The following is a 95,217-nucleotide window of genomic DNA, read 5'->3' on the forward strand; positions in this document are numbered from 1 at the left end:
AGCCAGCAAAAACTGACCAGTCCGGGGTATAAATCATAATTGGCACTGGCTTTACAAGCACCCTGTTGAGTTCTCAAAGAACAACCACACACCGATCAAAGCACCACACTCAGTGGAACCCATCTCGGGGCTTTACCACTCCGCGCCCCGGCGCTTTCAGCGCCAGGCACTTTTACTACGTTACCCGCTCGTTTCCACCGTGTCAAACCGATATTTCCCGGTTCGCCATGCTTCACCCGAGTAATGCGGATAGTGTTGCTTGCTCGAGTCCACGATGACGCACGTCGTTGCCGACGTTCGTTTCTGTCGTGGGAAGCCGCAGACCGGCCGATCGCCGCTTCGCGGCTCTCCGCCCGGCTCCTGCCGGCTTCAGAACTCTACCCGGTCGGCTCCGCGTTCGCAACCCCGTTTCCGGAGTGTTCCGCACCGCCCGATCCTCAGTCTCGCTCGGCGTTCCCGCCACGAGCCTGGCGCCCGTTCTCGGCCGGTTTGTCCGGCCTCCCCCGTGCAGAGAGAAAGTTACGCGGACGGCCCGGAGAAGGCAAATCAGGGTTCATCACTGGTTGGAACGAAGACCGTCCACCCGGTCCCCGGCGCAGCCGAGGACGCCGGCCGCCTCGACGTGCCAGAGTGTCAGTCATGGATGAGTCCGGGCACGGTGCCAGGGTGGTCGCCGAGGAGGCACTGCTCGGCCTCATCGGGCCGTTCTGGCAGGTGGTGATCGGTGCGGTCGTGCTGGTCGTACTTGTGCTCTCGGTGGGACGACTGGCTCGACGGGGCAGGTCCCGGATGACCACGGCGTTGCTGGTCACCGCGGCGGCCATCGCCGGCTTCGCGGTGATCGGCGTCCTGCTGGAGGGCTGAGGTTCAGAGCCGGCGGTTGGCCAGGCTGGGCAGCTCGGCGCGGATGGTGGCGAGCCGGTCCAGGTCCAGGTCGACGACGGAGACCCCCGGGCCGTCCGGCACTTGGCTGAGGACCGTCCCCCACGGGTCGACCACCATGCTGCGGCCGAAGCAGGTGCGACCCGGCTCGTGGTCGCCGGTCTGGCCGGCCGCCGCCACGAAACACTGGTTCTCGATCGCCCTGGCCCGCAACAGGACCTCCCAGTGATCCCGCCCGGTGTGCATCATGAACGCGGCCGGAACCACCAGCAGTTGGGCGCCGCCATCGGACGCGAGCAGCCGGTACAGCTCCGGGAAACGCAGGTCGTAGCAGATCGACAGGCCGACCCTCAGCCCCTCGACGTCGACCACCACCGGTTGGGCCCCCGGCGCGACACTCGCCGACTCCCGGTAGGAGACCCGGCCGGGGATCTCCACGTCGTACAGGTGGATTTTGCGATAGCTCGCGGCCAGGCTGCCGGCACGGTCGAAGACCAGCGAGGTGTTCCAGGTGTGGTCCGGGTCCGGACCGGCCTCGTGGAACGAGCCGGCCACCAGCCAGATCCCGAGCCGGCGGGCGACACCGGCGAAGAAGCTGCCCACCTCCCCGTCGACCGGCTCCGGTTCGGGCAACCCAGCGGCAGGACCCAGGTAGTCGACGTACTCCGGGAGGACGGCGAGATCCGCGCCGCCGGCGGCGGCGCGCTCCAGTAGGGCCTCCGCGGCCGTCAGATTGGCCTTACGGTCGTCCCGGGCGTTCAGCTGGCAGACGGCGACACGCATGAGCAAAGGGTACGGCTGGAGGGCGCTCACGGACAGCGTCACGATTTGGTCAGCCGCCCGGTTGGTCATGGGCAGGCGACGCCGAACACAATCACGCCGGCCGCGTCAGGATCGAGCGGCCGGCGTGACGCGGGAAAGATCAGGCGGACTTCTCTTCGCGGTCGCGCCGAGCCCGCCGCCCGGTGAACTCACGCGGCACGATCGTCGGGTTGACGTTCTCCAGGACGACCTCGCGGGTGATCAGCACGCGGGCGGCATCAGGGTTGCTCGGCACCTCGTACATCGCGGAGAGCAGAACCTCCTCGATGATCGCCCGCAGACCACGGGCACCGGTGCCGCGCAGCATCGCCTGATCGGCGATCGCTTCCAACGCCGGCTCGTCGAACTCGAGCTCGACACCGTCCAGCTCGAACAGGCGCTGGTACTGCCGGACCAGGGCGTTGCGCGGCTCGGTGAGGATCCGCACCAGGGCGCTGCGGTCCAGGCTGCGCACGTTGGTGATCACCGGCAGCCGGCCGACGAACTCGGGGATCAGCCCGAACTTGAGCATGTCTTCCGGCATGACCTGACTGAAGATGTCGTCGGTCGACCGCTCGGACACCGACCGGAGTCGGGCGCCGAAGCCGGTGCCGCCCTGCCCGGTGCGGGACTCGATGATCTGGTCGAGACCGGCGAACGCGCCACCGCAGATGAACAGCACGTTCGTGGTGTCGATCTGGATGAACTCCTGGTGTGGGTGCTTGCGGCCACCCTGCGGCGGCACGTTGGCCACAGTGCCCTCAAGCATCTTGAGCAGGGCCTGCTGCACGCCCTCACCGGAGACGTCCCGCGTGATCGACGGATTTTCCGACTTGCGGGCGATCTTGTCGACCTCGTCGATGTAGATGATGCCGGTCTCGGCGCGCTTGATGTCGTAGTCGGCGGCCTGGATCAGCTTGAGGAGGATGTTCTCCACGTCCTCGCCCACGTAGCCCGCCTCGGTCAGCGCGGTGGCGTCGGCGATGGCGAACGGGACGTTCAACATCCGGGCGAGGGTCTGCGCCAGGTGGGTCTTGCCGCACCCCGTCGGGCCGAGCAACAGGATGTTGGACTTGGCCAGCTCGACGGCGTCAGTGCCGGAGCCTGGCGCGCCAGCCGCCTCGGCCTGGATCCGCTTGTAGTGGTTGTAGACCGCTACGGCGAGCGCCTTCTTGGCCTGATCCTGGCCCACGACGTAGGTGTCGAGGAACTGGCAGATCTCCATCGGCTTGGGAAGCTCTTCCCACTTCACCTCGCCGGACTCGGCCAGCTCCTCTTCGATGATCTCGTTGCAGAGATCGATGCACTCGTCGCAGATGTAGACCCCTGGGCCCGCGATGAGCTTCTTGACCTGCTTCTGCGACTTGCCGCAGAAGGAGCATTTCAGTAGGTCGCCGCCGTCACCGATCCGTGCCACCTACGTTCTCCCTGCACTCATCGGCCGGAGACCCGGCCCTGACCTGCGGACGTTGCGCGCCGTCCGGCTTAGTTCGCGCCGCCGGCCCAACCGGCGAAGCGGTACGGACCCGACGTTACCCGCTGGCGGGACATTCTCCGACCCCCAAAACGGGTGTGTCAGAGGTCGGCCGGGAACGATGGCCCCGGCCAACCTCTGACCCGGTTCAGCTCAGCGGGCGGCGTTGGCCGCCAGCAGACCCTTCTTACGACTGGTCAGGATCGTGTCGACCAGCCCGTACTCCTTGGACTCCTCGGCCGTCATGATCTTGTCACGGTCGATGTCCTTGCGAACCTGCTCGATCGGGCGGTTGCAGTGGCGGGACAGCATGTCCTCCAGCTGCGTACGCATCCGCAGGATCTCCCGGGCCTGGATCTCGATGTCCGAGCCCTGCCCGTAGCCGCCCTCGGTGGCCGGCTGGTGGATGATGATCCGCGAGTTTGGCAGGGCCATCCGCTTACCCGGGGTGCCCGCCGAGAGCAGCACCGCCGCCGCGCTCGCCGCCTGCCCGAGGCAGACCGTCGAGATGTCCGGACGGACGTACTGCATGGTGTCGTAGATCGCCGTCATGGCGGTGAACGACCCACCCGGCGAGTTGATGTACATGATGATGTCGCGGTCGGGATCGGTGCCCTCGAGCGTCAGCAGCTGGGCCATCACGTCGTTTGCCGACGCGTCGTCCACCTGGACGCCGAGGAAGATGATCCGGTCCTCGAAGAGCTTGTTGTACGGGTTCGACTCCTTGACCCCGTACGACGTGCGCTCGACGAACGACGGCAGCACGTAGCGGTTGTGCACGGCCGCGAACTGGGGCGGCAGGCTCAGATCGGTCATCGTCAGCTCCTCAGCTCAGGGTCCCGGCGCCATCCGGAACCTGTGCGGCCCCGATGATCACCTTGTCGATGAAGCCGTAGTCCATGGCCTCCTGGGCGGTGAACCAACGGTCCCGGTCCGAGTCGGCCTCGATCTGCGACTGGCTCTGGCCGGTGTGGTGCGCGACCCGCTCCTGGAACATCCGCTTCGTGTAGAGCATCTGCTCCGCCTGGATGGCGATGTCGGACGCCGTGCCGCCCAGACCACCGGACGGCTGGTGCATCATGATCCGTGCGTGGGGCAGGGCGTAACGCTTGCCCTTGGTGCCCGCGCAGAGCAGCAGCTGGCCCATCGAGGCAGCCATGCCCATCGCCACGGTCGACACGTCGTTGTCGATGAACTGCATGGTGTCGTAGATCGCCATGCCGGAGTAGACCGAGCCACCCGGCGAGTTGATCCACAGGTTGATGTCGCGGTCCGGGTCCTCCGCGGCGAGCAGCAGCAGCTGCGCGCAGATGCGGTTGGCGACCTGGTCGGTCACCTCACTGCCCAGGAAGATGATGCGCTCCTTGAGCAACCGGTTGTAGACCGAGTCGTCGAGGTTGCCAATGGAGTCGCCACCGCGCGCGTCAATCGCCCGGAGCGACTTCTTGGGGATGTGCATGTCGGTCATGGCAGCCCTTCGCTCTCCGTACCGTCTTTCCCGACACTAACCGCTGTGCGGGGCGGCAGAGTCCCGGTCGGGGCAGTGTTCGCTCTCAGCGCAGCTGTGTCGGGCGTACCCGCGGCGCGGGCTTCCGGGCGTACCCGGCAGTGCTTGCTGCCCGGGCGTACCCGGAAAGGGAGACGGCCGCCGTTCGCCGCTGAGCGGCGGACGGCGGCCGCACCCGACGATCAGTGGTCGTGGTTGTGCTCCGCCTCGTTGGCGGCGCGCAGGGCGTCGAGGGTGATCCCGTTGCCGGCCGAGTCCTTGATCGTGATCTTCTCCATGACGGCCGCGAGCGCCTTGCCCCGCCGCACGTCGCCGAAGACCGCGGCGGCCGCGCCGGAGCGCACCAGCTGGTCGTAGTACTGCTGCGGGGCCATCCCGGCACGCTGCGCCCGGTGCACGATCTCGTGCCCGAACTCGTCGTCGGAGACCTGCACGTCCTCCGCGTCGGCAAGCGTGTCCAGCAGGAGCTGGACCTTGACGCCCTCGGTCGCCGCCTCGGTCAACTCGGCGTCGATCTGCTCCTCGGTCTTGTCCTCGGCCGCGAGGTACTCCTCCATCGAGGCGCCGATCCGCTCCAGCTGGTCGACCATCGCCTGCTTGCGGCTCTCGACCTCCTCGCGGACGACACCCTCCGGGGCCGGGATGTCGGCGGCCTCGACGAGCTGGGCCAGTGCCTTGTCCCGAGCGGCGTAGATCTGCTCGACCTGCTTGCCCTGGGTGACCCGCGCCCGCAGGTCGCCGCGCAGCTCCTCGATCGTGTCGAACTCGCTCGCCATCTGGGCGAACTCGTCGTTCAGCTCCGGCAGCTCCTTCTCCTTGACCGTGCGCACGGTCACCGCCACGTCGGCGTCCCGACCGGCGAAGTCGCCGCCGACCAACTGGGTGGTGAAGGTGGTGTCCTCACCGGCGGCGAGGCCGACCACGGCCTCGTCCAGGCCCGGCAGGAGCTGCTTGCTGCCCACCTCGTGGGAGATGTTGCTCGCCTGGCCGCCCGGCACGTCCTCGCCGTCGACGGTGGCGTTGAGGTCGATCTGGACGTAGTCGCCCTCGACGGCGGCCCGCTCGACGGTCTTGAGGGTCGCGAAACGCTCCCGCAGGTTCTTCACCTGCTCGTCGATCTCGCTCTCGTCGATCTGCAGCTCGTCGACGGTCACCTCGATGGTGCTCGCGTCCGGGATGGTGATCTCCGGGCGGACGTCGACCTCGGCCGTGAAGTTCAGCGAGTCACCGTCGTTGAACTCGGTGATCTCGACCTCGGGGCGCCCCAGCGTCTTCAGGTCGTGCTCACGCACCGCGGCGAGGATGTTCTCCGGGATGGCCTCCTGGACCGCCTCGTTGAGGACGGTGCCCCGGCCCACCCGCTGGTCGATCACAGCGGTCGGCACCTTGCCCCGGCGGAAGCCCGGAACCTGGACCTGCGAACCGATCTCCCGGTACGCCTTCTTGAGGCTCGGCTCGAGCTCGACGAACGGCACCTCGATGGCGAGCCGCACGCGCGTCGGGCTCAGAGTCTCGACGGTGCTCTTCACAGGCGTACTCCTTGACGGATCTCAGTTGAGTCTGGGCGTGATTCAGCCCATCGAGTGTAGGCGAGCCGGCCTGACGCTCCGGCATCGCCCGGGGGCCGCACTGGGCGGCACCCGGGGCGGCCCGGCCGCGGACGACAGTCGGGGTGGCGGGATTTGAACCCACGGCCCCTCGCTCCCAAAGCGAGTGCGCTACCAAGCTGCGCCACACCCCGTGGCGACGTGCAGTCTATGCCGTCGCCACGCCTCAGTCGGTGCCGGGGCATCAGCCACCCGGACAGAACCCCCGAAAATTACCATTCCACCCAGCAGGTGAGACCACTACATCCCGGATCCTGCGGGGATCGTGGACCGCCGTACCGCCGGGTCGGGGACGATGCGGCACCGCGGGGCGGTGGCGCGGTTACGCGTCAGGCATCGGCATTGGGTACGCTAGGGGCGCGTCCTGCTTCGGCGGGATGCACGCGGGCGTAGCTCAATGGTAGAGCTTCAGTCTTCCAAACTGACTACGCGAGTTCGATTCTCGTCGCCCGCTCCAACGCCCTCCGGCCCTGGTCGGAGGGCGCTTTGGCATAACGGACGCTACGGTCGCAGATCCGGTCCGGGCCGGACGGCGAGGGCGAGGCGGCGGGCCGTCTCGACTGGTCGGTGGCAGCGGGCGCAGCTCGCCAGGCGTTCGATGTTCGCCGATACGGCCGCTGTGCAGACGATGGCGGACGAACGAGACTGTGGCCATGTCACCCGGTGCTGAGGGCGCCCCGCGCGGGCAGGTCGTCGCTGCCGCTCTGCTCATCGTCGCTGGCGTGCTCGTCCTCCTCGTCCCAGCCGGCGACGAGGGCAGAGTTCTCGTGCCCATCAGCGAGGGTCACGGGTTGTCCGCAGTGGACGGGGTCGGCGCAACGCTGCTGGCGTGCGGCGGCACCTGGCTGGAGGTGCTGGTGGTACGACGCATGCCGTACCTCGCCCTGCCCCCACGGGCCCTGTTCGCACTCGGCCTCCTGGCCGGTCTCGGCGTGGGCCTCCTGGTCGCCTCGGTCTTCTCGGGATTCTTCTGGTGGTGGGCCGTCGGTGCCACCACGCTGGGCGTCGCCGTTCTCGTCCTGGTGCCCCTCACGGCACGCCGCTGAGGAAGACGTGTCGCGTACGGGTCGCGGGACTGGCTCTTGACACACAGCAAGGCCCAGGTGGACCGCTTAGTGGCGGCACCTGGACCCACTCGGCGAGGCCGAGTCGCCGTGTCACTTCAGGTGGAACCGTTCGTCGACAGCGAGAGCCGCCAACTGCGGCACGGAGAACGGCAGCTTCGTCAACGCCGGCCGGCTCTCGTCGAGCCGCACGCCCTGCGCCACGTAGACCACCACGCCGTCCGGGTGCCGGTACGCCGACCACTGGTCGAGCCGATCGTCGCTGCCCGATCGGACCACCACGCCGACCCGCGTCGTGCCAACGGTCTCCACCTGACACTCGCCCCGCATGCCCCAGAAGGTCTGGGCCAGCGCGCACGGCTCGGTCGGCAGCGGGGTGCCGGCGTCGTGCACCTCGACGATCACGCGCCCGGTGCCCTTGTTCTGCGCCACGGCGACCGAGGAGGAGTAGCTCCACACGTCGACGCCGTTCACCTTGTCCTCGAACTGCGCCTGGTGCGTCCGCAGCGTCCGCTGCTCGGTGGACTGGTTCGGCGGGTCCTCCGGCGTGGTGTAGCCGGCGGGTACCACCGAGACAGCCTCTGTGAGCAGCCGGGCGCCCTGGTCGTACTTTGATCCGGCCCGCGCGGTCCGGTCCTCCTGCGGTTGACCGTCCGGCCCGGTCGGCCACGGCTCCTTGGTGTCCCCCGACGCGTCAGGAGTCGCCCGTGGCCACTGGCCCGCCGGTTGGTAGACGTGCCCGTCCGGAGTGGCGACGGCCGCGAACCCGGTGACCGCCAGCACCACAGCCGCCGATCCGAGGGACGCCCACACCGCGCGTCGGCGGAAGTGCGTCCGCCGTGCCGCGCCGAGCGCCGCTGTCGTACTCAATGGTGGTGGCGGGGTTGTGCCCGCCATCTCACTGCGCAGTCCCTCGCGCAACTCTTCCTCGTTCATCGCTCCCCCATCTCGATCCCGCTGTAGGTGGGGCTCAGAAGGCCGCGCAACGTGTCGAGCCCGCGTGCCGCCTGGCTCTTCACCGTCCCTGGAGAACACTCCAGCAGCGCCGCGACGTCCTCGACCGACAGGTCCTCCCAGTACCGCAGAACCAGCACGGCCCGCTGACGCGGTGCCACCCGGGCCAGCGCCTGGAGCAGCACCAGTCGGCTCTCCGGCGAGTCGGGCGGGGCCACCTGCTCGGCGTCCTCGCCACCCACCCGCTCACGCCGCCACCAGCCGCGGCGGCGCTCGTCGAGGAAGGTCCGGATCAGGATCTGGCGCAGGTAGCTGTCGAGCACCTCGTGCCGCGAGATCCGGTTCCAGACCCGGTAGAGCTTGACGAACGCGGTCTGGACCAGGTCTTCGGCCCGGTGCCAGTCGCCGCACAGCAGGTACGCGGTGCCGCGCATGGCACCGGACCGTGCCGCAAAGTACTCGGCGAACGCCTTGTCGCGATCGCTCATTCAGGCCTCCGATCCCCGTTTCGAGTTAGTCACGCGGGGTCTGACCCAGAGGGTTGCTCCGGAACTCGCGGACCTGTCACGGAATCAACGCCGGAAAGGCGAGGAGGACGCCTGCCCGCCTTGACAGGTGTCGATCTGTGCACTGGTGTAAGGACCAAGCACATCGACGTCCGTCACAGGAGGGCACATGATCGTCCGACGACGGTGGACAGCTGCAGCCACCACAGTGATCCTGTTCAGCGCAGTGTTGTCCCATCCCGCTTCCGGCGCGGCGGCGCCCGCCGCCCCGGCCGCCCCGATCACCCTGAGCGCCACCGAGACCGCCCTGGTCCGAGTCCAGCTCCGCGATCAGGCCCAACTGGACCGGCTCGTCGCCACCGGCGCGGACCTGGCCAACCGGCCCCGCGCCCGGGACGGCCGGATCCTCGCCGACCTGGTGCTCAGCGGCACGCAGCTCGCCGAGTTGACAGCGCAGGGCGCGACGGCCGTGCAGATCGTGCAGCGCGCCGGGGACGGCAACCGGCACTACGCCGACAGTGTCCGCGCGGCGCAGGCCCGTACCGCCGCCGGACTGCGTACACCGGCCGCTGGCCAGCGGTCCACCGCCGCCGCCGTGGACACCCTCCAGGTGCAGCAGGCGTACTGGTGGACCACGTCCGGACAGACCTTCCTGCAGGCCCAGGTGGCCACCACCGCCACCGACGACCCGGATGTGGAGATCACCGTCAGCTGGCGGACGGCGGACGGCGCCACCGGCTCGTTCCCGCTCTACCGGTTCGAGGACTCCGGCGAGTACCAGTACCACTACAACCTTCCCCAGCCGGTGCCGAGCCGGCCGGTTCAGTTGACCGCCACCTCCAGCCTCGGCGGGGTCAGCCGGGCGGTCACCCCGACGCTCTGGCCGAACGCCTCCCCGCCGCCGCTGCCGGCCGGCTACCAGAAGGACTTCATCGACGCGTACCTCACGCCCGTGGACATCCAGGCGCGGATCAAGCGGCTGGCCCGCCAGTACCGGGACCTGGTGGACGTGATCGACCTGCCGAACAAGACCCAGGGCTACCGGCGCACCGCCGCCGGCTACCTGGGCGATCCGGCGGTGGCCGCCCTGGTGGTCGAGTCGGTTCGCTTCGGCGACCAGAACATGAACGGCGTACAGGTGCGGACGGTCGACCCGGGTCGGGCGAACCGGCCACTGACCGTCGGTCACCGCGACCGGGTCCTCACCGTGTCGCTGGAAACCGACACCGCGGGCAAGACGGTGAGCACCACCGACGAGGTCGCGGCGGCGATCAACGCCCGTCAACCGGACCGGTTCCGGGCCACCGTCGAGGACGGCTCGGCCGGACTGCCGATGCCCGTCGCCGGCCCCACCCGACTCGACGACGGCCTCCAGGGCACCGAGGTGCCGGCGCGGCCGTGGACGGTGCAGGCGCTGCGCCTCGGCGTCCACCGGGACGGCTCCCGGGTCGGGGTGCTCGCGTACTCCCAGGAACACGCCCGGGAGTGGGCCACCCCACTGGTGACGCTGGAGTTCGCCGAGCGGATGCTGGCCAACGCCCGGACCGACCCGGCGACCCGTGAGCTGCTGGAACAGGTCGACATCTTCGTCATCCCGACCGTCAACCCGGACGGCGCGAACTACTCGTTCAACGACTTCAACTTCCAGCGCAAGAACCTGGTCAACCACTGCACCGGGGCGGCCCGCGACCCGAAGAACCGCACCTCGTGGGGCGTCGACATCAACCGCAACTACACCGTCGGGTCGTACTTCGACGGCTACGTGGGCGCCAGCGCCAACTGCCTGTCCGGCACCTACGCGGGCACCGCCGAGCTGTCCGAGGCGGAGAGCGGCAACGTGATCGCGCTCGCCAAGGACCACCCGAACATCAAGTTCGCGATGAACGTGCACTCCTACGGCGGGTACTTCATGTGGCCGCCGGGGGCGTACCGGGCCGACGGTCGGGTCACCCTGCCGCGGCCGTCGATCGACGAGTCGACGCTGTTCCTCAACAGCGCCCGGCGGATCGTCGGCGCCATCGCGCAGGAACGCGGCACCGTCACCTGGCCGTCGCAGACCGGACCGGTCGCCGACGTGCTCTACTCCGCAGCCGGCAACTCGGCCGACCAGCTCTACTACGAGTTGGGCATCTTCGCCTGGGACTTCGAGGTCGGCAACGACCGGTGGAACCCGGCGACCAACCAGTGGGAGGGCGTCGGCTTCCAGCCGCCGTTCGACGAGGCGCACGGCGAATCCCAGGAGTACGCCGGCGGGCTGGTGGAGATGGTCCGGGTGGCCCGCGACTACGCCGCCGCCGAATCCGCCGGGTGATCCCCTCGGCGGTGCCGCGTCCACTCGTCGGGGCGCGGCACCGTCGGTCGGATTTCACCCGTTTCCACCAAGTACCTGGTGGGTAGGGCCTGTCCATGGACACGAACACCACGGCCCACCTGGTGGGCGGCCCCCGAGACGGCAGCACCCACGAGACCGGTAACGAGGCACTCGTCGAGGTGGAGATCGACGGCCTGATGCACCGCTACATCAAGACCACCAAGCAGCACGACGATGGTCGACCGCTCTACAACTACGACGGGGCGGTCGCCCCGGACGGCGGCGAGCCCGGCGTCGAGGACCCGGCCGCCCGGGTCGCGTCGCCCTGAGCCGACGCCGAGGGGCACGGCGGCACCCACTGACCGCCGCACCACGAAGCCCTCGAAGGGGGTAGCGGTCGGAGCGGCCGTCCACGGATGAACCGCGGCCGGCCGGGTAAGTAGCGACCTTGCCTGGTGGGGAGACGACCGGGTGCACGGGTGGGCGGTCACGGACCGGCCCGCCCGTGCACGCTCCGGTCAGTTCGAGGAGATCCAGTTCCAGGCCGAGACGACCCACTCGGTCTGCTGGAGCCACGCCACCCCGAGGCCGGCGAGGAACACCGCCGTCGCCAGGTGGGCACCACGGGCGCTGCGCCGGACCCGGCCCAACTGCCGCTCCAGCACCACCCGGCCGACCAGCCGGAACAGGGCGAACAGGCCGACCGCCACCAGCAGGCTGAGCACCAGCACCAGCAGCGGGCCGCTCAGGTCACCCTGGCCGGACAGCGCCCAGATCCCCCAGCACACGAACGCGAAGAGGCCAGCCGCCGCGCTCCACTCACCGCCGCGCCGCAGTTGCGCCATCCGCGAGCTCAGCGAGCGGCGGGGCGCCGGTTCACCGGGCCAACCGGCGCCGGTCGGCTCCTGCTCGACCACCGGGAACGGCTCCGTCCGCGGGGTGCGCGGCTGACCCACCGGGGCGACCCCCCGGCGGAACCCGTCGCGCTGCGGCGGCACCCCGACGCCGGCCTGCGGTGGCACCTCCACGGTCCGCTCCGCCCACGGCTGCGTCTGGTCTGCCATCTCGTCCTCCCCCTGACCGACGGCAACAGCACCGCCTGGATTCGAGGGTAGCCAGCCGGCAAATCGGTCGCCGACCCCGGCCAGGACGCGAGGCGGCGCGACGGTGCCGGATCTGACCCGACCGGGGTACGGTCGGCTGATGGGTGACCCCGACCGACGACGGCGACGGCTGCGCCACCACGCCGACACCGAGACGGCCAGACCGGGCGCCGCCGGCCCGACGGCCAGACCGGGTGCCGAGGGCCCGACGGCCAGCACGCCGGGCGTGCACGACGGTGACGACCCGCCGCCGCGACGCAGGGGCACGGGCGGCGACGAGCGCGACGGCGAGCGGGGGCTGCGCGGGTTGGTTGGATCCGGCTCGTCCCAGGTGGGGCTCAGCGCCGCGCTACGGGCCCGGGATGCGGCCCGCCCCACCGACGACGACCTGGCCGAGGCGGAAGCCCGGGTGGTGGTCGTCCGGCGCAACTGGGTGCCCCGCGAGGAGCTGCCCCGCTCGCCGCGCTGAGCGCCGCACGGGTCAGGGCAGGGCTGGCAGCTTCCGGGTCCCCTCGTACTCGGCCACCTGGGCGATCCGCCGAGCGTGCCGCTCGTTGCCGGAGAACGGCGTGTTCAGGAACGCCTCGACGATGCCGGTCGCCTCGTCCAGTGTGTGCTGACGAGCACCGATGGCGACCACGTTCGCGTCGTTGTGCTGGCGGGCCAGCTGAGCGGTCTCGACACTCCAGGCCAGCGCGGCGCGGACGCCGGCGACCTTGTTGGCGGCGATCTGCTCACCGTTGCCGGAGCCACCGATGACCACTCCGAGGCCCGTCTCGTCGGCCACCACCTGGTCGCCGGTGTGCAGGCAGAACGTGGGGTAGTCGTCGTTCGGGTCGTAGCCGTGCGGGCCGACGTCGACCACGTCGTACCCCTGCATGGCCAGGTGGTTGGCCAGGTGCACCTTCAACTCGAAACCGGCGTGATCGGATCCCAGGTAGACGCGCATACCGGGCAGTCTCTCAGGCCGCGCTCGGGGACGTCACACGGGCGGCATCCCCGAGCCGGGTTCGTCACACGGTCGTGGGGGTGGCGCTCAACGCGGCAGCTCGGCGACGACCAGACCGCCGCGCGCCTTCGGGGTGAACCAGGTGCTCTTGCGGGGCATCTTCTCCCTGGCCAGGTTGACCGCGACGAAATCCGCCACGGTGACCGGCGCGATCAGGATGGCCAACTCGGCCCGCCCGGCGTCGACCTCACCGGTGAGCCAGCTCGCCGGGTAGTCACCGCCGACGTAGGTGATCCGCTTGTCGCCCGGGTCCAGACCGAGAGCGTCGCGCAGCACCAGCCGCTCGACCAGGGCGTGGTCCAGGTTTTCCAGGCGGGCGGAGGCGGTGGCGGGCAGGCGCACCGCGTACCCCTGGCCGTCGAGGCGCAGGTGCACGGTGCCGCCGTCCGCCGGAACCTCGACCGGGCCGTCGATCGGCGTGACCTCGGCGCCCGCGGCCCGCAGCCGGTCGAGCAGCTCGGCCGGGGTGGTGGTCAGCTCACTGACCAGCCGGTTGTACGGCTGGATGGCCACCGACGCGGGGGTGGTGACCACCGCCAGGAAGCGCGGCAGCCCCCCGGTCTGGGCGGCCAGGCTGCGGTGGTTGCCGTCCGCGACGACCAGGTCCCCGCCACCGGCGAGAGCGGTCAGCTCGTCCTGCTCCGGGCCGGGGCCGAGCAGCCAGATGGCGTGGGTGCGCCCCGCCTGGTCGGTGTCGGTAGCGGCGGGCGCGCCGGCCGCGTCGCTCGCCGCCGCGAGCGCGGCGTGCAGCTCGTCGCCACGCCCGGTCTGCAGCAGGAGTACGGGTGAGAGCAGGTGACCCAACGCGTCGGCCAGTGCCACCCGCTCGCGCACCTTGGCGATGAAGACATCCTCGTTGCGGATGACCAGGCCGGGCTCGTCCGCCCGGGTGGAGATCTGGTCGGTGTCCACCATCGCGAACAGCCCGTACGCCGGCTCCTCACCGGGTGCGCTGATCCGGTAGAGCACCACCACCTGCTCGGCGGGGGTGTAACTGCCGTCGGCCTTGGCCTCGGCGAGGCGGGCCACCGCGTCCGGCAGCGCGTCGAGGAACGACTTGCCCAGGCTCTGCGGGGCGCGGTGCGGCATCTCGATGCCGAGAGCGCTGTGCGGGTTCGACTCGATGATCGCGGTGATCTCCGCGTCGTCAGCGAACTCGTCGTAGTTTTGCGCGCCGGTGCCGCCAGTGGTGACCCAGGCCCGGGTGATCGGATGCACGACCGTCATGCCCACTGACGCTACCGGCGACGGTGTCGCCGCCGACGGGGACCCGCGAGGCGTCCACCAGATGAAAGCGTCGGGTCGGGCTCCGGGTGGTCAGCCGGCGCGGTCGGAGGCGCCCCGGCGGTGCTTACCCGCGCTCGCCGGCCCACCGTTGCCGCGTCGACCGGTCCCGATCGGCCCGGTGTTCAGGGCGCGGCGGGGCGCGGCGGGTGGCCCCGGCACGGGACGGTCCGGGGGCGGCGTCGGAACGGGCCGCGGGCTCAGCGGCGGCGTCGGCACCGGGCGCGGTGGAGCCGGCGCCGGCGGCGGGGGCGCCGGTTCGGCCGGTGCCGCCCCCGACGGCACCAGCGCCGGCGGGCGCTCGCCCTGCCCGGCCTGCTGCCGTTGCTGCTGGTCGCCGTCCGCGTCGGTCGGCGCGGCGTCGACGGGCGACGGCAGCGGGTCGATCGACGCGGGCGGGGTGAGCCGGGAGGTCACCGGGACCCGCGCCACGCCCACCACGATGGGCGGCGCGAGCAGATCCACCAGGTGCGCTGGTAGGTCAGGGCGGACCGTCGGCCAACGGGAGTCGTCAACGGACCAGTAGTCCGCGCCAGGACTCTCGATCACCCCCTGCCGGGTCAACTGATCGTCACCGGACGCACGGTGCTTGGCCATCGGGATTTGCCTCCACGAACTGCGGCGTGCGGCCCTGCGGGTCGCTGCGGCGGACACCGAGGGAAACGACGCCGCCCGCCTCCCGGTGACGCCACGACCGTCCGCCGACCTCGGCAGCCGAGCAGAAACGCCCCCGTCCGCGCTGCTGACGCAGCACGGACGGGGGCGCGGTGGTCATCGCTCAGTCGAAGATCGGGTCCTGCTCGCGGGTGCGCTTGAGCTCGTAGAAGCCCGGGGTCCCTGCGACCAGCAGCACGCCGTCCCAGAGGCGGCCGGCGGCCTCCCCCTTCGGAGCCGGGGTGATCACCGGGCCGAAGAACGCGACAGGGGTGCCGTCCGGGCCGGGCGCGTGCACGACCGGAGTGCCCACGTCCTGCCCGACCGGGCGCATGCCCGCCTCGTGGCTGGCCCGCAGCGCCTCGTCGTAGTCGGTGCTGTCGGCGGCGGCGGCCAGCGCCGGATCGAGGCCGACCTCGGTGAGCGCGGCGACGTACAGCTCCTGACCCCGCTCCTGCTTCTGCAGGTGGATCCGCGTGCCGAGCGCGGTGTAGAGCGGGCGCAGCACGTCGTTGCCGTGCAGCTGCTCGGCGGCGATGCAGACCCGCACCGGGCCCCAGGCGGTCTTCAGGAACTCCTTGTACTCCTCGGACAGCTCGTCCCGGCCGTCGTTGAGCACGGCCAGGCTCATCACGTGGAAGCGGATGTCCACGTCCCGGACCTGCTCGACCTCAAGCAGCCAGCGGGAGGTGATCCAGGCCCACGGGCAGGCCGGGTCGAACCACATGTCGGCGGTGACACGCTCGGTCACGGCGAGATCCTTTCGCGACGGGTGGCGCCGGCAGCGGTCGGCGTCTCAGGAGAATCTTCACCCCGCAGCGCATCGACCGGCACCCGAATGAGAGCGTGACCTCGGCCACCGCGGGCTGCCCGTACATGGAAGACTCGAATCGGGCCAGCCGTCACGAGCGGTAGGCGAACGGGCGCCGCCGGGCGTACGGCGACATGTGGGATGGAGACGAACAGTGCCGGGAGTGCGCAACCTGACGCAGGTCGAGGCGACCGAGCGGGCACGCCTGCTCAACGTGACGGGGTATGACATCAGTCTGGACCTGTCCACCGCCGTGCTGGCGGCCGACGGCCGCACGTTCAGGTCGACGACCGAGGTTCGGTTCCGTTGCTCCGAACCGGGCGCGAGCACCTTCATCGAGTTGGCCGCCGAGTCGGTCCGGTCCGCGACGCTCAACGGCACGCCCGTCGACCTCTCCGACTGGTCCGCCGAGAAGGGCCTGACCCTGTCCGGGCTGGACAGCGACAACGTCCTGGTCGTCGAGGCCGACTTCGGTTACTCCAACAGCGGTCAGGGTCTGCACCGGACGGTCGACCCGGTGGACGGCGAGACGTACCTCTACAGCCAGTTCGAGACGGCCGACGCGCAGCGGGTGTTCGCCTGCTTCGACCAGCCTGACCTGAAGAGCGTCTACACCTGGCACGTCACGGTGCCGGCGCACTGGCGGGCGGTGTCCAACATGCCGGCGCAGCGTGAGGAGCCGGCGGGTGAGGCGCTCAAGACGCTGCACTTCGCCGAGTCGCCCCGGATGAGCACCTACATCACGGCGATGTGCGCCGGCCCGTACCACGAGGTGCGCGACGCTCACGACGGCATCGACCTGGGTGTGTTCTGCCGGGCGTCGATGGCGCAGTACCTGGACTCCGACGACCTGTTCCTGATCACCAAGCAGGGCTTCGACTTCTTCCACGAGAAGTTCGGCGTGCGCTACCCGCTGCCGAAGTACGACCAGCTCTGGGTGCCCGACTTCAACGCCGGCGCGATGGAGAACTTCGGCTGCGTGACGCACGCCGAGTCGCACTACCTGTTCCGCTCGCAGGTCACCGACTTCGAGTACGAGCAGCGGGCCAACACGATCCTGCACGAGCTGGCCCACATGTGGTTCGGTGACCTGGTCACCATGCGCTGGTGGAACGACCTGTGGCTGAACGAGTCGTTCGCCGAGTGGGCCAGCCACTGGTGCAACACGAACGCGACCCGGTTCACCGAGGCGTGGACGACCTTTCTGTCCATCCGGAAGAACTGGGGCTACCGGCAGGACCAGCTCTCCTCCACCCACCCGGTCTACACCGAGATGCCGGACATGGAGGCCGTGGAGGTCAACTTCGACGGCATCACCTACGCCAAGGGCGCGAGCGTGCTCAAGCAGCTCGTCGCGTACGTGGGTGAGGAGCCGTTCGTGGCCGGGCTGCGGGCCTACTTCGGCAAGCACGCCTGGGGCAACGCCACCTTCGACGACCTGCTCACCGAGCTGGAGGCGGCCTCCGGGCGGGAGCTGCGCAAGTTCGCCGCGCAGTGGTTGGAGACCGCGCAGGTCAACACGCTGCGGCCGGAGGTGACCATTGGGGCGGACGGCACGTACGAGCAGGTGCTGGTACGGCAGGAGGCGCCGGCGGCGTACCCGACGCTGCGCACGCACCGGATCGGCGTGGGCCTGTACGACCTGACCGACGGGCGGCTGGTCCGTCGGGAGCGGTACGAGGTGGACGTGACCGGCGAGCACACCGATCTCGCCCCGCTGCGCGGCGTCCGGGCGGCCGACGTGCTGCTGCTCAACGACGACGACCTCAGCTACACCAAGCTGCGCCTCGACGAGCGTTCGATGGCGACAGTGGTGCAGCACATCGGTGGCTTCGACTCGTCGCTGGCCCGTGCGCTGTGCTGGACCGCCGCATGGGACATGATCCGCGACGCCGAGCTGTCCGCCCGCGACTACGTGGCGCTGACGCTGAGCGGGCTGCCCGCGGAGACCGACATCAACCTGGTCACCGCCACCCTGAGGCAGGCGACCACAGCGCTCACCCTGTACGCCGACCCGGCCTGGGCGCCGACCGGCTGGGCCGACCTGGCGCGTACCGCCCGGGACGCACTCGCCGCCGCCGAGCCCGGCAGCGGGTTCCAGTTGGCCTGGGCCCGTGCGTTCACCTCGGCGGTCCGCTCCGAGGACGATCTGGCGACGCTGCGCGGTTGGCTGGACGGGACCGGCGTGCCGGCCGGGCTGACCGTCGACACCGAGCTGCGCTGGTCGGTCCTCGCCGCGCTGGTGGCCAACGGTGCCGCCGGCCCCGCCGAGATCGAGGCGGAGCTGAGCGGTGACCGCACGGCCAGCGGCGAGCGGGAGGCCGCGTACGCGCACGCGTTGATGCCGACTGCCGAGAACAAGGCCGCCGTGTGGGCCCTGCTCACCGGCCCGGACGCGCTGCCCAACTGGCGGCACCGGGCGCTGTTGCAGGGCTTCGCCCACCCGACGCAGGTGGAGCTGGTCGCCCCGTACCGGGAGCGCTACTTCGCGGCGGTCGGCCAGGTGTGGGCCACCCGGGACAGCGAGCCGGCCCAGGAGTTCGCCCAGCTGGCGTACCCGACCTACCTGGTGGAGGACGACACGGTGGCGGCCACCGACGCGTGGCTGAGCGGTGACGGGCACCCGGCCCCGCTGCGTCGGCTGGTGGCTGAGGGCCGCGACGGCGTGGTGCGGGCGCTGAAGGCCCGCGCTAAGGACGCTCAGAGCGCCTGAGCAGCGGTTGTCCGGCCCGGGGCCGGCGTGGGTGTACGCCCGCGCCGGCCCCGGCCTGTCAGTTGGAAGATCGTGCTCGAACATGGAAACAGGGGCCTCAGCCGCAGCCGAGACCCCTGTTTCCTGGATCGAGCACGATCATCGTGCCTGCCCGCACGTCGTCTGTGCAGCTCAGCCCTTGCCGGCGTGGCTGGCGAGCTGGTCGAGGCCGTTGATGATGCCGCCGGCCAGGTCACCGCCGCTGAACGCGCCGACCATGGAGAGCGCGGCCAGCTTGGCGTACGTGTCGGGGATGCGCTTGCGGGCGTACCGCCCGGTGATGATCTCCAGCTGACGCTGGTTGGGCGACACGGCGATCAGCACCGACTTGTCGGGCTCGGCGAGCTGACGGTGCAGCCGCTGGGCGTGCTCGCGGATCGGCTCGTCGAGACCGCCGACGAAGACCGAGAAGACCAGGCCGGTGCCCTGGTCGGCCAGGCGCAACGCCTCGTCGATGCGCAGCAGCTGGCGGGTCGAGAACGGCCCGTCGAGCACCTCGGGCGGATTTTCCGACCCGGCCTGCTTCTCACCAACGGTCACTTGCGCCTCCGGTTCCACCGGCCGGCGCCTCGACGCTGGCCTGCTCAAGCTTGTGGCTGGTCAGCGCGGGCGCCTGCGCCCCCGCCGTCAGCGCGGTGCCGGCCGAGTCGGCCAGCTGCTCCGGGCGGCCCAGGAACCAGACCGGAGTGAAGTCGAAGGGCCGGCCCGGCCGGTAGCGCTTGGCGCCACCGCCACCGCCGGTGGCACCCCCGCGGCTACCGGCGTACGACAGGCCGGCGATGACCAGCACCGCGGCCAACGGGATGCCGACGAAGACCAGCAACGTCTCGGTAACAGACAATCCCAACGCCCCCAGGCGGAAGAAGGACGACCTTGAACAACCGGGTCGGATGGACGCTCATGCTGGCGACCGCCCGACTCCGTCGCCATTCACGTTAGCGGAGTCGACGGCCCGCCAGATTGCGGGGTGCCGATCCCATCCGTCACTGGAGTTCTCCAGTTGCGCAGCGGTAGCGATAAGCCGCGCGTCGTCGCCGTACCGGCCGGTGAGCAGCACCCCGACGGGCAGGCCGTCGGTCGTGGTGCCCAGCGGCAGGGAAACGGAGGGATCGCCGGTGACGTTGAAGATGGCGCAGTAGGGCGAGAACCGGCGTTGCCTGTCGAAGTCGGCGGCCGGGTCCGCGTCCGCGCTGAACCAGCCGACGGGCGCCTGCGGAGTGGCCAGGGTGGGACAGAGGAGCAGGTCGCAGCCGGCGGTGCGGCGAGCGCCGAGGCGGACCTGCGCCTGCAACTCACCGAGGGTGGCGGCCAGCGCGCCGGCGGAGAGTTCGGCGCCCCGGGCGCGGAGCAGCCGGGTCAACGGCAGCAGCTCCGCCTCCCGGTGCGGAGGCACCGGGGCGAGCGCCAACACGTACCAGAGGTTCTCGAACAGCGGCCACGCCGCCGGCCCGAGCGGCGGCGGCACCTCGACCACCTCGTGGCCGGCCGCCGTGAGCAGCGCGGCGGCGGAGTCCACGGCGGCCACACAGTCGGGGTGCACCGGTTCGTCGGCGAGCATCGGCGTGGTGAATCGTCCGATCCGCAGCGGGCCGGGCGCGGCCCGACGCGCGACGGCCAGGTAACCGCCGGGCGGCGCGGGCGGCGGCAGGTAGGGCTCGCCGGGCACCGGGACGGCCATGACGTCGAGCAGCGCGGCGACGTCGGTGACCGTCCGCCCGAGCGGGCCACTCGTGGGCAGGCCGAACGCGCCGGAGCCGATCGGCCCTCCGGAGACGAGGCCCCGACTGGGCTTGTAGCCGACCAGGCCGCAGAGCGACGCCGGGATGCGCAGCGACCCACCGCCGTCGGACCCCTGGGCGACCGGGACCAGCCCGGCCGCGACGGCCGCCGCCGCGCCGCCGCTGGACCCACCGGCGGTGTACGCCAGTTGCCACGGGTTGCGGGCCGGCGGTGCGACCCGGCCCTCCGAGTAGAGCGAACAGCCCAGCTCGGAGGTGGTCGTCTTGCCCACACTGACCAGACCGGCGGCCTTGATGAACCGGACCACGTCGGCGTCGACAGGCGGGACGAAGTCGAGGAAGGCGGCCGAACCGAAGGTGGTACGGACCCCGGCGGTGAGGGTCAGGTCCTTGATCGCGGTCGGCACGCCGTGCAGCGGGCCGCGTTGCCCGATCGGCACCGCGTCGGCGGCGCGTGCGCCCTGCCGGGCGAGGTCCGGGGTGACGGTGACGAACGCGCCCACGGTGTCGCCGATCGTCGCCACCCGGCGCAGGGAGTGCTCGACCAGGTCGACGCTGGACAGCTCGCCGCGGGTCAGCGCGGCGGCCTGCTCCAAGGCGGTCAGGTCGTGCGGCTCGGCCATTCCGTCATCCTGCCGTTCGTCAGCCCTCGGCGCAGCCGACACGCGCTGGCGACCGGAAACGGACCAATTGGACGCCCCCACGCGGGCGTGGCCGATTCAGTCGCAGATCTTGGACAGTTTCCGTCCGCGGGGCGAACGGAAAGTGTCCAAGATCTACACACGCCCGGGCCCGGCGCTGTGCTCAGCCGTGCAGGAACCGTAGGGCGTTGGTGGACAGCAACTTGTCGCGTTGGTCGTCGGTGAGGAAGTCGGCCGCGTGGACCACAGCGCCGGCCGGCCGCTCGCCCAGCGGGTACGGGTAGTCGCTGCCGACAAGTACCCGGTCCTCCCCCACCGTGTCGACAAGCAGCCGCAGCGCGGGCGGCGCGAAGACCACCGAGTCGACGCTGAACCGGTCGAGGTAGCTGCTGGGCGGGCCGGCGGACGCGCCCCGGACCAGATCGCCACGGCGGTGCCAGGCGTTGTCGGCGCGGCCCAGCCAGAACGGGAAACTGCCGCCGCCGTGCGCGAAGCAGATCCGCAGCGTCTCGGGCACCCGGTCGAAGACCCCGCCGAGGATCATCGCCAACACCGACAGGTGCGTCTCGGCGGGCATCCCGGTGAGCCAACGGGCCATCCAGCGGTCCAGCCGGGGCCCGCCCGGCATGTCCCACGGGTGGACGAAGACGGGGGCGCCCACGTCGGCACAGTGCTGGAGGAAGGTGACCACGCCGGCGTCGTCCAGGTCCCGGTCGCCGACGTGGTTGCCGATCTCCACGCCCACGTGCCCGGCGGCCAGGCTGCGATCCAGCTCGGCGCACGCGGCGTCCGGGTCCTGGAGCGGCACCTGGCAGAACGGCACCAGCCGGTCACCTCCGGCCGCTGTGACTTCCAGGGTCAGGTCGTTGAAGACCCGGGCGACCTTCACCGCCTGGTCGGCCGGGCGGTCGTAGCTGAAGAAGACCGGGGTGGGCGAGACCACCTGCACTGCCACGCCGTCGGCGTCCATGTCGGCCAGTCGGCGCGACGCGTCCCAGCACTCGGCGCCGACCGGGCGGAACTCCGTCTCCCCCACCATGATCATGGCGGCGCGCTCGGAGTCGACCCGCAACCACGGCCAACCGGACCCGCCGCACGCCGCGCCGAGGTCCGGCCAACCCTTCGGTACGACGTGCGTGTGCACGTCGACGACGCCTGCGGGCATCAGCCCTTGCCCGGGTGCAGGGCGCCGCAGTTGGCGCAGGTTCGCGCCTGCTCATCTTCGTAGAACGCCTGGAACACCGGGGGCAGATCGGCGGCGATGTCGCGGACCTGCAACTCCACCTCGTGCACCTTGTTGCCGCACTCCGGGCAGTACCACTGGAACGTCTCCAGCGTGCCCTCCTCACGGACCCGCTCGACGACCACACCGATCGAGCCGGCCTCCGGCCGCTGCGGCGAGTGCGGGGTGTTGCGCGGCAACATCCACATCTGACCCTCGCGCACGTGCACCGTACGCGGCCCCTCCGGGGTGACCAGGTTGATGTGCATGTTGCCCTTGACCTGGTAGAAGAACTCCTCGTACGGGTCCACGTGGAAGTCGGTGCGCTGGTTGGGCCCGCCCACCACCATCACGATGAAGTCGTCCCCGCCGGGGAACATCTCCTTGTTGCCCACCGGGGGTTTCAACAGGTGCTGGTTGTCAGCGATCCAGCCCGGAAAGCTGAACGGCTCGGCGATCTCACTCACGACTGACCTCCCGAGGGAAGAAGGGCCACGGCCTGGATTTCGATCAGCAGGTGCGGGTGCGGCAGCTGGTGCACCGCCACCGTCGTACGGGTCGGCCCGGAGGCGTCGAAGAACTCCGCCCACACCTCGTTGTAACCACCGAAGTCGTTCATGTTGACCAGGTACGCCGTCACCTGGACCAGGTCGGTGAGGTCCGCGCCGACCGAACGCAGCAGATCCCGCACGTTCTCGATGACGGCCCGCGTCTGCACACGGATGTCGAGGTTGGTGGTGCCGAACCCGTCCACATCGACACCGGCGAAGGTGTTGTCCACGCGCCGCGACGACGTACCGGAGACGAAGACGAACCCACCGGCGACCTTGACGTGCGGAAAAGCGCCGCGCGGGACGGCCTTCCCGGCCACCACCCGGGCGGTCACGACGACGCCCGCAATGAGGCAGTGCCGAGCTTCTCGACGACGGCACGAACGTGGGCGCCGGGACGCAGCGGCACCGCCGCGGTGGCGGCACCGGCTAGGAAGACCCACCCGGACTCCAGCCGCACCCCGTGCCGGCCGGCCAGCCGGATGCCCTCGTCGAGCGCCCGGCGCGGGTCCCCGAGGATCGCCGCCGTGGAGCCGACCTGCGCCACCCGCCCGTCGACCTCCAGCAGGACGCCCAGGTTGTCCAGCCCCGCCGGCACCGGCGACCACGGCCCGATCACGAAGGCGGCGGCCGAGGTGTTGTCCGCGATCACGTCCGGCAGCGAGAACCGGAAGTCCGCGTACCGGGAGTCGATCAACTCGATGGCCGGGGCGACCGCGCGGACTGCCGTGGCGAAGTCGCCGACCGGCTCGCCCGGCTCGGGCAGCCGGTCCAGCAGGAACGCCACCTCCGGCTCGACCCGGGGATGGATGTACGCGGCCGGGTCCACGGCACCGCCGTCGGGCACCCGCATCGCGTTGGTGAGCCGCCCCCAGATCACCTCGTCCACGCCGACCTGGGCCATCTTCGCCCTGCTGGTCAGCCCCATCTTCAACCCGACCAACCGCTCACCGGCGTTCAGCCGGCGTTGCAGCAGCGCGGCCTGCACGGCGTACGCGGTGTCCACGTCGAGGCCGGTCTCGGCGGCGAGTTGCGGGATCGCGGTGGCCGTGTCGGCCGCCGCGCCCAGCTTGTCGGCGATCCCCGCGATGTCCACGCCGATCATGCTGCGCCACCCTTCGTTCGCGACTGCGGGGCTCGCAAGCCCGGCTCACTCCTCGCACTGACGGCCTCCCGGTCGGCCAGGTCGAGTGCGACGTCCACGATCATGTCCTCCTGGCCTCCCACCATCCGGCGGCGACCCAGCTCGACCAGGATCGACCGGACGTCCACGCCGTACTTCGCCGACGCCCGCTCGGCGTGCCGCAGGAAGCTGGAGTAGACCCCGGCGTACCCCAGGGAGAGCGTTTCCCGGTCCACCTGGACCGGCCGGTCCTGAAGTGGGCGGACGATGTCGTCGGCCGCGTCCATCAGCGCGAACACGTCACAGCCGTGCTTCCAGCCGTGCAGCTCGGCGACCGCCACGAAGACCTCCAGCGGTGCGTTGCCGGCGCCCGCGCCCATGCCGGCGAGGGAGGCGTCGACGCGGACGGTCCGGCCGTGCACCGCGTCCGGGCCGACCGGCGCAGGCCCGCTGACCCGGCCGTGCTCGACGGCGAGCACGCTGTTGGCGACCCCGAGCGACAGGTTGTGGTGGGCGTGGATGCCGATCTGCGTCTCCGGGGCGAGGACCTGCCGGTACGCGTCGACCCGCTGCGCCACGTCGGACATCAGCAACCGCCCGCCGGAGTCGGTGACGTAGACGCAGTGCGCCCCGTACGACTCCATGAGCTTGGCCTGCCCGGCCAGCCCGGCCGGGTCATTCATGTGCGACATCATCAGGAACCCGGCCACGTCCATGCCGTTCTCCCGAGCCCAGGAGATGTGCTGGGCGGAGATGTCCGCCTCCGTGCAGTGGGTGGCGATCCGGACGCTGGTCACCCCGAGCGCCTTCGCGGCCTTCAGGTCGGCGATCGTGCCGATGCCCGGCAGCAGCAGGGTGGTCAGCTTCGCCGTGGTGAGCACCTCGGCGGCTGCCGAGATCCACTCGGCGTCGCTGGCCGCGCCGTGGCCGTAGTTGACGCTCGAACCGGCGAGGCCGTCACCGTGCGCCACCTCGATGGCGGCCACCCCGGCGGCGTCCAGCGCGGCGGCGATGGTGCGTACCTGGTCGACTGTGTACTGGTGGGCGATGGCGTGCATGCCGTCGCGCAGCGTCACGTCCTGGATGTACAGGTCGGTCATGGCGCGGCCACCTCCGGAGAACGCAGGGCGACCAGCCGCTCCGCTGTGCGCAGCGCGGCGGAGGTCATGATGTCCAGGTTCCCGGCGTACGCGGGCAGGTAGTGCCCGGCGCCGGAGACCTCCAGGAAGACCGACACCTGCAGTGCGGTGAGCCGCCGACCGAACGTCGGCAGGTACGCCTCGACCCGGTCGAACTGCACGTCCTGCTTGAGTCGGTAGCCGGGGACGTACTCCTGCACGGCCGCCACCATCTCCGCGACCGAGGCGGCGATGGCCTCGGTGTCGGCGTCGGCGTCCGGGCAGAGGCAGTAGACGGTGTCGCGCATCAGCAGCGGCGGGTCCGCCGGGTTCAAAACGATGATCGCCTTGCCCCGCTCGGCACCGCCCACCACCTCGATGGCCCGGGCCGTGGTCTCGGTGAACTCGTCGATGTTGGCCCGGGTGCCCGGCCCGGCGGACTTCGACGCGATCGACGCGACGATCTCCCCGTACGCCACCGGGGTGACCCGGCGCACAGCGGCGACGATCGGAACGGTGGCCTGTCCGCCGCAGGTCACCATGTTGACGTTCGGTTCGTGCAGGTGCTCGTCGAGGTTGACCGGCGGCACCACGTACGGGCCGAGGGCGGCCGGGGTCAGGTCGACGACCGTGCGGCCGTGGGCGCGCAGCACCTCGTCGTGGCGTCGGTGCGCGCCGGCCGAGGTGGCGTCGAACACCAGCTCGACGTCGGCAAACTCGGGCATCGCGACGAGCCCGTCCACGCCGTCGGCGGTGGTGGCGACGCCGAGCCGGCGAGCGCGCGCCAGGCCGTCGGAGGCCGGGTCGATGCCGGCCATCGCCACCATCCGCAGGTCGCTACTGAGCCGCAACACCTTGATCATCAGGTCGGTCCCGATGTTGCCGGACCCGAGCACCGCCACACCGACGCTCATACCGACACTCCGCTTCGCTCCATGCCGTTCTGAGCGTTGACAAACCTGCACCGATGATTCGCTCGCTGACGCTCGCTCATGCTGATTCCCCTCGGGTGAAGGCCGTCCGTACCGAACCAAGACCGGAGATCCGGGCCTCGTACGCGGCGCCCGGGGTGACGGGCACCATCGGGCCGAGCGCCCCGGAGAGCACCACGTCCCCGGCGCGCAGCGGGTCACCGGCGCGAGCGAGGGTGCCGGCCAGCCACTGCAGGGCGTGCAGCGGGTTGCCCAGGCAGGCGGCGCCCGCGCCCACCGAGACCGGCTCGCCGGCGTGCTCCAGCACCATCCCGCACAGTCGCAGGTCGACGTCGGCGAGCCGGCGCGGCGTGGTGCCGAGCACGAAGAGCCCGCTGGAGGCGTTGTCGGCGACGGTGTCCACTATGGAGATGTCCCAGGCGGCGATCCGGGAGTCGACGATCTCGATCGCCGGCAGCACGTGGTCGACGGCGCGGATCAGGTCGACGGTGGTGAGCTGCGGGTCCGGAAGATCCTTGTCGAGCACGAAGGCGATCTCCGCCTCGACGCGGGGCTGGAGCAGCCGATCGATGGGCACCTCGACCCCGTCGCCGACCGCCATGGCGTCGGTCAGCATGCCGAAGTCCGGCTGGAACACCCCGAAGGTCTCCTGCACGGCCCGGGAGGTCAACCCGATCTTCGCGCCGACCCGGCGTTCGCCGCGGCCCTGCCAGGCCCGCGCCTGGAGCTGCTGCACCCGGTACGCGGCCTCGACGTCGCCCTCCGGCAGCAGTCGGCCCCGCAGCGGGGCGCAGGGCTTGCCGGTGCTGCGGGCGTCGGCCAGCTCCCGGTTGGCGGCCTCGATGTCAGCTTCCATGCCCGCTCCCTCGCTACGGCTCACGACAGGTCCACGCAGACGTTCGTGAGTTCGGAGTAGAAGTTCAGCGAGTGCACGCCGCCCTCGCGACCGATCCCGGACGCCTTCACCCCGCCGAACGGGGTGCGCAGGTCACGCAGGAACCAGGTGTTGACCCAGACGATGCCCGCGTCGAGCCGGACGCCGGCCCGGTGCGCGACGCCCACGTCCCGGGTCCACACGGTCGCCGCCAGGCCGTACTCGGTGCCGTTGGCGAGGGCGTACGCCTCGTCCTCGGTGTCGAACGGCGCGACGTGCACCACCGGGCCGAAGATCTCCTCCCGGTTGGTGCGGGCGTCCGGGCCGAGCCCGGTGAGCACCGTCGGCTGCACGTACGACCCGCCGTCGCGGGTGTCGCCGAAGGTGGGCGTGCCGCCACCGGTGAGCACCTCGGCACCCTCGGTGCGGGCCAGCTCGTACGCTCCGAGCACCTTCGCCCGGTGCTGGTGGGAGATCAGCGGCATGGTGGCGGTGGCCTCGTCGGTCGGCCACCCGTACGCCAGCTCGCCGGCCCGCTTCGCCAGCCGGGCGGTGAACTCCTCGAAGACCGGGCGCTGCACATAGATGCGTTCGGTGCAGAGGCACACCTGCCCGCCGTTGGTGAAGCTGGACCGCACCGAGCCGGCCACGGCGGCGTCCAGGTCGGCGTCGGCGAAGACCAGGCCGGCGTTCTTGCCGCCGAGTTCGAAGCTCACCGCCTTCACCCCGTCGGCCGCGGCCCGCATGATCGCGCCGCCGGTGGCCGACTCGCCGGTGAAGGTGATCGCGTCGACGCCCGGGTGGCGGGTGAGGTGCTCGCCCGCCGAGTCCGGTCCGAAGCCGTGCACCAGGTTGAACACCCCGGCCGGCACGCCGGCGGCGGCCATCACCTCGGCGAGCAGCGTCGCCGAGGCGGGAGTCTCCTCGCTGGGCTTGACCACGACGGCGTTGCCACAGGCCAGCGCCGGAGCCACCTTCCAGGTGAGCAGCAGCAGCGGCAGGTTCCACGGCACGATGACCGCGACCACGCCGACCGGCTTGCGCAGCGCGTAGTTGAGCGCCCGGCCGCCGGTCGGGGTGACCGTGGTGAACGACTCGGTGGGGGCGGTCGCCACGATCTCCGCGAACGCCCGGAAGTTCGCCGCGCCACGGGGGATGTCCAGTGTGCGGGCCTGGGCGATGGACTTGCCGGTGTCGGCGACCTCGGCGGTGACCAGGTCGTCGAAGCGGCGCTCCAGCTCGTCGGCGACCCGGCGCAGCACCTCGGCGCGCTCGCGCTCCCCCATCCGGCCCCACGGCCCCCGCAGCGCCGCCCGGGCGGCGGCCACCGCGTCGTCCACAGTGGACTGCGACGCCTCGTCCACCTCGAAGACCTGCTCCCCGGTGACCGGACTGGCCTTGGTGAACGTCGTCCCGCCGTCGACGAACTCGCCGTCGACGAAGTTGCGCAACCGTTGCGGGCCACCCGGCGCGTGGCCAACCATCAGTCGTGCATCCCAGTTGCCGGTCATCCGCGCCTCCCTCGGCTCAGTGCCGCGCCGATCGCGCCGACCAGCAGCAGCGCGGCCCCGCCGACGACCGCCCCGAGCACCCGGTGCTGTCGGCGCACCCGGCGGCGAACCTCCGCGTACGGGGTGGTGGAGAACGACACCAGCTCGTACTGGGAAACGTACCGGCCGGGCAGGGCCCGTTCCAGTGCGTGCTCCACCCGCCGCCGGGTCTGGAAGACCGGGGAGGCGACCTTGTCCCGCATCTCCACGAAGTTGGTGAGCGCCATCGTGGCGATGGCCTCGGCGTTCTCCTGTCGACGCCGCTGGAACAGCGGCAGCGCCGCCAACCAGTCGTCGGCGCACTCGTCCAGGCAGCGGTCCAGCTCCACCACGTCCTCGAAGGCGCAGTTGGCGCCCTGGCCGTAGAACGGCACGATGGCGTGGGCGGCGTCGCCGAGCAAACCGACCTTCCCGTTGACCTGCCAGGGGGTGCAGCGCACCGTGCCGAGCACGCCCACCGGGTTGTGCTGGTAGTCGTCGACCAGGTTCGGGGCCAGCGGCACCACGTCCGGGTAGTGCTCGGTGAAGTGCCGTTCGATCTCCGCCGGGCTGGTCAGCGAGGCGAAGCTGCCGGCACCGTCGTTGGGCCAGAACAGCGTGCAGGTGAAGGAACGGTCCGGGTTCGGCAACGCGATCATCATCGAGGTGCCGCGCGGCCAGATGTGCAGCGCGTCCGGATCCAGTGCGAAATCCCCGCCCAGCGGCGGAATCGTCAGCTCCTTGTAGCCGTAGTCGAGGAAGTCGACACTCTCGTCGAGCAGCCCGTACGCCAGCAGTTGTCCGCGCACCGCGGAGCCGGCGCCGTCGGCACCCAACACGACCGACGCCTTCGCCGCGACCGGGCCCTGCGGGGTCTCGAAGCTCATCGAACCGTCGGTCGGGTCGAGCCCGACCAGCCGGTGATCGAAGACGACCCGCACCCCGGGCAGCGCGGTGGCCTCGTCCAGCAGGGCGTTGTTCAGCGCACCCCGGCTGATCGAGTTGATCGCCCGGTCACCGGCCGCGCTGTAGGACTGGAACTGCTGCTCGCCTTCGACCGGGTGGATCATCCGGCCGCGCATGGGCAGCGCGTCGGTCATCACCTGCTCGGCCAGCCCGATCCGGCGCAACGCGTCCAGGCCGCGCTCGGAGAGCGCCAGGTTGATCGAGCGACCGCGCTCGGCGGTGCCGGCGCGCGGGTCGGGGCGACGCTCGTAGAGGGCCACCGGGTAGCCCCGCCGGGCCAGGAAGCAGGCCGCCAGGCAGCCGGCCAGCCCGGCACCGATGATCGCGATCTCGTCGCGTCGCGCCGTCATGCCGCCACCTGCCCGACGGTGGACGCCAGCGCGGCAGCCGCACGCCAGCAGTCGAGATACGTGGAGTACAGCGGCACCGGGGCGAAGCGGACCACGTCCGGTTCGCGGGCGTCCGCGATGACCCCGTGTTCGTACCGTAGGCGTTTGGTCAGCTCCGCGGCGCTGCCGGAGCCGATGCGCAGGGAGAGCTGGCAGCCACGCCGGGCCGGGTCGCGCGGGGTGACCACCCGCAGCGGCCGACCGACGGTCACCTCGTCGAACAGCGACTCCAGCCAGCCGGTGAGCCGCTGGCTGCGGGCACGCAGCGCGGTCATCCCCACCGCGTCGAACAGCTCCAGCGAGGTACGCACCGGGCCCATCGCGAAGATCGGCGGGTTGGAGATCTGCCAAGCCTCCACAGTGGCCGGTGGCCGGGACACCGGCGTCATCTCGAACCGGGTGGCCGCGGCGGTGCTCCACCAGCCCTCGAACCGGGGCAGGTTCTCGTCGCCGAGGTGCCGCTCGTGCACGAAGACACCGGCCAGGGCACCCGGGCCGGAGTTCAGGTACTTGTAGGAGCACCACGCGGCGAAGTCGACGTCCCAGTCGTGCAGGGCCAGCGGCACGTTTCCGACCGCGTGGGCCAGGTCCCAACCGACCACCGCGCCGGCGGCCCGGCCGGCGGCCGTGATCGCCGGAATGTCCAGCAGCTCGCCGGTGAGGTAGTTGACCCCGCCGAGCAGAAGCAGCGCCACCCGGTCACCCTCGGCTGCCAGGTAGTCGGTCACGTCCTCGGTGCGCAGGGCGTCCTCACCCGCGCGCGGACGCAACCGGACCACGGCGTCGTCCGGGTCCAGGCCGTGGAACCGTGCCTGGCTGCGCACGGCGTAGCTGTCCGAGGGGAACGCGGCGTCCTCGATGACGATGCGGGTGCGCGCGCCGGCCGGTCGGTAGAAACTCACCATCAGCAGGTGCAGGTTGACAGTCAGCGAGTTCATCACCACGGCCTCCGCGGGCCGGGCGCCGACCAGTCGCGCGGCCGGCCCGGTCAACAGCTCGTGGTACGGCAGCCAGGGGCGTTCCGCCTCCAGGTGCCCCTCCACGCCGAGCCGCCCCCACGCGTCCAGGTCGGCCAGGAGTTCGTCGCGGGTGGCCCGAGGCTGCAGCCCGAGCGAGTTGCCGGCCAGGTACGCCGACTCGGGGTGGTCGCCGCCGTCGGCCGGCGGCACGTGGAACAGGTGCCGGTGGCCGGGGTCCGCCTCGTCCCGACGCCGCGCTTCTTCTTGAGGGGTGTGCATGTCTCGCTCTCCAGGTCACATCGCGGTGCGGGCCGACCACAGCTCCGGGAAGACCACCCGGGACATGCTGCGTTGCAACCACGCCAGGCCGGCGGAGCCTCCGCTGCCGACCTTGGCGCCCATCGTCCGCTGCACCGCCTTGACGTGGTTCCAGCGCCAGTCGCCGAACTCCTCGGCGACAGCGCTCAGCGCCTCGCCGAGCAACCGCAGGTGGTTGTCCGGGCTGGCGTCGTCGTAGATCCGTACCCAGGCCGCCTCGACCAACGCGTGCGGGTCGTGTTCGACGGCCACGTCCCGGTCGAGCAGGTCGGCGGGAAGGTCGAAGCCACGCCGGGCGAGCAGCGCGAGCACATCGTCCCAGAGGCTCGGAGTGGCCAGTGCGGCGCTCAACTCGGCGTGCACCTCCGCCTGCCGGCGGAACGGGCGGATCAGCGTCGGGTCGCGCAGCCCGAGCAGGAACTCCAACTGCCGGTACATCGCCGACTGGAAGCCGGATGCCTCGCCGAGCAGGTTGCGGAAGCGGTTGAAGTCGGCCGGGCTCATCCAGCGCAGACCCTGCCAGGCTGCGTTGAGCCCCTCCAGGTGCAGCTTGGCCCGGCCCAGCGGGGCCAGCGCCTCCCAGATCTGGTCGGTGCGGATCAGCCGCTGGGTTTCCCGCAGCTCGTGGCAGGTCAGCCCGAAATACAGCTCCATGATCTGGCTGACCATCAGGAAGGACATCTCGCCCGGGTCGCTGCTGAGCGGGTGCTGCATCTTGTGCAGGGCGCTGGCCTGCACGTACGCGTCGTACGGCACCATGTCGGCGAACTCCAGGGTCGGCTCACCGCCGGTGCGCGCCGCCTGCGCCGCACGCTGCCCGGGGGTCACCGGTTGCACCGTGGCACGGCGGTTCGGCGCCCGCCGCTCCGTCTGATCCACCATCTCGTCTCCCTCCCCCGGACTGGCCGACGTCATGATCCCGCGGTCGGATCGGCCTGCGGAATGCCGAATCAACGGCTCTCGCCGCCTTCTCCTGGCAAACCAAAGGCAACTAGGCGAAGTCGGTTCACGAAAGTAAGGTCTGAGCGTGGACGACATGGACTGGGCGCTGCTGCGCGAGCTGCAAACCGACGCGCGGCTCTCCTTCAGCGAGTTGTCCCGGCGGGTGCACCTGTCGCCACCGTCGGTCGCCGAGCGGGTCCGCCGGCTGGAGGAGGCCGGGATCATCACCGGCTACCACGCCCACGTCGACCTCAGCCGGGCCGGCCGGACCGTTGTCGCGCTGATCCGGATGTCCTGCTACGGCGCGCGATGCATCCTGCACGACCCGGCGGTGGCCGACTGGCCGGAGATCCTGGAGATCCACCGGATTACCGGGGACGCGTGCAGCGTGCTGAAGGTCGCGGCCGGCTCGATCGGTGCGTTCGAGGGGGTCATCGACCGTCTCGCCCCGTACGGCCAACCGTCGAGCACGATGGTCCTCTCCTCCCCGCTGAACTGGCACCCCGTCACCCCCCTCCCCGCCGCCGGGCCCATCCCCCGCCCGCGCTGACCCCGACCACCCTGCGGGTTTGCCCCCGCGCCAGCGGGAAAGCATCGCGCGTGCCCAGGGGAGGGTTCCGGCGGTCGTCGCCGGTTGGGGGGAAATCATGCAGGCAATCCGCACGATCAACCGCGCGCTCTCGTCCGCACTGATACTGGTGGGGCTGGTTGGGGCGTTCGTCCTGTTGTCCGTCGCACCGGCGCGAGCCGGCGAGAACGTCTTCGTCGAGGTGACACCCAACAGCGCCCAGGCCGGCAGCCGAGTCAGCATCAAGGCGAGCTGCGACAACGACAACAACAACCGACAGTCCAACGTGCACTCCGACGCGTTCGGGAACGTGATGCTCAAACCGGACAGGGGCTTCCTGACCGGGCAGGTCACCATTCCGCGGGACAAGCCGGCCGGTGACTACCCGGTCGACCTGCGCTGCGAGAACGGCCAGACGTCGTCGACCACACTGACCGTGCTGAACATGGCCTCACCCAGCAAGGGGCCGGCGACCGGCGGCGGTGGAATGGCCGGCGGTCCCGGCACCGGCTCGCTGCTGGTGCTCGGCGGCGTGGCACTGGTGGCCACCGCGATCGTGCTCGGGATGGCCGGCGGCCGACGTCGATCGGGAGCCGGCTCCTGAGCCGGATCACCCATGACCCGCAGATCCGCGCGTGCGCGGCCGGACCGTCGCGCCCGCTTCCGGGCCGGGCCGGCGCTGCGCGCGTCGGGCCGGCTGGTGGCCCGCGTCTCCGGGCGGCTGCGCAGGGTCGCCGGGCAGGCCGTGTCGGCAAGCGTCACCACCACCGATCCGGCCGCCCGCCCGCTGCCGCCGAGGCAGCCGGCCGGGCCGCAGTCGGCGCGACACCGTTTCGGCGCGAGCCCCGGGTTGCCGGTGCTGGCCATCGCCGCGCTGATGGTGCTGATCGTGGCGATGCTCGGCGTCGAGCAGGTGACCGGGGTGAGTCTGCTGCCGGACCGGCTCAGCGCCGGCCTACGGCCTCCGCCGAAGAAGTTCCCGGTGCTGCCGGCCAGCCATCCGACCAGCCTCACCATCGAGAAGATCGACCTACAGGCGCCCGTACACGACGTGGGCATCGCACCGGACGGCACGATCGCCGTGCCGGACGCCGCCCGCGCCCAGGAGGCCGGCTGGTACGACCAGGGGCCCACCCCCGGCCAGTACGGCCCGGCCGTGATCGTCGGGCACGTCGACACCACCAGCGGACCGGCGGTCTTCCACAAGCTCCGCGAGCTGCGCTCCGGTGACGAGATCGAGGTCACCCGCACCGACCAGCGGGTGGCGGTCTTCGAGGTCAACTCGGTGGAGAAGTTCGACAAGGGCCGACTGCCGGTGGACGAGGTGTACGGCGACTTCAGCCGCCCGAGCCTGCGCCTGATCACCTGCGGTGGCCAGTGGGTCGGCGGCGAGACCGGCTACGCGGACAACGTGGTGGTCTTCGCGTCGCTGGTCAAGGCGCGTTCAGGGTGAGGGCGGGCAGATTGGAGCTACGGGTCAGTTCTGGCCTGGGCTTGCCACGGGGAACCCTGCGGCCTTGGCACAGTCGAGCAGTCGCCGGTCGTAACTGACGAATGCGATAAGTGTCGTTCCGGACTCGTTTGTCAGAACCTGGGCCGTGGCAAGGTGGATGGCGTCGAGGCTGCGTAGCGCCGGCTCGGCGAACGCAGCTGCTGTCGCGCGGACAGTGCTGTCGATCTCCAGCCGGAAGAGGCGTCCGACGGCAGCCGGCACTCCGATCAACGCTTGGGGGGCTGATCGGCGTAGGGCTCTGGGCACCTCGACCTCGACGAGGGCGGAGGAGGCCAGCGGGACGTCTCCGTGGCTGTTGAGCCAGGAGACGAGGTCAGCACTGCATTCCTCCTGCCGAACCAGCTTGACGACGGCGGCGGAGTCGAGATAGATCACCAGCGCTCCTCGTCCCGCATCTCGGCGAGCGTGGCGGCAGCGTCCACATCCTCAGCGCCGAGCTTGGGCGGAAGCGGGACAGGACCACCGCCGGTTGGAGCGACTGCCCGCCCCGCCGCCACAAGCTTGGCCAGCACTGACCTGTCGTCGCTGACCGGAACGAGTCGGGCGACGGGGCGCCCGCGATCGGTGATCTCGACCGTCTCGCCACCACTCACCCGAGCCAGGACCTGACTCGTGTTCTGGTTCAGCTCTCGGACCCCGATACGCTCCACGAACACAGTGTAGAACTAAATGTTCTACACTGCGAGCCTATTCACCTCGTATCGAGAAGACGGCGGCCAGTGAGTCGGTGACGAGACCGGCTACGCGGACAACGTGGTGGTCTTCGCCTCGCTGGTCAAGGCGCGCTCCGGCGGCTGAGCGGCGTCGACGTATTCGGCGAGCCGGGCAGCACCGGTGAGCATGGCCCGGCCTCGCTCGGTGAGCCGTTGCCGCCACTGGCGCAGCGACGCGGCGAGCGGTTCGGCACCGCCGGCGTCGCGCACTCGACGCAGCACGCCGGCGATGTGGTCGAGCCGGTACCCGCCGCGGCGCAACAGGTGGGCGAGTTCGGCGTCACGGACGTCGTCGGGCAGGTAGAGCCGGTAGTGGGTCACCGGATCACGTACCGGTCGCAGCACCCCCGCCCGCTCCCACTTGCGCAGCGTGGCCGGCTGTAGACCGAGCCGGTGAGCCAGCACGCTGATCGGGACGGCCTTCTGGCTCTGCGGTTGGGGGCTCGTCCCGGTGAGCGTCGCCACCGCCGTCTCGACCGCGTCCAGGGTCTCCCGATCGCGCTGAAGGAGGGCATGGCCCTGGTCGATGGTGCGCATCGCCGTGTCGATCTCGCCCCGGTTGACGGCCCGCATGATCTCGCCGCTGGCCGCGTAGCCGTGGCCCGTGAGCAAAGCGAGGTAGGCACGCAGCGCCTTGACGTGCAGCTCGGTGAAGCGCCGGTAGCCGTTCGGGGTGCGCTGGGCCGGAGGCAGGACGCCGTCTCGTTCGTAGTTGCGCACGGCCTGCGCGGAGAGGCCGTGGGCGCGCGCGAGATCCACCGGTCGGCGTACCACCGGGTTTGAAGGTTTCGTGGCCGTCACCGCGCTCCGCCGCTCGCAAGTCTCAACCGCTGGTTCAACGATACGGTTCATGGAATGCCATCTTTTCTCGACCTGCTGGCGGTGTCCCCGGACCTGCTCGCGCTCGGCGAACCGACGCACGGTGAATCCGCCTTCCTCCAACTCCGCAACGAAGCCTTCCTGTCGCTGACCGAGCACGGCTACCGCTCGATCGCCGTGGAGAGCGACCGGGCGGCCGGACTGATCGCCGACGACTTCGTGCAGGGCGCCGCTGCCGTGACCCTCGACCGTGCGCTCAGCGAAGGGTTCAGCCACGGATTCGGGGCGGCCCCGGCCAACCGCGACCTCCTGCTGCGCATGCGGGAGTGGAACGCCGGACGGCCGGTCGCCGAGCGCCTGACCTTCCACGGCTTCGACGCCCCGGTGGAGTTGGAGAGCGCCCCGAGCCCGCGCCACCACCTCAACCAGGTCTGCCACTTCCTCGACCTGGACCGGTCAGCCGAGATCGACGACCTGATCGGGGCCGAGGCGCGGTGGAGTGACACGGCCGCGATCTGGGAACCGGGCCGATCGGTCGGGCGCTCCACCGACGCCCAGCGACTGCGGGTGCTCGCCGACGACCTGCTGACCGAGTTGTACCTGCGGGCGCCGGGCAGATCATCCGGCTGGTCGGCGGCGTTCGTGCACGCCACCGCCGCTATCGCATTGCTGCGCTACCACGCCGCGGCCGCCGCACCACTTGCCCAGGAGGAACGCTTCGCCCGCCTGGCCGCGGTCCGGGACGCGCTGATGGCCGAGAACCTGCTCGCGATCCGATCGGCCGAGGCACACCGAGGGCCCACCCTGGTCTTCGCGCACAACACGCACCTCCAGCGCCACCTGAGCACGATGAGGCTGGCCGACACGGAGGTGTCCTGGGCCGGTGCCGGCGCGATCATCGCGTCGCTGCTGGGCGACCGGTACGCGGTGATCGCCGGCAGCCTCGGCGCAAGCCCGGCACTCGGCATCGGGCCGCCCGCCGCCCCGACCTACGAGGGCAGACTCCAGCAGGAGACCAACCTTCCCCGGTACCTGCCGGCGTCCGACGTCGCGGTGGCCGAGCAGCGGACGCACGACTACCGCTATTTCCCGCTCAACCAGGCCACCATCGAACACGCCGACGCGATCCTGCACGTTCCGACGGGTGTCGACGCGGCAGTGCTCGCCGATCGGATCACCGCGCTACCCGGCGTCGAGCAGCTCGTGGCGAGCGAGGAGAACGGATCACCCGAGGCGGCCTGGGGCGACCGGTTCTTCTTCGTCGGCCCGGACCGCCGCCAGCCGTTCGCCACCATCGTCGAGCACGACGTGCCCGGCTTCGACGAGGCCGCGCAGCTTGACCGCCCCGGCGTCTTCCGCCTCAACCTGGACCTGGGCCGGGCCGAGTTCGAGCGGCGGTTTGGCTTCCCGCCCAAGGCATTCGAGGAGCACCGGCACGAGTTCGACTTCGCCCGACTGGACACCCTCGTACCGCACCCGGGCTACGCCCAGTACGGCTTCGCCAGCATCGTCATGCCCGGTCCGCACCTGCTGCCCGAGATCGACCGGCTCATCGCGATCGCGCACGGCCGAGCAGTCGACCGCCACGAACGCGCAGCGCGCCGGGCGAACAATCCGCAACCCGGAGCCTGACCACGCCCTCCGGAGTCAGGCAGCAGCCTCGGGCTCCCGCAGGTCCAGCCAGTCCGCCCAGCGGGGGTCGGGGGCGCGGTGACCTAGCACCCGCCAGGCGGTGCCCTTCGGGGCGGCCGGCAACGCGTGTAACCGCCACCCCATCTCGGCCGGGGTCTTGTCGCCCTTGGTGTGGTTGCACCGGGCGCACGCGGCGACCACGTTCTCCCAGGCGTGCCGGCCACCCCGGCTGCGCGGGAAGACGTGGTCGATGGTCTCGGCCGGGCCCCGGCAGTAGGCGCACCGCCACCCGTCGCGGGCGAAGATCGCGCGCCGGGACAGCCCGACATGTGTTCGGTACGGCACCCGGACGAACCGCGTCAGCCGGACCACGGACGGCACCGGGAGCGCGTCCCGGGCGCTGTGCAGGATGCCGTCACCATCTGCGACGCAGACCGCCTTGGCGGAGAGGACGAGGATCGCGGCGCGACGCACCGACACGACACACAGCGGCTCATAGGTGGCGTTGAGGACCAGCGCGCCGGAGCCCACCGTGGGTCGTATGTCAGGCATCGCGCTCACCCTCCCGGTTCAGCGGCTGCTGGGGACCGCCGTCGACCGGGGCCGGGCACAACGGCCCACACGGTCGACGCCGGGCCGATCACCGACGTCCGTTGCGCCAATAGTCCCTGATCGGACCCCGGATTGCACGTACTAATCTCTCTTCTGGTAAGCGGATCACCCATGCCCGGTTGGGTAGCTGTGCCAGTGGCCGTTGACTCCTATGGTCACTGGCATGATCGACAGACTGTCCGCTGCCACCGTGCGCCACCGGCACGTCGTCCTGGCTGTTGGGCTTCTCCTGGGCTGCGTGACCGCCGCAGCCCCGGGGTCGCCCACCGGGGGGACGCGTCTGTTGTTCCTCCTCTCCCTGGTGGCCCTGGTCCTGGCGGTGGTCGTCATGGGGGTCCGTCCGGCCTACTTCGTGGTGCAGCCGCAGATCCCGGCCTTCTCCACACCCGGGCCCGCCTGGACGGTGTTCTTCGCAATGGGCTATCTCGGGCCCGCGTCCGCCTGCCTCGGCGCGCTGGTGCGCTCGATCAGACAGGACACCCTGTCGACGTTCGACCTGGTTTTCGATCTTCTCTGGTTGGTCCTGGCCGTGCTGGTCATGACGCGGGCGTGGCGGGGTCACGAGGTACGACTGCATCCGTCCGGGGTCCGGCAGACCTGGGCGTTGGGCTCGCTCACCGTGCCGTGGGAGGCCCTGCTGGCGCCGCCGATCCCCTCGGCCACCGACCGCCGTCCGTGGCTCCCGATGCGGATCACGGATCCCCAACTGGTTCGGCGGTACGGCGTTCCGCGCAGCCGGCGGGCGTTGCGGACGGACATCGTCGACCCCGGATTCCTCGCCGCGGTCATCGGGCACTACGTCACTCACCCCGAACACCGGGCGGCGATCGGTAGTCACGCCGAGTACGAACGGCTTCGCGCCGAGTTGCCCGGGAGAGGGTGAGCAACGAGCGACATTCCTGCCCCGCCAGTGGGGTCACCAGCCGGTGGGTCGGCGGCGGACGCTCGGGCTCCTTACGGTACGAAGACAGGGTGAGTGCCGCCAACGTGACGCCAATAGCCCTGCCCGACGCCGTCTCGGTGAACTGCCAGGGCAGCACCTCCTGCGAGTGGATCTACGACATCACCAGGTCGGCCTGGTTCGCCGAGGGAAGTTACTGGATCCTGCTCAAACCGCTTCGGGTGCTGCTGATCCTGGCACTGGCGATGGTGGCCCGTTGGGCACTGCACCGGACGATCAACCGGCTGGTTCGGACGACCACCGACGGTGCGGTGCCGACGATGCTGCGGCCGCTGCGCGAGCGGGTGCCCACCGCCGCGGTCGACCCGGCCGAGTTCGTACCCGAGCGGCGGCGGCAGCGGGCCGAGGCGATCGGGTCGGTGCTGCGCAGCCTGACCACCGCGTTCGTCTTCGGCATCGCGCTGCTGATGATCCTGCGCGAGTTCAGCTTCGACCTGGCGCCGCTGCTGGCCAGCGCGGGGATCGCCGGCGTCGCGCTGGGCTTCGGTGCGCAGAGCCTGGTGAAGGACCTGATCGCCGGCCTCTTCATGCTGATCGAGGACCAGTACGGCGTCGGTGACAACGTCGACCTGGGCGAGGCGATGGGCGTGGTCGAGTCGGTCGGCCTGCGGGTCACCACAGTGCGCGACGGCCGGGGTGTGCTCTGGTACATCCGCAACGGCGAGATCATCCGGGTGGGCAACAAGAGCCAGGGCTGGGCTCTCGTGGTGGTGGACCTGCCGATCGGCTTCAACAGCACCGAGGAGGCCACTGCGGTGCTACGGACCGCGGCCGCCTCGGTCGCGCTGGACCCGGAGCTGTCGCCGGAGATCGTGGAGGCGCCCGAGGTGCTGGGAGTCGAGCAGGTGACGGTGGACGGCGCGGTCATCCGCACGGTGGTGAAGACGACAGCGGACGGCCAGTTCGCGGTCGGCCGGGAGTTGCGTCGGCGTCTCGCGGAGGCGCTGGAGAACTCGGGAATCACCGCGCAGATCGCGGCCGCCCGCATCTATCCCGGCCTGTCGACCCGATCTTTGCCCGAGGGTGAGACCGGTCAGGGTGGTGCGACCTGACCCCGCGACACTGACCTGCGATTCAGGGGTCGCGAGCCGGCCGGCCCCTCGGGTATCGTCCGTTCGTTCAGTCGGGGAGGCGACGAACGACCCGTTCGACCTAGCTAGTTGTCAGACGATCGGGCAGAATCCGGAGCACGCGTTCCCACCAAAGCGTGATCACATCCTCGCTGATCCGTAGATCTGACGAGAGATTCCGGCCCGGCTGCCACGAGCGGTCGAGCCGGGGCCGATGGAGGCGACGGTGCCTGACGAGCGACCTTCCGCGGAAGGGCCCGCCACATTTCGCGAAGTGTTCGCCCAGCACGAGTTCCGGGCTGTGTTCGTGGCTGGCGCTCTCTCCTGGGTCGGCGACTATGTCGCGAAGGCCGCCGTCACCCTGCTCGTCTTCCAGCAGACCCGGTCCGTCGCGCTCTCCGCGGCTGCCTTCGCGGTCAGCTTCCTGCCCTGGCTGCTCGGCGGTCCCGTGCTCGCCGCCCTCGCGGAGCGGTACCCGTACCGGCGGGTGATGGTGGCGTGCGACCTCATTCGCATGGCGCTGATGCTGCTCATCGCCATTCCCAGCCTGCCGTACCAGGCGGTGCTGGTGCTCATCTTCGCCGCCACGTTGGCCAACCCACCGAGCCAGGCGGCGAAGTCCGCGCTGATCCCGCAGTTGCTCACCGGGGACCGACTGGTGGTGGGGCTGTCGCTGAACAGCAGCATCGGGCAGGCCGCCCAGGTCGTTGGGTACGTGTTCGGCGCCGCTGTCGCCGCGATCGACCCGGAGGTGGCGCTGCTGTTCAACGCGGCCACGTTCGGTCTCTCGGCGCTGCTGGTTCGCCTCGGGGTGCGCCACCGCCCGGCGGTGATGAACCCGGCGCACCGCAGCCACCTGCTGCGGGAGACCCGCGAGGGGTTCGGCATCGTCTTCCGTACACCAGTGTTGCGGGCCATCGCGGTTCTGGTGTTCAGCGCGATGCTCTTCTCGATCGTTCCCGAGGGGTTGGCCGCGGCCTGGGCCAACGACGAGAGCCGCGGCGCGCTGAGCGCGGGCACCGCACAGGCAGCGATCATGGTGGCGAACCCGGTCGGCTTCATCCTCGGTGGGTTGCTGGTGAGTCGCCTGTTCGGGCCGGCTCGCCGGCTGAAGCTGATGCGGCCACTCGCGGTGCTCGCCCCGTTGGTGCTCGTACCTGTGCTGTTCGATCCCCCGCCGTTGGTGGTCGCGCTGCTCGCCGCGCTCTGCGGGTTCGCGGTCGCCGGCATGATGCCGATGGCCAACGGGTTGTTCATCCAGACGCTGCCGAACGGGTTCCGGGCCCGCGCCTTCGGTGTGATGGCCACCGGCGTGCAGGTCATCCAGGGTTTCGCGGTGCTGGTCACCGGGGTGCTCGCCGAACGGTTCCCCATTCCCATCGTGGTCGGGGTGTGGAGCGCGGCCGGGGTGGCGCTGATGGCGGTGGCCACGCTGCGCTGGCCGGACCGGCAGACGGTGGACGACGCGATCACTGCCGCCTCGCGGGCCAACGCCGAGCCGCCGCCCTCCGAGCCCGACGGTCCAACCGGCGACGGCCCGGTGGGAGGCGCGTCCGACCCGCATGCGGGTGACGGCCACCGCCGGCACGCCGTCACCTGACCGTCGAGCCGACCTCGACACCAGCGGGCCGGCTGCCGGGCATTCGGGGGTGTCGACCCGGCGTGATCCGACCCACGCCGTGCGGGTCGGGTCGTGACCGGGCGCACCTGGCAGGATGGAACGGTGACTTCCGCAGGTGAATCCGACCGTCCCGGTGCGTCGATGACCCTCTTCGAGGCGGTCGGCGGCGAACCCACCTTCCGCAAGCTGGTCGACGAGTTCTACGCCGGTGTCGCCACCGATCCCCTGCTGCGGCCCATGTACCCGGAGGAGGACCTGGGCCCGGCCGCGGACCGGATGACCCTGTTCCTGATGCAGTACTGGGGCGGCCCGAACACCTACTCCGTCCAGCGCGGGCACCCGCGGCTGCGGATGCGGCACGCGCCGTTCCGGATCGGCGCGGCCGAACGGGACGCCTGGCTGCGGAACATGCGCCGCGCCGTGGACCGGCTCGACTTTGAGCCGGAGATCGCGGGCACACTCTGGGACTACCTGGAGCGGGCCGCGTACTTCATGGTCAACGTCGAGGACGACCCGGCCGGCGGCAGCTGACCCGTCCGACCCGGCGTGGGGTCAGAGCAGCGCGCCCTCGTCGTGCAGCCAGTCCACGAAGCTGGTGGCGACCGCCGCGCCGCAGTCGAGCATCTCGACCAGGAGCGCGTCGTGGGTGCCGGCGCCCAACGGCACCTGAAGCTCGGCGTAGATCGGCAGCTGACCGCGCTCGGTCGGGTCACCGATGTACGCCTTGCAGAACCGACGGGTGTGGTTCCACTCGTTGACCACCCGGTACGCCCGGTCGGCCCAGTCCGGCGGGACCGTGGCGTGCGGGCGTGCCCGCATGACCAGGATCTCGTCCTCCGGGCCTTCCAGGGTGACCAGCACGGCGTGCCGCTCCCACATCGCCAGCAGGTTGCCGTCGCCGTCGGCCAGGTAACGCACGTCGAGCAGATCGAGTGCGTCACAGATCCGGCGCAGATTCACCGGCTCGACGGTGGCGGGCATCTCGGTCAGCACGGGCCGCTCGTTGGACGGGCAGTCGTCCCCCGGCTGGCGAGGACTGGGCGGCCCGATCCGGACCGCGCTTTCGACTGTGGTCCCGCTTCGGGTTTCCGGATCGCCGCCGTCGGCGGGACCGGGGCGCCATGACCACCACGGCATCGCTCGCGCACCTCACTCCCCAGCGGATCCACTCGCCTACGGTGCGTTGGATCCGAGGATGGACGGTACCCGGACAGCCGGGTTGAAGCACCCCCCCAACGACCGCCCCTGACCAGAAGAATGATCTGGGGTCATCCGTTCGGACGAGTACTCAGGGGTGTCACGGCAAGATCCGTGGCCTTCTGCAACCATGCCGCTCCGTGCGGTCCCACCAGGCCGACCCAACGACCTGCCACCCGCACCTGAACGGCGTTTGCGCCGTCGCCCGCCGGCGGGTCGTCGGCGGCGCCGAGGAAGCCCATCCGGGCCACCCCCTGCACCAGCCGCTGCGGCACCTCGACCGGTTCGGCGGGCGCCCCGTCCGGGGTGATCAGCACCGCCACGTGGTCCAGCAAGGCGTCACGCAGGGCCCGCTGGCCCACGGCACGGCCGGCGACCCCCTGCTCGCTCGCCGTCCGCAGGGTGCCCGCCGCCGCGGCAGCGATCCGTCGCACCTCGGCAACGGGCAGCGCCTCCACCTGACGGCTTCGCGTCGGCGGCAGCGGCCACCGCCACTGGGCGTCCCGGCGGGTCGGCAGGGCCGCGCCGCCCCGCTCCAACTCGGCGAGCAGCTCCGCGGCCGCCACCGTGACGTCGTCGGCGACACCGTCGGCCGGTCCACCGGCGACCGTGCGGACCACCAGAACCTGCCACGGCAGCCGGGCCCACAGGGCGACCCGGCCGGGCGCGCCGGCCGGCCGCAGCCGGACCGGCGCGGCCGGATCCAGCCGGACCAGCCGGGCCAGGAAGGCGCCCGCGTCGGCCACCCCGGCGACACCATGCGTGGACGCCGACGCCGCCACCCGGCCCGGCTCAGCGGTGCCCGGCCGGGTCACGCCACACCGCCCTGCGGCGCGTACGTGAGCAGGAAGTCCCGTTCCTCGGTGGTGATCCGCCGGGGCACCTGACGGGTCAGATCGAACGGCACCAGCACCGAGCGGGCACGGCCGGCGAGCACCTCGCCGTCGTACAACTCGTAGGCGACGGTGAACCGGGAGGCCCGGATCTCCTCCACCCACAGCTCGATGCGCACCGTCGGTGCCGCCTCCGCGGTGGCCCGGCCGAGCGCGTAGTCGACCGGGCGCAGGTAGTCGACCTCGTGCCGGCGGATCACCACACCGTCGGCGAACGAGCCGACCCCCCAGGCCCGGCCGCCGGCGAACATCAACGCGACCCGCGCCTCCTCGTACAGGGTGAGGAAGCGCGAGTTGTTGACGTGGCCGTACGCGTCCAGGTCGGACCAGCGCAGGGTGCAGTGGTAAACGAAGCGGTCGGACACCGTCTCGGCCGGTCAGTCGCGGGTCAGCTTGCGGTAGGTCACCCGGTGCGGCCGGGCGGCCTCCGCGCCGAGCCGGTCGATCTTGTTCTTCTCGTACGCCTCGAAGTTGCCCTCGAACCAGAACCACTTGGACGGGTCCTGGTCGTCGCCCTCCCAGGCCAGGATGTGCGTGGCGACGCGGTCCAGGAACATCCGGTCGTGCGAGATGACCACAGCGCACCCGGGGAACTCCAGCAGCGCGTTCTCCAGGCTGGACAGCGTCTCCACGTCCAGGTCGTTCGTCGGCTCGTCGAGCAGGATGACGTTGCCGCCGATCTTCAGGGTCAGCGCCAGGTTGAGCCGGTTGCGCTCACCGCCGGAGAGCACCTTCGTCGGCTTCTGCTGGTCCGGGCCCTTGAAGCCGAACGCGGCGATGTACGCCCGCGACGGCATCTCGACCTTGCCCACCATCAGGTAGTCAAGTCCGTCGGAGACGACCTCCCAGACGGTCTTGTCGCCGTTGAGGCCCTCACGGTTCTGGTCGACGTACGACAGCGAGACCGTCTCGCCGACCCGGACCGACCCGCTGGTCGGCTCCTCCAGCCCGACGATGGTCTTGAACAGCGTGGTCTTGCCGACGCCGTTGGGGCCGATGATGCCGACGATGCCGTTGCGCGGCAGCGAGAACGACAGGTTGTCGATCAGCAGCCGGTCGCCGAAGCCCTTGCTGAGGTTCTGCGCCTCGATCACCGTGCTGCCCAGGCGCGGGCCCGGCGGGATCTGGATCTCCTCGAAGTCCAGCTTGCGGGTCTTCTCCGCCTCGCTGGCCATCTCGTCGTACCGGTCCAGGCGGGCCTTGGACTTGGTCTGCCGGGCCTTGGCGTTGGAGCGGACCCAGTCCAGCTCCTCGGTGAGGCGCTTCTTCATCTTGGCGTCGCGGCGACCCTCGACGGCCAGCCGGGCGGCCTTCTTCTCCAGGTAGGTGGAGTAGTTGCCCTCGTACCCGATCGCCCGGCCGCGGTCCAGCTCCAGGATCCAGCCGGCCACGTTGTCGAGGAAGTACCGGTCGTGGGTGATCGCCATGACGGTGCCGGCGTACTTCGCCAGGTGCTGCTCCAGCCAGGAGACGCTCTCCGCGTCCAGGTGGTTGGTGGGCTCGTCGAGCAGCAGCAGGTCGGGCGCCTCCAGCAGCAGCTTGCACAGCGCGACCCGGCGACGCTCACCACCGGAGAGCTGGGTCACGTCGGCGTCCGGCGGCGGGCAGCGCAGCGCGTCCATGGCGAGTTCGAGCTTGGAATCGACGTCCCAGGCGTCGAGGTGATCAAGCTCCTCCTGGAGCTTGCCCATCTCCTCCATCAGCTCGTCGGAGTAGTCGGTCGCCATCTGCTCGGCGATCTTGTTGAACCGCTCCAGCTTGGCCTTGGTCTCGGCGACCGCCTCCTCGACGTTGCCGAGCACGGTCTTGGCCTCGTTGAGCGGGGGCTCCTGGGCGAGCATGCCGACTGTGTAGCCGGGCATGAGTCGGGCCTCGCCGTTGCTCGGCTTGTCCAGCCCTGCCATGATCTTGAGGAGGCTGGACTTACCGGCGCCGTTCGGACCGAGCACACCGATCTTGGCCCCCGGCAGGAAGCTCAACGTGACGTTGTCGAGCACGACCTTGTCGCCGTGCGCCTTGCGCGCCTTTTCCAGAACGTAGATGTACTGGGCCACGGTGCGGGCTACCTCCGTCGGTTGCTGTCGCTGATCGGCGGCGCGGCGCGGGCTGCGAGGACCGCCCGCCGCCGCCGGCCGGGAGCCGGCCGCGCGCACGCCATCGTCAATCCTGACAGGTACGGCGCGCTTCGCCCACATCACCCCGCCTCAGGAGTACGCGGGCGTGCCTTCTTGCATCACCCGCCAGCGTTTCAGGTACGACCAAGAAGATCGCCATCAGCGTGCCGGACGACGTCGCAGAACGGCTGGCGAAGGAACCGAACGTGTCCGCCTTCATCGCCGGGAGCGTGCGTCGAGTGATGGCCGGCGACCGCACGAGGCAGTCGCTGCGGGAGGTCGGCTTCGTGCTCACCGACGCCGGCCTGGCCGAGGCGGGCAGGAAGCTGGACGAGGCACTGCCCAAGGAATGGCCGATCATGGACCTTTGACGGTCACGGCTGTCGACAAGATCACCCTTAGGATTCGGCCAGACCGAGGCGGGTAGGAGACTCCGGCACGGGGCACAAGACGCCGCAGCTACGCTCAGTACGCTCAGCGCGGTGGACCCGTCAGTACCCGGAGGTGGCCGATCGTGACCGTCCGTAGCTCCTTTGTCGTAGTGGCGAACCGTCTGCCGGTCGACGAGGTGAGCACACCCGAGGGCCGGCAGTGGCGACGCAGCCCCGGCGGGCTGGTCACCGCGCTGCATCCCGTACTCGCCGAACACAAGGGCACCTGGGTCGGCTGGGCCGGTGGCACCGGCGCCGCCCCCGAGCCGTTCGACCTGGAGGGGATCCGGCTGCACCCGGTCCCGCTCAGCGCCGAGGAGCTGGAGCGCTACTACGAGGGCCAGTCCAACGCGACGATCTGGCCGCTCTACCACGACGCGGTGGAGACGCCGGCCTACAAGCGCCGGTGGCGTGAGGCGTACCGCCTGGTCAACGCCCGGTTCGCGGAGGCCGCCGCCGACGTGGCGGCCGAGGGCGCGACGGTCTGGGTGCAGGACTACCAGCTTCAGTTGGTGCCGGCGATGCTTCGTGAGCTCCGCCCGGACCTGCGGATCGGGTTCTTCCTGCACATCCCGTTCCCGCCGATCGAGCTGTTCATGCAGATGCCGTTCCGCACCGAGATCCTGCGCGGTCTGCTCGGCGCCGACCTGGTCGGTTTCCAGCAGCGGCTGGCCGCACAGAACTTCGTCCGGCTGGCCCGGCACCTGCTCGGGCTGCGCTACGAGGGGCAGATGATCCAGGTCGACGGTCGGCAGGTGAAGGCGGGCGCCTTCCCCATCTCGATCGACACCCAGGAGATGGAACGGATGGCCGCCGATCCGGCGATCCAGGCCCGGGCCAAGCAGATCCGCGCCGAGTTGGGCGACCCGAAGACGATAATCCTGGGCGTGGACCGGCTGGATTACACCAAGGGCATCGAGTTGCGCCTGAAGGCCTTCCGGGAGCTGCTGGCTGACGGAAAGTTGACAGTTCCCGACGCGGTCATGGTTCAGGTCGCCACACCCAGCCGCGAGCGCGTGGAGCACTACCAGGCACTACGGGTCAAGGTGGAGCGCGAGGTCGGCCGGATCAACGGCGAGTTCGGCAGGGTCGGCGTGCCGGCGGTCCATTACCTGCATCAGTCGTACAGTCGCAGTGAGCTGGCGGCGATGTACGTTGCTGCCGACGTGATGATGGTGACCCCGCTGCGAGACGGAATGAACCTCGTGGCGAAGGAATACGTAGCATCACGTGCCGACCAGGGTGGTGCGCTCGTACTCAGTGAGTTCGCCGGCGCCGCCACCGAGCTTCGCCAGGCATTTTTGTGTAACCCGCACGACCCGGACGCGGTCAAGGACGCCCTCCTCCGGGCAGTGCACGTGGAGAAAACCGAGGCACGCCGCCGGATGCGGACAATGCAACGTCACCTGCGTACCCACGACGTGGGCCACTGGGCCAAGTCTTTCCTCTCGGAGCTCGGAGTTCCCGAGGCGGAGGCCGAGTGAACACGTCCGTCAACGATTTGGCGGCAAGCGCCACCGGGGTCATGGACCCTGAGTTGCGCGCCGCCATCGGCCGGATCGCCCGGGTCCCCCAGCTCCTGGTCGCCTGCGACTACGACGGCACGCTGGCGCCGATCGTGGAGGACCCGAGCACGGCCGTCCCGCTGCCCGAGTCGGTGGCCGCGGTCCGCGCGCTCGCCGCGCTGCCACAGACCACCGTGGCGGTGGTCTCCGGTCGGGCGCTGCGCGACCTGGCCGCATTGTCCCGGCTGCCCAGCGAGGTGCACCTCGTCGGCAGCCACGGCTCCGAGTTCGACATCGGCTTCGTCGAGCGGCTCTCCCCCGAGCTCGTCGCCGTGCGGACCCAGGTCCGCAACGCCCTGCGCGAGATCGCGGCCCAGCACCCGGGCATCCGGCTGGAACGCAAACCGGCTAGCGTCGCGATGCACACCCGCGGCGTCGACCCGCAGATCGCCGCCGCCGCCATCGAGGCGGTCCGCAACGGTCCGGCCACGTTCGACGGCGTCACGGTGACCCAGGGCAAGGAGGTCATCGAGCTCTCCGTGGTGGCCACTCACAAGGGCACCGCACTCGATCAGCTCCGGACCCAGCTCGCCTCCAGCGCGGTGCTCTTCATCGGCGACGACATCACCGACGAGAACGCGTTCGGCCACCTGCACGGGCCCGACCTCGGCATCAAGATCGGCCCCGGCGACACCCAGGCCAGCTACCGGGTCGGCGACCCGCTGGAGGCCGCCCGCGCGCTGGCGCTGCTGTTGGAGACCCGGCGGCACTGGCTGTTCGGCGAGCGGGCGGTGCCGATCGAACGGCACTCCATGCTGGCCAACGGTCGCACCGTCGCTCTGCTGACCCCCGAGGCCAAGGTGAGCTGGCTCTGCCACCCCAAGCCGGACTCGGCGGCGATCTTCGCCGACCTGGTCGGTGGCAGCCCGGCCGGTCACTTCAGCGTCGCCCCGGAACGCGGCGGCATCCCGCTGGGTCAGCGCTACCGCTCGGGCACGATGACAGTGGAGACCCGGTGGTCCGGGCTCACCGTCACCGACTGGCTGGACAAGCCGGCCCGGGAAACCACCCCGGACGACAGCCCGGCGGTCATCACCGGCGACTCGACACTGATCCGGGTGCTCACCGGCAGTGGCAAGGCTCGGGTGGAGTTCGCGCCGCGGCCGGAGTTCGGTCAGGTCGCCGTGCAGTTGCAGCCGCTCGGCGACGGCCTGCTGGTGCTCGGCTCCAACGAGCCGGTCGCGCTCTACGCCCCCGGCGTGGAGTGGGAGGTCGGCAACGACGGCGGTTACGAGACCGCCAAGGCGATAGTCGACCTCTCCGCCGCCGGTGGGCAGGTCGTGCTGGAGCTGCGCTTCGGCACGCACAGCCTGGAGCACCACCGGGTGCCGATCCACGAGCGGCAGGCCGCCGCCGAGCAGCCGTGGAAGGACTGGGTGGCCTCGCTGCGGCTGCCGTCCACCGCCCGTGACCTGGTCGCGCGCAGCGCCCTCACCCTGCGCGGGCTCTGCCACGAGGCCACCGGCTCGATCCTGGCCGCGGCGACCACCTCGCTCCCCGAGGAGCTGGGCGGCGTCCGCAACTGGGACTACCGCTACTGCTGGCTGCGGGACGCCGCCCTGACCGCCCGCGCGCTCGTCGACCTGGGCTCCGTCGAGGAAGCCGAGGCGCTGCTGCGCTGGGTGGACGGCTGCATCGAGCGCACCGGGGGGCACCCGGAGCGACTGCACCCGCTCTACACCATCGACGGCTACGAGCTGGGCGCCGAGGCGGTCATCGACACGCTGCCCGGCTACGCCGGCTCCCGGCCGGTCCGGGTCGGCAACCTGGCCAACCACCAGTTGCAGCTGGACGTCTTCGGCCCGATCGCCGACCTGATCGCGGCCGTCGCCGACGCTCGCGGTTCGGTCCGCGACGACGAGTGGCGGGTCCTGGAGAACATGGTCGAGGCGGTCCGCCGCCGCTGGCACGAGCCCGACCACGGCATCTGGGAGGCCCGGCTGCCACCCCGGCACCACGTCTTCTCCAAGGTGATGTGCTGGATGACCGTCGACCGCGCACTGCACGTGATGCGCGAGCACGGCGGCGAGGACCGGCCCGAGTGGAAGGACCTGCGGGACCGGATCGGCGCCAACGTGCTGGAGCACGGCTGGCACTCCGACGTCGAGGCGTACAGCGTCGCGTACGGGGACGAGGACATGGACGCCTCGTCACTCTGGATCGGGCTCTCCGGCCTGCTCCCGGGCGACGACCCGCGCTTCCTCTCCACCGTCCTGCGGATCGAGGCGGACCTGCGCAGCGGCCCGGTCGTCTACCGCTACCACTGGGACGACGGCCTGCCCGGCCGTGAGGGCGGTTTCCACATCTGCACGGCGTGGCTGATCGAGGCGTACCTGCGCACCGGACGCCGCACCGACGCCGAGGAGCTGTTCGCGCAGATGGTGCTGACCGCCGGCCCGACCGGCCTGCTTCCCGAGCAGTACGACCCGCTGGCCGAGCGGGGCCTGGGCAACCACCCGCAGGCGTACAGCCACCTCGGGCTGATCCGCTGCGCCCTGCTGCTGGACAACATGCTCAAGCAGTAGTTCGACGGAGAGACCACGGCGGGCCGGAGCAGCGCTGCTCCGGCCCGTCGTCTATCCGGCACCTCCGCCGGCCGAGTTCACCGCCGCGCTCCGTCGCCTCAGCCGTCGAGGGCGCCCACCACGTCGCCCACCACGACGACGGCGGGCGGGCGCAGGTCGGCCGCCAGCAGATCGGCGGCCACCTCGCCCAGCGTGGACCGCAGGACCCGTTGGGTGCCGGTGGTGGCCTCCTGGACGACGGCTGCCGGCGTCTGCGGCGACCGACCGTTGGCGATCAGGGTGGCCGTGATGGCGGCGAGGTTCTTGAGCCCCATCAGGATCACCAGGGTGCCGTGCAGACCGGCGAGGGCGTCCCAGCGCACCAGCGAGGCCGGCGCGTCGGGTGCCAGGTGCCCGGAGACCACTGTGAACTCGTGCGCCACCCCCCGATGGGTGACCGGGATGCCGGCCGCGGCGGGAGCGGCGATCGAGCTGGTCACCCCGGGGACCACTGTCACCGGCACGCCGGCCGCCGCGCAGGCCAGCAGCTCCTCACCGCCGCGACCGAAGACGTACGGGTCACCGCCCTTGAGCCGCACCACGAAGGCGCCGGCCAGGGCCCTGTCGACCAGGATCTGGTTGATCTCCTCCTGGGCCCGGGACGGGCCGTAGGGGATCTTCGAGGCGTCCACCAGCTCGACGTCGGGGCGCAGCTCGTCGAGGAGCAGGCCGGGCACCAGCCGGTCCGCGACCACCACGTCGGCCTCGGTGAGCAGCCGCCAGCCCTTCACGGTGATCAGCTCCGGGTCCCCCGGCCCCGCCCCCACCAGTGCCACCCGCCCGCCGGTCGCGCCAGGCAAAGCGTCGGGCCGGCTCGGTGTGGGAGCGGTTTCGTCAGGTGCCAGGCGGACCGCCAGGAGGTCGCGGATCGCGTCGCGGACGGTCATCGCACGGCGCGGGTCGCCGCCGCCGAACACCGCCACGGTGACCGGGCCGTGCCGGGTCACCGCCGGGGTCCAGGCGGTGGCGGCCGTCCGGTCGTCGGCCCGGACGCAGAAGATCCGTCGCTCGGCGGCGACGGCGCTCACCGAAGCCGCCGCGATCGGGTCGTCGATGGCGACCTGGACCAGCCAGGCGCCGTCCAGGTCCTCGGGAACAAACCGGCGCGCAACCCAGTGCAGCCGGCCCGCGTCAACCCGGGCGCGTAACGCCGGGGTCAGCTCCGGGGAGACCAGCAGGACGTCCGCACCGGCGTCCAGCAGCGCGGGTACGCGCCGGGTGGCGACCGCGCCGCCGCCCACCACGACCACCCGCCGCCCGTGCAACCGCAAACCTAGGGGGTACGGATTGGAGGTCACGCCGCACCACCGAGGCGGAGGGTTCGTTCGCTGCGCGTGGTCACTTCTCGGCCACCCCGGCGGAGTCGAACGTCGCCACCTCGTGCAGCACCCGGACCGCGCCGGTGACCACCGGCAACGCCAGCAGCGCGCCGGTGCCCTCGCCGAGGCGCAGCCCCAGGTCGATCAGCGGGTCGAGGCCGAGGTGGCGCAGCGCCGCAGTGGCACCGGGCTCGGCCGAGCGGTGGCCGGCGACCATGGCGCTGACCGCGCCCGGGGCGAACGCGGCGGCGGCGAGCGCGGCCGAGACCGCGATCACGCCGTCCAGCAGCACCGGTGTGCGCCGCGCCGCGGCCCCCAGGATCAGCCCGGCCAGGGCGGCGTGCTCCAGGCCACCGACGGCGGCCAGCACCCCCAGCGGGTCGGCCGGGTCGGGGGTGTGCCGGGCCAGCGCGGCCCGCACCACCGCCACCTTGTGCGCGTACGTCGGGTCGTCGACCCCGGTGCCCCGACCGGTGGCGTCGAGCGCGTCGACGCCGGTGAACGCGGCGATCAGCACGGCCGCCGGGGTGGTGTTGCCGATGCCCATGTCCCCGGTGAGCAGGATGCCCGCGCCGGCATCGATCAACTCGTCGGCGATCCGGATGCCGGTCTGCACCGCCGCCAGCGCCTCGTCCCGGGTCAGCGCGGCGGTCACCGTGAGGTCCCGGGTGCCCCGGCGGACGGACGCGACAACCAGCCGGGGCACGGCCGGGTCGAGCACGGCCGGGCCGACGACGGCCGGCTCGGCGACCGGGTCGGTGGGCAACGGGGTGGCCACGCCGACGTCGACCACTGTGACCGAGGCGCCGGCCTGCCGGGCGAACGCGTTGACCACCGCTCCACCGGCCAGGAAGTTGGCGATCATCTGCGCGGTGACCTCCTGCGGCCAGGGGCTCACCCCCTGGGCGTGCACCCCGTGGTCACCGGCGAAGATCGCCACTGCGGCCGGCTCGGGCAGCGGTGGTGGGCAGGCTCCGGCCAGGCCGGCGAGGCGTACCGAAAGCTCCTCCAGCGCGCCCAGCGAGCCCGCCGGCTTGGTCAGCCGGCCGTGCAGTTCCCGGGCGGCGGCCATTGCCGCTTCGTCCGCCGGGCGGATCGCCGCGATCGTGGTCTCCAGCATCATGCCTCCATGGTCTCGCGCAGCACGTCGATGAACGCGTCGGTGGTGTTTCGGTCACGTACGGCCACCCGCAGCCAGTCCGGCCCGAGGCCGGGGAACGTGTCGCCTCGGCGCACCGCCCAGCCGCGCTCGCGCAGGGCGGCCCGGATCGCTGTCGCGCCTGGCAGGTGCAGCAGGACGAACGCGCTGGCGGGACGGCCGACGACGCGTACACCGGGCAGGTCGGCGAGGCGCGCGACCAGGTGGTCGCGGTCGGCGGCGAGGTCGGCGGCGATCGCGCGTTCGGCCTGGACCGCGACGCTGCTGGCGCAGGCCGACGCGGCCGCCAGCGCGGGCGTGGAGACGGCCCAGAGCGGTTGGACAGCGGCCAGCCGGGACAGCAGCTCCGCGTCGCCGAGCAGGTAGCCGATCCGCAGCCCGGCCAGGCCCCACGTCTTGGTGAGGCTGCGCACCACGAGCAGCCCGGGCAGGTCGCGGCGGTCGGCCAGCGACTCCGGTTCGCCGGGGTGCCCGGCGGCCATTGTGGTGTCGGCGAACGCCTCGTCGACCACCAGCACCCGGCCGGGGCGGGCCAACGCGGCCACCGTTTGGGCGGGGTGCAGCACCGAGGTCGGGTTCGTTGGGTTGCCGATCATCACGAGGTCGGCGTCGGCGGGCACCCGGGACGGGTCGAGCCGGAAGTCGTCGGCGGCGTCGAGCAGCACCCGCTCGACCGGGTGTCCGGCGGCCCGCAGCGCCGCCTCCGGCTCGGTGAACTGGGGATGCACCACCACGGGGCGGCGAACGCCGCGCAGCGCCTGGGCGATGAGGACGAAGCCCTCGGCGGCACCGGCCGTGAGCAGCACCTCGTTCGGGTGACGGCGGTGTCGGGCGGCGACCGCCGCCCGGGCCGGCGCCGGGTCCGGATAGCGGGCCAGGTCGGTCAGGGTGGCGGCGATCGGGTCGGCCAGCCAGGCGGGGGGCCGCGCCCGCCGGACGTTGACGGCGAGGTCGATCAGGCCGGCGGTGGCCTCCGCGTCGCCGTGGTGGGCGAGGTCCGGCTCGACCCCGGTTGGTGGGGTGACCGCGCTCGGCTGATCAGACATGTCCGCGATCCTGCCGGGAAGGTGGCCGGTGGGACAGTCGATGTCGGCGTAAGCCGCGTCACCACTCGCCGGTTTAAGAGTTCTTCTCATGTACGAATCGGAAATGTCATAACTTGACCAGGTGAGCAATCGACCCCTTGCTGCCGCTGGTCGTCTCGTCCCTCTCCTCCGCGCCGGACTGATCGCCGCAATCGTGATCGCCGCCGCCGCGTACCCACTGGTCGCCCTCACCGGGCTCGGCGCGAAGGCCACCGCGCACGCCGTCGAACAGAAGACCCGGGTGCTGAAGACCGCCCTGCCCGCCGAGACCTCGTACGTCTACGGCCCCGACGGCAAGACCGTGCTGACCATGTTCTACGAGGAGTACCGGCAGTACACCAAGCTGTCGGACATGTCGCCGAACATCCAGCAGGCGATCGTGGCCGCCGAGGACTCCCGCTTCTACCAGCACCACGGCGTCGACCCGAAGGGCGTCGCCCGCGCCTTCGTGTCCAACGCCCGCTCCGGCGGCTCCCAGGGCGCGTCGACGCTGACCATGCAGTACGTCCGGATGGCCCTGCGGGACAGCGCGACAACGCCCAAGGAGGTCCAGGAAGCCACCCAGCAGACCAGCATCCGCAAGGTCAAGGAGATGCGGATGGCGCTGGACCTGGAGAAGGAGATGAGCAAGGAACAGATCATGGAGCGCTACCTGAACTCGGCGTACTTCGGACACCGGGCGTACGGCATCTACGCGGCCAGCGAGATCTTCTTCTCCAAGACCCCGAAGGACCTCACCCCGGTCGAGGCCGCCACCCTCGCCGGTCTGGTCAAGTCCCCCTCCGAGTACGACCCGGCCGACTCCGACCAGAAGGAGGCCACCGGGCGGCGCAACTACGTGCTGGACCGGATGAGCCAACTCGGCTACCTCTCCCCCGACTCGGCCGCCGCCGCCAAGTCCGAACCGATCCGGCTCAAGCTGACCACCCCGCCGCACGACTGCGCCGCGGTGGCGGAGAAGTACAACAGCTGGGGCTTCGCCTGCGACTACCTGAAGAACTGGTGGAGCGCGCAGCCCGCGTTCGGCGCGAACCGGCTGGAACGGATGGACAACCTGCGCCGGGGCGGCTACCGGATCGTGCTCAGCCTCGACCCGAAGATCCAGGAGGCCGCGGAGAGGAGCGTGGGCACCAAGGAAGCCACCGGCAGCCCGTTCGCCAACGGCATCGTGGTCTCCGAGCCGGGCACCGGGCGGGTGAAGGCGATGGCGGTGAACCGGACCTACTCGCTGGACCTGGCCGAGAACCCGCAGAGCTCCAACCCCGAGGCCGGCCCGAAGGTGAAGGCCAACTACCCGAACACTGTGGCGCCACTGCTCGGCGGCGGTGACCTGGCCGGCTACCAGGCCGGGTCGACCTTCAAGATGTTCCCGATGCTGGCCGCGCTGGACTCGGGAATGACCCTCTCCACCTCGTTCAACGCGCCGTACCGCTACAAGTCGGCCGTGTACGACGGCTGGGCGCCCTCCAACGCCAGCGGCGCCATGACCGGCCAGCAGACCATGTGGTCCGGCTTCGGCAAATCGGTCAACACGTACTTCGTGTGGCTGGAGGAGAAGGTCGGCGCGGACCGGGCGGTCCGGTTGGCCGAACAGCTCGGGCTTCGGTGGCGCACCGACGTCGACCGGGAACAGGCGTCCCCGGGCAAGGCGAAGAAGTGGGGTGCGTTCACCCTCGGCGTCTCCGACGCCACCCCGCTGGAGATGGCGAACGCGTACGCCGCCATCGCGGCCGACGGCCGCTACTGCGAGGCCATCCCGGTGCAAGCGATCATGAACCGGGACGGCACGCCCGCCACGTACGCCACCCCGGGCGGTCTGCACCGCGAGGTGGCCAAGCCGCGCTGCCGGCAGGTGGTGAGCGCGGACGCCGCGCGGGCGGCCACCGACGCGGCCCGCTGCCCGACCGGAGACACCCCGGCGCGCGGCAGCTGCGGCGGCTGGTCCACCGCCGACAGCGTGCGGGGCACTGTCGGACGCCCGGTGGCCGGCAAGACCGGTACGACCGACAGCACCCGGTCCGCCTGGTTCGTGGGCTACACCCCGGAGTTGGCCGCGGCGAGCTTCATCTCCGACCCCGACAATCCGTTCAACGCCGTCGGTGACGGGCAGTCCCAGATCCCGATCAGTGCGGTCTCGGAGACTCTGCGCGACGGCCTGAAGGGCAGCCCGACCCGCCAGTTCACCCCACCATCGGACGCCATAGTCGGCTGAGGGTCAGCGGCTCAGCGCAGGTCGGCGGCGACGAACGACCAGAGTTCCAGATCCACCCGGCCGCCGCTGACGAAGCCGGCGTTACGCAGCAGACCCTCGTAGCTGAACCCAGCCTTCTCGGCGACCCGACGCGAGGCCAGGTTGCCGGGTGCCACCCGCAGCTCCACCCGTTGGAAGCCGTGCTCCAGGATCAGCGCGATGGCCACCGCGTCGACCGCCTCGGCGGCGAAGCCGAAGCCCCGCGCGTGCGCCGCCATCGCGTAGGAGATCTCGGTGAGGCGGGCGCCCCAGTCGGTACGCCGGGTCCACAGCGAGCCCACCACCTGGTCGTCCTCGCGCCGGACCACCGCGTAGTGGTCGCCCTCCCCGCTGTCGCGGCGCTGCCGGGCCAGATCGGTGCACCAGGCCAGCCCGTCGATCGGGCCGGAGTCGTCGGGCAGCGGCAGCCAACGCCGGGTCAGCTTGTCGACGAAGATCTCCCCGGCCGCCGCCGCGTCGGCCGCCGTGAGCTGACGCACCTCGGTACGCGGGGTGGAGACGGTCAACGCCGGGAATCGGCGCACCGCCACCTGACCGATCACACCGACACCCCGCCCGGCTGGGCGGGCACCACCTCGCTCGTCGGGTCAGCCGCCGCCGCGGCGACCAACCGGGCGGCGGTCGCCGGATGGCTCGCCCAGTGCAGGGTGAGCTGCGAGGCGTGCACGTTGCGCCAGACGAAGCCCTCCGGCGAGCCGCCGTCCCAACTCCAGGCCGGGCGCTGGCCGGCGCGGGGGGTGAGCACCGCGCGGTGGGCCTTGTGCCCGACCAGCACCGTGCCGGTGGCGGCGACCACGCTGTCGGTCTGGGCGGTCGCCTCCCGGTAGCCGGCCACCACCCCTTCCCGGCTGACCCCGACCGCGTCCAGGACACCGCACATTGGCAGCCCGTCCAACTCCCGGGCCAGCCAGAGCAGGCCGGCACCCTCGGCGATCACCGGACGCCCGGTCCGCGCCAACTCGGCCACCGCGATGCAGAGCCGCCGGTTGGCCGACAACTGCTCGGCGTACGCCTCGGGCAGCGCGCCGCCGACGACCAGCGCGCGGGTGCCGACCGGCAGGGCCTCGTCGCGCAGCGGGTCCAGGACGACGACCTCGGCGCCGGCGGCCCGGAGCAGTTCGGTGGTCTCCGGGCCGCTGAAGCTGCCGCCCGGCCCACCGGCCACCGCCACCAGGGGCCGGTTCGCCGGGGGTGTGAACGCGCCCAGGGCCTCCTCGGGAGACCAGGCCGGCGCCGGCAGCGGCGGGGCGGAGCGGGCCAGCCCGAGCAGGTGTTCCAGGTCGACAGTGGCGGCGACGGCCTCGCCCAGCCGGCGGACCGCACGGACGGCGTCGGCCGAGTTGTCGACCACCGGCGCCACCCCGTGCCGCCGCGACGGCAGCACCGCCGGCAGGTCCTGGCGACGCAACGCGCCGTAGACCGGCACTCCCACGTCGTCCAACGCCTCGCGCAGCATCCCCTCGTGCCGCGACGACGCCACCCGGTTGAGGATCACGCCGCCGAGCCACAACTGCTCGTCGTACGAGCGGAACCCGTGCACCAGGGCCGCCACCGACTGACCCATCGCGGCCACGTCGACAACCAGCACCACCGGGCTGCGCAGCGCGGCGGCCGCGGCGGCCGTGGACTCCTGCTCGGGATGGCCACCGACCGAGTCGTACAGCCCCATGCTGCCCTGCACCACGGCGAGCTCGGCGCCGGCGGCACCGTGCGCCACCAGCGGGGCGAGCCGGTCGAGGCCGACCAGTCGGGGGTCGATCGCCCGACCCGGCCGACCGGAGGCGAGACCGAGGTAGGCGGCATCGACGTGGTCCGGCCCGAGCTTGAACCCGGCGACGTCGACCCCTCGCTCAGCCAGGGCGGCGAGCAGCCCGATCGCCAGCGCGTTCTTACCGTGCCCGGAGGACGGCGCGCTGAGCACCAGGCGCGGCACGACGGTCATCATCGACTCCTCGCGAGCGGCGGCGGGTACGCGACGGGACGACCGAGGCCGATCCGTCGGCGTGACGATACCCGCCCGGCTGGAGGCGCGAGCACCGCCAACCGGGGTGGACGGTCCGGCCCTGGCCGGGCCCCGGGGCGTCGGTCCCGGCCCGTTCGGCCCGGTCCAGGTCAGTGGCGCCGGTCATACGAGTAGCCTCGGTGCCGTGTACCGGTTCCTGCTGAGCCCACGCTGGCTGGGCGCTCTCGCGCTGACCCTGGTCGCGGCCGCCGTGATGGTGTTCCTCGGCAACTGGCAGCTGGACCGCTACCGGGGGCGCACCGAGGTCAACGAGCGGATCGACGCGGGCCAGCGGATGGCCCCCGCGCCGCTCGCCGACGCGCTGCGCGCTCCGACCAGCGGCGCAGGGACCGCCGGTCCGGCCCCCGCCGAGGACAAGGTCTGGACCCGGGTCACCGTCACCGGCCGGTACGACCCCACGAACACCGTGCTGGTGCGTGGCCGGACGGTGGACAGCCGGGTCGGCTTCGAGGTGCTCACCCCGCTGGTGCTCGCCGACGGCACGGCGCTGCTGGTGGACCGGGGCTGGATCCCGCCGGCACCCGGTGGGGCGACGGCCCAGCCGTCGGTGCCGGCCGCGCCGACCGGCGACGTGACAGTGGTCGGCCGGGTGCACGAGACCGAGAGCGCCGCCGGAGCGGTGACCCGACGCGACGGGCTGCTGGAGATCCGGCGGATCGGGGTGTCCCGGCTGGCCGGCGAGCTTCCCTACCCGGTCTATGGCGCCTACCTGCTGCTCGACGAGCAGACCCCGGCCGCCGATCCGGTGTTCAAGGCGGTGCCGGTCGGGCACGCCAACAACTGGCAGAACTTCGGCTACGTCGTGCAGTGGTGGCTCTTCGCGGTGATGGCTCTCTTCGGCTACGGCTGGGTGGCCCGTCGGGAGGCCCGCCGGGCCGCCGGCATCGGCATCACGCCGGCTCCGCTGGACCGGGCCGCCGAACCGACGCCTACCGCTTCCGCCTGACCTCGCCCCGTCAGCCACTCACCCGGCCGCCGTGGATGGCGCGGACCGCGTCGATGGTGTCCGCCTCGGCGGCTGACTTGTCGTCGCGATAGCGCACCACCCGGGCGAACCGCAGCGCCATCCCACCGGGATAGCGCGAACTCGTCTGCACCCCGTCGAAGGCGATCTCCACCACCTGCTCGGGCCGGACCCGGACCACCCAGTCCCCGCGTTCCACGGCGAGGCCCAGGAACCGCTCGGTCTGCCACCGCAGCAGCTCGTCGGTGAGCCCCTTGAACGTCTTGCCGAGCATGACGAAGTCGCCGGTGCGTGGGTCGCGGGCACCCAGATGCAGGTTGGACAGCCAGCCCTTGCGTCGGCCGCTGCCCCACTCGACGGCGAGCACCACCAGGTCGAGGGTGTGCCGCGGTTTGACCTTGACCCAGGCGGCGCCACGCCGACCGGCGTCGTAGGGGGCGTCCGGCGCCTTGACCACCACGCCCTCCTGCCCGGCGTCGAGCGCGGCGGCGAACGCGGCGGCGGCCTGCTCCGGATCGTCGACCTCCATCCGCCCGACCAGCAGCGACGAATCCACCGAACCGGCGAGGGCCTCCCACCGCTCCCGGCCGGGAAGATCGATCAGATCCTGGCCGTCGAGGTGCAGCAGGTCGAAGAAGTACGGGGTGAGCACCGTCGCGCCCGTGCTGGCGGCCGCCGCGAGCACCGCCGGGGCGACAGGTGTGCGCCCGGTGGTGCTGGGGGTGGTGCGCCGGGCGGCCCGGCTCGACGTCTGCTGGAACGGCAGTGGGCGGCCCGTCTCGTCCAGCCCGATCGCCTCACCGTCGAGGACCAACTCCCGGCCGGGCAGGGCACGGACCGCGGCGACCACCTCGGGCACCCGGGTGGTGATCTCGTCGAGGCTGCGGGTGAACACGGCGATGTCGGCGCCCGAGCGGTGCACCTGGATGCGGATGCCGTCGAGCTTCACGTCGACCACCGCCGGAGTGCCGGTCGCGGCGAGCGCCTCGTCGACCGAGGGGGCGCTCTGCGCGAGCATCGGCGCCAGCGGCCGGCCGACCTGCAGACCGAACCCGGCCAACTCGGCGGCCCCGCCGGCCAGCGCGGCCACCGCCACCGCCCGGAGATCACCGGCGAGCAGCAGCGCCCGGCGGACCGCCGCCACCGGCACCTCGGCGGCCCGGGCCACCGCGTCCGCGAGGAGCCCGGCCTGGGCGCCCTGCCGTAACTCGCCACTGAACAGGCCGGTGAGCAGGCGCTGCTCGTCGGCCGTCGCCGCCGCGTAGAGGGCACCGAGCAGCGCCCGACGCCGGGCCTGCGAGCCCGAGCCGTGCACTGCGGCGATCTGCGCGATGGCCGCGTCCACGGCGGCCACCGTCAACGTCGGCTCGGCTGCCGGTGGCGGCAGGTCACGCAGGCTCGCGTAGCCGACCCCGGTCTGCCGTTGGCGCAGCTCACCGGCGAGATAACCGGCGCCGGGCTCGACCTCGCCGGGGTCGAGCCGGCGCAGCGCGTCAGCGAGCAGCTCCACCTTCGCCCGTCGACCGCTGGTGGCGCCGACGGCGGCGGAGGTGGCTGCCAGATCGAGGAACCGCACGCAGCTCATCCTGCCAGTCACCTCCGACACCGCCCGGGCATTGCCGTGCCCGGGCGGTGTCGGCAGGGTGCCGCCCACTCACGTGGACGACGGATCAGGGCATGAAACCGGCCCTAGGCGGAGACGGGCTCCTCGATGCGCAGCCCTCGGGCGCGGACCTCGCCGGCGACCCGGGAGAGCACCGAGTCGAGGGCGACCAGGGCGGCGGAGAGCTCGCCGAGCTGTTCGTTGAGCGTGTCCTCGGACCACGCGGAGACATCGACATCTCCCAGCGCGCTGACAGCGGCCCCCAACCGGGCCATCACCTCGTTCGTACTCATGTACGAAAGGCTATAACAGCTGACCATCCGACACGCCGTAAACTCCCAGATCAGGCCCAAAGTTGCCGTTCTGATGCCTAACTGCCGGCCGCCGCCACGTTGCGCAGGAGCAGCGCCTCGGCGAGGCAGACCCGGGCGAACTCCCCCAGGTGCAGACTCTCGTTCGGGCCGTGCGCGCGGGCGTGCGGGTCCTCGACACCGGTCACCAGGATCGCCGCCTTCGGGAACATCTCCTGGAAGGTGGCGATGAACGGAATCGAGCCGCCGACGCCGATGTCCACCGAGGCGGTGCCGTCCCAGGCGGTCCGGAAGGCCGAACGGGCGGCGTCGAACATCGGCCCGGACGCGTCGATCACGCACGGGTCGCCGTCGTGTTCGAAGGTGACAGTCACCTGCGCGCCCCACGGCGCGTGCTGCTCCAGGTGCGCGCGCACCGCCGCGTACGCCCGCTTGCTGTCGTCGCCTGGGGCGAGGCGGATGCTGAGCTTCGCCTTCGCGGCCGGGACCAGGGCGTTCGGCGCCTCACCCGTGGACGGCGCGTCGACACCGAGGATGGCCAGCGCCGGCTTGGTCCAGAGCCGGTCGGTGATCCGGCCGGTGCCGATGAACTGCACGCCCTCGGCGAGCCCCGCCTCGGCCCGAACCCGGTCCTCCGGGTAGTCGACGGCGGCGCCCTCCCGGCCGACCAGGCCGTCCACGGCCACGTCGCCGGCGTCGTCGTGCAGCGTCGCCAACAGCCGGACCAGCGCGGTGAGCGCGTCCGGCACCGCACCGCCGAACATGCCGCTGTGCACCGCGTGGTCCAGCGTGCGCACCTCGACGAAGCAGTTGACGATGCCGCGCAGCGAGGTCGTCAACGCCGGTACGCCGATGTCCCAGTTGCCGGAGTCGGCGATCACGATGACGTCGGAGGTGAGCTCGTCGCGGTGCTCGGCCAGCAGTTGCTCCAGCGAGTCGGAGCCGTACTCCTCCTCGCCCTCGATGAAGAGGACCACGCCGACCGGCAGCGCGTCCCCGTACGCGCGCAGCGCCGCGACGTGCGCCATGACGCCGGCCTTGTCGTCGGCCGCGCCCCGGGCGTAGAGCCGGCCGTCCCGTTCCACCGGCTCGAACGGGTCGGACTCCCACAGCGACCGGTCGCCGACCGGCTGGACGTCGTGGTGGGCGTAGAGCAGCACGGTGGGCGCTCCGGGCGGGGCGGCCCGACGGCCGATCACCGCCGGCTGGCCGCCGGATCGCACGATGTCGACATCCAGGCCACAGCCGCGCAGCAGCTCGGCGACCGCCTCGGCGGAGCGTTCCACGTGCGAGTGATCGAAGCCCTCGAAGGCGATGCCGGGGATGCGGACGAGGCGCTCCAGGTCGGCCCGGACGCCGGGCATCTCCCGCTCGACGGCGGCCCGCACCTCGGACTCGGACATGATCGGTGAGGTCATGACCGGCATCGTATGCCGGCCTTACCTGGGCGTGCCGGCGGAGCCCGTACCAGCACCGCTGTCCGCGGGGCCGGTGCCGGCCCGCGCGCCGGGGGCGGCCCGCCCGGCGCGGTGTGCCCGGCCGGCCGCTTCGGTGGCGGCGTCCATCCAGGAACGGGCCCGGCCAGCGGTGCCACCCACCCACTCGCCGACGTCGCTCGCGCCGTCGCCGAGCCGGCGCAGCAACCCGACAAGTGGGTCGGTGGACCGGCCGAACTCCTCCCGGTACGACTCGGCAGCCGCCTTGATCTCCTCGGAGACGCTTGTCGAGCTGTCCTGCTCGCGGCGCGGATAGTCCCCGGCCAACACCTGCCCGTACGCCCCGGAGTCGATCCACTGGCGCAGCTGCGCCGCCCGCGCCACGGGCGTCGGGTGGGTGCTCCACGCCGTCATCCGGATCTTGTGCAGGCTGTCGCGCAGGTCGCCGCCGCCGGCGTACTCGGCGGCCTGCTCCAGGAAGGCTGTGGTGTCGACCTGGGTCAGGTCACCGCCGCCGGCCAGCTTCATCAGCAGCCGCAGCGCGGCGGCCGGGTCCTGCCCGGCGAGCAGGCCGGCCCGGTCGGCGGAGAGCTCGGCCTTACGCCACCACTCCAACATCGCCGCGATGATGGCCCGCAGCGCGATCGCGCCGACCGGCAACCAGCTCAGGTTGGCCGCCCAGCGGGTGAGGATCATCAGCATCGTCTTGTAGACCGCGTGCCCGCTGCCCACGTGCCCCAACTCGTGGCCGAGCAGGCAGCGCAGCTCGTCCTCGTCGAGTTGCTGCACGCACGCGGAGTTGAGCACGATGAACGGCCGCTCCAGCCCCACCGCCTCGGCGCCCAACCAGGGCGACTGGGTGACGTACAGCTCGGGCAGCTCGGCCACGTCGAGCGCCGCCGCGGCCTCGGTGTAGCGCTGCCACACCGCCGGGTACTGCCGGTGGTCGACGCGGATGCCGGAGGCGAGCACGGACAGCCGGAACCCCCGCTCGTTCCACATCCCGAAGAACGCCCGCACCACGTCGTCGAAACCCCGCAGCTCCCGCAGCGCGACCAGGGCACCCCGGTCGGCCGGATGCTCCCAGGCCCGCGAGCTGATTCCGGTGAGGGTGATCCGACGCCGCGCTGGCGCGTCCGCTGCCGTCATTGTGGCTCCCCGTTCGCCGTAGCTCCCCGCATCGTGCCGCAGTCGGTGGCCGACGTCCACGCCCTAGCGAAGCCGCACGTAGTACCGGTCCGCGTCGTGCGGGAGGGTCGGTGCGCCATCGACCAGCAGGTCGACGTGGGTCGCGGTCTCGTCGACGGCGAAGTGCGCCCGCTCCCCGTCATGCCAGCGGCGCAGCTCGGGCAGGATTTCCGGCCCGTCCCGGTCGACCGCGCGAGCCAGCCGCAGCGACGCGGGCGCGGTGACGAACACACCCAGCGTCAGCTCCGGCCGGACGACCGCACGGGCGGCGCTGACCCCCTCGACCACCAGCACCGGGGCCACCGGCACCGGAACCGGCCGGGGCAGAAAGCGTCGCCGGACCCAGCTGTACCGCCGGTAGGCGCCCGGCTCCCCGTTGCGCAGCGGGGCGAGCACCCCCTCATCGAGCCGGGGCCAAAAGGTGACCTGGTCGTCCCATCCGTCGAGCAGGTCGTCGGTGTGCACCACCGGCGGTCGGCCGCCGAGCGGCCCCGCCAGGGCATCCGCGAGCTGCGCGGCGAACCGGCTCTTACCCGCGCCGCTCGGCCCGTCGACGGCGACCAGCCGGGTCCGCCCCAACCGCGCCGGGCCGGCGAGCACCCGACGAGCCAGTTCGGCGTACGCCTCGACGACCGCCACTGTCGGCCCGCCAGTCTCCGGGTTCAGCCCAGCCTCCCGTGGTGCATGCCCGAAGTATGCCGCCCCCATTGCTGGGCAGGGTGATCGACTCGGGTTCATTGAAGCCGCGGTGTCCCTGTCGGCGGGAGACCGCGACATCACCGAGGCCGTGTCGATCATGCCGGGTGCGCGGCCAGGGTGAGCCACTGTGACACGTCCGGCTGACCGCCCTGGCCGGCCACCGTCACGTCCGGGGGAATTGGGGCGGCGACGGGTGACGGGCGGCCCGTTCGCCGCCCGGGGTGCCACCGAATCGGCATGATCGGGTGGTGCTCCGAGACGTGATGAGCCCCGGTATCGACGCCCTGCTCGAACAGGCCCGCGCCGGGCTGCACCGACTGACTCCGCAGCAGACCGTCGAGGCGGTCCGCGGCGGTGCGTTGCTTGTCGACACCCGTACCGAACTTCAGCGCCGCGAACAGGGCGACCTGCCGGGCGCTGTCGTCATCGACCGGACCGTCCTGGAGTGGCGCCTCGATCCGGCCAGCGCCTGGCGGATCCCGGAAGCCACCGGGTACGACCGGGAGATCGTGCTGGTGTGCCGGCAGGGCTACAGCTCCAGCCTGGCCGCCGCCAGCCTGCAGACCCTCGGGCTGCGCCGGGCCACCGACATGATCGGCGGAATGGACGCCTGGCTCGCCGCCGGCCTGCCCACCACCGACCGCCCCGCCGACATCCGTCCCTGATTCCCGCCACCCTGCCTCTGGAACCCATCTCCGGCGGGCAGCCGGCTCAAGATCGCGCTCGATCCAGGAAACAGGCCCCTCCCCGCGCGGACGAGGCCCCTGCAACAAAGATCGAGCACGATCATGCGCGGTCCCCACCCGCACCCTCCCCAGGGGACGGTGCGCCGGTCAGGACGGGGCGCCGGGTGGGATGAAGGGGAGGCCGGCGGGTGGGCCAGCCTCGATGAGCCGCCAGAGGGCATCGGTGTCCAGATGTTCCTCGACCAGGTCGCCGAGCAGGTCGAGTGAGCGTTCCCGGGCGGCGGCGAAACTGGTGGCCGGTGCGACCCGGAACCCGCGGCGCCCGGCCAGACGAGCCACCTCGGTGAGGAACCACCGGCGGAACCCGTCGGACTCGAACGCCCCGTGCCAGTGTGTGCCGTGCACCGCGCCGAGCACCGCTCCCTCTCCGACACCGTCGTCGCCGGTCAGCAGCGGGGTCAGGCTGGGGTCGGCCTGTGAGACGTACCCGTGGTGGATCTCGTAGCCCCGCACCGGGAGGCCACCGGGGCCGGTGCCCACCGACTGCCGGACGGTCTTACGCGCATCGAAGGTGATGTCGATGGGCAGCAGACCGAGCCCCGGCACGCTGCCCTGCCGACTCTCCACCTGGTCGTGGATGGCGCGGCCGAGCATCTGAAAGCCGCCGCAGAGGCCGAGCAGGGGCTTGCCGGCCGCCACATGGGTGGCCGCCGCGTCGGCGAGCCCGGTTTCACGCAGCCACGCGAGGTCGGCGACGGTGGATTTGGAGCCAGGCAGGACGACCAGGTCGGCGACTGCCAGTTCGGCCGGTTCGATGGTGAGGCGTACCCGGACGCCCGGCTCGGTGGCGAGCGCCTCCACGTCGGTGGCGTTGCTGATCCGGGGCAGGCGGACGACGGCCACGTCCAGCCATTCGTTGCCGTGCGGGGCGGCCGGTCGGCCGAGCACCCGGCCGTAGGCGAGTGAGTCCTCCGCGTCGAGCCACAGGTCCAGGGCCCAGGGCAGCACGCCGTACGTGGGGCGGCCGGTGACCTGACGCAGCATGTCCAGACCCGGCTGGAGCAGCCCGAGGTCGCCCCGGAACTTGTTGATCACGAAACCGGCGATAAGCGCCTGGTCGGCCGGGTCGAGCAGGGCCACGGTGCCGAACATCGAGGCGAAGACACCGCCCCGGTCAATGTCGCCGACGACGATGGTGGGCAGGTTGGCGTGCCGGGCCAGCCCCATGTTGACGTAGTCGCCGGCCCTCAGGTTGATCTCCGCGGGGCTGCCGGCGCCCTCGCAGATCACCACGTCGTACGCCTCACGCAGCTCCGCCAGGGCGGCGTACGCGGTCTCGGCGAGCCGGGGACGTAGCTGCCGGAAGGTGCCGGCGGTGATCGTGTCGACCGCCTCGCCCAGCAGCACCACCTGACTGGCCAGGTCGCTGCCCGGCTTGAGCAGCACCGGGTTGAACCGCAGGTCGGGCGCGAGCCCGCACGCCGCGGCCTGCATGGCCTGGGCGCGCCCGATCTCGCCGCCGCGCCCGTCGGGCCCGACGACCACCGCCGAGTTGTTCGACATGTTCTGCGCCTTGTACGGCGCGACCTTCACGCCCTGCCGGTGCAGCCAGCGACAGATGCCGGCGGTGAGCACGCTCTTGCCAGCGTCGGAGGTCGTGCCGGCCACCAGCAGCCCGCCGCTCACCGCCCGCTCCCCCGCCGCGCCCCAGCGTCCCCGGCCACGGCGGCCAGCCCGCGCCCGCCGACCCCCGCGATCAGCCCTCGTCGGCCCACGGCACCGACAAGTGCACGCCTGCTCACCGCACCTACCAACCGGCCGAGGGTCACCGGGTACGCGGCGGCCAGCCCGACCGCGGCCAGCCCCACCGCACCGGAGATCCGGGCGGCCCGCTTCAGGTGCCGCGCCTCCGGGCGGGGACCGTCGCCGAGGAAGGGCCGCACCTCGGAGCGCCCGAAGTAGACGTTGCGGCCACCGAGGCGGACCCCGAGCGCACCGGCCATCGCCGCCTCGCACTGACCGGCGTTGGGGCTCGGGTGGTCGTTGCGGTCCCGACGCCACACCTGCCAGGCGCGCTGGCGGTCCCCGTGCGCGACCGGCGCGACGGCGATGGTGAGCAGCCCGGTCAGTCGGGACGGCACGAGGTTGAGCGCATCGTCCAGCCGGGCGGCCGGGGTGCCGAACCGCGCGTAGCGCGTCGACCGGTGCCCGACCATCGCGTCGAGGGTGTTGGCCGCGCGGTAGCCCAGCAGCCCGGGCAGGCCGGCGACCGCACCCCAGAGCAGCGGAGCGACCACCGCGTCGGAGGTGTTCTCCGCGACCGACTCGACGGTGGCACGGGCCAGTTCCGATTCGCCGAGCGTCGACGGGTCCCGTCCGCAGAGGTGACCGAGGCGTCGCCGGGCAGCGGGCAGGTCACCGCCGCGCAGCGTCCGACCCATGACTGTCGCCTCGTGCCGGAGCGTGCGGCCGCCCAGCACGGTCCAGGTGCCGGCCGCCACGAGCACCGCCCGGGTCACCGGCCGGTGCCGGGTGGCCGCCGCGGCGACCGCCCCGAGCAACACCGGCCCGCCGACGGCCAGCGCGGTGAACGCCGTACCCGCCGTTCGGTCCGGCCGGTAGAGGCGGCGCTCCAGCGCGCCCGCGGCCTGCCCGAAGCCAGCCACCGGGTGCCACCGGCGGGGGTCGCCGAGCACCCTGTCCAGCGCGTACCCGGCCAGCAGCCCCACCGCGTTCGCCATCGGCGCTGTCCGTCGCACCCGCACCACCTCCGGCCGGCCAGCCTAGACGAGCACCCCGTGAACCAACCCAACCCACGGTCCCGCACCGGCAACGAGAACCCCTGGAGAGAAGCGGCAGGCCAGGCCGCTGACGCCCCGTCACGCGGGGTGACGGCGCTGGTCACGCCGCCACCCCGCCCCCGTCGTGCCGCACCGCACGGCGCGCACCACGCCGCGCCGTGTTTTGGTGCCGTCCGGCCGCAACACCCACGACCGATACGGGACCTCAGCCAGCTCGACCGCCGCCCGGCCCGGGACGGCCGAGCCGATCGGCGAGCACCTCCGCCGCCCCGTCCGCCGTGGCGAGCCCCGCCGACCCGGACACCGGCACGCCGTCAGGCCGGCTGCGGGATCCGGCCCCGGCCACGCCGCCCTCGACCGGGCTGCGGCGGCTCCGGCTGCCCCTCGTCGGGCACCGGCCCCAACTCGATGTCCAGGTCACCGTCGGGGTTGTCGTCCTCCGTCTCGGGCGGAGGTGCCAACTCGTCGTCGAGACCCGACGGGACGTCGACCTGCCCGACCTGCCCGCCGCTCGGGAGCGCACCGCCGTCCCCGAAGACCCCGCCGCCCAGGGAGAGCCCGCCGCTCGAGGTGCTGTCGTCGTCCTCCGGGACGTTGCCGAACGGGCTGGTGCGCAGCTCGGCGTAGTCGGGGAGCTCGAAGTCGTCGTCCAGCGGACGGTCGTCGGGCAGCACGGGTGCCTGCCCGGCCGGCACCGGCTCGGTGGGCTCGCCGTGCACCCGACTCTCGGCCTCCGCGTCCTCCACGGTGCTTGTCGTCATGCTCGGCCGGTTGCGCAGGAACCGTGCCCGACCCCGGGACAGGTCGTGGCCGACGGCGACCGCCTCCAGCTCGTAGAGCGTGCGGTGGTTGCCGGCGTCGTCGGTCCAGTCGCGGGTGTAGAGCCGCCCGCAGACCACCACCGGATCGCCAACCATGACGGAGGCTGCCACCCCCTCGGCGAGCTTGCGCCAGCAGTTGACGCGGACGCGAAGGGAATTGCCGTCGACCCACCGGCCGCTGTCCCGATCGAGTCGGCGGGCGGTGGAGGCGACCTTGAAGTTGGCCACCAGGGTGTTGCTCTGGGTCGTACGCCGCCACTCGGGCGTAGTCAGCACATTGCCGACGATTGTCACGTAAGTGTCGAACATCGTCCCTCCAGGGGGATCGGGGCCTGCCAGCGCGAGTCGACTCGACACCGAGCATCGACACTGAGGGCACCTGCCGCGAGCGCCGATCCCCGGCCTGTGGACGACGGACCCACCTGTGGACAACGCCCTGATCACGCTCGGATGTGGTACGCCCGACCCGCTCGACGCGCCGTCCACGGTTTCCCGGTCCGCCTGAACTGGGTAAGGACTTGATCAACGCACCACCGACAGCTCCACGTCGACGAGAGGTCAGCGCCATGACGATCACTACCATCGGCTCCGCGAACGCTTCCGAGGCGCAGCGATGAGCGCCGTGGCGAACCCGGCCACCGTGGCCGAGTGCCTGCGGGTGGGCGCCGGGTTCTCGCAGGGCGACCGCAACTGGATCGCCGAGCAGTTCGCCACCCTCGACGCCAGGCTGGCCAGCTTCCACGCCGACGCCACCGAGCTTGAGGTGTCGGTGAAGGACCGCGAGGCGCGCGGGCAGAAGGTCACCCTGGAGTGCTGGATCGCCGGTCGGCAGAAGATTGTCACCACCTCCGCCGAGGAGGACCTGCACGCCGCCCTCAACGACGTCCGCGACGACCTGCGGCGTCGGCTCAACGACGCCAAGACCCGCCAGGAGCCCCGGCACAACAAGCACCTGCGCGACCTCCCCCAGCCGCAGCTGGGGAACGACGAGTCCGAGGACCCGGCCGCCCGCGCCGACGCGGAAACGGCCTGACCCACGACGCCCCGCCCCCGCGATCTTTCACTTTCGGCTCCCGAACCAGCGGCTGTCGCCCGTTATGCCGGGACAGAAAGTGCAAGATCGCGGGGCGAGCAGGGCGCGCCGGGGCGCGCGGGGCCTGCGGGGTGAGCCAGGCGTGGGCTACCGCTGGGTAGGTCGGCGGCGTAGCGTCGCGTTCGTGGAACCGGACGTGTTGGGGCCGCCGTACGAGCGGCAGACGATCGACCTGGGCACCGACGACGAAGGCCCCGTTGTCGCGACACTGGTCCGGCGGCGGGCCGAGCGCCCCACCGGGCGGGCCGTGCTCTACGTACACGGCTTCGTCGACTATTTCTTCCAGACCCATCTGGCCGACTTCTTCGCCGAGCGAGGCTGGGACTTCTACGCGCTCGACCTGCGCAAATACGGTCGCAGCCTGCTCCCGGGCCAGACCCCGAACTTCTGCCACGACATCAGCGACTACTTTCCCGAGCTGGACGCTGCCGCCGAGATCATCCGCAAGGACGACGGGCACGACACGCTGCTGACGATGGGCCACTCCACCGGCGGCCTGATCATCTCGCTCTGGGCGGACGCCCGCCGCGACACCGGCGTCATCGACGGCCTGGTCCTCAACAGCCCCTTCTTCGACCTGAACGCCCCCTGGGCGGTCCGTCGACCCCTCGCGGCCGCCGCGTCCCGGCTGGGCCGCAGGGCGCCGCACCGCATCCTCCCGTTCGGGCTGGGCACGGTGTACGGCGAGAGCATCCACTCCGACCACCGCGGCGAGTGGACCTATGACCTGGCGTGGAAGCCGCTGGCCGGGTTCCCGGTCCGGGCCGGCTGGCTGAACGCGATCCGCACCGGGCAGCGTCGGCTCCGCGCCGGGCTGGACATCCAGGTGCCGGTGCTGCTGGCCTGCTCGACCCGCTCCTTCCGGGGCACGAAGTGGCACGACAACGCGACGCTGGCCGACGCCGTGCTGGACGTCGAGCACATGGTCCGCTACGCGCCCCGCCTCGGCCGCCACGTCACACTGGCCCGTTTCGACGGCGGGCTGCACGACCTCACCCTCTCCGGCCCCGCCGTACGGAAGAAGGTCTTCGACGAGGTGGGCCGCTGGGCCGAGGCGTTCCTCGCCGCCGGCCCGACCGCCCCGGCCGACGCCCCACCGACCGACGCCGCGCGGCTCGACGCGGCCCCGGCTGACGCAGCGCCGACCGACGCGGCCCGAGCTGACGCCGCGCCGACCAACGCGTAGACGGCCGACGCGACGGGGGGCGACGCCCGACCGTGGGGTCGGGCCGGCGGCACGTGCTCCATCAGCTTCGTGAGCGCACGGACCCGGCGCTGCGGATCGCCCGCTGACCAGGCCGGAGGCGTGCGGCTCAGACGTCGCCGGGCGTCGCCGGCAGGACGGCTCGGATCCGGTCGAAGGTCGCCACCGGGTGCTCGCCGACGCCGGGCAGGACCAGGCCCAGGCAGTACGGGGAGACCTCACCGGTGGCGCCAGCCTGAACGATGAAGACCGGCGCGCCGACGTACCCCGGTGGCAGCTGCGTGGTGATCAGCACGGCGTCCCCATCGCGGACCACCCGCTCGATCGCGACCTCGAGCGGCCGTGACCCGTCTTCGCGTACGCCAAGGGCCAGCACGAAAGCCGAACTGGCGTCGGCGCCGAGGCGGGCGACAACCTCGGGCCCGGCGGCGATCTCCGCCGGCACCGGCTGGACGCGCCACCGCCAGCCGCCGTCGCCGGCGTACCGGTGCAGGCCGGCGGTCGGCAACACCGCGACCCCGTCGCCCGGGAAGCGGGCCCAACCGGGCACGATCTCGGCCTCGGCAACGACGGCCGGGGCCACCCCCGCCGGCTCGGTGACGCTCGACCGCAGGCCCAACTCTCCACCCGGCGCGCCCACCAGGTCAGCCGCCGTCAACAGCGACTCCCCCACCGGGTCGTCGCCGCCCTGAAAGAAGAAGGCGGTGCCGAAGTCACCCGAGGACCGGTACGGCAGGATGGCGCGACCGACGACCTGGCACAGCTCGTAGGCGACGTCGCTCTCGGCGTCGGAATCCAGCAACACCAGCCAAAGGTACGGTCCACGGCCGGGCCGGTCCGCGGTAACCCGGATGCCCGCCACGGGGCGAACGTGAGACCCTGCTCGGCAACGTGGACTCGGGCACCCTTTTCGCCGTCGGGCAGTGAGACGGCGGTACCCTCTGGGCGCGACATCCACGCCACACGCGCCCGTAGCTCAGCGGATAGAGCAGGGGACTTCTAATCCCAAGGCCGCAGGTTCGAATCCTGCCGGGCGCACAGGTACTTCTCTCAGCCGACTGGCTTCCGTGGAGCTATTCGTGGAGCCATCGAGCTACTGTCGGCCCTGTGGCAGGCGTGAAGCGGCAACGTGGCGAGATCATGAAGCTCCCCAGCGGATCACTCCGCGTGAGGGTCTACGCGGGCGTCGACCCGCTCACCGGCAAGCGGCACTACCTCACCGAAACGGTCCCGGCCGGTCGGAGCGCCGAGCGAGACGCGGAGAAGGTACGGACCCGCCTCCTTAACCAGGTCGACGAGAAGCGCAACCCGCGCACCCGCGCCACCCTGAATCAACTACTCGACCGATGGCTTGAGGTGGTGGACATCGAGCCGACCACCCGCATGGGCTATGAGAACAAGTTGAACAAGCATGTCCGCCCGGTGCTGGGCAAGCTGCCGGTTGGCCGCCTTGATGCCGAGACGTTGGAGTCGTTCTACGCGAGCCTGCGTCGCTGCCGCGACTGGTGCGGCGGCAAGGCCTACGTGAAGCACCGCATAGAAGGTGAGCACACCTGCACGGCGAAGTGCCGGCCGCACGTCTGCAAGCCGCTCAGCGCTTCGTCCGTGCGCCAGATTCACTGGATCCTCAGTGGTGCGCTCAGTCGCGCTGTCCGGTGGCGCTGGATCGCCGTGAATCCCGCCGGGCAGGCCGAACCGCCTGCGCCGCCGCATCCCGACCCGCAGCCGCCGAATCCGGCCGACGCAGCCCGAATCATCAATGAGGCATGGCGCGATCCGGACTGGGGGGCGCTGGTGTGGCTCGCCATGACGACGGGCACCCGGCGCGGCGAGCTGTGCGCGCTGCGTTGGCAGCATCTCGATCTGGTCGCCGGTGTGCTGACGCTGAGGCGCAGCGCCTACCTGGACGAACACGGCGAGCTGCGAGAGAAGGACACCAAGACGCACCAGCAGCGGCGGGTGGCCCTCGACCCGGAGACCATCGAGGTACTGCGTGAGCTGCACGGTCGGTACCTTGACCGCCTGGTGCGGCTCGACGCCGACGCGGACACTGCCGATTACGTCTTCTCCCCCGAGCCGGACAACAGCCGTGGCTACCGGCCCGACACCGTCACGCAGCGGTACAGCCGCCTTGCCATCCGACTCGGCATCGACAGCCACCTTCACGCGCTACGCCACTACTCGGCTACTGAGTTGATTAATGCGGGTGTCGACGTACGGACCGTCGCCGGGCGGCTGGGCCATGGTGGCGGTGGAACCACGACGCTGAGGGTATACGCAGCTTGGCTATCGGAATCGGACCAGCGGGCTGCGGGGACTCTAGCCGCTCGAATGCCGTCGCGGCCGAGAACACCGACGCAGCGCAAGCCGGGGAACAGCCCATATCAGACGCTCGCGGCTGAGTTGCGAGAGCAAATTTCCACCGGTCGGCTAGCGCCTGGCAACCAGATGCCCGCAGTTGCCAACCTAGCTAGTACTCATGGCGTCTCGGTCGGCACTGCTCACCGGGCCATAGCACTACTGACTTCCGAAGGACTCGTGAACGTTACGCGAGGGCGCCGGGCGGTCGTTGCCGAGCATATGGAAGCCCGTTCATAGGCTTCAAGACGGCCGACGGTCGCTCCCGCACGCTGCCCGCACCCCCTTTCCGCACTCCTCGGCGGGAGGAACCAAGCATGTCGGTAAGCCGACAGACCACCCTAGAGCCGAAGCAACTTGAGCATTATGTCCGAGTACGTCGTCTAAGGCTGACCCCGCCGTCGCTCGGAAGGTTGACTGTTTGACCATCGGACGGAAAAGATGGGTGACCAACGCGCGACGGGTAAAGCGCTAGTAGCACTGCACTTAGAAGCGCGTCATGGCACCACTGGAAATCGCCCGGCTTAGGGGGTAGCCATCGTGAACCTAGCGCCTCTCACGACGACATCCGGGCCAGTGCCAATGCTCCATCCTCGCCGCACCGCAGAGGTGAGCGTATGACCTCAACAATGTCCGGTTTTGAACACCTCAGCGGCAATGAGTGGCAAGACCTGTGCGTGCGGGTGCTGCATGCACATCATGGCGGCGGACAGTTCACCGAGGTCGCCGACCAAGAGGACGGGGACGCTGGCCTAGAGGGCTATTCTCTCGATGGCTGCGTCTACCAGTGCTATGCGCCGGAGAATGAACCACTTGACGCAAGCGCTCGGTACCGAAAGCAACGTCGCAAGATGACCACGGACGTAGGCAAGTTTATCGAAAACAAAGAGAAAATTACGAAGGTAGTGCCGCCGGGCTACCAGGCGAAAATGTGGATCCTGCTAGTGCCTGTCATTACCACCAAGCGACTTCTAGAACATGCCCACGCCCAGACCGTCCGATTGCGCGCCGAGGCGCTTCCATATGCGGATTCAAACATCGTGGTGATGCCGCACACACTCCGTTCCTACGAGGACGCGAAGCATAGGGTAATCGCTCGGCAGATAGAGAGACTGCAACTACCTCAGGTAGCCGCTCAAGACTTCCAAAGTATCGCGGATCCGCCGATTCAGACGATGAACGGCAAGTTGTCCCGTACGGCAGGATTCAACGACGCGAATAGGCGAAGTCGATTCATCGATCGCCTATTGACGAACTCCGTGGTAGGAAAAGAGCAGCGGGAATGGATCCGAGACCAATACTCAGAGTTGGGCACCGAATTAGAGGATCAACTCTCTGACCTTGAAGCACGCCTCGAAGCTCAGTACCCACTCGACCAGCCGAACCCCGACCACCTACTTGCAGCGATCCTGAGGGACACAGAGGAGGTCGTCTCCGGCGTGCTTAATGTACGTAAGTCTCAGGCACGCGTTCTGGCAGAGGGCCAGGTAGCTCAGTGGCTCATGGATTGCCCCCTGGATTTCCCGTGACAGCCAATCCCTCGCACTCGGACCGGCAAGATGAGAACCAGGCCGTCCTATGGGCGCTTACGGCCGCTGCATCAATGGCCGAGCCAGACGGCCTACAAATTCCCGCAGGGTTCCACGTGAGGCCCCGCGCAATGGACGCCCGGAGACGAATCGCATATCGAACTTCTCTGCTGGTGCTGGTGCTCTCACGGTTCAATGCCAGCGCCGCAAAGCTTGAACACGTACATCTCTTCATGTGGGCTACCCGCACCAAAAGAACCCGGAGAATGCTGTCGGCTTGGTGGGCTGGGCGGAGGTTCGCTACAACACAGCTACAGAGGACTGACCCTGACCTGCTCGTGACGGTCCGCCTCGCCATAGCAGATGGACTAGTCGGACTTAAGGGACAGAGCCGGCAACGCGTCTACCTGACAGATAAGGGTTCAGACCTCGCCGGCGCGATAGATCGAGAAGAAGAGATTTTTTCTGTCGAGAAAAGCTTTCTCTCGTCGTTCCCTCGACTCAGCGATGCCGCAGTCGCGCGCAACTTGGGAGTGATTGCAGAATGACCCTCATAGTTCGCGCCGTTCGCCTGCGCGTCAACACTAACGATGGTTCACTGGGACGAACGATACGGCTAAGCGCAGGGCTGAACCTAATCCAAGCTGGAAACAACCGGGGTAAGACCCAGGTCGTTCAGGGCATGATTTACGCGCTCGGCATGGAGAGGATGCTTAGAGCCCGCGCTCACGCCCCGCTCGGAAGTGCCCTTACTAGCGAAGCCATAGTTGCACGAGACGGCCAGGAATTCGCAAGCCCCGTCAGTTCTAGCTGGGTCGCAGTAGAACTAGAGAACGGTGATGGAGCGAACCTCACGGCGCAGCGCTACATAAAGCACCCAACTTTTCGTCCCGATCTCGTACGGGTATGGCGAGAGCCAGCAATCACTGGACCAGCGCCAAATTCTCGCCCCGAAGACTACTTTCTGCACTCGGCAGGAAGCGTCCAGGGCGAGCGCGGATTCCATAGACTTCTGATGAACTTTATCGGGTGGGACTTGCCAACAGTGGTGGATTACACCGGGAAGCCCATGCTGCTCTATCCAGACGTGGTTTTTCCGTTTCTCATCGTTGACCAGCAGGCGTGGGTGTCATCGGGACCCCGCAAGGTGGAGCGCTATCAAATCCGTGAACCAGTACGCCGCGCGGCGGAATTTCTCCTTGCTTTGGAAGGTCCCTTGGCGCGAAAGCGGCGAGACGAACTGGACCGCCGAATCAATGATTTACAGATTGACTGGACGTCGGCGCTGTCAGCGCTCCGGGGTCAGACCAGCGCGGTTGGCGGGCGCGTAGTTGGCGTCCCAGAGCGTCCAGCGGGGTCAGCCGCCAGGTCGACGCGTGTTCAGTCAACCGACCTTAACAGCGCAGTTCTCCAGGTTATTCGAGAAGGCGAGTGGCTTCCGGCCGAAGATTTGCTCCGTGACATAGATGTTGAGCTGACGGCCGCCGCCGCAGCCATTGAGGCTCCTCGGCCGAACAACCCAACCGACATCGGGCTTCGAGGCCAGATCGATGACGTGAAGGAAGAGCTCAATGACGTCTTGGCCGCAGCGCGCCTGCTCGAACAAGATCTGACACTAGCGGAGGCGCAGCTAGCAGCGCTAGATCGACGGATCGACAGCCTCCAAGAAGAGAGGGAGCGAAATAGGGATATCGCCACACTGATCCGACTCGGTAGCGAGACCTCAGCGCAGCATATTGCAGACCACAATTGCCCTACATGCAGACAGTCACTTGACGGGGTTGAGTCGGCTGAGCTCGGCCCAACGCTCGACGTTGGCGACACTATCGGCTTGCTCAATTCGCAGATTTCCACTGCAACCGCCATGAGAGATCGCTCGCGTTCGGTGGCAGACCAATCAGCGAACGCGTACGCCGCGATGCAGCGCGAGATCGACCACCTTCGTGTTCAGCTCCGCGCTCTTGAGTCTGATGCAGTAACTCCAGATCAAATCCCGAAGAGCGGCGATATTGCCAAGAGGATATCTTTGGAGCTGCGACGTGGCGAGATCCAGCGAACCATGGACTCGTTCGACACCAAGATAGGATCTCTTGACGAGATCGCAGGCGCAATCGCCGACGCTCGTAATGAGCTAAGCGAGCTCCCAGTCGGCCTATCCGACGGCGATGTCGCGGTATTGCGTTCAGTAGGTTCTCTCATGAGGCGACGCCTCCGGGCGTCGGGCTTTGGCAGCTATGACCCCGACCTTGTGCAGATTGACATGGACTCCTTGCAGCCAGCCCGGCAAGGCTTTGACGTCGACACCGATGCTAGCGCCAGCGACGTTGTGCGTATCAAGTTGGCTTACCTAGATTCAATTCGTCAGGTCGGGCTGGAACGCGGCGTACATCCGGGACTATTAGTACTTGATGAGCCACGACAGCAAGACATGGAGATTGAGGACTATGAGGCAGTTCTGCGCTACCTTGCCGACCAGCACGGCAGCAACACTCAGGTAATTGTTACCAGTACGACGGCGATGTCTCACCTTCGAACATCACTTGAGGGATCGGATGCGTCCTTCATCGAACTGGGCGAGGAAAGGCTGCTTGACTGGGACACGAGGAGCAATCACCTAGACCGCTGACTCCTAGCGCTACGCCCCTTAGGGCACATGGACAGGTAGTCGAGGGCCCTGCCCCGCCGCATCGGCTGGCTCCAGGTCAGTAATGATGGGCCAATGCGCTTGCTGGTGCTTGGCGGAACCTGGTTCGTGGGTCGCGCGGTCGTTGTGGCCGCTATGGAGGCTGGCTGGGAGGTGACGACGTTCAACCGAGGCACTTCCGGTCTCGCTCGTAAGGCCGTGCGATCCATTCACGGAGATCGAAATCGACCTCAAGATGTCGCCGCGTTGGCTACGGCTGGTCCCTGGGATGCCATCGTTGACACGTCTGGCTACGTACCAAGGAATACCCTCGACGTGGCGCACACGCTCACGCCCGCCGCTAGACGCTATATTTTCATGTCGACGGTCAGCGTCTACCGGGACTGGCCGGTCAAACCGCTCAGCGAGCGATCCGAGGTGCTCTACTGCCCGCCGGACGCCGGTCCTGAGTACGGCACCGACACCGAAGACGGTCCGACCCAGTACGGCTACCAGAAAGCCGGCTGTGAGGCTGCGACAGTCGCCGCGTTTGGAGCGGAACGAACGACGATCCTGCGACCTGGCGTAGTGCTCGGCCCACGCGAGTACGTGGGCCGCCTGCCCTGGTGGCTGCGGCGAGTGGCCGCTGGTGGCGATGTTCTGGCACCAGGCTCCCCCGACCGGTCCATTCAGCCAATTGATGTGCGCGACCTTGCTGCGTTCACGCTGCGCACAATCATCGACGGGTCGTCCGGTGCCTTCAACGTCTGCGCCCCCATCGACAGCGGAACCTTCGGCGGTCTCCTCGCGGACTGCGCCCATGCGACTCGGGCCGATGCCTCCTTCAAGTGGGTGCCCGATGACTTCCTGCTCGGGCAGGGCGTCCGACAGTGGTCCGAACTACCGCTCTGGCGCACCTTTGACGGTGTGTGGCGCGTCGACACGGCTGCCGCGCAGGCCGCCGGCCTCCGTACCCGGCCACTCGCCCTAACCGTGCGGGACACCTGGCGCTGGTTGGTAGACAGCGGGGAGGTCAGCAACCATGGCCGCGCCGCCGAGATCGGCATCGGCCGAGAGAAGGAAGCGCAGGTATTGGATGCCTGGCGCCGCTCAGGCGAGCGGCCGAGCTGAGGTATCCGACAGCCACGCCGCTATGCGCTCACGGAGCTGCTGCGCGTCGGCGTCGCCGTGCCATGTTGCCTCCTTCAGCAGCCGCTCGATGCGGGCCAGCCGGCCAGTCAGCGAGACATTGCGCTTGTGCGGTGGCAAGTCCAAGACGCTACGCAGAGCCTCGGCAGCGCCGTCCTTGTCCCGCATCTGGAGGTGCGCGGCAGCCACGTCGATGTTCGTACCGTTGATCTGCGAGTAGGGCCGGCGAGCTGCCGGCAACGCTTGAAAGACGCGCAGCGCTTCGCGCGCGTACCTCCCGGCCTGTTCCCCATTGCGGAGGTCAAGCCACGCAGCGGCGGCGCAGGCTGCGGCGCGTGCATCTCCGAATGCAAACTCACCACCGGTCGCCGTAGCCAGCTCATCGGGCCGGCCTTCTGCCGCCTCCCTGTCCCGCTGGGCAGCGTCCAAAACGGCAGCCACCGATGCAGGGTCATCGAGCAGGGCGTGGGAGCGAGCGGCGATGTAGCGCAGCCTGAGCTTTGGCTCGCCGTCAGGGGCCACACGCAGCGCTCGGCCGAAGTAACTCAGGGCGGCATCCGGCTCGTTACGCCAGTTCGCCAGCGTCATTTGCAGCCCGTAGGTCCATGTCCTTAACGACGCGTGGCCGGCAAGGTCAGCGTACTGGGTAGCCGCCCTGGCCAGTGCCGCAGACTCGTTCCAGTGCCCAAGGTCGAAAGCAGTAGAGGCCATGAGCGACGTGCCCTGCCCGACGACCACGAACAGGTCGGCCAAATCTCCCGGCCGCCGCGTCCGCTCGGCCAGTGCTCGCGCCTCGTCACGCAGCCGCCGAGCGCTTGAGAACGTGTCGAAGGCAGCCATTCCACCAGACCGCGCCAGCAGCCCCATGTCCTGCTGCAGTGCATCGATCGAGTCATGCGGCACGCCGATGCTCGACAGCAACGAGTCGTTAGCGATTGCATCAGCGGCGTCACTCACGACATCACCAACAGCACTGCCGCTGCCAGCACTTCCCCGCTTTTCGGCAACGTCGTTGAGACTTCGGAAGAATCGAGATCTCACCGCGTCCGAAAGCCGGTCGACTGCGGCGTCCAGCAACTCTTGGTTGCCGCTACCGGGCACGGTCTCCGGCCGGCTGTGCCAGTACGCAACCGTCCTGACGGCGATGCCCAGCCAGCCCGCGAACCCCTCGTTGGTCATCCCGGCGGCACCTTGCAGCGCACAGGCAAGGCGTCCAGTCCACTGATCCACCCTCGCCATGGGGTCTCCCGCGCCTGCGTTGCATCGGATTGCTGTTCGTTGCACCGACTTTGCATGGGCGCACCGTCCGACTTCGACTTCACTGGGTTCAGCGAGCCGGTAGGAACACCATCGTCAGACTACTGAGGAGACTCCCGTGGCTGAACCCCTTGCCCACGCTCAGGTGCGCCCCCGCTTCCGATCCGTCGCGGACACCGCCGCGATTCTTGGCATGTCGGAGGTGACTCTCTACCGAGCCATCCACGCCGGCCAGTTCCCGGCCATCAAGGTCCGGGGGCGCTTCGTGATCCCTGCCCGCGCAATCGACGACATGGAAGCGTCCGCGCTGGCTCACGGCCTGGTCGACGCCGGCAGCTACGCGTTGCCTGCCGCCGGCTAGCCGGCCCGCTTCGGACCCGGTGGCGCGGGCGGGATGTCATTCTCGCGTGCCAGCTTCCGGATGTACGCGCCGCTGAATGGCGACAACCGCTCAACCTCGGTCGGGCCGACACCCTCGCGGAGAGCACCGAGTACGGCCGCCACCACAGCCTCACGCGCGGATTCGTGAGCCGCCTCGGTCCGTTGGTACCGCTTCGTCGCTGCTGAGAGCACATCTCGGGCGTCACTCATCACACCAACATACCGCTACCCCCTTGCGCAACGGACCCGCGTATCGCTACCTTGTTGCGCAACAGAGGCGCGTTTCACCGGAGACGCCTCGAATTTTGGAAGGACACGACGTGACCAGCTCCGAAGATTTCCTCACAGCGGATCCATCCACCGCAGATCTGGTCGAGATCGAGCGGGAGTTGCCGCTGATTGAGGCAGAGGTGCTGCTGCTCGACGCGCAGATCGCCGTGCTGACCATCGACGGCAGCCCGAGCGATCTGGACTGGCAGCGGCTACGCCGAGCGCAGCGGCGGGTGCTCCGCGAAGCCCGCGCGCTTCTCACGAGCAAGTCCACCGGTCGAGCGGCATAGGCGGCAGCGGCGATGAGTCGGATTCGCGCCGCCTTCCATGACCCCCATGGGGCGCGCTACGGCATCCCCACCTATTGGTGGAAGGGTGCTCCGCCCGGCTACGCCACCCGCCGTCAACTGACCGCCGCCGGCCTGCGCCCCGGTGGTCAACCCGTCGCCGCTCAGGTCCTCTGGCAAGGGGTCGGCGGCACCCGCACCGCCTACCTCTACCGCCTCGACCTCGCCGCCCCGAAGCGCACCGCGACCCCCGCGCAGCGCACCGCGATCGGCAAGGCACTCACGGCCCGCCGGACCTGCCGTACCTGCGGCACGGTGCGGCCGTACTTCATCCCGCGCTCGCTGGGCGAATGCCTCGCGTGCGCCTTCCCCCAGGAGGACGCAGCATGACCGCCCCGACCATCAACGGCACCCGCTACCCCCAACCGATCGAGGACCTGTTGCCCGCCGCCCGGGATCTGGACCTGCCGGACGGGGAGGCGTTCCCCTCGCGTAACCGGCTGATGCGGGAGTTCCGCATCGGCGCACCGAAGGCCGGTGAACTGCTCGCGCTGCTCAAGACCATGTCTGCCGCGCCGCTGGCCGACACCACCGCGCCGGGCACCCCGGACCCGGCACCCGCCCTGGCCGCACCCGAGCCCGCGCCGCCGGTCGTGCCGGATCCGACGCCCGCGCCGGAGATCACGCCGCCGACGCCGCCGGTCGAGGTCGCGCCGGTCAGTCGCCCGGACACGCCCACCCCGCCCGCGCCGGCCCGGTCGGCGGTGGTGTGGCCGGTGGTGCTGCTGGCCCTGCCGGCGTTCGTGGCGATCTGGTCCGGGTGGGTTGGCCTCGGCGGACTCACCGGGTTTGGCATCGTGCACCCGCTACCCGGGATCTGGGACAGCTTCTCCATCAACTCGGCGATCACGCTGCCGATCGGGGTGGAGACGTACGGCGCGTACGCGCTCTACGTGTGGCTGTCGGGTCGGGTGCCGGACCGGGCGCGGACGTTCGCCAAGTGGTCCGCCCTCGGCTCCCTCGCCATCGGCGCGCTCGGCCAGGTCGCCTACCACCTGTTGGAGGCCGCCGGAGTCACCTCGGCCCCGTGGTGGATCACCACCGCCGTCGCGTGCCTGCCGGTCGCGGTGCTCGGCATGGGCGCCGCACTCGCGCACCTCGTCCGCACTCAGGACTAGTCCCGCCCGGCGGCACGGCCCTCGTGGCCTGGAAACCCGTGCCGTGCCGCCGGCCCTCAACCCCGACCCTCACGGATCAGATGGAGGAACACCCATCATGACGTCCCCCCGCGACGATGACCGATTCGACTGGCAGGCCGCCGAGAACGACCTGACCGACCCCACCACCGGCCCGGATGCCGACGTGGTCGACCTGGACGCCGCCCGGTCCCGGCGGCAGGCACCCAGCACCCCCGATGACGACAGCGACCCGGGCGACACCGGCCCTCGTTTGGTGGATTCGCCGGCCGCGCAGCGGTCCCCGCGTTTCAGCATCGCGGGGTTGCAGGACGCGAAGCGGCGGCGGATCGTGCCGGCGTGGCTGCGCTCGCGCGCCGAGCTGCGCGACGCCGCCCGCTGGACGATCGGGCACCTGTTCCACGCCGCAGCGTTCCACCTGACCCGCACCCCGAAGTACGCCGGCAAACTCGCCTGGCGGGCGCCGCGCGGCGCGGGCCGACTGCTCGGCGGGTGGGGTCGCTGGCTGTTCGACCTGCAAGGCGAGCACGTGCGCCAGTTGACGGCGGACAAGGGCGACGCCGAGATGTACCTCAAGGTGTCGCGGCTGCGTGACCAGCGGGTCCGGTGGCGCGGGTTCATCACCGCCGCCGTCGTCCTGGGTGTGCTGCCGGCGTTGGGTATCGCCTATGCTCTCGCCCCGGCCGAGGCCCGCTACGCCACCCTCGCCGCGCTACTGGCCGGGCTCGGTGCGCTGGGCCGTCCGGCGGATAAGCCGCTGCTCGACACCGCCGTGGTGGTGCCCCGCGTGCAGAAGCTCACCTCGGATGTGGTGGTGCGGGCGTTGGGCAACCTCGGGATCACCGGCATCAACCAGGCGCTGTCCAAGGGCAATCGGGGCAAGGACTGGTTCCCCGCACCGATCACCCGCGATGGCCCCGGCTGGCGCGCCGATGTGGAGTTGCCCAACGGTGTCACCGCGACCGAGGTCATCGAGAAGCGGGAGAAGCTCGCCGCCGGCCTCTCCCGCCCGCTCGGGTGTGTGTGGCCGGAGGGGCAGCCGGAGGTGCACCCCGGACGCCTCGTGCTCTGGGTTGGGGATCAGGACATGTCCAAGGCGCGTAAGCCGGTGTGGCCGCTGCTCAAGGCCGGCAGCGTGGACCTGTTCCGGCCGCAGCCGTTCGGCACCGACCCGCGCGGCCGCTGGGTCGACCTCACGCTGATGTTCATGGCCATGGTCATCGGTTCCATTCCCCGAATGGGCAAGACGTTCACCCTGCGGGAGGTGCTGCTCATCGCGGCGCTCGATCCGCGTGCGGAGATCCACGCGTACGACCTCAAGGGCACCGGCGACCTGTCGGCGTTGGAGCAGGTCGCGCACCGCTACCGCGCCGGGGAAGAGGACGAGGACATCGAGTACGCCGTGGCCGGGATGCGGGAGCTGCGCGAGGAACTGCGCCGCCGCGCCAAGGTGATCCGCGACTTGCCCCGCGACCTGTGCCCCGAGAACAAGGTCACCCCTGAGCTGGCCTCGAAGAAGTCGCTTGGCCTGCATCCGCTGGTCGTCGGCGTGGACGAGTGCCAGAAGTGGTTCGAGCACCCCGAATACGGCAAGGAACTGGAAGCGATCAGCACCGACCTCGTGAAGCGGGGGCCGGCGCTCGGGATCATCCCGGTGTTTGCCACCCAGCGGCCGGACGCCAAGAGCCTGCCGACCGGCATCTCGGCGAACGCGTCGACCCGGTTCTGTCTCAAGGTGATGGGGCAGACTGAGAACGACATGGTCCTCGGCACGTCGCAGTACAAGCAGGGCATCCGGGCGACCATGTTCGCCTGGACGGACAAGGGCACCGGCTACTTCGTCGGTGAGGGCGCCGACGCGAGGATCACCACCACCGTCAACATCGACGGCCCCCTCGCCGAGAAGATCGCGGCCCGCGCCCGCACCGCCCGCGAGGTCGCTGGACGGCTGACGGGGCACGCCCTCGGTGAGCAGCCCGCCAAGGTGCAGTCGCTGTCCTACAACCTGCTCGACGACATCACCGCCGTGGTGCCTGCCAGTGAGGCCAAGGTGTGGTGCCGCACCGTCGCCGCCCGGCTGGCCGAGCTGCGGCCCGAGGTTTACACCGGGTGGGACGGGGAGCAGGTGACCGTCGCCTTGAAGCCGTTCGGGGTGAAGGTCGGGCAGACGTGGGGCACCGACCCGGACACCGGCAAGGGAGCGAACCGGGGCGGCTTCGAACGCGCCGCGATCATCGCCGCGATTGCGGAGCGTAACCGAAAGCGCGACGCGAGCTAACCCCGGATCGGTCCTAGGTCTAGGAGCGGGCACCTCCTAGACCTAGGACCGCCCCTAGGACGCCATCCCAACCGTGATCAGGACGCTAGGAATCTAGCGGCCTCCCCCAACCACACCCGAAAACCGGCCTTGGAGGCTGTCATGGACCCCCGCGACCTGCTAGCCACCGCTCCCTGCCTCATCCTCGCCGCGCTCACGCTCGGTTACCTCGTCCTGTGCGTGGCTGCGCCGTTCGGACGCTGCCGCACCTGCAAGGGCACCGGCCGCAAACACTCCACCATCGGCCGACTGCGGCGCGAGTGCCGCCGCTGCGCCGGGACCGGGCTGCGGCTGCGCGTCGGCCGACACGCCATCAACCACATCAAAGACGAGTACCAAGCGGCCAAGCGATGAACCGCCGACCACGCGACGGGCACACCGACTGGTGCGGCAAAGACCACCGCTGCGGCCTCGGCGAGCACCGATCCGACGAAATCGTGGTCAACGTCGCCGGCCGCTCCCGCGCCGTCCTCGTCAGGGTGCGCACCGCCGCCGGCCGCGAGCACGCCGAGGTGCGCGTCAGGGTCGCGCTCGCCCCGGGCGAAGTGGCGGCGCGGCGGCAGTTGGTGGGGCTGCTCGGTGACCTGCGGGAGACGGTGACCCGCGCCGCCATCGCGAGCCGCCCCCGACCTCGGCGGGCCGCCTAATGCCCGCCGCGCGCCGCGACGGCCCATCCCCGCGTGACGCCCGGCTGTCCGGATTGGAGGTGTGGCTCACCGGCACGCCGGCCGAGCTGGACGCCGTCACCGCCGCCTTGGCCGACGCCGGGCACCTCACGCAGCACGGCGCCCGCCGGCCACTGACCGGCACCGACGCCGGCCGCTACCGCCTCTATCTACGCCTGAACGTCGCCGCCGGCCGGCGGCGGCCCACCGGCACCCCGGACGTCTCCGGCGGCGCGCTGATCGACCTCACGGCCGCCCGCGCCGCCCGCCGCCCGGCCTGACCCATCCCCCCGAGCCTCGGGAGATTCCCCATGCCTGACCTTTTGGCGGCCGCGCTCGCGCACGCTGCGCGCGGCTGGCACGTGTTCCCCCTGCGCCCCGACAACCGGTCCGACGACCCGGACCACGCCAAGCGGCCCGCGTTTCCCAACCGCTGCACCGCCGAGCACTGCAACCGCACCGACCCGCGCTGCCGCGCCGCCGGCCGGCACGTCGGCTGGGAGGAACGCGCCACCACCGACCCGCAGCGCATCCGCCGGGCGTGGTCGACCCGCCCCTACGGCATCGGCATTGCCTGCGGCCCGTCCGGGCTGGTCGTGGTCGACCTCGACGTGCCCAAGCACGCCGACGACACCCCACCGCCACGGTGGGCCGGAGCGTGTGACGGCCTGGACGTGTTCGCCACCCTCGCCGCCGGGCACGGCGGCATCGACGCCACCTACACCGTGACCACGGCCAGCGGCGGCAGCCACCTGTACTACCGCCACCCCGCCGGGCCGGAGCTGCGCAACACCACCGGCGACCGAGGCGGCCTCGGGTGGAAGGTCGACACCCGCGCCCACGGCGGCTACGTCGTCGCCGCCGGCAGCACCACCGCCGGCCACCCCTACTCCGTGGCGCTGGACTGCGACCCGGCGCCACTGCCCACATGGGTCGCCGGGCTGCTCGCACCCACCCCGCGACCCGCGCACCGGCCCGTCCCGGTGGCGCTGCCGCCGGACCGGCGCGGCGCGTACCTCGCGGCCGCGATTCGTCGGCAGGTCGCTCACCTCACCGCCGCGCCAGAGGGGCAGCGCAATCACGCCCTGTTTGCCTCGGCGGTGGCGCTCGGGCAGCTCGCCGCCGGGGGTGCGCTTACCGACGACGACGTGACCGCCGTGCTGCAACCCGCCGCGCTGTCGCTCGGCCTGCCCGCTGGGGAAGTCGCCCGCACGATCGCGTCAGGGCTGCGGACCGGGGCGCGCAACCCGCGCCGCCTGACCATGGGGCGGGCGGCATGAGCGGGATCGGTGACAACCCGAGTTGTCGCCGCGCGCCCCAGCTCCACGCGACGACGGGCCATGTCGCCGAGCACGCCGCCGCGCTGGCCGCCGCGCAAACCCCCTCGGATGCCCTCGCCACGCTGGCCGCGCTGGAAGCCGCGTGCCGAGAGGCCCGGGAGTGGATCGCGGTCGACGCGGTGCTCATCGACGGGTGGTCGTATGCCGACGTGGGCCGGGCAATGGGCACCACCCGGCAGGCAGCCAGCAAGGCATACGCCGATGCCGTCAACACCCGGATGCGCCGCACCGTCATGGGCCGAGACGACGCGGTGGTGATCGTGCCGTGCGGCGTGGCCAAGCTCGACCGACCCGCCCCTGCCGGGCGCATGTACACCGGCAGCTACCACCGCGCATGCAGGCGCGCGGCGGACCGAATCGGCGGACGGCTGCTCATCCTGTCCGCCCGCTACGGGCTCCTCACCCCGAACACCGAGATCGAGCCATACGAGCTGCGCATGGGCCAACCCGGCGCGGTAAGCGTGCCGACCATCCGCGCGCAAGCACGCCGGCTCGGCATCGACATGGCCGGCACCGTGACCGTGCTCGCCGGCCGCGACTACGCCGACCCCATCACAGCGGTATGGCCCCACGCCCGCCGGCCACTGGACGGCACACGCGGCATGCCCGAACAGATGGCCGTGCTCGCCGAGCTGGCGCGCACGCCGACAACCCCGGTTGTCACCAATCGACACACGGAAGGACTCGCCGCATGAGCACCCGCTTGCAGATCGGCTCCGGCCCCGAAACCATCCGCGTGCTCAAAGCCGCGCTGGTCGACGGGCTGCTCCCCGACACCTACGTGTCCGCCGGTTCCCTCGTGCACATGGAAGCCGTATCCGGCGGCCTAGCCACCGCCGCCGACGAAGACTCCCCGCTGCCGGTGTCGGCCAGCATGGTCAACCCCGCCGGGCTGGCCGGGCTGCTGGCCGAGCACGCTTACGTGTACCGGCTCAAGACCCGCAAGAGCGACACCGGAGATCCCGAGGTCTACGAAGACGAGGTGACCCCACCTCGGGACATCCTGTCGTCCGTGCTGGCCGGGAAGACGTGGCCGGGCGTGCCGCCGCTGCGCGGGATCATCGGTGCCCCGGTGCTGCGCCGTGACGGCACCCTGCTCCAGCAACCCGGCTACGACCCAGCGACCGGCCTCTACCTGGCGTCCAAGGTGGCGCTTCCCCCAGTGCCGGACGAACCGACCCCGGAGCAGGTAGACGAGGCGCGCACGTTCCTGCTCGGCCGGTTCCTGCGGGACTTCCCATGGGCATCCGCCGCTGACCGGGCGAACTACGTGGCGCTGCTGGCCACGCCGATCCTGCGGCACTTCACCCGCTCCCTGACCCCGTTCGCGCTGATCGACGCCACCATGCCCTCATCCGGTAAGACGATCCTGACGGCCGGGCCGGGGATGCTCTACGGGCAGCGGGTCATGACCTGGGCCTACTCCGATGAGGAACTGCGCAAGTCCATCACGGCGGTGCTGGCCGAGCAGGTGGGCGTGGTGATCTGGGACAACCTGGCCGAGGGCACCGTCATCGACTCGGCGGTTCTCGCCCAGCTCGTTACCTCCGGCGTGTGGTCCGACCGGCAGCTAGGTGCGTCGCGCAACGTTGCCACCGTCAACGACCGGCTGTGGATGGCCACCGGCAACAACCTCCAGGTCGGCGGGGACATGGCTTCCCGCACGGTGCGGGTACGGCTCGATCCGGATATGCCCCGACCCGAGCTGCGCGACCAGCGCGGGTTCGGCATTCCGCACCTTGACCAGTGGATCACCGACCCGGCGAACCAACTCACCGTGTTGTGGCACCTGTTGGTGCTGGTGCTCGATTGGACGCGGCGGGGTGCACCTCGGGTATCGGGGTTGTCGATGCGGCAGTTCACCCCGTGGGCGCAAGCCCTCGGCGGGTTCCTGGCGCATCACGGGATCGACGGGTTCCTGACCAACGCGGCTGACATTCGTGAGATCGATGAAGATGAAACGCGCTGGCGCGCGTTCCTCACTTGCTGGCACGACCGCCACGGCGGCCGTGCGATGACCGCCGCCGAACTGCGGCAAGACGGCGAGCCGATGCACCTCGGCAGCGACGTGAACGACCCGTGGGATGGGCAGTTCATCACCACCCACAACGGGCGGCTGCCCAACCCGCTGCAACTCGGCCGACTCCTGACCGGGCAGGCCGGGCGGTGGCGCGGCGAACACGTCGTGCGCGCCGGCCGCAACGACCGGGGCGACCGGTCCGTGTTCTGGGTCGAGCGGCACGAGGGGTGAAACCCGCTGAACCATCTCCGCATCTCCGCAACGCCGCACCGACCCCTTAACACCAGGGAAAACACTCTGCGGAGATCAGAACCAGGAGGACTATCGATCTCCGCATCTCCGCAACCAACTGCGGAGATCCCACCTCTTTGCGGAGATGAACCCTCACCACCTCCGACTATCTCCGCAAGCATTTGCGCAGCTCATAGCCATGTTTGCGGAGATGCGGAGATGCGGAGATGGTTCAGCCCCATGACACCGGTTCGCGCATCGTGAGCTGCACACAACCAGCCGCTCGGCGGCGGGCCCGTCGGCCAAGTGCGGGACCCAGGGCGGCACGATCAACTGTCGTGGGTGGCTCGTAGTCTGCGTCACGTGGGAAGCATCGGTCTGACGCCCGGAGACATCAGGTCCCGAGAGGACATCAAGCGCGACTGGGGCGGAGGCATCCAGGGCGGCATCATCCCGTCCGACACGACACCCAACGTCTTCATCTACTCGGACCCTGCGGAAGCTGAGCGGTATGGCTACCACTGGGACGGCCCGTCGAAGGACGTAAACGGCGCCCCTCTCTTTCTCTATACCGGGACCGGGAACTACGGCGATCAGTACATCACTGGACTGAACGGCTCTGTGCTACGCCATAAAGAGCACGGCCGTAGCCTGCATCTGTTCCTGTTTTATAGCGACCGACCACAGGGCGGCAAACTCCACACCTATGTCGGCGAGTACGAGGTGGACTCCGACCTCCCCTACGTCCGGGAGGATGGCCTGGATCGCGCGAACGAACAGCGATCGGCAGTCGTATTCCGGCTCAGGCCGGTTGGTTCCGTACTACCCGATGCATCAGCCCAGCATTCGGCCGCAGACGTGTCCGTCGGCGAGAGCAGACTCGTTCCGGTTGAGAGCGTCAACGTCACGGGATTCGACCGCGACCCTACCCAGGGCGGCACTGCTCGGCGTCGAGAAGCAGAGCTCTCCGATAGGTACTTAAAGTACCTTGTTGGGCTTGGCCACGATGTCAAAAACTGTGTTGTCCGGCCGCGGGGTGTTCTGCGTGACCTTCGCACGGACTTGTTCGATGTCACCGCCAACGAACTGTATGAGGCCAAGGGAACAGCAACCCGTAATGCTGTCCGGCTTGCAATAGGGCAACTCTTCGACTACCGGCGCCTCATCGAGTCAAAGGACGCCACGCTCACAGTGCTCTTGCCCGAACGACCCGCGGATGACCTGATCGCGCTTTTGCGCTCCTGCAACATAGGGTGCGTGTACGAGAGCGGCAGAGGCAACTTCGTCCGTGAGTAACAACCGAAGGCCATCACAGAACCAAGAGCGCTTGTCGGCATCACACGAGGGGCGGCCCTTTCGGCTTGTTCAGGGCCGACTGCCCGCGGCTGGCCGCCGGCTTCACCGCTCCGTAGGCGCTTTCTCTTCAGCACGCGGTTCAGGAAACCCCGGCCTTCCGCGTCACATGGCCCCGCCACCTGCCTCCGCCCCCACTGGCAGCGTTGATCCCGTCGGGCACATTGTCGGTCTGAGTCGACCCTAGGGCGTCCGAGATCCTCGCTGAATCAGCCCGGCATGGAACCACTGGATCAGCGTAACTGCTACCGACACGGCCACCTTGGCTTCGTCGATTGATACGTTGCCTGGTGCTGAAGGCTGCCCGCCGTGACGGTCATGCTGTCCATGCCACAGCATCCGTAGCATGTTAATGATGACGCCCGGCGACGAAGCGGAGTCGTGCTCGCGCTCCATCGGCAGCCGCCAGTCCCCTTGGTCTTCAAGCTGCTTGAGCATCGTTCCGAGCGTCGCCCTTGAATTTGTGGGTGACACGACGGGGATAGCAGCGTCTTCGACAGCCAAGATGGCCAACCGATACGCCTCGCTGGCATTGGGGGTAAGCCCGTAAAGCTCTTCCCATGCCTTGGCAAGGCGGACTCCGGCTCGCCCTGCTCGCGCCATCACAGAATCGGCAGCAACCTGCACCCCCATAGGCACGCGGCGCGTCAGGCCCGGATGACCTGCTCTGGCGCCGATCTCATATGCCGATTTGCTGCGCTCCAGCAATGCACCAAGCTCCTCTGAGCTCGCGTGGCAGCCGTGCGCAAGGAGGTAGTCCGCAATCTGGAGGGGTGCAGGATGCGTACGTAGTGCGGCCATCAACGTCTTGATCTGCCACTGGCCGAATGTGTAGTCGGTCTCCGTCGCGCGGATGTTACTCAGGGGGATCTTAAGGACCTGGCACATGCTCTCTGCCAAGTCCGTGTCCGCCATATGCACTCTTCCACTTCCGTCGTCATAGCGAGCCATGACGGTCAGCGCGCCTCGAATCCATGTCCAAAATGGCGGGCTCATCCACACTGGGAGACCATCGTGGAGGGCGTCATATTCGGCGACTTGTTCCTCCGTATCGACACCAAGAGGTCGCCACGCTTCTTCGATCACGCGCCCGATTATTCCACGCCAGGGCACCCGACACGACCTCGTGACGGCATGCAATCCCGTCCTAGCGCCATGTCATGCGGACCCTGTCAGTTCGTGCGGATGCTGGGGGTTGGTCATTCGCCTGCTCGGCTAGCCCGGTCGATGGCAGGCGGATGGCCCGCGGCCCGGTCAGGGCCGCCTTGATCGAGGTACAGCGACCCTGGAGCATCTCCCCGGCGCCAAGCCCACTTGGAGCCAGTCAGCACGCAGAGTCACCGCATCAAGTTCCTTCTATCCCGTCTACGAACAGCACCATGGAGCTATTCGTGGTGCGAAATACAGTCAACAACGGAAGGCAGGGAGGCCAGGGGGTGAGTTTCCGCAGCTAGTGAAGGCTCTGAAACTAGAGATGGGTGAGTGAATGCCACTTCTAATCCCAAGGCCGCAGGTTCGAATCCTGCCGGGCGCACCCACCTCACCGCAGGTCAGCGGCTTTCCGCTCCCGGTCGAGACGATCACCACGGCCTCCGTGCAGCGGTCAACGGTCTCAGCCCACGCGGTTCGGGTTGCTGAGAGCCTCCCACTCCTCAGGGCTGGGTGGGTATGACGCCCAGTACGGAAGGTAGAACGGCCGGCGCGGTGGGTCGGCCACCGTGAAGGGCTTGAACTCCGGGTCCGCGATCACGCGGTAGACGAACTCCGCCGTCGACATGTCGAACTGGTGCCACGGCTCATCCGCCTCCCGTCGGCAGACCACCGGCCACCGTTCCGGCTCCACCGCGCTGTCCACCAGCCAGTAGTAGTCGCCCTCGGTGACGTCGAGGCCCCACTGGACCAGCCCTGGTCCGGCGTCCGGCCCGTAGACCGCGTACGGCTCGTGGATCTGAGCGCCGAACGTACTCTGAGCTGACACCTGACGACCGCCGTGCCACATCGACAGCAACGGCGTTCCGAAGTGCTCGTCCGTCGGCCGCAGCAGGCTGAGGTAGCCCCAGAACGCCCCCGACACGAACCGCCGGCTCAACTCCTTGAAGTCAGCGGGCAGCGCAATGCCGAGCTCGGCCTCTACGTGCTCCCATTCAGAACCTTCAGCAGCCTGGCGCCATCCGGTTGCTTCGACGATCCGGTCTGTCCACACACATCCCGATGGTAGAAGGCTCGGCCGTACCGCCGTGCGTACCGCCGGGACTGTCAGCTGGCGCCGACGCTTGCCGACAACGGCAGGCGGGCTGACCAGGGGCGAGGCCACCTGACCAGCTACCCACCACCGCATCCAACGGCTACATCCAGCACCGACAGTCGTCCCGCCCGGAGCGCCGTCACCTGCTCGGCTGTCAGTCCGTAGTACGACAGGAGCGGATCACTCGTCTTCCGACGGTTGACGTGCACGAAACATCCGTGCCAACTGCCGCGACCAATCATCTCGGCGTCCGGGAAGCCCGGATCACTCGTTGTCGCGCCGATGACGAGTCCGGGCCCTGACACGCGGCGAAGGACCTTGCCATCCGGAGGCCCGACGAAGACCGCGACTGCGGCGCGATCCTCGGCAGGCGCCGAGCCAGGGTCGATGAGGTCGCGCACTCGCTCGTAACCGCGCACGTCGACCTGGGACACATAGCGTTGAGCCGAGGTCTCAACGGGGTCCCTCAACTTGAGCACGCCGAAACAGCAGCCGGCAACCGCGACGAACGCCAGCAGCCAGAGTCGTCGGCGTCTCGAACGCACCGGGAGGCGTCCGTCAGGCGGCATCGGCGGGTCCAGGCACGACGACACAGTAGGCCAACCCAGGGTTTCTCGCTTCCGGTTCGATCGTCGCGCGGGGTGATCGCGGTCTGGTGTCGTGTCGAATGCGGGCCTGCTCGACGCCATGGACTGGCGTATTCACCAGCTGGAACCTGACGGACCTGATCACCACCAGCGAGTCAGGGATCCACCGCGCTGATAGCGTCGAGTTGTGTCGATGTTCCCCACTCCCCAGGTAATCCTCTTCTCTGAGGACGTTCCGCGCGCGGCCAAGTTCTACGCCGATCTCGGCTTCACCGAGACCTTCCGGGTGCCACGTGAAGGCGAGCCGATCCACATCGACCTCATGCTCGACAGCTACAAGATCGGCATCGCGTCAGTGGCCTCCACCCGCGACGATCACGGGCTCGACCCCGTGCCCCGGGGCCAGCGGGCCGCCGTGATCCTCTGGACCGACGACACCGCCGCCGCGTACGCCGACGTCACGGCGAAAGGCGCCCCCACACTTGCCGCACCGCACCGGTGGCTCGACCGCCTGCTGATCGCCTGGACCGCCGACCCGGACGGCAACCCGATCCAGATCGTCCAACAGCTTGAGAGCCTGGACGGGTGATGACCGTGCCGCATCAGAGCACCTACGTCAGCGACAGGTAGGCGCGCCTGCTTCGCACGAAGCGCCCGGCAGGTGTCTACGCACGGCCCGGCCTACGGCGTTGATAGGGCGTGACGTTCGAGGAGTACGCGTTCGCTCGCACTTCGGCGCTGGTGCGGCTGGCCCGGCTGCTGACCGACGACGAGCACCGGGCCGAGGACCTGGTTCAGGAGGTCCTCGCCCAGGCGTACCCCCGGTGGGGCCGCATCACACGGACGGATCGGCCGGACGCCTACGTCCGGCGCATGCTCGTCAACACCCACAACTCGTGGTGGCCTCGGCGCAGCAGCCGGAAGATCTCCGTCGCCGCGGTGCTCGATCGGGCTGGCAAGGTGGACGAGGCCGCCGGGGTCGCCCGAGCGCGACGCACTGTGGCGGCTGGTCCGTGATCTGCCGCCACGTCAGCGCACCGTGATCGTGCTGCGCTACTAGCCGAGCCGCGCGGCTGGCCCGGTGCCTTGTTCGGGGGCCAGGAGCAGGCGCTCCACCCCGGTGATCCGCAGCACCCGCTGGGTGATTCCCCCGGCGCCTCTGATCGAGAAGCGGGAGCCGACCCGGGCAGCGCGGTCCCGTGCCAGCAGGAGTACGCGCACACCCGCGGCGCTGAAGAAGCCCACGCCGGTCAGGTCGCAACAGACATCGGGATGGCTGTCGATCGCGTTCATCAGGGCCGCGCCCAGGCGTGGTGCGGTGTCCATGTCGACGTACCCGACCGGGGCGACAACCAGCCGGTCAGCCGAGATGGTCGAGGACAGGTTCGTGGGCTCGGTGTGGCGAGTCACCTGGAACGACGGCCCGGAGGAGTCCAGCTCAAGAAGAAAACCGTCCCGCCGACTCCCGGCGAGCACCGCTGGCGTGACCTGCCCGACGCGGTAACTGTCGACGCGGGTCTCGGAGAACCAGGAACGCTCAGTCATAGGAGCACACACGCCTCTTGTCGAAATCCGTAACAGGATTGGCGCATGGCTTGACCAACCTTCACGATAACGGGCTGGGCAGTCGGCCGCCAGTCGGCACGTCCGTCCTTGGCCGAGGTCAGCCGGCGCCGCGCTGTGGGCCGCCATTTCCCGCAGCACCGCAGCCCGGTTTCCGAACATCTATGGCGGGTTGCCCGACCCACCGCGATCACGCTTGAGACCCGGCGGTCGGGTGGCCCTCTCCACCAGCGCGGCGGCGACCTCCCGCAGTTTGCGGTTGGAGTCCTGGGAGACCTTCGCGAGAACGGCGAACGCCTCGTCGGGGGTGCAGCGGCGTTCGCCCATGATGATGCCCTTGGCCTGCTCGATGACGGCCCGGCTCTGCATTGCCAACTGCATCTGCGCGGCCAGGGTGGCGGTGGCGTCGTAGAGCCCGATCGACAGTGAGCTGTGTGCTCCGCCCTGCACGGCTCGGGCCGCCCACCGCGGCCAGCGGACCTCCTCGGACATGTTCGGGACGGAGACGACGGCGGATTCCCTGGCCGCCGCCAGACATGGGCCCTGGCCGTACTCGTACTGCAGTTCGTCGAGTCGCAGCGCCATCTCGCCGCTGAACGCGGCGGTGTGCGCACCCTCCTGCTTGATCAACGTCACCGACACCTCCTCCGCGCCGGGGATCGTGCGTCGTGCCAACTCGGAGACCTGGGTCAACACCCCAGACAGGTCGGTTTCGCCGAGCTTGATCTGGCCGAGTTCGAAGATCGCCGCATTGGGGTCAATGGGATGCTGTGCTCTCCGAAGGTGCAGCCGGATCGGCTCGGGCGCACTCGTTTGCCCCCCCCCCCCCCCCCCCCCCCCCGGGGGGGGGGGGCGCGCCGGACGCAGAGGGAGAGCGGAGGGGAGCGGAGCATGAGGAATGGTATAAG

Annotated in this window: 96 protein-coding genes and 3 tRNA genes; 43 read left to right on the top strand and 56 right to left on the bottom strand. The window is 70.4% G+C overall.

Going from position 1 to position 95,217, the window contains the following annotated elements; genetic code table 11:
- The first annotated feature begins 639 nt into the window (after positions 1–639).
- The gene (locus tag ABZU74_RS22330) at positions 640–864 is read left to right on the top strand and encodes a hypothetical protein (RefSeq protein ID WP_030333540.1); all 225 of its coding nucleotides are present in this window, start codon (positions 640–642) and stop codon (positions 862–864) included.
- Positions 865–867: 3 nt separating this feature from the next.
- On the opposite strand, the gene ABZU74_RS22335 is transcribed toward ABZU74_RS22330, so the two are convergent.
- The 6 genes from ABZU74_RS22335 to ABZU74_RS22360 all read right to left on the bottom strand — a co-directional run bounded on the left by ABZU74_RS22335 (position 868) and on the right by ABZU74_RS22360 (position 6,405).
- Positions 868–1,665: a carbon-nitrogen hydrolase family protein gene (locus ABZU74_RS22335; RefSeq protein WP_355427009.1), complete on the bottom strand. Its 798-nt coding sequence runs from the start codon at positions 1,663–1,665 to the stop codon at positions 868–870.
- A gap of 139 nt (positions 1,666–1,804) precedes the next feature.
- On the bottom strand, positions 1,805–3,100 hold the full coding sequence (clpX, locus tag ABZU74_RS22340; protein WP_355427012.1) for an ATP-dependent Clp protease ATP-binding subunit ClpX: 1,296 nt from the start codon (positions 3,098–3,100) through the stop codon (positions 1,805–1,807).
- Positions 3,101–3,310: 210 nt separating this feature from the next.
- A complete protein-coding gene (locus tag ABZU74_RS22345; RefSeq protein ID WP_030333536.1) occupies positions 3,311–3,973 on the bottom strand; it encodes an ATP-dependent Clp protease proteolytic subunit in 663 nt (220 codons plus the stop codon).
- A 10-nt stretch (positions 3,974–3,983) separates the two neighbouring features.
- Positions 3,984–4,625, bottom strand: coding sequence for an ATP-dependent Clp protease proteolytic subunit (locus ABZU74_RS22350; protein WP_007464111.1), 642 nt, complete (start codon positions 4,623–4,625; stop codon positions 3,984–3,986).
- Positions 4,626–4,846: 221 nt separating this feature from the next.
- Positions 4,847–6,193 (bottom strand): trigger factor, encoded by a 1,347-nt coding sequence (gene tig, locus ABZU74_RS22355; RefSeq protein ID WP_355427015.1) that lies wholly within the window; start codon positions 6,191–6,193, stop codon positions 4,847–4,849.
- Positions 6,194–6,331: 138 nt separating this feature from the next.
- Positions 6,332–6,405, bottom strand: a tRNA-Pro gene (locus ABZU74_RS22360).
- A gap of 249 nt (positions 6,406–6,654) precedes the next feature.
- On the opposite strand from ABZU74_RS22360, the gene ABZU74_RS22365 reads away from it, so the two are divergent.
- Positions 6,655–6,728: transfer RNA gene (locus tag ABZU74_RS22365), tRNA-Gly, on the top strand.
- 199 nt (positions 6,729–6,927) lie between these two features.
- On the opposite strand, the gene ABZU74_RS22370 is transcribed toward ABZU74_RS22365, so the two are convergent.
- Positions 6,928–7,059: a hypothetical protein gene (locus tag ABZU74_RS22370; RefSeq protein WP_355427018.1), complete on the bottom strand. Its 132-nt coding sequence runs from the start codon at positions 7,057–7,059 to the stop codon at positions 6,928–6,930.
- Positions 7,060–7,062: 3 nt separating this feature from the next.
- Between ABZU74_RS22370 and ABZU74_RS22375 the strand changes: the two genes are divergently transcribed.
- Positions 7,063–7,317: a hypothetical protein gene (locus ABZU74_RS22375; protein WP_355427021.1), complete on the top strand. Its 255-nt coding sequence runs from the start codon at positions 7,063–7,065 to the stop codon at positions 7,315–7,317.
- A gap of 111 nt (positions 7,318–7,428) precedes the next feature.
- Here ABZU74_RS22375 and ABZU74_RS22380 read toward each other — a convergent pair whose 3' ends face one another.
- Together ABZU74_RS22380 and ABZU74_RS22385 are read right to left on the bottom strand one after the other, a co-directional pair.
- Positions 7,429–8,271 carry a hypothetical protein gene (locus ABZU74_RS22380; RefSeq protein WP_355427024.1) on the bottom strand — a complete coding sequence of 281 codons (843 nt, stop codon included), beginning with the start codon at positions 8,269–8,271 and terminating at the stop codon, positions 7,429–7,431.
- Positions 8,268–8,777, bottom strand: a complete 510-nt coding sequence (locus tag ABZU74_RS22385; RefSeq protein WP_355427027.1) for a SigE family RNA polymerase sigma factor — start codon at positions 8,775–8,777, stop codon at positions 8,268–8,270. Before ABZU74_RS22385 ends, ABZU74_RS22380 begins: the two co-directional genes overlap by 4 nt.
- 187 nt (positions 8,778–8,964) lie before the next feature.
- On the opposite strand from ABZU74_RS22385, the gene ABZU74_RS22390 reads away from it, so the two are divergent.
- The gene (locus tag ABZU74_RS22390; RefSeq protein WP_355427030.1) at positions 8,965–11,106 is read left to right on the top strand and encodes a M14 family zinc carboxypeptidase; all 2,142 of its coding nucleotides are present in this window, start codon (positions 8,965–8,967) and stop codon (positions 11,104–11,106) included.
- 95 nt (positions 11,107–11,201) lie between these two features.
- Positions 11,202–11,435, top strand: a complete 234-nt coding sequence (locus ABZU74_RS22395; RefSeq protein WP_355427033.1) for a hypothetical protein — start codon at positions 11,202–11,204, stop codon at positions 11,433–11,435.
- Between the two features lie 189 nt (positions 11,436–11,624).
- Here ABZU74_RS22395 and ABZU74_RS22400 read toward each other — a convergent pair whose 3' ends face one another.
- The gene (locus ABZU74_RS22400; protein WP_355427036.1) at positions 11,625–12,170 is read right to left on the bottom strand and encodes a hypothetical protein; all 546 of its coding nucleotides are present in this window, start codon (positions 12,168–12,170) and stop codon (positions 11,625–11,627) included.
- A gap of 139 nt (positions 12,171–12,309) precedes the next feature.
- Between ABZU74_RS22400 and ABZU74_RS22405 the strand changes: the two genes are divergently transcribed.
- Entirely contained in the window at positions 12,310–12,678 is a 369-nt protein-coding gene (locus ABZU74_RS22405; RefSeq protein WP_355427039.1) for a hypothetical protein, read from the top strand.
- 12 nt (positions 12,679–12,690) lie between these two features.
- Here ABZU74_RS22405 and ABZU74_RS22410 read toward each other — a convergent pair whose 3' ends face one another.
- From ABZU74_RS22410 to ABZU74_RS22425, 4 genes are all read right to left on the bottom strand, one after another.
- Positions 12,691–13,158 carry a ribose-5-phosphate isomerase gene (locus ABZU74_RS22410; RefSeq protein ID WP_355427042.1) on the bottom strand — a complete coding sequence of 156 codons (468 nt, stop codon included), beginning with the start codon at positions 13,156–13,158 and terminating at the stop codon, positions 12,691–12,693.
- Positions 13,159–13,245: 87 nt separating this feature from the next.
- Positions 13,246–14,445 (bottom strand): DUF1015 family protein, encoded by a 1,200-nt coding sequence (locus ABZU74_RS22415; RefSeq protein ID WP_355427044.1) that lies wholly within the window; start codon positions 14,443–14,445, stop codon positions 13,246–13,248.
- Between the two features lie 90 nt (positions 14,446–14,535).
- Positions 14,536–15,099, bottom strand: coding sequence for a hypothetical protein (locus ABZU74_RS22420; RefSeq protein ID WP_355427047.1), 564 nt, complete (start codon positions 15,097–15,099; stop codon positions 14,536–14,538).
- Between the two features lie 181 nt (positions 15,100–15,280).
- Complete coding sequence (locus ABZU74_RS22425) at positions 15,281–15,907, bottom strand: disulfide bond formation protein DsbA (protein WP_355427050.1); 627 nt, start codon at positions 15,905–15,907, stop codon at positions 15,281–15,283.
- Positions 15,908–16,130: 223 nt separating this feature from the next.
- Between ABZU74_RS22425 and pepN the strand changes: the two genes are divergently transcribed.
- On the top strand, positions 16,131–18,680 hold the full coding sequence (gene pepN, locus ABZU74_RS22430) for an aminopeptidase N (RefSeq protein ID WP_355427053.1): 2,550 nt from the start codon (positions 16,131–16,133) through the stop codon (positions 18,678–18,680).
- A 171-nt stretch (positions 18,681–18,851) separates the two neighbouring features.
- On the opposite strand, the gene ABZU74_RS22435 is transcribed toward pepN, so the two are convergent.
- From ABZU74_RS22435 to ABZU74_RS22500, 14 genes are all read right to left on the bottom strand, one after another.
- Positions 18,852–19,259: a DUF5130 family protein gene (locus ABZU74_RS22435; RefSeq protein ID WP_355427055.1), complete on the bottom strand. Its 408-nt coding sequence runs from the start codon at positions 19,257–19,259 to the stop codon at positions 18,852–18,854.
- Positions 19,246–19,542 carry a hypothetical protein gene (locus tag ABZU74_RS22440; protein ID WP_112584149.1) on the bottom strand — a complete coding sequence of 99 codons (297 nt, stop codon included), beginning with the start codon at positions 19,540–19,542 and terminating at the stop codon, positions 19,246–19,248. Before ABZU74_RS22440 ends, ABZU74_RS22435 begins: the two co-directional genes overlap by 14 nt.
- Before the next feature lie 75 nt (positions 19,543–19,617).
- Complete coding sequence (locus tag ABZU74_RS22445; RefSeq protein ID WP_355427058.1) at positions 19,618–21,081, bottom strand: amidase; 1,464 nt, start codon at positions 21,079–21,081, stop codon at positions 19,618–19,620.
- 181 nt (positions 21,082–21,262) lie between these two features.
- Positions 21,263–22,264: an amidohydrolase family protein gene (locus tag ABZU74_RS22450; protein WP_355427061.1), complete on the bottom strand. Its 1,002-nt coding sequence runs from the start codon at positions 22,262–22,264 to the stop codon at positions 21,263–21,265.
- Entirely contained in the window at positions 22,264–22,788 is a 525-nt protein-coding gene (locus ABZU74_RS22455) for a 3-hydroxyanthranilate 3,4-dioxygenase (RefSeq protein WP_355427064.1), read from the bottom strand. Before ABZU74_RS22455 ends, ABZU74_RS22450 begins: the two co-directional genes overlap by 1 nt.
- A complete protein-coding gene (locus tag ABZU74_RS22460; protein ID WP_355427066.1) occupies positions 22,785–23,207 on the bottom strand; it encodes a RidA family protein in 423 nt (140 codons plus the stop codon). The genes ABZU74_RS22455 and ABZU74_RS22460 overlap by 4 nt, the downstream gene beginning before the upstream one ends.
- A complete protein-coding gene (locus ABZU74_RS22465; protein WP_355427069.1) occupies positions 23,204–23,977 on the bottom strand; it encodes a fumarylacetoacetate hydrolase family protein in 774 nt (257 codons plus the stop codon). Before ABZU74_RS22465 ends, ABZU74_RS22460 begins: the two co-directional genes overlap by 4 nt.
- Positions 23,974–25,095, bottom strand: coding sequence for a 4-hydroxy-2-oxovalerate aldolase (gene dmpG, locus ABZU74_RS22470; protein WP_355427072.1), 1,122 nt, complete (start codon positions 25,093–25,095; stop codon positions 23,974–23,976). The genes ABZU74_RS22465 and dmpG overlap by 4 nt, the downstream gene beginning before the upstream one ends.
- Complete coding sequence (locus ABZU74_RS22475; protein WP_355427075.1) at positions 25,092–26,027, bottom strand: acetaldehyde dehydrogenase (acetylating); 936 nt, start codon at positions 26,025–26,027, stop codon at positions 25,092–25,094. Before ABZU74_RS22475 ends, dmpG begins: the two co-directional genes overlap by 4 nt.
- Before the next feature lie 76 nt (positions 26,028–26,103).
- Positions 26,104–26,901, bottom strand: a complete 798-nt coding sequence (locus ABZU74_RS22480; protein WP_355427078.1) for a fumarylacetoacetate hydrolase family protein — start codon at positions 26,899–26,901, stop codon at positions 26,104–26,106.
- Positions 26,902–26,921: 20 nt separating this feature from the next.
- Entirely contained in the window at positions 26,922–28,403 is a 1,482-nt protein-coding gene (locus ABZU74_RS22485; RefSeq protein WP_355427228.1) for a 2-hydroxymuconic semialdehyde dehydrogenase, read from the bottom strand.
- A 23-nt stretch (positions 28,404–28,426) separates the two neighbouring features.
- Positions 28,427–29,764: an NAD(P)/FAD-dependent oxidoreductase gene (locus ABZU74_RS22490; protein WP_355427081.1), complete on the bottom strand. Its 1,338-nt coding sequence runs from the start codon at positions 29,762–29,764 to the stop codon at positions 28,427–28,429.
- The gene (gene kynU, locus ABZU74_RS22495; RefSeq protein ID WP_355427083.1) at positions 29,761–31,041 is read right to left on the bottom strand and encodes a kynureninase; all 1,281 of its coding nucleotides are present in this window, start codon (positions 31,039–31,041) and stop codon (positions 29,761–29,763) included. The genes ABZU74_RS22490 and kynU overlap by 4 nt, the downstream gene beginning before the upstream one ends.
- A 15-nt stretch (positions 31,042–31,056) precedes the next feature.
- The gene (locus ABZU74_RS22500) at positions 31,057–31,959 is read right to left on the bottom strand and encodes a tryptophan 2,3-dioxygenase family protein (protein WP_355427231.1); all 903 of its coding nucleotides are present in this window, start codon (positions 31,957–31,959) and stop codon (positions 31,057–31,059) included.
- A gap of 148 nt (positions 31,960–32,107) precedes the next feature.
- On the opposite strand from ABZU74_RS22500, the gene ABZU74_RS22505 reads away from it, so the two are divergent.
- The 3 genes from ABZU74_RS22505 to ABZU74_RS22515 all read left to right on the top strand — a co-directional run bounded on the left by ABZU74_RS22505 (position 32,108) and on the right by ABZU74_RS22515 (position 34,043).
- A complete protein-coding gene (locus ABZU74_RS22505; protein WP_355427086.1) occupies positions 32,108–32,572 on the top strand; it encodes an Lrp/AsnC family transcriptional regulator in 465 nt (154 codons plus the stop codon).
- 97 nt (positions 32,573–32,669) lie between these two features.
- Positions 32,670–33,194, top strand: a complete 525-nt coding sequence (locus ABZU74_RS22510; protein ID WP_355427089.1) for a hypothetical protein — start codon at positions 32,670–32,672, stop codon at positions 33,192–33,194.
- A gap of 75 nt (positions 33,195–33,269) precedes the next feature.
- Positions 33,270–34,043 carry a class F sortase gene (locus ABZU74_RS22515; protein WP_355427234.1) on the top strand — a complete coding sequence of 258 codons (774 nt, stop codon included), beginning with the start codon at positions 33,270–33,272 and terminating at the stop codon, positions 34,041–34,043.
- Positions 34,044–34,067: 24 nt separating this feature from the next.
- Here ABZU74_RS22515 and ABZU74_RS22520 read toward each other — a convergent pair whose 3' ends face one another.
- From ABZU74_RS22520 to ABZU74_RS22530, 3 genes are all read right to left on the bottom strand, one after another.
- The gene (locus tag ABZU74_RS22520) at positions 34,068–34,478 is read right to left on the bottom strand and encodes a type II toxin-antitoxin system VapC family toxin (RefSeq protein ID WP_355427092.1); all 411 of its coding nucleotides are present in this window, start codon (positions 34,476–34,478) and stop codon (positions 34,068–34,070) included.
- On the bottom strand, positions 34,475–34,753 hold the full coding sequence (locus ABZU74_RS22525; protein ID WP_355427094.1) for a type II toxin-antitoxin system prevent-host-death family antitoxin: 279 nt from the start codon (positions 34,751–34,753) through the stop codon (positions 34,475–34,477). Before ABZU74_RS22525 ends, ABZU74_RS22520 begins: the two co-directional genes overlap by 4 nt.
- A 90-nt stretch (positions 34,754–34,843) precedes the next feature.
- Positions 34,844–35,575 (bottom strand): TioE family transcriptional regulator, encoded by a 732-nt coding sequence (locus tag ABZU74_RS22530; RefSeq protein ID WP_355427096.1) that lies wholly within the window; start codon positions 35,573–35,575, stop codon positions 34,844–34,846.
- A 96-nt stretch (positions 35,576–35,671) separates the two neighbouring features.
- Here ABZU74_RS22530 and ABZU74_RS22535 point away from each other — a divergent pair, with 96 nt between their 5' ends.
- The gene (locus ABZU74_RS22535) at positions 35,672–37,267 is read left to right on the top strand and encodes a DUF6194 family protein (RefSeq protein ID WP_355427099.1); all 1,596 of its coding nucleotides are present in this window, start codon (positions 35,672–35,674) and stop codon (positions 37,265–37,267) included.
- Between the two features lie 15 nt (positions 37,268–37,282).
- Here ABZU74_RS22535 and ABZU74_RS22540 read toward each other — a convergent pair whose 3' ends face one another.
- Positions 37,283–37,819, bottom strand: a complete 537-nt coding sequence (locus ABZU74_RS22540; RefSeq protein ID WP_030333470.1) for an HNH endonuclease — start codon at positions 37,817–37,819, stop codon at positions 37,283–37,285.
- 223 nt (positions 37,820–38,042) lie between these two features.
- Here ABZU74_RS22540 and ABZU74_RS22545 point away from each other — a divergent pair, with 223 nt between their 5' ends.
- From ABZU74_RS22545 to ABZU74_RS22560, 4 genes are all read left to right on the top strand, one after another.
- The gene (locus ABZU74_RS22545; protein ID WP_355427102.1) at positions 38,043–38,762 is read left to right on the top strand and encodes a hypothetical protein; all 720 of its coding nucleotides are present in this window, start codon (positions 38,043–38,045) and stop codon (positions 38,760–38,762) included.
- 113 nt (positions 38,763–38,875) lie between these two features.
- Entirely contained in the window at positions 38,876–39,892 is a 1,017-nt protein-coding gene (locus ABZU74_RS22550; protein WP_355427236.1) for a mechanosensitive ion channel family protein, read from the top strand.
- A 232-nt stretch (positions 39,893–40,124) separates the two neighbouring features.
- Positions 40,125–41,510 (top strand): MFS transporter, encoded by a 1,386-nt coding sequence (locus tag ABZU74_RS22555; protein WP_355427105.1) that lies wholly within the window; start codon positions 40,125–40,127, stop codon positions 41,508–41,510.
- Positions 41,511–41,633: 123 nt separating this feature from the next.
- Positions 41,634–42,062: a globin gene (locus tag ABZU74_RS22560; protein ID WP_355427107.1), complete on the top strand. Its 429-nt coding sequence runs from the start codon at positions 41,634–41,636 to the stop codon at positions 42,060–42,062.
- 21 nt (positions 42,063–42,083) lie between these two features.
- Here the strand turns inward: ABZU74_RS22560 and ABZU74_RS22565 are convergent, their stop codons facing one another.
- The 4 genes from ABZU74_RS22565 to ettA all read right to left on the bottom strand — a co-directional run bounded on the left by ABZU74_RS22565 (position 42,084) and on the right by ettA (position 45,675).
- Entirely contained in the window at positions 42,084–42,668 is a 585-nt protein-coding gene (locus ABZU74_RS22565; RefSeq protein ID WP_355427110.1) for a YbjN domain-containing protein, read from the bottom strand.
- Between the two features lie 131 nt (positions 42,669–42,799).
- Positions 42,800–43,543 (bottom strand): hypothetical protein, encoded by a 744-nt coding sequence (locus ABZU74_RS22570; protein WP_355427113.1) that lies wholly within the window; start codon positions 43,541–43,543, stop codon positions 42,800–42,802.
- The gene (locus ABZU74_RS22575) at positions 43,540–43,986 is read right to left on the bottom strand and encodes a thioesterase family protein (protein ID WP_355427115.1); all 447 of its coding nucleotides are present in this window, start codon (positions 43,984–43,986) and stop codon (positions 43,540–43,542) included. Before ABZU74_RS22575 ends, ABZU74_RS22570 begins: the two co-directional genes overlap by 4 nt.
- Positions 43,987–43,998: 12 nt before the next feature.
- Positions 43,999–45,675 carry an energy-dependent translational throttle protein EttA gene (gene ettA, locus ABZU74_RS22580; protein WP_203123467.1) on the bottom strand — a complete coding sequence of 559 codons (1,677 nt, stop codon included), beginning with the start codon at positions 45,673–45,675 and terminating at the stop codon, positions 43,999–44,001.
- Positions 45,676–45,899: 224 nt separating this feature from the next.
- Here ettA and ABZU74_RS22585 point away from each other — a divergent pair, with 224 nt between their 5' ends.
- The 3 genes from ABZU74_RS22585 to otsB all read left to right on the top strand — a co-directional run bounded on the left by ABZU74_RS22585 (position 45,900) and on the right by otsB (position 50,256).
- Positions 45,900–46,106, top strand: a complete 207-nt coding sequence (locus tag ABZU74_RS22585) for a hypothetical protein (protein ID WP_355427118.1) — start codon at positions 45,900–45,902, stop codon at positions 46,104–46,106.
- A gap of 143 nt (positions 46,107–46,249) precedes the next feature.
- The gene (locus ABZU74_RS22590) at positions 46,250–47,650 is read left to right on the top strand and encodes a trehalose-6-phosphate synthase (protein ID WP_030333449.1); all 1,401 of its coding nucleotides are present in this window, start codon (positions 46,250–46,252) and stop codon (positions 47,648–47,650) included.
- A gap of 41 nt (positions 47,651–47,691) precedes the next feature.
- Positions 47,692–50,256 carry a trehalose-phosphatase gene (otsB, locus tag ABZU74_RS22595; RefSeq protein ID WP_355427239.1) on the top strand — a complete coding sequence of 855 codons (2,565 nt, stop codon included), beginning with the start codon at positions 47,692–47,694 and terminating at the stop codon, positions 50,254–50,256.
- A 98-nt stretch (positions 50,257–50,354) separates the two neighbouring features.
- Here otsB and cobA read toward each other — a convergent pair whose 3' ends face one another.
- The 3 genes from cobA to cobC are packed head-to-tail and all read right to left on the bottom strand — an operon-like array spanning position 50,355 to position 53,819.
- Complete coding sequence (cobA, locus tag ABZU74_RS22600) at positions 50,355–51,593, bottom strand: uroporphyrinogen-III C-methyltransferase (RefSeq protein WP_355427121.1); 1,239 nt, start codon at positions 51,591–51,593, stop codon at positions 50,355–50,357.
- A 40-nt stretch (positions 51,594–51,633) separates the two neighbouring features.
- Positions 51,634–52,734 (bottom strand): nicotinate-nucleotide--dimethylbenzimidazole phosphoribosyltransferase, encoded by a 1,101-nt coding sequence (cobT, locus tag ABZU74_RS22605; RefSeq protein WP_355427242.1) that lies wholly within the window; start codon positions 52,732–52,734, stop codon positions 51,634–51,636.
- Entirely contained in the window at positions 52,734–53,819 is a 1,086-nt protein-coding gene (gene cobC, locus ABZU74_RS22610) for an Rv2231c family pyridoxal phosphate-dependent protein CobC (RefSeq protein WP_355427124.1), read from the bottom strand. Before cobC ends, cobT begins: the two co-directional genes overlap by 1 nt.
- Positions 53,820–53,940: 121 nt before the next feature.
- Between cobC and ABZU74_RS22615 the strand changes: the two genes are divergently transcribed.
- Entirely contained in the window at positions 53,941–56,070 is a 2,130-nt protein-coding gene (locus ABZU74_RS22615) for a transglycosylase domain-containing protein (protein WP_355427127.1), read from the top strand.
- Between the two features lie 11 nt (positions 56,071–56,081).
- Here ABZU74_RS22615 and ABZU74_RS22620 read toward each other — a convergent pair whose 3' ends face one another.
- Together ABZU74_RS22620 and ABZU74_RS22625 are read right to left on the bottom strand one after the other, a co-directional pair.
- Positions 56,082–56,651 carry a GNAT family protein gene (locus tag ABZU74_RS22620; protein ID WP_355427130.1) on the bottom strand — a complete coding sequence of 190 codons (570 nt, stop codon included), beginning with the start codon at positions 56,649–56,651 and terminating at the stop codon, positions 56,082–56,084.
- The gene (locus ABZU74_RS22625; RefSeq protein ID WP_355427133.1) at positions 56,648–58,051 is read right to left on the bottom strand and encodes a cobyrinate a,c-diamide synthase; all 1,404 of its coding nucleotides are present in this window, start codon (positions 58,049–58,051) and stop codon (positions 56,648–56,650) included. The genes ABZU74_RS22620 and ABZU74_RS22625 overlap by 4 nt, the downstream gene beginning before the upstream one ends.
- Before the next feature lie 205 nt (positions 58,052–58,256).
- Here ABZU74_RS22625 and ABZU74_RS22630 point away from each other — a divergent pair, with 205 nt between their 5' ends.
- Positions 58,257–59,078 carry an SURF1 family protein gene (locus ABZU74_RS22630; RefSeq protein ID WP_355427136.1) on the top strand — a complete coding sequence of 274 codons (822 nt, stop codon included), beginning with the start codon at positions 58,257–58,259 and terminating at the stop codon, positions 59,076–59,078.
- Between the two features lie 10 nt (positions 59,079–59,088).
- Here ABZU74_RS22630 and ABZU74_RS22635 read toward each other — a convergent pair whose 3' ends face one another.
- From ABZU74_RS22635 to ABZU74_RS22655, 5 genes are all read right to left on the bottom strand, one after another.
- Positions 59,089–60,681, bottom strand: a complete 1,593-nt coding sequence (locus ABZU74_RS22635; RefSeq protein WP_355427139.1) for an ATP-dependent DNA ligase — start codon at positions 60,679–60,681, stop codon at positions 59,089–59,091.
- Positions 60,682–60,785: 104 nt separating this feature from the next.
- Positions 60,786–60,992: a hypothetical protein gene (locus ABZU74_RS22640; protein ID WP_030333429.1), complete on the bottom strand. Its 207-nt coding sequence runs from the start codon at positions 60,990–60,992 to the stop codon at positions 60,786–60,788.
- 77 nt (positions 60,993–61,069) lie between these two features.
- A complete protein-coding gene (locus ABZU74_RS22645) occupies positions 61,070–62,413 on the bottom strand; it encodes a dipeptidase (RefSeq protein ID WP_355427245.1) in 1,344 nt (447 codons plus the stop codon).
- Between the two features lie 36 nt (positions 62,414–62,449).
- Positions 62,450–63,595, bottom strand: a complete 1,146-nt coding sequence (locus ABZU74_RS22650; protein ID WP_355427142.1) for a M48 family metallopeptidase — start codon at positions 63,593–63,595, stop codon at positions 62,450–62,452.
- Between the two features lie 63 nt (positions 63,596–63,658).
- Positions 63,659–64,342: a hypothetical protein gene (locus ABZU74_RS22655; RefSeq protein WP_355427145.1), complete on the bottom strand. Its 684-nt coding sequence runs from the start codon at positions 64,340–64,342 to the stop codon at positions 63,659–63,661.
- Between the two features lie 254 nt (positions 64,343–64,596).
- Here ABZU74_RS22655 and ABZU74_RS22660 point away from each other — a divergent pair, with 254 nt between their 5' ends.
- Positions 64,597–64,998 (top strand): rhodanese-like domain-containing protein, encoded by a 402-nt coding sequence (locus ABZU74_RS22660; RefSeq protein WP_355427248.1) that lies wholly within the window; start codon positions 64,597–64,599, stop codon positions 64,996–64,998.
- Between the two features lie 168 nt (positions 64,999–65,166).
- On the opposite strand, the gene ABZU74_RS22665 is transcribed toward ABZU74_RS22660, so the two are convergent.
- The 3 genes from ABZU74_RS22665 to ABZU74_RS22675 form a co-directional block, all read right to left on the bottom strand.
- Positions 65,167–66,705 (bottom strand): cobyric acid synthase, encoded by a 1,539-nt coding sequence (locus tag ABZU74_RS22665; protein ID WP_355427148.1) that lies wholly within the window; start codon positions 66,703–66,705, stop codon positions 65,167–65,169.
- The gene (locus tag ABZU74_RS22670; RefSeq protein ID WP_355427251.1) at positions 66,702–67,760 is read right to left on the bottom strand and encodes a cobalamin biosynthesis protein; all 1,059 of its coding nucleotides are present in this window, start codon (positions 67,758–67,760) and stop codon (positions 66,702–66,704) included. Before ABZU74_RS22670 ends, ABZU74_RS22665 begins: the two co-directional genes overlap by 4 nt.
- A gap of 374 nt (positions 67,761–68,134) precedes the next feature.
- Positions 68,135–68,950: a single-stranded DNA-binding protein gene (locus tag ABZU74_RS22675; protein WP_355427151.1), complete on the bottom strand. Its 816-nt coding sequence runs from the start codon at positions 68,948–68,950 to the stop codon at positions 68,135–68,137.
- A 304-nt stretch (positions 68,951–69,254) separates the two neighbouring features.
- Here ABZU74_RS22675 and ABZU74_RS22680 point away from each other — a divergent pair, with 304 nt between their 5' ends.
- Both ABZU74_RS22680 and ABZU74_RS22685 read left to right on the top strand, forming a co-directional pair.
- A complete protein-coding gene (locus tag ABZU74_RS22680) occupies positions 69,255–69,674 on the top strand; it encodes an HPF/RaiA family ribosome-associated protein (RefSeq protein WP_355427154.1) in 420 nt (139 codons plus the stop codon).
- A gap of 184 nt (positions 69,675–69,858) precedes the next feature.
- Positions 69,859–70,920: an alpha/beta hydrolase gene (locus ABZU74_RS22685; RefSeq protein WP_355427157.1), complete on the top strand. Its 1,062-nt coding sequence runs from the start codon at positions 69,859–69,861 to the stop codon at positions 70,918–70,920.
- Positions 70,921–71,047: 127 nt separating this feature from the next.
- On the opposite strand, the gene ABZU74_RS22690 is transcribed toward ABZU74_RS22685, so the two are convergent.
- A complete protein-coding gene (locus ABZU74_RS22690) occupies positions 71,048–71,743 on the bottom strand; it encodes a hypothetical protein (protein ID WP_355427160.1) in 696 nt (231 codons plus the stop codon).
- Positions 71,744–71,903: 160 nt separating this feature from the next.
- On the opposite strand from ABZU74_RS22690, the gene ABZU74_RS22695 reads away from it, so the two are divergent.
- The 6 genes from ABZU74_RS22695 to ABZU74_RS22720 all read left to right on the top strand — a co-directional run bounded on the left by ABZU74_RS22695 (position 71,904) and on the right by ABZU74_RS22720 (position 78,579).
- Positions 71,904–71,976 (top strand) — tRNA-Arg (locus ABZU74_RS22695).
- Between the two features lie 69 nt (positions 71,977–72,045).
- On the top strand, positions 72,046–73,536 hold the full coding sequence (locus ABZU74_RS22700) for a tyrosine-type recombinase/integrase (RefSeq protein ID WP_355427163.1): 1,491 nt from the start codon (positions 72,046–72,048) through the stop codon (positions 73,534–73,536).
- A gap of 377 nt (positions 73,537–73,913) precedes the next feature.
- Complete coding sequence (locus ABZU74_RS22705) at positions 73,914–74,825, top strand: hypothetical protein (protein ID WP_355427166.1); 912 nt, start codon at positions 73,914–73,916, stop codon at positions 74,823–74,825.
- 179 nt (positions 74,826–75,004) lie between these two features.
- The gene (locus ABZU74_RS22710; protein WP_355427169.1) at positions 75,005–75,373 is read left to right on the top strand and encodes a hypothetical protein; all 369 of its coding nucleotides are present in this window, start codon (positions 75,005–75,007) and stop codon (positions 75,371–75,373) included.
- 467 nt (positions 75,374–75,840) lie between these two features.
- Entirely contained in the window at positions 75,841–77,451 is a 1,611-nt protein-coding gene (locus ABZU74_RS22715) for a hypothetical protein (protein WP_355427172.1), read from the top strand.
- A gap of 93 nt (positions 77,452–77,544) precedes the next feature.
- Entirely contained in the window at positions 77,545–78,579 is a 1,035-nt protein-coding gene (locus ABZU74_RS22720) for an NAD-dependent epimerase/dehydratase family protein (protein ID WP_355427175.1), read from the top strand.
- Here ABZU74_RS22720 and ABZU74_RS22725 read toward each other — a convergent pair.
- Positions 78,559–79,776, bottom strand: coding sequence for a hypothetical protein (locus ABZU74_RS22725; RefSeq protein WP_355427178.1), 1,218 nt, complete (start codon positions 79,774–79,776; stop codon positions 78,559–78,561). The two genes, ABZU74_RS22720 and ABZU74_RS22725, sit on opposite strands and share 21 nt — an antisense overlap.
- A 196-nt stretch (positions 79,777–79,972) precedes the next feature.
- Here ABZU74_RS22725 and ABZU74_RS22730 point away from each other — a divergent pair, with 196 nt between their 5' ends.
- The 12 genes from ABZU74_RS22730 (at position 79,973) to ABZU74_RS22785 (ending at position 89,857) form a co-directional block, all read left to right on the top strand.
- Positions 79,973–80,215, top strand: coding sequence for a helix-turn-helix domain-containing protein (locus ABZU74_RS22730; RefSeq protein ID WP_355427181.1), 243 nt, complete (start codon positions 79,973–79,975; stop codon positions 80,213–80,215).
- A 340-nt stretch (positions 80,216–80,555) separates the two neighbouring features.
- Positions 80,556–80,795 carry a DUF6284 family protein gene (locus ABZU74_RS22735; protein ID WP_355427183.1) on the top strand — a complete coding sequence of 80 codons (240 nt, stop codon included), beginning with the start codon at positions 80,556–80,558 and terminating at the stop codon, positions 80,793–80,795.
- Positions 80,796–80,807: 12 nt separating this feature from the next.
- Positions 80,808–81,182 carry an RRQRL motif-containing zinc-binding protein gene (locus ABZU74_RS22740; protein WP_355427186.1) on the top strand — a complete coding sequence of 125 codons (375 nt, stop codon included), beginning with the start codon at positions 80,808–80,810 and terminating at the stop codon, positions 81,180–81,182.
- Positions 81,179–81,970, top strand: a complete 792-nt coding sequence (locus ABZU74_RS22745; protein ID WP_355427188.1) for an ABC transporter permease — start codon at positions 81,179–81,181, stop codon at positions 81,968–81,970. Before ABZU74_RS22740 ends, ABZU74_RS22745 begins: the two co-directional genes overlap by 4 nt.
- Positions 81,971–82,067: 97 nt before the next feature.
- On the top strand, positions 82,068–84,266 hold the full coding sequence (locus tag ABZU74_RS22750; protein ID WP_355427191.1) for a cell division protein FtsK: 2,199 nt from the start codon (positions 82,068–82,070) through the stop codon (positions 84,264–84,266).
- A gap of 141 nt (positions 84,267–84,407) precedes the next feature.
- Positions 84,408–84,659: a hypothetical protein gene (locus ABZU74_RS22755; protein ID WP_355427194.1), complete on the top strand. Its 252-nt coding sequence runs from the start codon at positions 84,408–84,410 to the stop codon at positions 84,657–84,659.
- Positions 84,656–84,952 carry a hypothetical protein gene (locus ABZU74_RS22760; RefSeq protein ID WP_355427197.1) on the top strand — a complete coding sequence of 99 codons (297 nt, stop codon included), beginning with the start codon at positions 84,656–84,658 and terminating at the stop codon, positions 84,950–84,952. The genes ABZU74_RS22755 and ABZU74_RS22760 overlap by 4 nt, the downstream gene beginning before the upstream one ends.
- Complete coding sequence (locus ABZU74_RS22765; RefSeq protein ID WP_355427200.1) at positions 84,952–85,251, top strand: hypothetical protein; 300 nt, start codon at positions 84,952–84,954, stop codon at positions 85,249–85,251. Before ABZU74_RS22760 ends, ABZU74_RS22765 begins: the two co-directional genes overlap by 1 nt.
- Positions 85,252–85,281: 30 nt before the next feature.
- A complete protein-coding gene (locus ABZU74_RS22770) occupies positions 85,282–86,250 on the top strand; it encodes a bifunctional DNA primase/polymerase (RefSeq protein WP_355427202.1) in 969 nt (322 codons plus the stop codon).
- The gene (locus ABZU74_RS22775; protein WP_355427204.1) at positions 86,247–87,005 is read left to right on the top strand and encodes a DUF6884 domain-containing protein; all 759 of its coding nucleotides are present in this window, start codon (positions 86,247–86,249) and stop codon (positions 87,003–87,005) included. The genes ABZU74_RS22770 and ABZU74_RS22775 overlap by 4 nt, the downstream gene beginning before the upstream one ends.
- Positions 87,002–88,561 (top strand): hypothetical protein, encoded by a 1,560-nt coding sequence (locus ABZU74_RS22780; protein ID WP_355427207.1) that lies wholly within the window; start codon positions 87,002–87,004, stop codon positions 88,559–88,561. Before ABZU74_RS22775 ends, ABZU74_RS22780 begins: the two co-directional genes overlap by 4 nt.
- A 363-nt stretch (positions 88,562–88,924) precedes the next feature.
- Entirely contained in the window at positions 88,925–89,857 is a 933-nt protein-coding gene (locus tag ABZU74_RS22785) for a hypothetical protein (RefSeq protein ID WP_355427210.1), read from the top strand.
- A 240-nt stretch (positions 89,858–90,097) separates the two neighbouring features.
- Here the strand turns inward: ABZU74_RS22785 and ABZU74_RS22790 are convergent, their stop codons facing one another.
- The 3 genes from ABZU74_RS22790 to ABZU74_RS22800 form a co-directional block, all read right to left on the bottom strand.
- Positions 90,098–91,000, bottom strand: a complete 903-nt coding sequence (locus tag ABZU74_RS22790; RefSeq protein ID WP_355427213.1) for a hypothetical protein — start codon at positions 90,998–91,000, stop codon at positions 90,098–90,100.
- 526 nt (positions 91,001–91,526) lie between these two features.
- On the bottom strand, positions 91,527–92,117 hold the full coding sequence (locus tag ABZU74_RS22795) for a hypothetical protein (protein ID WP_355427216.1): 591 nt from the start codon (positions 92,115–92,117) through the stop codon (positions 91,527–91,529).
- A gap of 119 nt (positions 92,118–92,236) precedes the next feature.
- Positions 92,237–92,704: a hypothetical protein gene (locus ABZU74_RS22800; RefSeq protein ID WP_355427219.1), complete on the bottom strand. Its 468-nt coding sequence runs from the start codon at positions 92,702–92,704 to the stop codon at positions 92,237–92,239.
- 235 nt (positions 92,705–92,939) lie between these two features.
- On the opposite strand from ABZU74_RS22800, the gene ABZU74_RS22805 reads away from it, so the two are divergent.
- Positions 92,940–93,335 carry a VOC family protein gene (locus ABZU74_RS22805; protein WP_355427253.1) on the top strand — a complete coding sequence of 132 codons (396 nt, stop codon included), beginning with the start codon at positions 92,940–92,942 and terminating at the stop codon, positions 93,333–93,335.
- Positions 93,336–93,445: 110 nt separating this feature from the next.
- Positions 93,446–93,763, top strand: a complete 318-nt coding sequence (locus tag ABZU74_RS22810) for a sigma factor (RefSeq protein WP_355427222.1) — start codon at positions 93,446–93,448, stop codon at positions 93,761–93,763.
- Positions 93,764–93,802: 39 nt separating this feature from the next.
- Here ABZU74_RS22810 and ABZU74_RS22815 read toward each other — a convergent pair whose 3' ends face one another.
- On the bottom strand, positions 93,803–94,291 hold the full coding sequence (locus tag ABZU74_RS22815) for an STAS domain-containing protein (RefSeq protein ID WP_355427225.1): 489 nt from the start codon (positions 94,289–94,291) through the stop codon (positions 93,803–93,805).
- 180 nt (positions 94,292–94,471) lie between these two features.
- The gene (locus tag ABZU74_RS22820) at positions 94,472–95,071 is read right to left on the bottom strand and encodes a GAF and ANTAR domain-containing protein (RefSeq protein WP_355427256.1); all 600 of its coding nucleotides are present in this window, start codon (positions 95,069–95,071) and stop codon (positions 94,472–94,474) included.
- Positions 95,072–95,217 lie beyond the last annotated feature (146 nt).

This window comes from Micromonospora sp. NPDC005171, assembly GCF_040608575.1.
GTDB lineage: Bacteria > Actinomycetota > Actinomycetes > Mycobacteriales > Micromonosporaceae > Micromonospora.

What these genes read in the sequence shown, in the direction of transcription:
- ABZU74_RS22330 (WP_030333540.1), top strand. Translation starts at nt 640, where the DNA reads ATGGATGAGTCCGGGCACGGTGCCAGGGTGGTCGCCGAGGAGGCACTG.
- ABZU74_RS22335 (WP_355427009.1), bottom strand. Translation starts at nt 1,665, where the DNA reads ATGCGTGTCGCCGTCTGCCAGCTGAACGCCCGGGACGACCGTAAGGCC.
- ABZU74_RS22345 (WP_030333536.1), bottom strand. Translation starts at nt 3,973, where the DNA reads ATGACCGATCTGAGCCTGCCGCCCCAGTTCGCGGCCGTGCACAACCGC.
- ABZU74_RS22350 (WP_007464111.1), bottom strand. Translation starts at nt 4,625, where the DNA reads ATGACCGACATGCACATCCCCAAGAAGTCGCTCCGGGCGATTGACGCG.
- ABZU74_RS22380 (WP_355427024.1), bottom strand. Translation starts at nt 8,271, where the DNA reads ATGAACGAGGAAGAGTTGCGCGAGGGACTGCGCAGTGAGATGGCGGGC.
- ABZU74_RS22385 (WP_355427027.1), bottom strand. Translation starts at nt 8,777, where the DNA reads ATGAGCGATCGCGACAAGGCGTTCGCCGAGTACTTTGCGGCACGGTCC.
- ABZU74_RS22390 (WP_355427030.1), top strand. Translation starts at nt 8,965, where the DNA reads ATGATCGTCCGACGACGGTGGACAGCTGCAGCCACCACAGTGATCCTG.
- ABZU74_RS22395 (WP_355427033.1), top strand. Translation starts at nt 11,202, where the DNA reads ATGGACACGAACACCACGGCCCACCTGGTGGGCGGCCCCCGAGACGGC.
- ABZU74_RS22400 (WP_355427036.1), bottom strand. Translation starts at nt 12,170, where the DNA reads ATGGCAGACCAGACGCAGCCGTGGGCGGAGCGGACCGTGGAGGTGCCA.
- ABZU74_RS22405 (WP_355427039.1), top strand. Translation starts at nt 12,310, where the DNA reads ATGGGTGACCCCGACCGACGACGGCGACGGCTGCGCCACCACGCCGAC.
- ABZU74_RS22410 (WP_355427042.1), bottom strand. Translation starts at nt 13,158, where the DNA reads ATGCGCGTCTACCTGGGATCCGATCACGCCGGTTTCGAGTTGAAGGTG.
- ABZU74_RS22415 (WP_355427044.1), bottom strand. Translation starts at nt 14,445, where the DNA reads ATGACGGTCGTGCATCCGATCACCCGGGCCTGGGTCACCACTGGCGGC.
- ABZU74_RS22420 (WP_355427047.1), bottom strand. Translation starts at nt 15,099, where the DNA reads ATGGCCAAGCACCGTGCGTCCGGTGACGATCAGTTGACCCGGCAGGGG.
- ABZU74_RS22445 (WP_355427058.1), bottom strand. Translation starts at nt 21,081, where the DNA reads ATGGCCGAGCCGCACGACCTGACCGCCTTGGAGCAGGCCGCCGCGCTG.
- ABZU74_RS22450 (WP_355427061.1), bottom strand. Translation starts at nt 22,264, where the DNA reads ATGCCCGCAGGCGTCGTCGACGTGCACACGCACGTCGTACCGAAGGGT.
- ABZU74_RS22465 (WP_355427069.1), bottom strand. Translation starts at nt 23,977, where the DNA reads ATGATCGGCGTGGACATCGCGGGGATCGCCGACAAGCTGGGCGCGGCG.
- dmpG (WP_355427072.1), bottom strand. Translation starts at nt 25,095, where the DNA reads ATGACCGACCTGTACATCCAGGACGTGACGCTGCGCGACGGCATGCAC.
- ABZU74_RS22475 (WP_355427075.1), bottom strand. Translation starts at nt 26,027, where the DNA reads ATGAGCGTCGGTGTGGCGGTGCTCGGGTCCGGCAACATCGGGACCGAC.
- ABZU74_RS22480 (WP_355427078.1), bottom strand. Translation starts at nt 26,901, where the DNA reads ATGGAAGCTGACATCGAGGCCGCCAACCGGGAGCTGGCCGACGCCCGC.
- ABZU74_RS22485 (WP_355427228.1), bottom strand. Translation starts at nt 28,403, where the DNA reads ATGGTTGGCCACGCGCCGGGTGGCCCGCAACGGTTGCGCAACTTCGTC.
- ABZU74_RS22490 (WP_355427081.1), bottom strand. Translation starts at nt 29,764, where the DNA reads ATGACGGCGCGACGCGACGAGATCGCGATCATCGGTGCCGGGCTGGCC.
- kynU (WP_355427083.1), bottom strand. Translation starts at nt 31,041, where the DNA reads ATGCACACCCCTCAAGAAGAAGCGCGGCGTCGGGACGAGGCGGACCCC.
- ABZU74_RS22510 (WP_355427089.1), top strand. Translation starts at nt 32,670, where the DNA reads ATGCAGGCAATCCGCACGATCAACCGCGCGCTCTCGTCCGCACTGATA.
- ABZU74_RS22535 (WP_355427099.1), top strand. Translation starts at nt 35,672, where the DNA reads ATGCCATCTTTTCTCGACCTGCTGGCGGTGTCCCCGGACCTGCTCGCG.
- ABZU74_RS22540 (WP_030333470.1), bottom strand. Translation starts at nt 37,819, where the DNA reads ATGCCTGACATACGACCCACGGTGGGCTCCGGCGCGCTGGTCCTCAAC.
- ABZU74_RS22545 (WP_355427102.1), top strand. Translation starts at nt 38,043, where the DNA reads ATGATCGACAGACTGTCCGCTGCCACCGTGCGCCACCGGCACGTCGTC.
- ABZU74_RS22555 (WP_355427105.1), top strand. Translation starts at nt 40,125, where the DNA reads ATGGAGGCGACGGTGCCTGACGAGCGACCTTCCGCGGAAGGGCCCGCC.
- ABZU74_RS22565 (WP_355427110.1), bottom strand. Translation starts at nt 42,668, where the DNA reads ATGCCGTGGTGGTCATGGCGCCCCGGTCCCGCCGACGGCGGCGATCCG.
- otsB (WP_355427239.1), top strand. Translation starts at nt 47,692, where the DNA reads ATGGACCCTGAGTTGCGCGCCGCCATCGGCCGGATCGCCCGGGTCCCC.
- cobT (WP_355427242.1), bottom strand. Translation starts at nt 52,734, where the DNA reads ATGCTGGAGACCACGATCGCGGCGATCCGCCCGGCGGACGAAGCGGCA.
- cobC (WP_355427124.1), bottom strand. Translation starts at nt 53,819, where the DNA reads ATGTCTGATCAGCCGAGCGCGGTCACCCCACCAACCGGGGTCGAGCCG.
- ABZU74_RS22625 (WP_355427133.1), bottom strand. Translation starts at nt 58,051, where the DNA reads ATGACCGTCGTGCCGCGCCTGGTGCTCAGCGCGCCGTCCTCCGGGCAC.
- ABZU74_RS22635 (WP_355427139.1), bottom strand. Translation starts at nt 60,681, where the DNA reads ATGAGCTGCGTGCGGTTCCTCGATCTGGCAGCCACCTCCGCCGCCGTC.
- ABZU74_RS22640 (WP_030333429.1), bottom strand. Translation starts at nt 60,992, where the DNA reads ATGAGTACGAACGAGGTGATGGCCCGGTTGGGGGCCGCTGTCAGCGCG.
- ABZU74_RS22645 (WP_355427245.1), bottom strand. Translation starts at nt 62,413, where the DNA reads ATGTCCGAGTCCGAGGTGCGGGCCGCCGTCGAGCGGGAGATGCCCGGC.
- ABZU74_RS22650 (WP_355427142.1), bottom strand. Translation starts at nt 63,595, where the DNA reads ATGACGGCAGCGGACGCGCCAGCGCGGCGTCGGATCACCCTCACCGGA.
- ABZU74_RS22655 (WP_355427145.1), bottom strand. Translation starts at nt 64,342, where the DNA reads ATGGGGGCGGCATACTTCGGGCATGCACCACGGGAGGCTGGGCTGAAC.
- ABZU74_RS22660 (WP_355427248.1), top strand. Translation starts at nt 64,597, where the DNA reads ATGAGCCCCGGTATCGACGCCCTGCTCGAACAGGCCCGCGCCGGGCTG.
- ABZU74_RS22670 (WP_355427251.1), bottom strand. Translation starts at nt 67,760, where the DNA reads ATGGCGAACGCGGTGGGGCTGCTGGCCGGGTACGCGCTGGACAGGGTG.
- ABZU74_RS22675 (WP_355427151.1), bottom strand. Translation starts at nt 68,950, where the DNA reads ATGTTCGACACTTACGTGACAATCGTCGGCAATGTGCTGACTACGCCC.
- ABZU74_RS22680 (WP_355427154.1), top strand. Translation starts at nt 69,255, where the DNA reads ATGAGCGCCGTGGCGAACCCGGCCACCGTGGCCGAGTGCCTGCGGGTG.
- ABZU74_RS22705 (WP_355427166.1), top strand. Translation starts at nt 73,914, where the DNA reads ATGACCTCAACAATGTCCGGTTTTGAACACCTCAGCGGCAATGAGTGG.
- ABZU74_RS22715 (WP_355427172.1), top strand. Translation starts at nt 75,841, where the DNA reads ATGAACTTTATCGGGTGGGACTTGCCAACAGTGGTGGATTACACCGGG.
- ABZU74_RS22720 (WP_355427175.1), top strand. Translation starts at nt 77,545, where the DNA reads ATGCGCTTGCTGGTGCTTGGCGGAACCTGGTTCGTGGGTCGCGCGGTC.
- ABZU74_RS22725 (WP_355427178.1), bottom strand. Translation starts at nt 79,776, where the DNA reads ATGACCAACGAGGGGTTCGCGGGCTGGCTGGGCATCGCCGTCAGGACG.
- ABZU74_RS22740 (WP_355427186.1), top strand. Translation starts at nt 80,808, where the DNA reads ATGAGTCGGATTCGCGCCGCCTTCCATGACCCCCATGGGGCGCGCTAC.
- ABZU74_RS22745 (WP_355427188.1), top strand. Translation starts at nt 81,179, where the DNA reads ATGACCGCCCCGACCATCAACGGCACCCGCTACCCCCAACCGATCGAG.
- ABZU74_RS22750 (WP_355427191.1), top strand. Translation starts at nt 82,068, where the DNA reads ATGACGTCCCCCCGCGACGATGACCGATTCGACTGGCAGGCCGCCGAG.
- ABZU74_RS22755 (WP_355427194.1), top strand. Translation starts at nt 84,408, where the DNA reads ATGGACCCCCGCGACCTGCTAGCCACCGCTCCCTGCCTCATCCTCGCC.
- ABZU74_RS22760 (WP_355427197.1), top strand. Translation starts at nt 84,656, where the DNA reads ATGAACCGCCGACCACGCGACGGGCACACCGACTGGTGCGGCAAAGAC.
- ABZU74_RS22765 (WP_355427200.1), top strand. Translation starts at nt 84,952, where the DNA reads ATGCCCGCCGCGCGCCGCGACGGCCCATCCCCGCGTGACGCCCGGCTG.
- ABZU74_RS22770 (WP_355427202.1), top strand. Translation starts at nt 85,282, where the DNA reads ATGCCTGACCTTTTGGCGGCCGCGCTCGCGCACGCTGCGCGCGGCTGG.
- ABZU74_RS22775 (WP_355427204.1), top strand. Translation starts at nt 86,247, where the DNA reads ATGAGCGGGATCGGTGACAACCCGAGTTGTCGCCGCGCGCCCCAGCTC.
- ABZU74_RS22780 (WP_355427207.1), top strand. Translation starts at nt 87,002, where the DNA reads ATGAGCACCCGCTTGCAGATCGGCTCCGGCCCCGAAACCATCCGCGTG.
- ABZU74_RS22805 (WP_355427253.1), top strand. Translation starts at nt 92,940, where the DNA reads ATGTTCCCCACTCCCCAGGTAATCCTCTTCTCTGAGGACGTTCCGCGC.
- ABZU74_RS22815 (WP_355427225.1), bottom strand. Translation starts at nt 94,291, where the DNA reads ATGACTGAGCGTTCCTGGTTCTCCGAGACCCGCGTCGACAGTTACCGC.